Annotated in this window: 110 protein-coding genes and 1 pseudogene (1 of these 111 only partly in view); 57 read left to right on the top strand and 54 right to left on the bottom strand. The window is 64.4% G+C overall.

What is annotated here, in order from left to right:
• Together AWB79_RS19095 and AWB79_RS19090 are read right to left on the bottom strand one after the other, a co-directional pair.
• Positions 1-556, bottom strand: the beginning of a protein-coding gene (locus tag AWB79_RS19095) for a mannose-1-phosphate guanylyltransferase/mannose-6-phosphate isomerase (protein WP_096031566.1). The gene continues 965 nt to the left of window position 1, outside the view; 556 of the gene's 1,521 nt are visible here — the first part of the coding sequence; it begins with the start codon at positions 554-556; its stop codon lies beyond the left edge, outside the window.
• 151 nt (positions 557-707) lie between these two features.
• The gene (locus AWB79_RS19090; RefSeq protein WP_061169084.1) at positions 708-1,709 is read right to left on the bottom strand and encodes a GlxA family transcriptional regulator; all 1,002 of its coding nucleotides are present in this window, start codon (positions 1,707-1,709) and stop codon (positions 708-710) included.
• Here AWB79_RS19090 and AWB79_RS39565 point away from each other — a divergent pair.
• Both AWB79_RS39565 and AWB79_RS19085 read left to right on the top strand, forming a co-directional pair.
• Positions 1,708-1,854, top strand: coding sequence for a hypothetical protein (locus AWB79_RS39565; protein WP_157695804.1), 147 nt, complete (start codon positions 1,708-1,710; stop codon positions 1,852-1,854). The genes AWB79_RS19090 and AWB79_RS39565 overlap by 2 nt on opposite strands.
• A gap of 1,172 nt (positions 1,855-3,026) precedes the next feature.
• The gene (locus tag AWB79_RS19085; protein WP_061168996.1) at positions 3,027-3,299 is read left to right on the top strand and encodes a hypothetical protein; all 273 of its coding nucleotides are present in this window, start codon (positions 3,027-3,029) and stop codon (positions 3,297-3,299) included.
• A 99-nt stretch (positions 3,300-3,398) separates the two neighbouring features.
• On the opposite strand, the gene galU is transcribed toward AWB79_RS19085, so the two are convergent.
• On the bottom strand, positions 3,399-4,343 hold the full coding sequence (gene galU, locus AWB79_RS19080) for a UTP--glucose-1-phosphate uridylyltransferase GalU (protein ID WP_074169393.1): 945 nt from the start codon (positions 4,341-4,343) through the stop codon (positions 3,399-3,401).
• 307 nt (positions 4,344-4,650) lie between these two features.
• Between galU and AWB79_RS19075 the strand changes: the two genes are divergently transcribed.
• The 3 genes from AWB79_RS19075 to AWB79_RS19065 all read left to right on the top strand — a co-directional run bounded on the left by AWB79_RS19075 (position 4,651) and on the right by AWB79_RS19065 (position 7,434).
• On the top strand, positions 4,651-5,724 hold the full coding sequence (locus tag AWB79_RS19075) for a GlxA family transcriptional regulator (RefSeq protein WP_061168995.1): 1,074 nt from the start codon (positions 4,651-4,653) through the stop codon (positions 5,722-5,724).
• Between the two features lie 62 nt (positions 5,725-5,786).
• A complete protein-coding gene (locus tag AWB79_RS19070; RefSeq protein WP_061168994.1) occupies positions 5,787-6,374 on the top strand; it encodes a phosphatase PAP2 family protein in 588 nt (195 codons plus the stop codon).
• A 130-nt stretch (positions 6,375-6,504) separates the two neighbouring features.
• The gene (locus tag AWB79_RS19065) at positions 6,505-7,434 is read left to right on the top strand and encodes a LysR family transcriptional regulator (protein WP_061168993.1); all 930 of its coding nucleotides are present in this window, start codon (positions 6,505-6,507) and stop codon (positions 7,432-7,434) included.
• A gap of 3 nt (positions 7,435-7,437) precedes the next feature.
• Here the strand turns inward: AWB79_RS19065 and AWB79_RS19060 are convergent, their stop codons facing one another.
• From AWB79_RS19060 to AWB79_RS19050, 3 genes are read right to left on the bottom strand one after another with little or no spacing between them, the layout of a single operon-like run.
• Positions 7,438-8,475 (bottom strand): glycosyltransferase family 9 protein, encoded by a 1,038-nt coding sequence (locus AWB79_RS19060; protein WP_061168992.1) that lies wholly within the window; start codon positions 8,473-8,475, stop codon positions 7,438-7,440.
• A gap of 37 nt (positions 8,476-8,512) precedes the next feature.
• Positions 8,513-10,408, bottom strand: coding sequence for a nucleoside-diphosphate sugar epimerase/dehydratase (locus AWB79_RS19055; RefSeq protein ID WP_061169083.1), 1,896 nt, complete (start codon positions 10,406-10,408; stop codon positions 8,513-8,515).
• A 15-nt stretch (positions 10,409-10,423) separates the two neighbouring features.
• A complete protein-coding gene (locus tag AWB79_RS19050; protein ID WP_061168991.1) occupies positions 10,424-11,449 on the bottom strand; it encodes an MraY family glycosyltransferase in 1,026 nt (341 codons plus the stop codon).
• Positions 11,450-11,719: 270 nt separating this feature from the next.
• Between AWB79_RS19050 and AWB79_RS19045 the strand changes: the two genes are divergently transcribed.
• A complete protein-coding gene (locus AWB79_RS19045) occupies positions 11,720-12,574 on the top strand; it encodes a methyltransferase domain-containing protein (protein ID WP_061168990.1) in 855 nt (284 codons plus the stop codon).
• Between the two features lie 13 nt (positions 12,575-12,587).
• Here the strand turns inward: AWB79_RS19045 and AWB79_RS19040 are convergent, their stop codons facing one another.
• Positions 12,588-13,550, bottom strand: a complete 963-nt coding sequence (locus AWB79_RS19040) for a UDP-glucose 4-epimerase family protein (RefSeq protein WP_061169082.1) — start codon at positions 13,548-13,550, stop codon at positions 12,588-12,590.
• Between the two features lie 5 nt (positions 13,551-13,555).
• Positions 13,556-14,410: a glycosyltransferase family 2 protein gene (locus AWB79_RS19035; protein WP_061168989.1), complete on the bottom strand. Its 855-nt coding sequence runs from the start codon at positions 14,408-14,410 to the stop codon at positions 13,556-13,558.
• A gap of 266 nt (positions 14,411-14,676) precedes the next feature.
• On the opposite strand from AWB79_RS19035, the gene AWB79_RS19030 reads away from it, so the two are divergent.
• The 3 genes from AWB79_RS19030 to AWB79_RS19020 are packed head-to-tail and all read left to right on the top strand — an operon-like array spanning position 14,677 to position 18,155.
• A complete protein-coding gene (locus AWB79_RS19030) occupies positions 14,677-16,098 on the top strand; it encodes a UbiA family prenyltransferase (RefSeq protein WP_061168988.1) in 1,422 nt (473 codons plus the stop codon).
• 3 nt (positions 16,099-16,101) lie between these two features.
• Positions 16,102-17,418, top strand: coding sequence for an FAD-binding oxidoreductase (locus tag AWB79_RS19025; RefSeq protein WP_061168987.1), 1,317 nt, complete (start codon positions 16,102-16,104; stop codon positions 17,416-17,418).
• The gene (locus AWB79_RS19020; RefSeq protein WP_061168986.1) at positions 17,415-18,155 is read left to right on the top strand and encodes an SDR family oxidoreductase; all 741 of its coding nucleotides are present in this window, start codon (positions 17,415-17,417) and stop codon (positions 18,153-18,155) included. The genes AWB79_RS19025 and AWB79_RS19020 overlap by 4 nt, the downstream gene beginning before the upstream one ends.
• On the opposite strand, the gene AWB79_RS19015 is transcribed toward AWB79_RS19020, so the two are convergent.
• Together AWB79_RS19015 and AWB79_RS19010 are read right to left on the bottom strand one after the other, a co-directional pair.
• Positions 18,152-18,550: a GtrA family protein gene (locus tag AWB79_RS19015; RefSeq protein ID WP_061168985.1), complete on the bottom strand. Its 399-nt coding sequence runs from the start codon at positions 18,548-18,550 to the stop codon at positions 18,152-18,154. The two genes, AWB79_RS19020 and AWB79_RS19015, sit on opposite strands and share 4 nt — an antisense overlap.
• Positions 18,551-18,585: 35 nt before the next feature.
• Positions 18,586-20,037, bottom strand: a complete 1,452-nt coding sequence (locus AWB79_RS19010) for a YfdI family membrane protein (protein WP_061168984.1) — start codon at positions 20,035-20,037, stop codon at positions 18,586-18,588.
• A 549-nt stretch (positions 20,038-20,586) separates the two neighbouring features.
• On the opposite strand from AWB79_RS19010, the gene AWB79_RS19005 reads away from it, so the two are divergent.
• The 8 genes from AWB79_RS19005 (at position 20,587) to AWB79_RS18970 (ending at position 32,198) form a co-directional block, all read left to right on the top strand.
• Entirely contained in the window at positions 20,587-21,414 is an 828-nt protein-coding gene (locus tag AWB79_RS19005; RefSeq protein ID WP_061168983.1) for an ABC transporter permease, read from the top strand.
• Positions 21,415-21,517: 103 nt separating this feature from the next.
• Entirely contained in the window at positions 21,518-22,939 is a 1,422-nt protein-coding gene (locus tag AWB79_RS19000) for a mannose-1-phosphate guanylyltransferase/mannose-6-phosphate isomerase (RefSeq protein WP_061168982.1), read from the top strand.
• A gap of 3 nt (positions 22,940-22,942) precedes the next feature.
• Positions 22,943-23,578 (top strand): acyltransferase, encoded by a 636-nt coding sequence (locus AWB79_RS18995; protein WP_061168981.1) that lies wholly within the window; start codon positions 22,943-22,945, stop codon positions 23,576-23,578.
• 1 nt (position 23,579) lies between these two features.
• Entirely contained in the window at positions 23,580-24,854 is a 1,275-nt protein-coding gene (locus AWB79_RS18990) for a glycosyltransferase family 4 protein (RefSeq protein ID WP_061168980.1), read from the top strand.
• 81 nt (positions 24,855-24,935) lie between these two features.
• Positions 24,936-26,252, top strand: a complete 1,317-nt coding sequence (locus tag AWB79_RS18985) for an ABC transporter ATP-binding protein (protein ID WP_232470929.1) — start codon at positions 24,936-24,938, stop codon at positions 26,250-26,252.
• Between the two features lie 8 nt (positions 26,253-26,260).
• Entirely contained in the window at positions 26,261-29,971 is a 3,711-nt protein-coding gene (locus tag AWB79_RS18980; RefSeq protein WP_061168979.1) for a polysaccharide pyruvyl transferase family protein, read from the top strand.
• A gap of 11 nt (positions 29,972-29,982) precedes the next feature.
• Positions 29,983-31,083, top strand: coding sequence for a non-hydrolyzing UDP-N-acetylglucosamine 2-epimerase (gene wecB, locus AWB79_RS18975; protein ID WP_061168978.1), 1,101 nt, complete (start codon positions 29,983-29,985; stop codon positions 31,081-31,083).
• Entirely contained in the window at positions 31,083-32,198 is a 1,116-nt protein-coding gene (locus AWB79_RS18970) for a glycosyltransferase family protein (protein WP_061168977.1), read from the top strand. The genes wecB and AWB79_RS18970 overlap by 1 nt, the downstream gene beginning before the upstream one ends.
• Positions 32,199-32,203: 5 nt before the next feature.
• Here AWB79_RS18970 and rfbD read toward each other — a convergent pair whose 3' ends face one another.
• Genes rfbD through rfbB form a run of 4 tightly spaced genes read right to left on the bottom strand, consistent with a single transcriptional unit; the run spans position 32,204 to position 35,583 of the window.
• Positions 32,204-33,085 (bottom strand): dTDP-4-dehydrorhamnose reductase, encoded by an 882-nt coding sequence (gene rfbD, locus AWB79_RS18965; RefSeq protein ID WP_061168976.1) that lies wholly within the window; start codon positions 33,083-33,085, stop codon positions 32,204-32,206.
• Positions 33,082-33,633 carry a dTDP-4-dehydrorhamnose 3,5-epimerase gene (gene rfbC / locus AWB79_RS18960; RefSeq protein ID WP_061168975.1) on the bottom strand — a complete coding sequence of 184 codons (552 nt, stop codon included), beginning with the start codon at positions 33,631-33,633 and terminating at the stop codon, positions 33,082-33,084. The genes rfbD and rfbC overlap by 4 nt, the downstream gene beginning before the upstream one ends.
• The gene (gene rfbA, locus AWB79_RS18955) at positions 33,618-34,511 is read right to left on the bottom strand and encodes a glucose-1-phosphate thymidylyltransferase RfbA (protein WP_061168974.1); all 894 of its coding nucleotides are present in this window, start codon (positions 34,509-34,511) and stop codon (positions 33,618-33,620) included. Before rfbA ends, rfbC begins: the two co-directional genes overlap by 16 nt.
• Before the next feature lie 10 nt (positions 34,512-34,521).
• Positions 34,522-35,583, bottom strand: a complete 1,062-nt coding sequence (gene rfbB, locus AWB79_RS18950) for a dTDP-glucose 4,6-dehydratase (protein ID WP_061168973.1) — start codon at positions 35,581-35,583, stop codon at positions 34,522-34,524.
• A gap of 196 nt (positions 35,584-35,779) precedes the next feature.
• On the opposite strand from rfbB, the gene AWB79_RS18945 reads away from it, so the two are divergent.
• The gene (locus AWB79_RS18945; protein ID WP_061168972.1) at positions 35,780-36,634 is read left to right on the top strand and encodes a symmetrical bis(5'-nucleosyl)-tetraphosphatase; all 855 of its coding nucleotides are present in this window, start codon (positions 35,780-35,782) and stop codon (positions 36,632-36,634) included.
• Here the strand turns inward: AWB79_RS18945 and AWB79_RS18940 are convergent.
• Genes AWB79_RS18940 through AWB79_RS18915 form a run of 6 tightly spaced genes read right to left on the bottom strand, consistent with a single transcriptional unit; the run spans position 36,603 to position 41,292 of the window.
• Positions 36,603-37,409, bottom strand: coding sequence for a lysophospholipid acyltransferase family protein (locus AWB79_RS18940; RefSeq protein ID WP_061168971.1), 807 nt, complete (start codon positions 37,407-37,409; stop codon positions 36,603-36,605). The genes AWB79_RS18945 and AWB79_RS18940 overlap by 32 nt on opposite strands.
• 2 nt (positions 37,410-37,411) lie before the next feature.
• The gene (locus AWB79_RS18935; protein ID WP_061168970.1) at positions 37,412-38,689 is read right to left on the bottom strand and encodes a dihydroorotase; all 1,278 of its coding nucleotides are present in this window, start codon (positions 38,687-38,689) and stop codon (positions 37,412-37,414) included.
• Positions 38,690-38,699: 10 nt separating this feature from the next.
• The gene (locus tag AWB79_RS18930) at positions 38,700-39,725 is read right to left on the bottom strand and encodes an aspartate carbamoyltransferase catalytic subunit (RefSeq protein ID WP_061168969.1); all 1,026 of its coding nucleotides are present in this window, start codon (positions 39,723-39,725) and stop codon (positions 38,700-38,702) included.
• Positions 39,726-39,768: 43 nt separating this feature from the next.
• Entirely contained in the window at positions 39,769-40,284 is a 516-nt protein-coding gene (pyrR, locus tag AWB79_RS18925; RefSeq protein ID WP_061168968.1) for a bifunctional pyr operon transcriptional regulator/uracil phosphoribosyltransferase PyrR, read from the bottom strand.
• Positions 40,271-40,717 carry a Holliday junction resolvase RuvX gene (gene ruvX, locus AWB79_RS18920; protein ID WP_061168967.1) on the bottom strand — a complete coding sequence of 149 codons (447 nt, stop codon included), beginning with the start codon at positions 40,715-40,717 and terminating at the stop codon, positions 40,271-40,273. The genes pyrR and ruvX overlap by 14 nt, the downstream gene beginning before the upstream one ends.
• Positions 40,714-41,292 carry a YqgE/AlgH family protein gene (locus AWB79_RS18915; RefSeq protein WP_008342667.1) on the bottom strand — a complete coding sequence of 193 codons (579 nt, stop codon included), beginning with the start codon at positions 41,290-41,292 and terminating at the stop codon, positions 40,714-40,716. Before AWB79_RS18915 ends, ruvX begins: the two co-directional genes overlap by 4 nt.
• Before the next feature lie 30 nt (positions 41,293-41,322).
• Between AWB79_RS18915 and AWB79_RS18910 the strand changes: the two genes are divergently transcribed.
• Positions 41,323-42,813 carry a cryptochrome/photolyase family protein gene (locus AWB79_RS18910; RefSeq protein WP_061168966.1) on the top strand — a complete coding sequence of 497 codons (1,491 nt, stop codon included), beginning with the start codon at positions 41,323-41,325 and terminating at the stop codon, positions 42,811-42,813.
• Here AWB79_RS18910 and AWB79_RS18905 read toward each other — a convergent pair.
• Both AWB79_RS18905 and AWB79_RS18900 read right to left on the bottom strand, forming a co-directional pair.
• Positions 42,810-44,255, bottom strand: coding sequence for a hypothetical protein (locus AWB79_RS18905; protein WP_061168965.1), 1,446 nt, complete (start codon positions 44,253-44,255; stop codon positions 42,810-42,812). The two genes, AWB79_RS18910 and AWB79_RS18905, sit on opposite strands and share 4 nt — an antisense overlap.
• Positions 44,256-44,638: 383 nt before the next feature.
• Positions 44,639-44,809 carry a rubredoxin gene (locus tag AWB79_RS18900; RefSeq protein WP_061169080.1) on the bottom strand — a complete coding sequence of 57 codons (171 nt, stop codon included), beginning with the start codon at positions 44,807-44,809 and terminating at the stop codon, positions 44,639-44,641.
• Between the two features lie 285 nt (positions 44,810-45,094).
• Between AWB79_RS18900 and AWB79_RS18895 the strand changes: the two genes are divergently transcribed.
• From AWB79_RS18895 to AWB79_RS18885, 3 genes are read left to right on the top strand one after another with little or no spacing between them, the layout of a single operon-like run.
• Positions 45,095-45,970, top strand: a complete 876-nt coding sequence (locus AWB79_RS18895; RefSeq protein WP_061168964.1) for a hydroxymethylpyrimidine/phosphomethylpyrimidine kinase — start codon at positions 45,095-45,097, stop codon at positions 45,968-45,970.
• Between the two features lie 28 nt (positions 45,971-45,998).
• Positions 45,999-46,775 (top strand): DUF72 domain-containing protein, encoded by a 777-nt coding sequence (locus tag AWB79_RS18890; protein ID WP_061168963.1) that lies wholly within the window; start codon positions 45,999-46,001, stop codon positions 46,773-46,775.
• A 25-nt stretch (positions 46,776-46,800) separates the two neighbouring features.
• Positions 46,801-47,217 (top strand): hypothetical protein, encoded by a 417-nt coding sequence (locus AWB79_RS18885; protein WP_061168962.1) that lies wholly within the window; start codon positions 46,801-46,803, stop codon positions 47,215-47,217.
• 116 nt (positions 47,218-47,333) lie between these two features.
• On the opposite strand, the gene groL is transcribed toward AWB79_RS18885, so the two are convergent.
• The gene (gene groL / locus AWB79_RS18880) at positions 47,334-48,974 is read right to left on the bottom strand and encodes a chaperonin GroEL (RefSeq protein WP_061168961.1); all 1,641 of its coding nucleotides are present in this window, start codon (positions 48,972-48,974) and stop codon (positions 47,334-47,336) included.
• Positions 48,975-49,074: 100 nt separating this feature from the next.
• Entirely contained in the window at positions 49,075-49,365 is a 291-nt protein-coding gene (locus tag AWB79_RS18875) for a co-chaperone GroES (protein ID WP_061168960.1), read from the bottom strand.
• Between the two features lie 369 nt (positions 49,366-49,734).
• Here AWB79_RS18875 and AWB79_RS18870 point away from each other — a divergent pair, with 369 nt between their 5' ends.
• Complete coding sequence (locus AWB79_RS18870; protein WP_061168959.1) at positions 49,735-50,082, top strand: DUF4148 domain-containing protein; 348 nt, start codon at positions 49,735-49,737, stop codon at positions 50,080-50,082.
• Positions 50,083-50,287: 205 nt separating this feature from the next.
• Positions 50,288-51,040 (top strand): DUF2242 domain-containing protein, encoded by a 753-nt coding sequence (locus AWB79_RS18865; protein WP_061168958.1) that lies wholly within the window; start codon positions 50,288-50,290, stop codon positions 51,038-51,040.
• Between the two features lie 3 nt (positions 51,041-51,043).
• On the opposite strand, the gene AWB79_RS18860 is transcribed toward AWB79_RS18865, so the two are convergent.
• Together AWB79_RS18860 and AWB79_RS18855 are read right to left on the bottom strand one after the other, a co-directional pair.
• Positions 51,044-53,161: a 3-hydroxybutyrate oligomer hydrolase family protein gene (locus AWB79_RS18860; protein WP_061168957.1), complete on the bottom strand. Its 2,118-nt coding sequence runs from the start codon at positions 53,159-53,161 to the stop codon at positions 51,044-51,046.
• Positions 53,162-53,413: 252 nt separating this feature from the next.
• Positions 53,414-53,785 carry a BON domain-containing protein gene (locus AWB79_RS18855; RefSeq protein WP_061168956.1) on the bottom strand — a complete coding sequence of 124 codons (372 nt, stop codon included), beginning with the start codon at positions 53,783-53,785 and terminating at the stop codon, positions 53,414-53,416.
• A gap of 637 nt (positions 53,786-54,422) precedes the next feature.
• On the opposite strand from AWB79_RS18855, the gene AWB79_RS18850 reads away from it, so the two are divergent.
• The 4 genes from AWB79_RS18850 (at position 54,423) to AWB79_RS18835 (ending at position 58,910) form a co-directional block, all read left to right on the top strand.
• Positions 54,423-55,907, top strand: coding sequence for a TAXI family TRAP transporter solute-binding subunit (locus tag AWB79_RS18850; RefSeq protein WP_061169079.1), 1,485 nt, complete (start codon positions 54,423-54,425; stop codon positions 55,905-55,907).
• A gap of 155 nt (positions 55,908-56,062) precedes the next feature.
• A complete protein-coding gene (locus AWB79_RS18845; RefSeq protein ID WP_061168955.1) occupies positions 56,063-56,722 on the top strand; it encodes a 2-hydroxychromene-2-carboxylate isomerase in 660 nt (219 codons plus the stop codon).
• Positions 56,723-56,937: 215 nt separating this feature from the next.
• A complete protein-coding gene (locus AWB79_RS18840) occupies positions 56,938-57,927 on the top strand; it encodes a LysR family transcriptional regulator (protein WP_061168954.1) in 990 nt (329 codons plus the stop codon).
• Between the two features lie 59 nt (positions 57,928-57,986).
• Positions 57,987-58,910, top strand: coding sequence for a cupin domain-containing protein (locus AWB79_RS18835; RefSeq protein WP_061168953.1), 924 nt, complete (start codon positions 57,987-57,989; stop codon positions 58,908-58,910).
• 15 nt (positions 58,911-58,925) lie between these two features.
• Here AWB79_RS18835 and xdhC read toward each other — a convergent pair whose 3' ends face one another.
• From xdhC to xdhA, 3 genes are read right to left on the bottom strand one after another with little or no spacing between them, the layout of a single operon-like run.
• Entirely contained in the window at positions 58,926-59,432 is a 507-nt protein-coding gene (gene xdhC, locus AWB79_RS18830; RefSeq protein ID WP_061168952.1) for a xanthine dehydrogenase accessory protein XdhC, read from the bottom strand.
• Positions 59,429-61,789, bottom strand: coding sequence for a xanthine dehydrogenase molybdopterin binding subunit (xdhB, locus tag AWB79_RS18825; RefSeq protein WP_061168951.1), 2,361 nt, complete (start codon positions 61,787-61,789; stop codon positions 59,429-59,431). The genes xdhC and xdhB overlap by 4 nt, the downstream gene beginning before the upstream one ends.
• Positions 61,790-61,801: 12 nt before the next feature.
• Positions 61,802-63,325 carry a xanthine dehydrogenase small subunit gene (gene xdhA / locus AWB79_RS18820; RefSeq protein WP_061168950.1) on the bottom strand — a complete coding sequence of 508 codons (1,524 nt, stop codon included), beginning with the start codon at positions 63,323-63,325 and terminating at the stop codon, positions 61,802-61,804.
• A gap of 340 nt (positions 63,326-63,665) precedes the next feature.
• Here xdhA and AWB79_RS18815 point away from each other — a divergent pair, with 340 nt between their 5' ends.
• The 4 genes from AWB79_RS18815 to AWB79_RS18800 all read left to right on the top strand — a co-directional run bounded on the left by AWB79_RS18815 (position 63,666) and on the right by AWB79_RS18800 (position 69,024).
• Positions 63,666-64,880, top strand: a complete 1,215-nt coding sequence (locus AWB79_RS18815; RefSeq protein WP_061168949.1) for an MFS transporter — start codon at positions 63,666-63,668, stop codon at positions 64,878-64,880.
• 463 nt (positions 64,881-65,343) lie between these two features.
• A complete protein-coding gene (locus tag AWB79_RS18810) occupies positions 65,344-66,090 on the top strand; it encodes a GntR family transcriptional regulator (RefSeq protein ID WP_061168948.1) in 747 nt (248 codons plus the stop codon).
• Positions 66,091-66,108: 18 nt separating this feature from the next.
• The gene (gene mdtD / locus AWB79_RS18805; RefSeq protein ID WP_061168947.1) at positions 66,109-67,542 is read left to right on the top strand and encodes a multidrug transporter subunit MdtD; all 1,434 of its coding nucleotides are present in this window, start codon (positions 66,109-66,111) and stop codon (positions 67,540-67,542) included.
• 210 nt (positions 67,543-67,752) lie between these two features.
• The gene (locus AWB79_RS18800) at positions 67,753-69,024 is read left to right on the top strand and encodes an EAL domain-containing protein (protein ID WP_061168946.1); all 1,272 of its coding nucleotides are present in this window, start codon (positions 67,753-67,755) and stop codon (positions 69,022-69,024) included.
• 5 nt (positions 69,025-69,029) lie between these two features.
• Here AWB79_RS18800 and AWB79_RS40110 read toward each other — a convergent pair whose 3' ends face one another.
• The 3 genes from AWB79_RS40110 to xseA form a co-directional block, all read right to left on the bottom strand.
• Entirely contained in the window at positions 69,030-69,182 is a 153-nt protein-coding gene (locus tag AWB79_RS40110; protein WP_198399052.1) for a hypothetical protein, read from the bottom strand.
• 183 nt (positions 69,183-69,365) lie between these two features.
• Positions 69,366-69,947 (bottom strand): superoxide dismutase, encoded by a 582-nt coding sequence (locus AWB79_RS18795; protein WP_061168945.1) that lies wholly within the window; start codon positions 69,945-69,947, stop codon positions 69,366-69,368.
• A gap of 208 nt (positions 69,948-70,155) precedes the next feature.
• Positions 70,156-71,523, bottom strand: a complete 1,368-nt coding sequence (gene xseA, locus AWB79_RS18790) for an exodeoxyribonuclease VII large subunit (RefSeq protein ID WP_061169078.1) — start codon at positions 71,521-71,523, stop codon at positions 70,156-70,158.
• 518 nt (positions 71,524-72,041) lie between these two features.
• Here xseA and lpxK point away from each other — a divergent pair.
• From lpxK to AWB79_RS18765, 5 genes are all read left to right on the top strand, one after another.
• On the top strand, positions 72,042-73,058 hold the full coding sequence (gene lpxK / locus AWB79_RS18785) for a tetraacyldisaccharide 4'-kinase (protein ID WP_061168944.1): 1,017 nt from the start codon (positions 72,042-72,044) through the stop codon (positions 73,056-73,058).
• Positions 73,039-73,245 (top strand): Trm112 family protein, encoded by a 207-nt coding sequence (locus AWB79_RS18780; protein ID WP_061168943.1) that lies wholly within the window; start codon positions 73,039-73,041, stop codon positions 73,243-73,245. Before lpxK ends, AWB79_RS18780 begins: the two co-directional genes overlap by 20 nt.
• Before the next feature lie 11 nt (positions 73,246-73,256).
• On the top strand, positions 73,257-74,048 hold the full coding sequence (gene kdsB, locus AWB79_RS18775) for a 3-deoxy-manno-octulosonate cytidylyltransferase (protein ID WP_061168942.1): 792 nt from the start codon (positions 73,257-73,259) through the stop codon (positions 74,046-74,048).
• A 287-nt stretch (positions 74,049-74,335) separates the two neighbouring features.
• Positions 74,336-75,001 carry an adenylate kinase gene (gene adk / locus AWB79_RS18770; protein ID WP_061168941.1) on the top strand — a complete coding sequence of 222 codons (666 nt, stop codon included), beginning with the start codon at positions 74,336-74,338 and terminating at the stop codon, positions 74,999-75,001.
• A gap of 205 nt (positions 75,002-75,206) precedes the next feature.
• Positions 75,207-75,965, top strand: coding sequence for a 3-hydroxyacyl-CoA dehydrogenase (locus AWB79_RS18765; RefSeq protein WP_061168940.1), 759 nt, complete (start codon positions 75,207-75,209; stop codon positions 75,963-75,965).
• A 63-nt stretch (positions 75,966-76,028) separates the two neighbouring features.
• Here AWB79_RS18765 and AWB79_RS18760 read toward each other — a convergent pair whose 3' ends face one another.
• Together AWB79_RS18760 and murJ are read right to left on the bottom strand one after the other, a co-directional pair.
• Positions 76,029-76,874, bottom strand: a complete 846-nt coding sequence (locus AWB79_RS18760) for a SirB1 family protein (protein ID WP_061168939.1) — start codon at positions 76,872-76,874, stop codon at positions 76,029-76,031.
• A complete protein-coding gene (gene murJ / locus AWB79_RS18755; RefSeq protein ID WP_061168938.1) occupies positions 76,874-78,424 on the bottom strand; it encodes a murein biosynthesis integral membrane protein MurJ in 1,551 nt (516 codons plus the stop codon). Before murJ ends, AWB79_RS18760 begins: the two co-directional genes overlap by 1 nt.
• 373 nt (positions 78,425-78,797) lie before the next feature.
• Between murJ and rpsT the strand changes: the two genes are divergently transcribed.
• Positions 78,798-79,076 (top strand): 30S ribosomal protein S20, encoded by a 279-nt coding sequence (rpsT, locus tag AWB79_RS18750; protein WP_061168937.1) that lies wholly within the window; start codon positions 78,798-78,800, stop codon positions 79,074-79,076.
• A 167-nt stretch (positions 79,077-79,243) separates the two neighbouring features.
• On the opposite strand, the gene AWB79_RS18745 is transcribed toward rpsT, so the two are convergent.
• Complete coding sequence (locus tag AWB79_RS18745; RefSeq protein WP_061168936.1) at positions 79,244-79,579, bottom strand: DUF3579 domain-containing protein; 336 nt, start codon at positions 79,577-79,579, stop codon at positions 79,244-79,246.
• A gap of 539 nt (positions 79,580-80,118) precedes the next feature.
• On the opposite strand from AWB79_RS18745, the gene argF reads away from it, so the two are divergent.
• A complete protein-coding gene (gene argF, locus AWB79_RS18740) occupies positions 80,119-81,048 on the top strand; it encodes an ornithine carbamoyltransferase (RefSeq protein ID WP_061168935.1) in 930 nt (309 codons plus the stop codon).
• A 161-nt stretch (positions 81,049-81,209) separates the two neighbouring features.
• Complete coding sequence (locus tag AWB79_RS18735) at positions 81,210-82,439, top strand: argininosuccinate synthase (RefSeq protein WP_061168934.1); 1,230 nt, start codon at positions 81,210-81,212, stop codon at positions 82,437-82,439.
• Positions 82,440-82,508: 69 nt separating this feature from the next.
• Here AWB79_RS18735 and murB read toward each other — a convergent pair whose 3' ends face one another.
• Positions 82,509-83,525, bottom strand: a complete 1,017-nt coding sequence (murB, locus tag AWB79_RS18730) for a UDP-N-acetylmuramate dehydrogenase (protein ID WP_061168933.1) — start codon at positions 83,523-83,525, stop codon at positions 82,509-82,511.
• Between the two features lie 100 nt (positions 83,526-83,625).
• Here murB and AWB79_RS18725 point away from each other — a divergent pair, with 100 nt between their 5' ends.
• Positions 83,626-84,111 carry a YajQ family cyclic di-GMP-binding protein gene (locus tag AWB79_RS18725; RefSeq protein ID WP_061168932.1) on the top strand — a complete coding sequence of 162 codons (486 nt, stop codon included), beginning with the start codon at positions 83,626-83,628 and terminating at the stop codon, positions 84,109-84,111.
• 97 nt (positions 84,112-84,208) lie between these two features.
• On the opposite strand, the gene plsY is transcribed toward AWB79_RS18725, so the two are convergent.
• Positions 84,209-84,835, bottom strand: coding sequence for a glycerol-3-phosphate 1-O-acyltransferase PlsY (gene plsY, locus AWB79_RS18720; RefSeq protein ID WP_061168931.1), 627 nt, complete (start codon positions 84,833-84,835; stop codon positions 84,209-84,211).
• A gap of 36 nt (positions 84,836-84,871) precedes the next feature.
• A complete protein-coding gene (ybaK, locus tag AWB79_RS18715; protein WP_061169077.1) occupies positions 84,872-85,363 on the bottom strand; it encodes a Cys-tRNA(Pro) deacylase in 492 nt (163 codons plus the stop codon).
• A 108-nt stretch (positions 85,364-85,471) separates the two neighbouring features.
• Between ybaK and AWB79_RS18710 the strand changes: the two genes are divergently transcribed.
• Complete coding sequence (locus AWB79_RS18710; RefSeq protein WP_061169076.1) at positions 85,472-86,623, top strand: acyl-CoA dehydrogenase family protein; 1,152 nt, start codon at positions 85,472-85,474, stop codon at positions 86,621-86,623.
• Between the two features lie 9 nt (positions 86,624-86,632).
• On the opposite strand, the gene xerD is transcribed toward AWB79_RS18710, so the two are convergent.
• From xerD to queG, 3 genes are read right to left on the bottom strand one after another with little or no spacing between them, the layout of a single operon-like run.
• Positions 86,633-87,562, bottom strand: a complete 930-nt coding sequence (xerD, locus tag AWB79_RS18705; RefSeq protein ID WP_061168930.1) for a site-specific tyrosine recombinase XerD — start codon at positions 87,560-87,562, stop codon at positions 86,633-86,635.
• Positions 87,559-88,035 (bottom strand): methylated-DNA--[protein]-cysteine S-methyltransferase, encoded by a 477-nt coding sequence (locus AWB79_RS18700; RefSeq protein WP_061169075.1) that lies wholly within the window; start codon positions 88,033-88,035, stop codon positions 87,559-87,561. Before AWB79_RS18700 ends, xerD begins: the two co-directional genes overlap by 4 nt.
• A 46-nt stretch (positions 88,036-88,081) precedes the next feature.
• Complete coding sequence (queG, locus tag AWB79_RS18695; RefSeq protein WP_061168929.1) at positions 88,082-89,341, bottom strand: tRNA epoxyqueuosine(34) reductase QueG; 1,260 nt, start codon at positions 89,339-89,341, stop codon at positions 88,082-88,084.
• A gap of 18 nt (positions 89,342-89,359) precedes the next feature.
• Here queG and tsaE point away from each other — a divergent pair, with 18 nt between their 5' ends.
• Together tsaE and AWB79_RS18685 are read left to right on the top strand one after the other, a co-directional pair.
• On the top strand, positions 89,360-89,923 hold the full coding sequence (gene tsaE, locus AWB79_RS18690) for a tRNA (adenosine(37)-N6)-threonylcarbamoyltransferase complex ATPase subunit type 1 TsaE (RefSeq protein ID WP_061168928.1): 564 nt from the start codon (positions 89,360-89,362) through the stop codon (positions 89,921-89,923).
• The gene (locus tag AWB79_RS18685) at positions 89,905-91,422 is read left to right on the top strand and encodes an N-acetylmuramoyl-L-alanine amidase (RefSeq protein WP_061168927.1); all 1,518 of its coding nucleotides are present in this window, start codon (positions 89,905-89,907) and stop codon (positions 91,420-91,422) included. Before tsaE ends, AWB79_RS18685 begins: the two co-directional genes overlap by 19 nt.
• Positions 91,423-91,440: 18 nt before the next feature.
• Here the strand turns inward: AWB79_RS18685 and AWB79_RS18680 are convergent, their stop codons facing one another.
• Positions 91,441-92,322, bottom strand: a complete 882-nt coding sequence (locus AWB79_RS18680; protein ID WP_061168926.1) for an EamA family transporter — start codon at positions 92,320-92,322, stop codon at positions 91,441-91,443.
• Between the two features lie 167 nt (positions 92,323-92,489).
• The gene (locus AWB79_RS18675) at positions 92,490-92,756 is read right to left on the bottom strand and encodes a hypothetical protein (protein WP_061168925.1); all 267 of its coding nucleotides are present in this window, start codon (positions 92,754-92,756) and stop codon (positions 92,490-92,492) included.
• 178 nt (positions 92,757-92,934) lie between these two features.
• Between AWB79_RS18675 and AWB79_RS18670 the strand changes: the two genes are divergently transcribed.
• Complete coding sequence (locus tag AWB79_RS18670) at positions 92,935-93,834, top strand: pirin family protein (protein WP_061169074.1); 900 nt, start codon at positions 92,935-92,937, stop codon at positions 93,832-93,834.
• Positions 93,835-93,919: 85 nt separating this feature from the next.
• Complete coding sequence (gene trxA / locus AWB79_RS18665) at positions 93,920-94,768, top strand: thioredoxin (RefSeq protein ID WP_061168924.1); 849 nt, start codon at positions 93,920-93,922, stop codon at positions 94,766-94,768.
• A 70-nt stretch (positions 94,769-94,838) separates the two neighbouring features.
• Here the strand turns inward: trxA and AWB79_RS18660 are convergent, their stop codons facing one another.
• Entirely contained in the window at positions 94,839-95,684 is an 846-nt protein-coding gene (locus tag AWB79_RS18660) for a tRNA threonylcarbamoyladenosine dehydratase (RefSeq protein WP_061168923.1), read from the bottom strand.
• Between the two features lie 284 nt (positions 95,685-95,968).
• On the opposite strand from AWB79_RS18660, the gene pdxH reads away from it, so the two are divergent.
• From pdxH to AWB79_RS18645, 3 genes are all read left to right on the top strand, one after another.
• A complete protein-coding gene (gene pdxH, locus AWB79_RS18655; RefSeq protein WP_061168922.1) occupies positions 95,969-96,610 on the top strand; it encodes a pyridoxamine 5'-phosphate oxidase in 642 nt (213 codons plus the stop codon).
• An 81-nt stretch (positions 96,611-96,691) separates the two neighbouring features.
• Positions 96,692-97,906, top strand: coding sequence for a class I SAM-dependent methyltransferase (locus AWB79_RS18650; RefSeq protein WP_061168921.1), 1,215 nt, complete (start codon positions 96,692-96,694; stop codon positions 97,904-97,906).
• Positions 97,903-99,012 (top strand): DUF72 domain-containing protein, encoded by a 1,110-nt coding sequence (locus AWB79_RS18645; protein ID WP_061169073.1) that lies wholly within the window; start codon positions 97,903-97,905, stop codon positions 99,010-99,012. Before AWB79_RS18650 ends, AWB79_RS18645 begins: the two co-directional genes overlap by 4 nt.
• Positions 99,013-99,029: 17 nt before the next feature.
• On the opposite strand, the gene msrA is transcribed toward AWB79_RS18645, so the two are convergent.
• Entirely contained in the window at positions 99,030-99,599 is a 570-nt protein-coding gene (gene msrA, locus AWB79_RS18640) for a peptide-methionine (S)-S-oxide reductase MsrA (RefSeq protein WP_061168920.1), read from the bottom strand.
• A 334-nt stretch (positions 99,600-99,933) separates the two neighbouring features.
• Here msrA and AWB79_RS18635 point away from each other — a divergent pair, with 334 nt between their 5' ends.
• Entirely contained in the window at positions 99,934-100,446 is a 513-nt protein-coding gene (locus AWB79_RS18635) for a flavin reductase family protein (RefSeq protein ID WP_061168919.1), read from the top strand.
• A gap of 4 nt (positions 100,447-100,450) precedes the next feature.
• On the opposite strand, the gene AWB79_RS18630 is transcribed toward AWB79_RS18635, so the two are convergent.
• The gene (locus AWB79_RS18630) at positions 100,451-100,954 is read right to left on the bottom strand and encodes an Lrp/AsnC family transcriptional regulator (protein ID WP_061119413.1); all 504 of its coding nucleotides are present in this window, start codon (positions 100,952-100,954) and stop codon (positions 100,451-100,453) included.
• A 134-nt stretch (positions 100,955-101,088) separates the two neighbouring features.
• Here AWB79_RS18630 and kynB point away from each other — a divergent pair, with 134 nt between their 5' ends.
• From kynB to kynA, 3 genes are read left to right on the top strand one after another with little or no spacing between them, the layout of a single operon-like run.
• Complete coding sequence (gene kynB / locus AWB79_RS18625; RefSeq protein WP_061168918.1) at positions 101,089-101,715, top strand: arylformamidase; 627 nt, start codon at positions 101,089-101,091, stop codon at positions 101,713-101,715.
• A gap of 26 nt (positions 101,716-101,741) precedes the next feature.
• Positions 101,742-102,992 carry a kynureninase gene (kynU, locus tag AWB79_RS18620; protein WP_061169072.1) on the top strand — a complete coding sequence of 417 codons (1,251 nt, stop codon included), beginning with the start codon at positions 101,742-101,744 and terminating at the stop codon, positions 102,990-102,992.
• A 13-nt stretch (positions 102,993-103,005) separates the two neighbouring features.
• Positions 103,006-103,881, top strand: a complete 876-nt coding sequence (gene kynA, locus AWB79_RS18615) for a tryptophan 2,3-dioxygenase (protein ID WP_061168917.1) — start codon at positions 103,006-103,008, stop codon at positions 103,879-103,881.
• 13 nt (positions 103,882-103,894) lie between these two features.
• On the opposite strand, the gene AWB79_RS18610 is transcribed toward kynA, so the two are convergent.
• Positions 103,895-104,656 (bottom strand): IclR family transcriptional regulator, encoded by a 762-nt coding sequence (locus AWB79_RS18610; protein ID WP_374728553.1) that lies wholly within the window; start codon positions 104,654-104,656, stop codon positions 103,895-103,897.
• A gap of 193 nt (positions 104,657-104,849) precedes the next feature.
• Here AWB79_RS18610 and AWB79_RS18605 point away from each other — a divergent pair, with 193 nt between their 5' ends.
• From AWB79_RS18605 to AWB79_RS18590, 4 genes are all read left to right on the top strand, one after another.
• Complete coding sequence (locus AWB79_RS18605) at positions 104,850-106,040, top strand: acyl-CoA dehydrogenase (RefSeq protein WP_061168915.1); 1,191 nt, start codon at positions 104,850-104,852, stop codon at positions 106,038-106,040.
• 323 nt (positions 106,041-106,363) lie between these two features.
• The gene (locus AWB79_RS18600; protein ID WP_061168914.1) at positions 106,364-106,666 is read left to right on the top strand and encodes an ElaB/YgaM/YqjD family protein; all 303 of its coding nucleotides are present in this window, start codon (positions 106,364-106,366) and stop codon (positions 106,664-106,666) included.
• Positions 106,667-106,849: 183 nt separating this feature from the next.
• Positions 106,850-107,230 carry a phage holin family protein gene (locus AWB79_RS18595; protein ID WP_061168913.1) on the top strand — a complete coding sequence of 127 codons (381 nt, stop codon included), beginning with the start codon at positions 106,850-106,852 and terminating at the stop codon, positions 107,228-107,230.
• A 21-nt stretch (positions 107,231-107,251) separates the two neighbouring features.
• Entirely contained in the window at positions 107,252-107,749 is a 498-nt protein-coding gene (locus AWB79_RS18590) for a DUF3318 domain-containing protein (protein WP_061168912.1), read from the top strand.
• 10 nt (positions 107,750-107,759) lie between these two features.
• On the opposite strand, the gene AWB79_RS18585 is transcribed toward AWB79_RS18590, so the two are convergent.
• The 7 genes and pseudogenes from AWB79_RS18585 to glyA all read right to left on the bottom strand — a co-directional run.
• Positions 107,760-108,224, bottom strand: a complete 465-nt coding sequence (locus AWB79_RS18585) for a type IV pilin protein (protein ID WP_061168911.1) — start codon at positions 108,222-108,224, stop codon at positions 107,760-107,762.
• A gap of 9 nt (positions 108,225-108,233) precedes the next feature.
• On the bottom strand, positions 108,234-108,719 hold the full coding sequence (locus tag AWB79_RS18580; RefSeq protein WP_061168910.1) for a pilus assembly PilX family protein: 486 nt from the start codon (positions 108,717-108,719) through the stop codon (positions 108,234-108,236).
• Positions 108,716-109,510 (bottom strand): PilW family protein, encoded by a 795-nt coding sequence (locus tag AWB79_RS18575; protein WP_061168909.1) that lies wholly within the window; start codon positions 109,508-109,510, stop codon positions 108,716-108,718. Before AWB79_RS18575 ends, AWB79_RS18580 begins: the two co-directional genes overlap by 4 nt.
• On the bottom strand, positions 109,507-109,890 hold the full coding sequence (locus AWB79_RS18570; RefSeq protein ID WP_061168908.1) for a type IV pilus modification PilV family protein: 384 nt from the start codon (positions 109,888-109,890) through the stop codon (positions 109,507-109,509). The genes AWB79_RS18575 and AWB79_RS18570 overlap by 4 nt, the downstream gene beginning before the upstream one ends.
• Positions 109,887-110,435 (bottom strand): GspH/FimT family pseudopilin, encoded by a 549-nt coding sequence (locus AWB79_RS18565; protein WP_061168907.1) that lies wholly within the window; start codon positions 110,433-110,435, stop codon positions 109,887-109,889. The genes AWB79_RS18570 and AWB79_RS18565 overlap by 4 nt, the downstream gene beginning before the upstream one ends.
• A gap of 157 nt (positions 110,436-110,592) precedes the next feature.
• Positions 110,593-111,075 (bottom strand): transcriptional regulator NrdR, encoded by a 483-nt coding sequence (nrdR, locus tag AWB79_RS18560; RefSeq protein ID WP_061168906.1) that lies wholly within the window; start codon positions 111,073-111,075, stop codon positions 110,593-110,595.
• An 18-nt stretch (positions 111,076-111,093) separates the two neighbouring features.
• Positions 111,094-111,408: pseudogene (gene glyA, locus AWB79_RS18555) on the bottom strand (serine hydroxymethyltransferase); the annotation flags it as partial.

Here is a 111,408-nt window from a genome sequence, read left to right as displayed (position 1 = left end):
TATAGCCGAAACCGGTGTCGGGGCGCGTCGGCGGGATGCCGAGCGTCGCGATCACGCCCCGCTCCGCGTGCTCCGCGGCGATCGCGATCGCGCGATGCAGCGCCGGCAGATCCGCGATGGAATGATCGGCGGGCATCGCGACCATGATCGCGTCCTGGCCGTCGGCCATCGCCCTGAATGCGGCGAGCGTCAGCGCGGGCGCTGTGTCGCGGCGCGCCGGCTCGACGATGATGCGCGCATCCACGCCCGACTCGCGCGTCTGCTCTTCCGTCGTGAAACGATGCTCCTCGCCGCACACGATGATCGGTTCGGCGGCCACCTCGAAGTCGCCGCCGAAGCCCTTCAGGCGCGCGACGGTGGCTTGCAGCAGCGAATCACGGCCGACGATGCCGATCAGCTGCTTCGGAAACTGCTCACGGGACATCGGCCACAGGCGCGTACCCGAGCCGCCGGCGAGGATGACGGGCGTCAGCCGGCGGCACGGTCCGGCCACCAGGGCCTCACCCGTCCTCACACCCGCTTGAACCCGACCTGCCGTGCGTACCTCGTTCGTCATGAAAAGCACTCCTGCCTGCAAATTCTCACGCGCGGCGCCATGCCGCCCGTGAATGATTAAGTGCCGCACCTTTGCGGTCCGGCCAAATGTTCGACGCTTTGCGCCACCGATGTGCGGCGCCCCGCTTAACCCGACTCAGCGTTCAGCGGATTCAGCCGTTCGCTTCGCGCCTGCTCTGCATCCGGTACTCCGTCGGCGAGATCAAGAGACGCTTGCGGAAAATCTTGGCGAGCCGGTCGCCATTGCCCATGCCGCTGCGGCGCGCGATCTTGTCGACCGGCAGCTCCGAATCGGTCAGGAGCGCGCAGGTCACGGCGAGCCGCGCCTGCAGCAAGTAATCGGATGGCGTGATGCCCATCTCGATCTTGAAGCGGCGCAGAAAGTTACGCTCGCTCATCGCGGCCACCTGCGCCGCGTCGACGACCGAAATCGGCCGTTCGCAGTTGTCCTGCAGCCAGCGCGCCGCCGCGCGAATCTTGTCGCCCGCGGAGGCCGCGCCGCTGTCGCCGAGAATCGACACCAGCTTCGCCGCCGACCCCGGCATCAGGCGTTCGGCCACGCTTCTCGACACCTCGATGCCCAGATCGCGCTTCACGATCATGAGCGCGCCCTTCATCGACTCATAGCGGTCGCCCGCATCGCCCTGCTGCTCCTCGCGCACGAGGTGGATCATCGCGTTGCCGTAGCGCGCCTGCGACTCCGGCGCCTGGCCGATGCCCGCAGCGTCGAGCACCTTGCGGCCCTCGGAGATCGCGCGCACGACGGTCGTCTTGGTCTGCACCCGGCGCACCCATTCGATGATGCGATCATCCTTCGCGGCGTCCTCCGCGCCCCGGCCGCCCGCGACGAACAGCGCGTCGAAGCCGCCGTAGTGGCGCGCGTCGAGGCCGTCGGTCCAGACCCGCACCGACGACGAGCACGCGACATTGCCGCCGTCGACGGACAGGAAGCGCACGTCGTAGGTACAGTCCGCACGGGACTTCGCCGACGACAACTCGTTCGCCATGTGGAAGACCTCCGCGACGATTCCGGCGCCCAGCAGGGAGAATCCGTCGAACAACAGAATCGCAATGCGGCGGACCTCGGTCTGCGAGGCTCTCGTCGCGGGGGGCATCCAACCCATGACTGCGGGTTCTAGATTGGCGTAAGGCATGGTCATCCTCTGCAGCTCTTGTTTCCTGGAAGGCGCGAAAAGTCGCTCGGCCATTGCGGCGCATCAAGAACTTCCCGAACTTCGCCGGGTTGCCGTGACCGATTGGAACGAAGTGATGGCGGAATCGATCCGCTGGGATGAATAATAAGCAGACATGCTTTTTTGTGCTCTAGATTTTCGCGCTTGAACCACAAAAACTGTCCCGCTATGAGGGTGAGCGCACATTGATATCCCTCCCCAAATTCGAACAGTCATGTTTTCCGCTTGATCGGGAAAACAAATATGCAACTTGTCATACAAACCTTCTGATTGCGGGAAAGTGCAATACCATAGGCGTCTTGATCGGTCGGACAGAAAAACGCCCGCAAAGCCCCAGCGCACGGCCCTATGCGGCAGACAGGGCGGTCCGGGCGCCGCGTAGAGTCGACGAAACTGATTCAATCGTGAAACATTGATTCTCCGTGCTACATAGTCGTGCATCGCCTCAGCCTGAAATTTTTGGTAACAAAATACCTGAATTAAGTTACAAGGTTCGTTATTCCAGACCGCGGATTCAAAGGCTCAATTACTCCGCTTATTAATTTCAACGGATTATCTGTTTTCAGAATACAAATGCGGCCCGGGATTATAAATTCAGCATTTAGGCTTTTATAAAAAAACCGGCGCGATGTTTTCATATGAGGATGGATGCTGCACAGCGGAAATAAGGAACGTCCGCGAAACCTGCATGTGCTCTGGGCCCGTGCGGTGGACGCATCCGCCAATTCCTAGTCTTTTGCGGCGGCGCACGCTTTGGCGCCTTTTTTCGAATCGCCAATTGAAAGCTTGTGTAATAGTCGGGCGAATGCCGCCCCTTTTTCGCGGGCAATCAATGTTCCGGCCCTTCGAATTTCTCGCATCGACGTCAATCGGAAATCGGTCAACTTTTCCGTCCGACCGGCTTTTCGCGTGTGCGAAACGGGCGCTCGACGCGTGTTTCACTCGTGAAATTCGATGTGCGCCCTCGCACATGCCCGCACGCGAACGGGTTCACGTTCGCAACACGAGCCGCCGTCACCCATTCATCCGACGACGCGCATCGGCGCGTGCGGGCGCGCACGGTCGCGCGACGGCGCTGGGATCGGCGTTCGCACCTGACCGGAGAGAAAGGTCCGACACCTGGCGTGGGAGCGGATTACGAAGGCGGCCTGCCATGGACGGATTCGGACGCCGACCTCGTCGCGATGTGCAAGGCCACGCACGACGCTGAGCTACGTCAACGGCACGCCCAGGGGCGTCCATGCGCGCCCTTTTCAGCGCCTGAACGGCGGCAGGATCATGCCCGCGCTGTGGAGACACGACAACGCGGCCTGGCCCGGCGCGGACGGCTTCGATGAGTCGCACGCGGTGGAATACGGTCTCGCCGTCGGTGCGCCGACGAAGTCCGGCGCCGTCACCGTGTTCCGCACGATGGGCAACGCATCGGCCATGCAATACCGCGACGGCCATGTGCCTCTTGTGCTGACGGAAGCTCCGGTCTGCGTCGTCTACGACAGCGCACAGGCGCTGTGCGCGAACGTGACCAGGCCCGCTGGATACATCGGCCGATGAACACCATCGATCTGAAACGGGTCTGGCGCCGCCTGAAAGACGAACGGCGCGCATTGCTGCACGCCGCCCGCCCTTCCGCCAAGAAAGCTGATAGAACCTTCAGGCTTCGACGATCGACTGTTCGCCTTCGTCCGTTATTTCGCGTAGCGGTTCTTCGATCGCCGCTGCTTTGGCCATGCCGAATTGCGCGCGAAGATAGCGCTCGAACTCATCGCGCACTTCCGGATGACGCAGCGCGAATTCCACCGTCGCCTTCAGGTAGCCGAGCTTGCTGCCGCAATCGAAGCGCTTGCCGCGATAACGGAACGCGAGCACCTGCTCCTCCGCCAGCAATGCGGCGATCGCGTCGGTGAGCTGGATCTCGCCGCCCGCGCCGGGCTTCTGGCGACGCAGATCATCGAACACGCGCGGCATCAGCACATAGCGCCCGACCACGCCGAAGTTCGACGGCGCGAGCGCCGGCTCCGGCTTCTCGACCATGCGTGAAAGCTTGAACAGGCCGTCGTCCCACGGCTTGCCTTCGATCACGCCGTACGAGCGCGAATCCTTGCGATCGATTTCCTCGACGCCGATCACCGACGAATGGTAGTGATCGAACACGCTGACCATTTGCGAGAGCACGGGCGGCTCGCCATCGAGCAGATCGTCGGCGAGCACCACGGCGAACGGCTCGCCACCGACGAGCTTCTCCGCGCACAGCACCGCATGCCCGAGACCGAGCGCTTCGGCCTGACGCACATAGATGCAGTTCACATGACTGGGCTTGATGCTGCGCACCAGATCGAGCAGCTTCTGCTTGCCGCGCGCTTCGAGCTCGGACTCGATCTCGTACGATTTGTCGAAGTGATCTTCGATCGCGCGCTTGCTTCGTCCGGTGACGAAGATCATTTCGGTGATGCCCGCGGCCATCGCCTCTTCGACCGCATATTGAATCAGCGGCTTGTCCACGACCGGCAGCATTTCCTTCGGACTCGCCTTGGTCGCCGGAAGGAATCGCGTGCCCAGGCCCGCGACCGGGAACACCGCCTTGCGCACTTTCAACATTCGGCTCACCTCGTCTGATCGAAAGGGCATGCGCGGTGCGTCGTGGGAGCGTTTCGCAGCACGCCTCTTCTCGTTGATACGCGTCGTCCGGTTTCATCAGACGACAAGAATGAAGTGAGCTTATTCCTCGAATATCGAAATCATCTGCCAACAGTTCGTCAATTTCGGACTCGGCAGACGGCGAATGTTGGCTGCCGCGTATAGTGCGACGCAGGTAAGCTCACTTCCCCGCACTTTTGCGTGTCCTTCACGGAGGATCGCAGCGTCCTGCACGAGATCCGGCGCTTCGGATCCAGGGAGAAAGTCGATGGTATATGCCAATGGCACGGGCAGGCTTCAGGTCGTGCGCACCGCGGCGGCGCCCGACACGCCGCCCGCCGGCACGGCTCGCGCGGAAAAGCGGATCGGCATTCTGATCTTCGAGGAATTTTCGCTCGTCGAGGTCAGCTCGATCTCCGAGGTCTTCTCGCTCGCCAATCAGGTGCGCCTGCCCGCGGATGCTGGCGAGCGCACGGAAACACCCAACTACGCGCTGCTATTTTTGTCGAGTGAAGGCGGCAGCGTGGCGAGCAGTTGCTCGATGCGCATCTGGACCGAAAGCCTCGAATCGCACTGGATGAACGAGTGCGATGCGCTCTTCATCGCGGGCGGCGCGGGCGCGCGGCATGCCCGGCATGACCTGGCGCTGCGCAAGCGGCTCGGGCGCGTCGCGCCGAGGATCCCGTTCATCAAGGCAATCGGCGAAGGCGCGCACATTCTTGCCGCAGCCAACCTCGCGGCGCAGAACCGACCGTCCGACCACGCCCGCGCGGCCGCGATGCGAGCGCTTTCGCCCGTGGCGACGTCGACGCTGTCGAACCCGTTGTTCATCGTCGAGCAGACCCTGACGCTCGACGATCCGAAAGGCCCGATCGCGGCGGCGCTCTCGATCATCAAGCGCGATCACGGCGCGGCGGTGGCCCGCGAAGTGTCGGAGTGGTCGATTCCGGGCGCGTGGCAGAAGCTCGCCACCTTGCTCGACGACGCCGACGCGGGCGGCGTGCGTCAGAAGATTGAGATGGCCGCGCGCTGGATCCGCGAGAACTACGTGCGGCCGATTTCGATAACCGATGCGGCGCGCGTCGCGGCGATGAGCGAGCGCAACTTCCTGCGCCGCTTCAAGGCGCAGATGGGGCTCACGCCATCGGAATATTTATTGCGCGCGCGTCTCGATGCGAGCTGCGTTCTGCTCGCGGCGACCGACCTGCCGGTGGACAAGATCGCGCGGCGCTGCGGGGCGGGCAGCGGGGACGGGCTGGCGAAGATCTTCCGCAAGCGGCTGTCGATCTCGCCGACCGAATACCGGCGCGCGGACCGTCACAAGAAGGACGACGGTTCATAGGCGGGTTTCTTTCGAAGATTCGATTCCGAAGCCCGCGAGACTAACTAAAAAAACGGACACGCATGGAATCACGGGTACTCTGGACTCTTTCGAATCTCGGCGACGCGGCTCTTTTGCTCCCGCTCGCACTCGTCTGTGCCTTCTGGCTGCGCTCGGTGGACATGCGCCTCGCGATCCGCTGGGGCGTGCTGATGGCGCTCGGCATGGGGCTCGTCGGCCTCTCGAAGATTCTCTACGCCGGCTGCGGCCTCGAATTCTCCGCGATCCAGTTGCGCATGATCAGCGGCCACACGATGCTCGCCGCATCCATCTACACGGTGGCGGGCGGACTGCTGTTCGGCGGGCTGGGCGGCGGCTGGTATCGGCTCGGCGCGCTGGGCGGCCTCGCGCTGGCGGCGGCGATCGGCGCGAGCCGCATCATCCAGGACGCGCACACGCCCGCCGAAGTCGTCGCCGGCTGGGTGCTCGGCTCGGCCATTGCCGCGCTGCTCCTCACGCGCGTGTTCGACAAGCCGCGCAAGATGCCGCGCGCGCTCGCCGCCGGCGTCGGGCTGCTCGCGGTTTCGTCCATCGCTTACGGTCATCACGCGCCGTTTCAGCGAATGATCGAGCATTACTCCTGGTGGCTCTGTCAGGGACTCGGGCTCTGATACACGGAAACGGCCTGCGCACGCCGGACGCGCGCGTGGGCGATCTTAAGTATGATCGTCGCTTGAAAAAGCAGGCCTACCCAACGCGCGCGCCCATGCAGGCGCGCGTTCACGTTTCCGGACCCCGAGCATGGACCGCTTCCTTGCAATGAAAGTGTTCGCGCGGGTCGTCGAGGCGGGCAGTTTCTCCAAAGCCGCCGACGCCCTGCGCCTGCCTCCCGCGAGTGTGTCGCGCACGCTGCAGGCGCTCGAGGCGCATCTCGGCGCGCGCCTCATCAACCGCACGACACGCAGCATCAGCATCACGGAGGACGGCGAAGCCTATTACGAGCGCTGCGTGCGCGTGCTGGGCGAAGTGGACGACATGGAAGCATCGCTCGCGCACTCGAAGGCGAGTCCGAAGGGCAACGTGAAGATCAGCCTGCCGCAAGTCATGGCGAAGAGCACGATCATTCCCGCGCTGCCCGAGTTCTTCGCCGCGTATCCGGATATCGGCATCGAGCTGCTGCTCACCGACCGGCAAGTGGATCTCGTCGAAGAAGCGGTCGATTGCGTCGTGCGCGTGGGCGCGGTCGGCGATGTCGGGCTGGTGGCCAAGCGCATCGGCGCGTATACGCAGATCACCTGCGCGTCGCCCGGCTACATCGAAAAGCACGGCGAGCCGCGGACGCTCGACGAGCTCGACCGGCATCTCGCCGTCGGCTACGTGCTCAACAACTCGGGACGCGTGCGTAACTGGGAATTCGTGGTCGACGGCGAAACGCGCACCGTCGCGATGAAGCACAAGATCGCCGTGAACGACGGCGATTCGTATATCGCGGCAGGCGTCTCGGGCCTCGGCCTGATCCAGGGTTCGAGCTACACGCTCGATCCGCTCATCAAAAGCGGCGCGTTGCGGGAAGTGCTGAGCGAGTATCCGTCGTATCCGCGCGTGGTGTCGGTGCTGTATGCGGCCAACCGGCATCAGCCGCGGCGCGTGCGCGTGTTCATCGACTGGGTCGCGGAGCTTTATAGCCGTCTGCCGACGTTTCAGGGCAAGCCCAACGGACAGTTCAACTGACTTTCAGACGATGTCCGGCGCCGCTCGCGCTAACGGCATCGCAGCCCAGTCGTAATCGCGATACGCGCGCTCGAGCGCCTGCAGATCGGCCGCGCGCGCGCTCGCGTGCATGCCTTCCAGATGCGGCAGCGCGAATTCGATCGCCGCGCAATTCGCGTAGTCGCGCGCGCGCAGATGCGCGGGGATCGTCGTGAAGAACGCGGTGGTCGGCACGTCGAAGCCCGCCGCGATGTGCAGCGCCGCCGTATCGGCGGTCACCACATGACGCGCGTGTCCGATCCAAGCAAGGAAATCCGACGTATCGATGCAAAGCGGCGCGATGTCGCGATAACGCGGGTGATCTAGCGCGCCGAAACCATACACGTCGATGCCGAACTCATCCGCGAGACGCGCGACGATCCGCGCGCGCGCTGCGGCGGGAATGCTGCGGATCGGCGTGCTCGCGTCCGGGCAGAACAGCACGTACGGTTCGTGCGTGGGTGCGCCGAGCGGCACTTCCGCGAGCCAGCGATTGCGCTTCTGATGCGCCGCGACGCTCTCCGGCGCGACGCCGAGCGCCCACAGAAAGAAATCGATCATCGGCATGGTGGCGAAGCCCGGCCAGAAAAGATGATTGCCGATGTCGATCTTCGGCTCATCCGCGGGCAGGCTCGAAAGCGCCACGGGCAGATCGGCGCAAGCGTCGAACAGCGGCGCAGCCAGCTCGTAGAGACGCCGCACGTATCGCGGCGCGCGCGCCGGCCGATAAATGGTCCAGGCAATGTGGGGATGCCGGCGCTTGAGCGCGCCAAGCGCCGTCAAGCCGATGATCGAATCGCCCAGCGTGACGCCGAACGCGTTGATCAGATGAACGCGGCGCGCGTGCGCGTAGTCCGCGTCGAAGGGTTCGCGACCCGCGTTCAGAACGTCGGCGGGCAAAGTGGAAAAGCCGGACGCATCGGCGTGCGCGACTTCGAGGTCATACGGCGCGACGATCTCGCCGTCTGCCGACAACAGCGTGCCCGCGTGGGTCAGCGCATGAACATCGTCGAGCGTCGTCATGCGTGGCCCCTGGTGAACCTGCGGCGTCCGCCTTCGGTCAACCCGCGGCGCCGCGCTCGTTCGCCGCTTTCACGACCGGCACGCTTTGCAGCACGGGCATCGTCGCCGTCTGATATTCCGGCACCCAGCGCCGCAGATCGCGGCGCACCTCTTCGTCGGACAGCACGCGATGCTGCATCAGCCAGGGCAGCAGTTCGTCGATGAAATTGTCCGCCACGCCCCGCGCCTGCGCGATACGCAGCTTCGGATGCGGCGTGCGCGTGGTGGTTTCGTCGTCGGCGAGCAATTCCTCATAGAGCTTTTCGCCGGGACGCAGCCCCGTGAACGTGATGCGGATCTGCTCCTCCGAGAAACCATAGAGACGGATCAGGTCGCGCGCCAGATCGACGATCTTCACCGGCTGCCCCATGTCGAGAATGAATATCTCGCCACCGCGCCCCATGCTCGACGCCTGCAACACGAGTTGCGCGGCCTCCGGAATGGTCATGAAGAAGCGCGTGATTTCCGGATGCGTGACCGTGACCGGCCCGCCTCTCGCGATCTGCTGCTGGAACTTCGGGATCACGCTTCCCGCGCTGCCGAGCACGTTGCCGAAGCGCACCGTCTCGAACTGCGTGCGCGGCGCGGATTGCTGCAAGGCCTGGCACGCCATCTCGGCGAGACGCTTCGAGGCGCCCATCACGTTGGTCGGGTTGACGGCCTTGTCGGTGGAAATCAGCACGAAGTGGCGCACGTCGTGGCGCATCGCCGCGCGCGCCACGCGCAGCGTACCGAGCACGTTGTTGCGCACGGCTTGCCACGCGTTCTGCTCTTCCATCAGCGGGACGTGCTTGTAGGCCGCCGCGTGAAACACGATGTGCGGCGTGAAACGCGCCATGGTCTGGTCGAGCAGCAGCGAGTCCTTCGCGTCGCCGACGACCGGAATCACCGAGCATTCCGGAAACTTCTCGTGCAGCTCTTCGATCAGCCGGTACATCGCGTATTCGGAGAGGTCGTAGGCGATCAGTTGCGCAGGCGAGAAGCGCAGGATCTGCCGGCACAATTCCGAGCCGATCGAGCCGCCCGCGCCCGTCACCATCACCACGCGGCCATGCAGCAACTGCTCGACGTGCGGCATGTCGATCTTCACCGGCTCGCGCCCGAGCAGATCTTCCAGGTCGATCTGGCGCACGCGCGACAGGAAATTCTGGCCTTGCGTGAGCGGCGTGAGCGCAGGCAGCACCATCACCTTGATGCCGGCGCGCACGCACAGCGTGGCGACGCGCCGCTGCTCCTCCACCGACGCGGACGGAATCGCGATGATCACGTAGTCGGTCTTGAGCTGCTCGGCCACGCGCGCCAGGTCGCTGAATCCGCCCAGCACCTTGTGGCCGAGCACTTCGCGGCCCTGCTTGGCGGGATCGTCGTCGAGCAGACCGACGAGACGCCATTCGCTGGAGCGCGACAGCTCGCGCGCGAGCATCGCGCCCGCCGTGCCCGCGCCGAGCACGATCACGGGCTTGCCCTGTCCGACCAGCCCGCCGTACAGATAGAACTCCTTGGCCGCGCGATAGAGAGCGCGCGCGCCGCCCATCGCGAGGAACAGCAACAGCGGCGAGACGATCAGCACCGAACGCGGGATGATCGGCGTGGGCTGCGACATCACCGCGCCCACCATGACGACCAGCGCGCCCACCGCGATGGACTTGGAGATGCGCATAAGATCCGGCAGGCTCGCGAACACCCACATGCCGCGATAAAGGCCGAACACACGGAACACGATGGCATAGACCGGCAGCACCCAGATCAGCGCCATCAGCGCGCCGTGGCGGAAATCATGCGGCACGGCGCCGTTGAAGCGGATGATATAGGCGGCAAGCCATGATCCCGCGACGGCGACCAGATCGAAGACGAACGCACCCGCCGACAGCCACGTAGCTTTTATTCGATTCATCATTAGCACGGACCCTCAAGATTGTTCGGAATGACGCGTCTCATGACGCCGCCAGCACGCGTCGACCACCAAGCCCGCTGCCATGACCACGACTGCCCAGCCCGCCACTGCGCTCCACTGAGCCGCGAGAGAAAATCGCAGCGCCCAGTTGGCGAGGATTATGCCTGCCAGCATCAGCAGATACCACGCGAGCGCGGTGCGCGCGTGCCCCACCCCGAGGCGCACCATGCGCTGATAGTAATGCTCCCGGTGTGCCTGCCAAAATTTTTCGCCACGGGAAAGGCGTCGCAGCAAGGTCACGGACGCATCCGCGATGAACGGCGCGAAGACCAGCGCCGGAAACCAGACCGGCCAGACGCCGCGCTGCCAGCCCCAGTAGCCGAGCGCGCCCGCGAGAAAGCCCAACGGAATAGACCCCGCATCGCCAAGAAAAATCCGAGCCGGATGAAAATTCAGGGTCAGAAAGCCGACGGCCGCGCCCGCGATGGCCGCGCACGCCAGCCCCAGATCCGCCTGCGGCGCGGGACCGGCGAGCGCGGCGAGCGCGTATCCGCCGAAGCCGAACAGCGCCATGCCACCCGCAAGGCCGTCCGAGCCGTCCATGAAGTTATAGAGGTTGATGAGCCACACCATCAGAAAGCCGACGAGCACGAGCACCCACCACGGCACGCCCGCCGGATGCGCGGCGATGACGACCGCGACCGCGACGATATGCGCCGCGAAGCGCACGCGCGCGGGCAGTCCGCGCCGGTCGTCGATCTGCGAGACGGCTGCCAGGAACACCGCGCAGGCGGCGATGAGCCACATCGACGGCGCGATGGCGAAGAGCGCGACCACCGCGACCGGCACGATGCCCCAGCCGCCGACACGCGGCGTCGGCCGTTCGTGCAGCGAGCGCTCATTGGGAATGTCGGTGGCGAGACGCCAGGCGAGGCCGGTGCGCAGGAGCGCCTGAAGAATCAGCGCGCAGGCGATGGACGCCAGTACCGCGATCGATACCGCGGCGAGAGACGGCGAAGCCTCGAGAAGCGAAGACAGCATGCAAAGTTATCGGATTGGCTTGACGGCGGCCGACGATGGCATCGGGACCATTTTCGAGAAAACCCTCAAGGATACGCGAAGCCACGATAAAATTACTTTTAAATATCTGAAGAATAAAGAAAAATTACGTCTAAGCGCCTGTCGGCGAGCTTGCACTGCAAACGTTGGCGGGCGCTGCGCAGGAACATGACCATGTCACGCATTCTCGGGTAAATTCGACAAAAGTCGTATGGACATCCCTTCATCCGCCCAAGCCGAGGAGCGCGAGCAGTGGACACAAAGACGGAGACGGATCTTTTCGAATCGCAATTCGCTGACCCCGTTGTCATCGACCAGGTGAACGAACTCATCGCGTCGTCGAATGCGACGCTCGGTGTCGGCGGCGGCGGCAGCCATTTCGATGCGCGGCGCATGGCCATTTCGGTCGGCTACATGAAGGCGTTCGGGCTGAGCCAGGGGTATTGCGTCGAGATCGGCAGCCTCGACTATCTGACCGCGAAGGTCGTCTGGTCCTTCTTTCCGCAGGCGCAAGTCGTCGGGACGCGTCACGATCTGCGTCACAGGCCGATGCCCTTCCCCGACGGCTCCGTCGACAACATCGTGTGCCTCGAAGTCATCGAGCATATTTCCGACATCCGCTACCGGCAGGCGACCACGCTCGACGGCATCTTCTATTTTCTCGAGGAAGTGTTCCGCGTGCTGCGCGTGGGCGGCCGCGCGCTGATCTCGACGCCGAACGCCGCGAGCCTCTGGTCGATGATGCAAGTCCTGCGCGAACAGCCGCCGATGATGTACGAATGGCATTTCCGCGAATTCACGATGAGCGAACTGCGCCAGATCGTCGAGCACTGCGGCTTTAAAGTGGTCGCGCACAACGCCGAATATGCGTGGCATCTGTGGGACTTCTCGTTCATCACGCGCTTTCTCGAAGAGACGCGATTCAGTTGCGCCAATCGCGGCGACGATCAGTTCATCGTCATCGAAAAGCCGGCCGTGAGCGAGCGCCGGCCTCACGCGCTGAACCTGCCTTCGAATTTGCGGCACTATCCCGAACGTCTCGCGCTCAAGACCTTTCTGCGCAAGCTCAAATGGAAGCTGGGCATGCGTCCGACACCCCGGCGCTGAACGCCCTCTGCCCTCAGCGGGCGGGCGTCGAGCGGAACCACGCTGCCGTGGCGGCCAGTCCTTCGTCGAGCGACTGCGGCGGCTGCCAGCCGAGCGTCTCGCGAATGCGTTGCGAATCGACGCGCAGACTGCCGGTCAGACGATCGATCTGCGGGGCCTTGCCCGCCAGCTTCGCCATGCCGCGCAGCAATCCCGCGGGTACGGGCACGAGCCGCGCCGGGCGGCCGAGATGCTCGCCCAGCTTGCGGGCGAGTTCCGCGACGCTCGGATCGTAGCCGTCGGTCACATGAAACACGCGGCCCGTGGCGGCCGGATTGAGCGCGCATTCGATCGTCGCGCTCGCCAGATTGTCGACGCTGACGAGACTGCGGCGCGCCTCGATCGCGCCGAGCGGCAACGGCAGGCCTCGCGCAATCGCCTTCATCATCGCGAGGAAATTGGCGCGCACGCCCGGACCGTAGACCAGCGGCGGGCGCACGACCACGATCTCCATGCCCGTGCGGCCGCCGAATTCGAGCAGCTTTACTTCGGCTTCGGCCTTCGAGACGCCGTAGGCATCCGGCGGGCGGCGCGCGTCGTCCTCGGTGAAGGGACGACCCGGATCGCTCTCGCCCAGCGCCTTGATGCTGCTCATCAGCACGAAGCGCGTCGCGCCGGCGCGGCGCGCGCAATCGGCGGCGGCGAGCGCGCCGTCGACATTGGCGGCGCGGTAGGCTTGCAACACCGCTTCTGACTGCGCGGCGGCGTCGCCCATCATGTGCACGCGGGCGGCGAGATGAATCACGGCCTCGCAGCCATCGAAGTTATCGGGCGTGATCGAATCGAGCCCCTCGATACGGCGCACCTCGGCGCCGGGCTCGCCGTGCGCGTCGCCACGCACGATCGCCGCCGCCGCGATGCCGCGCGCAAGCAGCGCACGGCTCACCGCGCGCCCGACGAAGCCGTTCGCGCCGGTCACGGCGATGCGTTGCTGCATCGCGTTCATAGCCACTTCCAGCCGAAACGGTTGAAGAACTTGCACGCCGACGTCACGAACAGCTTGATGTGCACCGAGCCCTTGCGGGCCGCGCCGCCGCCGTGATGCAGGATGCGCACCGACGGCACGTACGCGATGCGCGCGACACGGCGCGTGCGCAGACTCAGGTCGTAGTCCTCGAAGTAAAGGAAATAGCGCGGATCGAAGCCTTTGAGCGACGTGAGCACGTCGGTTCTGAACAGCATGAAGCAGCCGGATACGATCGGCGGATCCCAGACGATGTCTTTCTCGCCGATCACATCGCGCATCTCGTAACGCGCGAGGCGCCGCGCGAACGGCTTGCGCAGCGCCGACGGCAGGAAGCCGCGCACGAACAGGTCGAGCACGGTCGGATAGCGGCGGCACAGATACTGCTGACGACCGTCGTCGCCGCCGATCCACGGCGCGAGCAAGCCCGTCTCGGGCGAATCGCGCAGGAACGCGAGCGCGCGGCGCAGGCCATCGGCGTTGATCTCGACGTCGGGATTGAGAATCAGGTGGTAGTGGCTCCGCGCGCGCTCGATCGCGAGATTGTGGCCACGCCCGTAGCCGACGTTGCCGTGCCCCGCGATCACCACGGTATCGATGTCGGTGTCGTCCGGCACCGGCAGATCGGCGAGTTCGCCGGGATTGCCGTTGTCGATCAGATACAGGCACGGGCGGCCCGCCACGTCGTGTAGTTGGGCGATGGCGGCCACGAGCGTCTCGACGGTGCGCGCGAGCAATGCCGCATCGGGCCGGTAGACGACGATCGAGATACTGAGTTCGACGGAATGTCCGGGCTGCTGCGCCGGCTGGCTATGCGGGGGAATCGCGTTCATCGGACGAGTGGGTGTCCGCGCCACGAAAGGAATACGGACCGCGCTGACTAGTGGAGACCGCACAGATTGTGCTCAAAGTCGCCATTTTCGGCAACCGCGCGACAGTGTGGACAATTTAGGTAAAGCGAACGGACCCCGTTTCCGTTTGTGATAAATTCTTCCCGCCAGATGCAGTATCCTGCCGCGTCGAAACGGCCCGTAGTAATCGCAAAGGCCCCTCCCGGGCCGCCGCTGTGGGCTTCCTGATCACCTAAACCGTGAATTTCATGAGCAAGCCCATCGTCGTCGATCTGGACGGCACGTTGATTCACTCCGACATTCTGGTCGAGAGCGGATTCGCCTTCCTCAGATCCTTTCCGCAGAAGTTTTACCAGCCGCTCCAATGGCTTTCGAGCGGTGGCAAGCCCGCGCTCAAGACAAAGCTCGCGGAGCGCGTGAACATCGATGTCACGACGCTGCCCTACAACACACAGGTCATCGCGTGGCTCGAGGAGATGCGCGCGGCCGGCCGCCGCATCGTGCTCGCCACGGCGAGTCACGAATCGTTCGCGCATCGCATCGCCGAGCACCTGGGCATCTTCGAGCGCGTCTTCGCGACCGATGAAAGCGTGAACCTCTCGTCGCACAAGAAGCGCGACCGGCTCGTGGCCGAGTACGGGGAACGCGGCTTCGACTATGTCGGCAATTCACACGACGATATCGCCGTGTGGGAAGCCGCCGACCGCGCCTATGTGGTCAATCCGCATTCCGGCGTCGTGCGCAAGGCGGGCAAGCGCGACAACATCGAGCAGGTGTTCGAGAATCGTCCGCCGTCGCACAAGGTCTGGGCGAAGTCGTTACGCCTGCATCAGTGGCTCAAGAATTTCCTGATCTTCGTGCCGCTGCTCGCGGGCCATCACCTGAACGATTTCCATCTGGTCGGGCTGGCCGTGCTCGCGTTCGTCGCATTCGGGCTATGCGCGTCGAGCGTGTATCTGCTCAACGATCTGCTCGATCTCGAAGACGACCGCCATCATCCGGTCAAACGCAAGCGCCCGCTCGCCGCCGGCACCATGCCGCTGTTATGGGGCATGGGACTATGTCCGATCCTGCTGGTCGGCGCGTTTGCGATAGCGCTCGCCTTCCTGCCCTGGCGCTTCAACGCGGTCTTGCTGGGCTACTACATCCTGACGCTCGCCTACTCGCTCGCGCTCAAGCGCCATGTGATGGTCGATGTCGTCGTGCTCGCCGCCCTCTACACCACGCGCATCGTCGCGGGCGCCGCCGCGGTCAGCGTGCCGCTGACCTTCTGGCTGCTCGCATTCTCGATGTTCTTCTTCCTGAGCCTCGCGCTCGTGAAGCGCTATACCGAGGTGCATTCCACGCTCAAGGCCGGGCGCGAGAAGACGCGCGGGCGCGGCTATCTATCGAGCGATCTGTCGGTGGTGTCGTCGCTCGGGACCTCGTCGGGCTATATCTCGGTGCTCGTGCTCGCCATGTATATCCAGGACGAGCGCACCGCCGCGCTGTACCGGCACCCGCAGTACATCTGGATCGCGTGTCCGCTGATGCTCTACTGGATCAGCCGCACGTGGGTGATCGCGCATCGCGGCGAGATGAACGACGATCCGATCGTGTTCGCCGCGCGTGATCGCATGAGCCTGCTGGTGGTCGCGCTGTGCGGCTTTGCATTCTGGCTCGCGACCTGAACGATGAGCGATCTGCTTTCCTGGGGCCGCTACCCGCGCCTGCCGCAAACGCCGCACGCCGCGCACTGGCGCGACGAAGCGCAGGCGCATTGGCGCGACGTACAGGCCGAGCACGGCACGACGCTCGCCTTCGGCAACGGCCGCAGCTATGGCGATGTGTGCCTCGCCGACTCGAATCACGTCTTCCAGACGCTCGCGCTCGACCGCATCATCTCGGCGGACTGGTCGCGCGGCATCCTGCGCGCGGAGCCGGGCATCACCTTCGAGCAGATTCTCGCGCTCGCCGTGCCGCGCGGCTGGATGCTGCCGGTCACGCCGGGCACGAAGTACGTGACGCTCGGCGGCGCCATCGCCAACGACGTGCATGGCAAGAATCATCACGTGCGCGGCACCTTCGGGCGTCACGTGCGCGCGTTCGGCCTCGCGCGCAGCGACGGCACGCTGATCGAGTGCTCGCCCGAATCGAACCCGGAGATGTTCGGCGCGACCATCGGCGGGCTCGGTCTCACCGGACTGATTCTGTGGGCCGAGTTCGCGCTGATGCCGATCCGCACGAGCCTCATCGACGTGACGAGCATCCGCTTCGGCAAGCTCGATGAGTTCTTCGATCTCTCCGAGGAATACGACGCGAAGCACGAATACTGCGTCGCGTGGGTGGATTGCGCGAGCCGCGGGCCGTCGCTCGGGCGCGGCATCTTCATGGCGGGCGATCACGCGATCCACGGCTCGCTCGATGTCGAGCAGCGCAACAAGCGCACCGTGCCGTTCACGCCGCCGGTCTCGCTCATCAACGGCCTCACGCTGCGCGCGTTCAACGAACTCTATTACCGCAAGCAGCGCAAGCTCGTGGAGATATCGCGCGTCGGCTACGACGGCTATTTCTATCCGCTCGACAGCCTGCTCGAATGGAACCGCATCTACGGGCCGTCGGGATTTCAGCAGTACCAGTGCGTGGTGCCTGCTGCGAGCGCGCGCGACGCCATACGCGCGATGCTCGACCGCATTTCGTCGAGCGGCACGGGCTCTTTCCTCGCGGTGCTCAAGCGCTGCGGCGACATTCCCTCGCCCGGTCTTCTGTCCTTTCCTATGGAAGGCACCTCGCTCGCGCTCGACTTTCCGCAGCACGAATTGCGCAACACGCAGCTCTTCGCCGCGCTCGACGCCATCGTGCACGAAGCGGGCGGCCGAATTTATCCGGCCAAGGACGCGCACATGTCGGCCGCCGATTTCCGCGCCGCCTACCCTCAATGGCAGCAGCTCGAATCGCTTCGCGATCCGGCCATGCTGTCGCATTTCTGGAAACGAATGATCGCCACATGAAGAACATCGTCATCGTAGGCGCCACGTCCGCCATCGCCATTGCCTGTGCCCGCGAATGGGCCGCGAAAGGCGCGCGCTTCTTTCTCGTCGCGCGCAATCAGGACCGCATGGAGCAGGTCGCGACCGATCTCACCGCGCGCGGCGCGGCCGCGGCGAGCGTGCATCGGCTCGATATCGACAAGCTCGAAGATCACGCCGCCATGCTCGCCGACCTCACGGCGCAGATGGATTCCATCGATATCGTGCTGGTCGCCTCGGGCACGCTGCCGGATCAGGCCGCGTGCCAGAACGATCCGGCCGTCGCGGTGCGCGAGTTCCACACCAACGCGCTTTCGCTGATCGCGCTGCTCACGCCGATCGCCAACCGGCTGGAGGCGCAGCGGCACGGCACGCTCGCGGTGATTTCATCGGTGGCGGGCGATCGCGGAAGGCCGTCGAATTATCTGTACGGCAGCGCCAAGGCCGCGCTGCAGGCGTTTCTCGAAGGCTTGCGCGCGCGTCTGTTCAAGGTCGGCGTGCATGTGGTCGACATCAAGCCGGGCTTCGTCGCCACGCCGATGACCGAAGGCCTGCCGCTGCCCGGCCCGCTCGTCGCGACGCCGGAGAAGGTGGCGAAGGACATCGTGCGGGCCGTCGAACGCAAGAAGGACGTGCTTTATACGCCGTGGTTCTGGTGGGGGATCATGCTCATCATCCGCAACGTGCCGCGCTTCCTGTTCAAGCGCTCGAATCTTTAAGCGAACGAGCGGAACACGTAGCGCTTGTCGAGCCGGTACTTGATCACATAGCCGATCGCGAGACCGATGCATCCGCCGACATAGCGCATCTCGGCCGTCCCGAAGATGTGATTGAAACCGAATTCGACGCCCCAGAAGATCGCCGTCGTGACGAGGCCCATCGTCACGTAGAGCGTGAACATGGTCGCGTCGTGGCGTGCGTTTTCCGCCTTGAAGCGGAAGATCCACTTCTTGTCGAGCACGTACTTCACGACCAGCCCGACGCCCGTGCCGACGAACACCGACAGCAGAATGTGCCACGGGCCGGCGTAGATGCGCGTGGAAAGGTCCTGTGCGCCGATGTTGGCCGCCGTCGCGATCGCGGCAAAGAGGGAGTAGAGCAACACGAGTTGCATGCGGGTTGGATCCGGGTTGAATGAGTTGAGGTAATTCAGACGGGCTGCCGCACGGGCGCGGCTTCGGCGACGCGCGCCGTATCGCTGCCGCGCGCGAGGAGCGCGAGCACGCCCGGCACGAAGCACACCGCCGACAGGGACAGCGCGTAACTTGCCGCGATCAGATGCCGCGTATTGTCCGCGAGGCCATCACCGAACGACGTGGCGTAACCCACGAAGCCGAAAAGCGCAAGAAAGCATGACACCTTCAGCAGCGCGAGACGCCCTGCCCGCTCTGTCTTGCGATACCGCGCGATCAGCACGAGCGACAAGACGAGCCCGCCCAGCACCGCATAGTTGACGTGACGCACATACAGGTCGCGCCACCAGGAGAACACGGGCACGGTCATGAAATTGCCGGTGTGCTCCATCGTCGTGCCGAGATAGCCGATGCGAATCTCGTTGCCCGCGTGGAACATCGCGCCGATGATGCGCGGCACGATCACCGGTTTCATCGCCGCGAGCCGCAGCACGTCGGAATAGGTCGAATGGGCGCGCTCGACGCACGACGGTCCGTTGGGCGCGAACGCCACGACCTTGATGCACTCCCTGAGCATGGGCTTGTCGCCGATGTGATCGATGGTCGCGATCTCTTCGGGGCTGAGCACGGTCAGCGCGCCCGCGTACACCGCGTGATACTGGTTGACGCCCTTGAACGCGCCAGAAAACACCGGCAGCACCGTGATGCACACGCACACCATGAGCGCAGCGGCGGATTTCAACGCGCCGCGCCGGCCCTCGAACAGCGGAAACACGAACGGCGCGACTATCAGCGGCAGCGGAAAGTATGCGGTCTTCGCCGCGCCGATGAATGTGGCGAGAGCGAGCGCGCTCCAGCGCAGCGCGCGCTGCCGCTGCGCGGACCGGTCGATGCGATAAACGAGCAGCCCGAGCACCGGCAGGAAAATGATGACGACCTGATCTTCGAAGAACGTGTTGAAATAAGCCGAGAATTCGGACGAAAGCGCGAGTGTGCCGGCCAGGGCCATGAATACCCACATCGTGAGCAGATTTTCCGTTCTGCGCATGCGCGCGAACATCGCGAGAAACGCGCCGAAATAAATCACGCGCGAAAGCAGCGAGCCGATGATGAACGAGTATTCATGCGACGGACCATCGAGCAGCCGGACGAACAGCGACTGAATAAAGAGATATATCTTGTAGGACGACAGCGTGAAGAGCGCGGGTTTTTCAAACAACCGCTCCTTGAATACCCACTTGTCGTGCCAGAAAGTCAGGAAAAGCCGATGCGCCTCGTCGCTTCCGGGCGCTGGAAAGAGCGAACTGAAGCCCGCCGGCCGGTCAATGAAAAACGTGATGCTGCGATTGAAGTCCATGTTGTCGGCGATGCCGCTGAACAGATGCAGCGCGCCGAGCGCGAGTAGCAGCGCCACGAATATGCGGAACAGTCCGTTGGAAGCGAACAGGCGCTTGATACTCTCTGACATGGAGTTCCGGTGAAGTGAATTCGGGTGATCGAACGATGCGCGACGGCGAGCGGAACAAGCGGTCCCATGAGCAGGTCGCGTCGTGCGGACCTTATCAACCAGGGCGATTACGCGACAGGCGACAAGTGTAACGGACGTTTCAAACTACAAGAACGCTTGATTGGCGCGGGCGCGACAGGTGAAGATTCACAATTCGTCGATTTTCGACTGCGCCGCGCGTGGGCCCGGCCTAATCGAAGCGCCGCGCCTCAGGGCCAGAGCACCGCGATCGAAAAGGTGCATGAAGTATAATTCGCAGCTTGCCTTTTGCGCCGACAAACGGTCGTGCGGTTTTTTTACGTGTCAGCGTATGAAGAATTATCGATCAGGCGCTGGCGCGCTTATTTACCGATTAATGTTCGAGTCAAGCAACAAAAAGGGTTATTTTTGCGTGTCACAAGGACGGAGCGGGTCTCGCCGACTACCATGCCGGACTTTCCCAGAAACATGGCAGCTTTGCGTTCCGTAAGAATGCGCTAAGGCAGTTTTCAACAGCATTCGCTTAACTCGATGAATCCACATTCGAAGCATCCCGCGTCGCTCGCCGCCATTTTGAGGAGTGTCTGGCGAAACCGCGGACTGATTCTCCAGATGACACAGCGTGAAGTCATCGGCCGCTATCGTGGCTCGGTGATGGGCCTCGCCTGGTCCTTTTTCAACCCGGTGCTGATGCTGGTCGTCTACACGTTCTTCTTCTCGGTCGTGTTCAAGGCGCGCTGGGGCACGCTCGACGACAACAAGGGCGCGTTCGCGGTCGTTCTGTTCGTCGGACTGATCCTGCACAGCCTGCTCGCCGAGTGCATCAACCGCGCTCCGACGCTGATTCTCGCGAACGTCAACTACGTCAAGAAGGTGATCTTTCCGCTCGAGATCCTGCCGATCGTCGCGCTCGGTTCAGCGCTCTTTCACAGCGCGATCAGCCTGCTCGTGCTGATCATCGCGGAAGTGCTGCTGCTGCACACGCTGCCCTGGACCGCCATTCTGTTCCCGCTGATTCTCTTGCCGCTCATCATCGGCGCGATGGGCTTCGCGTGGTTTCTGTCGGCCTTCGGCGTGTACGTGCGCGACATCGCGCAGATCACCGGCATCATCACGTCCGTGCTCATGTTCCTTTCGCCCGTCTTCTATCCGGTGTCGAATCTGCCGCCGCAGTATCAAGGCTTGATCAGGCTCAATCCGCTCACCTTCATCATCGAGGAAGGTCGCAATACGCTCATCTTCGGCAAGCAGCCCGACTGGACGAGCTGGGTCATCTGCATGGCCGGATCCATAATCGTCTGCTGGCTGGGCTTCTGGTGGTTCCAGCGCACGCGCAAAGGCTTCGCCGATGTGCTGTAAGCTTGACGGAAGCATTCGCAAGACCGTCGACACATGACAGATCGGGCGCGCGGCTTTGACCGCGCGCCGGAATTTTAGAGGTTACCCGGAGGCTAGCAACACCATGTCGGCACAACTCGTCCCCACCATTCTTTGCGGCGGCGCCGGCTCTCGCCTGTGGCCCGTATCGCGCGAATCGCACCCAAAGCCGTTCATCCGGCTGGAAGACGGCGAAAGCCTGCTGCAGAAAGCATTCAAGCGCGGCGCGCATCTTCCGGGCGTGGCCCAGGTGTTGACGGTCACCAATCGCGACCTCTTTTTCAAAACGAGTGACGAGTATCGCGAAGTGAACAAGGAAGGCCTGTCGGCCTCGTTCATTCTCGAGCCGTTCGGACGCAACACGGCCGTGGCGGTCGCGTCCGCGGCGTTGCATGTATCGGCCACGCTCGGCGACGATGCGCTGCTGCTCGTGCTGCCCGCCGATCATCTCGTGAGCAACCAGCCGGCCTTCGCGGCGGCGGTGAAAGAGGCGGTGACGCTGGCGCAAGCGGGCGCGCTCGTCACCTTCGGCATCACGCCGACATTTCCTGAAACCGCCTACGGCTATATCGAGGCGGACGGCACGAAGGTGCGCCGTTTCGTCGAGAAGCCGAACGCCGAAACCGCGCAGACCTATCTCGACTCCGGCAACTTCCTGTGGAACGCCGGCATGTTCTGTTTCAGCGCGGGCACGGTCATCGCGGAGATGACGAAGCACTGCCCCGACGTGCTCGACGCCACGCGCAAGTGCCTGGACGCGGCCCGCCGCGCAGCCGGCGCGGACGGCGCGCAGATCGAACTCGACGGCGACACGCTCGGCCTCGCTCCGGACATCTCGATCGACTACGCGCTGATGGAGCGCTCGACGAACGTCGCGGTCGTGCAATGCGATATCGGCTGGAGCGACATCGGCTCGTGGAACGCGATGGGCGAGCTCGCGCATCCCGACGAGCGCGGCAATCGCGTGGAAGGCGAAGCGCTCTTGCATGACGTGTCGAACTGCTATGTGCGCAGCGAAAGCCGTCTGGTTGGCGCGGTCGGCGTGGAAGATCTGCTGATCGTCGATACCGCGGACGCGCTGCTTGTCGCGAACCGTCATCGCGCGCAGGACGTGCGTCACGTGTACGCCGCGCTCAAGGCGAGCGGCCACGAGGCATACAAGGTGCATCGCAGCGTGCATCGGCCATGGGGCGTCTACACGGTGCTGGAAGAAGGTTCGCGCTTCAAGATCAAGCGCATCGAGGTGAAGCCGGGCGCGAGTCTTTCGCTGCAACTGCATCACCATCGCAGCGAGCACTGGATCGTGGTGAGCGGCATGGCGCTCGTCGTCAACGGTGAGAACGAATTTTACGTGCGCACCAACGAATCGACCTACATTCCCGCCGGCCACAAGCACCGGCTGACGAACCCGGGCGTCGTCGATCTGGTGATGATCGAGGTACAGAGCGGCGAGTATCTGGGTGAAGACGACATCGTCCGTTTCGACGACAACTACGGACGAAGCTGAGCCATGAGCCAAGCCAGTGCGCGCCCGAGCCTCAAGCAGCGCATCAAGGGGAGGCTCCTGCGCTCCTCGACCTACTTCTTCCTCGCCGCGCTCAAGTACTACGTCGGCAACAACGTGATCGCGCACGTTCCCTGGGAACGTCTGCGCAATGCGTATTACCGGCGCATTCTCGGCATCCGCATCGGGCAGCGCACGCACGTCAGCATGCGCCAGTTCTTCACCGGCTATCACTCGCGCTGCAACGTGAGCATCGGCAACAACTGCGTGCTCAATCGCGAGATTTATCTCGACGGGCGTACGGGTGTGGTCATCGGCAACAATGTGAACGTCTCGTTCCAGTGCTGCATTCTCTCGCTGCATCACGACCATAATCATCCCGGCTTCGCGTCTATCGGCGGCGTGGTCGAGATCAGGGATCACGCGTGGCTCGGCGCGCGCGCGACCATTCTGCCGGGCGTGACCATCGGTGAAGGCGCGGTCGTGGCCGCCGGCGCGGTCGTCACGAAAGACGTCGCGCCGTACACGGTGGTCGGCGGCGTGCCCGCGAAGTTCATCGCCGAGCGCAATCGCGAGATCGCGTATCTGACCGACTTCTCGCCCTTCTTTGACACCGACGTATTCGACGAATCTCATGGCTAGCATGCGTAAAAAGAACGTTCTCGTATTCACCCTGGCGCCGCCCTTGCCCGCCAACGCGGGTGGCGCGATCTACACGATGAATACGCTCGCGCCGCTCGTCGACGACTACGATTTCCATCTGTTCACGATTGGCGGCGAAGAAGAGCAGAAGAAGGTCGAGCAGCATCGCGATCTGTATGAGCGCCACTTCAAGTCGGTGCACGTCGAACCGCGCGCGCCGATGCCCGCCGACAAGACCACCGCCGGCCGCGCGCTGCATTCGCTCATGCATTCGCTGCACGGCCTGCCGTTCATGGACGCGAGCTATTTCAGCCGCGACGCCGTGCGCAATGCGCGCCGCATCATCCGCGAGCAGAACATCGACATGCTGGAGGTGCACACCACGCATCTCGCGTTCTTCCGCAAGTTCGCGCCCAATCTGCCCGCGGTGCTGGTGAGCCATAACATCGAGTCCGACCTGTTCCCGTTCTGGATTCCCGGCGGGCTCGGCGGCTGGCAGAAGCTCGCAGTGTCGAAGGTCGCCGAAATCAGCCGCCGCAACGCGAAGAAGGTCGAAATCGACAACGCGTGGAACTTCGACGCGATGACCTTCATCTCGCGCGAGGACATGGACCGCGTGACCGCGCCGGTCGAGAAGCACTACATTCCGCTGTGCTTTCCGGTGAAGGAATCCGACTACAGCAAGAAGCCGAAGGATGTCGTCAACATGCTGTGGATGGGCGGCTTCTGGTGGTATCCGAACGCGGAAGGCGTCGCCTGGTTCGCGCGCGACATCCTGCCGCTCGTGAAGGACCGGCTCGCGGAAAACAACATCAGGCTGCAATTCCTCGGCGCCAATCCGCCGGACGATCTGAAGGCGCTGCACGACGGCAAGAACATCTTCGTGCACGGCTTCGTGCCGTCCATCGAGCCGATTCTCGCCGACGCGCACCTGCTTTTCGTGCCGCTCCTGTCGGGCAGCGGCGTGCGCGTGAAGATTCTCGAATCGATGAGCAACGGCATCCCGATCCTCTCCACCGCGAAGGGCTGCGAAGGTCTCGGCGCGGTCGATGGCCGCGATCTGGCGATCGCCAACGCCGCCGACGAATTCGCCGAGCAGATGATCCGTCTCGCGAACGATCCGGAAAAGCGCGCCGAGATGGCGCGCAACGCGCAGGCGTTGCTCCAGACGCGCTACAACCTGGATGCGTGCGTCGAGATCAAGCGCCGTCTGTACAACAAGCTGCTGGGCATCGCGCCCGGCGCCGCCGCGCAACCCACGCACGCGTCGCACTGACGAAGACAAGCGGCCGCCCGCGAGCGGCCGCACCGCGTAGCAACGCACGCCACGCCCGAAGCCGATTCAGCCGTCCAATACATGCTCATGCAAACTGCCGCGAACACTCTGCCGGAATCGACGGACACTCTGCTCGTCAACGTCGACCACCTGTCGAAGGTCTTCCGGATCTACGACAAGCCAGCCGATCGCCTGCGGCAGTCCTTCGCCTCGCGCGTCAAGCTGCCGGGCCGCGCCGCGCGCGAGTACGGCCGCAATTTCTGGGCACTGCACGACGTGTCGTTCTCCGTTAAGCGCGGCGAAACCATCGGCATCATCGGGCGCAACGGCTCGGGCAAGTCCACGCTGCTGCAGATCATCGCGGGCACGCTGTCGCCGAGCAGCGGCGAGATCGCGGTCAACGGCCGCATCTCCGCGCTGCTCGAACTCGGCGCGGGCTTCAATCCGGAATTCAGCGGCCGCGAGAACGTGTTGCTGTCGGCGCGCATCATGGGCGTCTCGCCCGAGGAAATCGCCGCGCGCTTCCATGAGATCGAAGCCTTCGCGGATATCGGCGAGTTCATCGACCAGCCGGTCAAGACGTATTCGTCGGGCATGTACGTGCGCCTCGCGTTCGCGGTGGCGATTCACGTGTCGCCGGACCTTCTCGTCGTGGACGAAGCGCTCGCCGTCGGCGACACCGCCTTCCAGACCAAGTGCCTGACGCGCATCCGCGATATGCAGAAGGCGGGCGTCACCATCCTTCTGGTCACGCACTCCACGAATACGCTGGTCGAATATTGCGACCGCGCGATCTATCTTAAGCGCGGCCGGCTGATCAAGGACGGCCCGTGTCGCGACGTCGTGAAGCTCTACGCGAACGATCTCGTCGATGAGGAAGGCGGCCGCGCCATCGACATTCCCGTGCCCGAAGGCGACGCGAGCGAAGCGCGCGAGCAGGCGGACACCGTGTCCGAGACAAAGAAGGTCGTGTCCGACAAGACCTCCATTCTCGACGTGAAGATCACCGACGAGGACGGCCGCGAGCGCACGACCTTCGCCTTCGACGATCCGTTCAGGATCACCGTGTCGATTCGGGTCGCGCAGCCGAACCATCGGCCGTGCTTCGGCGTGCAACTGAAAAGCGTGGACGACATCGTGCTGTGGAGCACGACCACGCAACACATGAACATCGAGCTGGGCTCGCTGGAGGCGGGCACTTATCACTTCACGTGGTCGCTGCGCGCCAATTTCTCGGGCAACCGCTATGTCGTCGCGATCGGCGTGGGCGATGTCGAGTCGGGCGAATACAAGCGCCACGCGCGCCTGCCCTACGCCGGCCACATCGACGTGCTGCCGCAGAGCAACGGCGGCTCCGGCTGGCTCGCCCCCTGCCCCGTATTCGACTTCACGAAATGAGCCCGTCAATGAGCACGCCAACGAGCACGGATAGCCACGACATGCCGGATCGCATCAGAGTGGTCGCCGTGGGTTACTACGGCGCACCGAATGTTGGCGACGAGCTGCTGCTCGCCGCCCTCGCGCGCCAGGTTCACGCGAAAGGCGGCGAACTCATCGCGCTCAGCAACAATCCCGAGTACACGAAAACGCGGCTGGGTATCGAGGCCGTCGATTATTTCAATCTCGGCGATGTCGGCCGCGCGCTCGCAAAGTCCGACCTGCTGGTGTTCGGCGGCGGCGGGATCTTTCAGGATCACCATCCGTTCAACGTCGAGGCGCTGTACGACCCGACGCAGAACGATATCGCGGCCTACGCGCGCATCTTCTACATGGCGCGGCAGTTCGGATTGCGCACCGCGATCTGGGGGCACGGCGTCGGGCCGCTCAATCATCCGAAGGCGCGCGAAGTCGTGAAGGACGTCTTCACGCAGGTCGACGACGTCACGCTGCGCGATAACGATTCGCTCGCGCTCCTGCGCTCGCTCGGCGTTGCGCGCGCGATCGAAGTCGGCGCCGATCCCGGCTGGGGCTATGTCGCGGGCCAGGCGGAGCCGGTCGCGATCGAGATTCCGGGGATCGAGGCGCTCGCGGGACGCAGGAAGCTCGCGATCATCGCGCGGCTGTGGGAGTTCTCGCACGACTGGGAAGAAAAGCTCATCGCCGCGTTGCGCAAGACGCTGACGCCGGAATGGTCGGTCGTGTGGGTCGGCTTCCAGTGGTCCGAAAGCACGCGCGAGCAGACTTCCGACCGCGACTTCCTCGAATCGATGAAGAGCCAGCTCGGCACGGATATCCCGAGCGTCGTCGTAGACCGGCTCACGCCGGACGAAGCGCTCGCGGTGCTGCGCCAGTGCGACGCCGCGTTCTCGATGCGCCTGCACGCGAGCATCATGACGATCGCGTCGAGAATTCCGACCGCCGCGCTCGAATACGACCGCAAGATGGCGCTCGCGCACGACATGGCCGGCATGCCCGCCGATCTGCGCGTGCAGCTCACCGACGACGAAGCGAAATTCAGCCACACGCTGCGCCGTCTGACCGGCGCCGATGCCGATGCGCCCGCATGGGTCGTCGCGCCTGAAACGCTCGCGGAGCTGGCGTCGTCGTCGCATGTGCACGAGGTCATGCTCGACGCGGCCATGGAGCGCGCGCGGGGCGTGTCGCAATCGCGCGAAGCATGGCAAAGCCGCGATTTCGACTGGATGAGCACGTGGCTCGAACAGGCCATCTGGCACAAGAACGCCGCGCTGAGAATGCGCGAGAAGGCTCTGGAAATCCTGCGCTATCGCGACAGCCAGCTCAGCACGAGCGAAGCGCAGGCGGCGCAGGCGCGCGCCGCCGAGCAGGCCGTGCGCGAGCAGTCCGCGGCCCACGAGAAGCGCGTGCACGAGCTGAGCGACATGTACAACGCGTCGCAAGGCTCGATCGCGGAGCTGCGGCGCGAGCTCGAAGCGAGCCGCCAGGAGACCCAGGCCGCGCTGGAGTCGGTCACCGTCGCGCAGCAGCAACTCGCCGTGGCGAACGAGGCACGGCTCGCCCAGACGCGCGAGATTCAGGAAATCCGCAACCACCACCGACTATTATTTCGATTATTCAGAATCGCGCCTCACGGCTCTGCCAGCGATTCCACGGATTCGGTCGCCGACAACGCCCGCTCTTCATCCCTGGGTTCGAACATGTTCGTACGTAAGTTCATCTCCGCTCCGCGCGCCTATACGGGTCGCGCCGTCTATATCCTGCGCAACGGTGGAGTGCGCGCACTCGCTTCCGCCGCAAAGCGCCACTACCGCACGCAGCAGGCGATGCAGGACGCACACGCGAAGATCATCGAGGCCGCGCCTCAAGAACTCGCCCCGACCGACCCGGACCTGTGGTTCCGCGCTGCGGCCAAGCTGCAGCGCTCGGAGCTGGTGATCGTCTCGCAGCATCGCTACGACTGGGCGGGCGCCGCGCATCGGCACGCGCAGCTCGCGCTCGCCGCCCTCCACGCCGGGCATCGCGTGATCTACCTGTACGTGTCGCCCGAAGATGGCGCGGCTAACGCGGCCGCAGCGCCCGCCTTGCAGATTCCCGGCCTGATTCATCAGTCGATCGACGCGGCCACGCTCGAATATGTATTCGAGCGTGTGTCGGAATCGGCGCGACTCGTGATCGGCGTGCCGGATTCGCGGGTGGCGCCGTTCTTCCAGTACGCAAAGCATCGCGGCGTCGAGACGATTTTCGATGTCGCCTACGACTGGACGCACGCCGCCGAGCCGCATCGCGCGATGTATTCGACGCTGCTCGCCCAGGCCGACCGCTGCACGGTCGCGACGCCCGCGCTCGCGGAAGTCGTGCGCCAGAAGCAGCGCGAGGAAGTGGAAGTGCTGCCCGGCGCGGCGCTGCATACGGTGTTCGATCCGTACAAGACCTTCGAAGCGCCCGGAGGATTCGCCGCGAAAAATGGCCGCGTCGCGCTGTTCCATGGCGTAAACGGCCTCGAATCGGTCGACTGGGCGCTCGTGCGCCGCACCGCGGAGCAAGCGCCGGAAGTGACCTTCTGCTTCATCGCCGACGGCACGCCGCCGCCGAACATGCCGGCGAACGTCGTCGTGCGCGCGGCGGTACCGCTCGACAAGCTGCCGGCCTACGTCGCGCATGCGCATTTCCTGTTCTTCCCGCTTTTGCGCGATGCGCTCGTCGATGGCGACGCCACCGCCGGCATCTACGCCGGCCTGCATCTGCGCAAGCCGGTCGTGACCTCGCTCGATTTCGGCATCACGCCGACGGCAAGCCTGCATGTCTGCGAAGACGAAACCTCGTTCGCCGCGCGTTGCGCGGAACTCGGCCGGGCGGAATCCGCCCCGCTCGCCGACGACAGCTTCGTCTCGAAGAACAGCTGGCTCGGCCGTCTCGAACACCTGTGCCCGGCCGCGCCGCGCCGCGACGTGAGCGTGGTGATCCTGATCCACAACAACGCGAAGATCATCGCGCGGGCGCTGGAAACGCTGCTCGCGCACTGCTCGCCGTATCTCGCCGATGTCGTCGTGGTCGACAACGCGAGCGTCGACGGCGGCGCCGAAATCGTCGAGAAGCACTTCCCGCAGGTGAAGCTCGTGCGCAATCCGGAGAACGGCTGCTCGTCGGGGCGCAATCTCGGCGTCGAGCACAGCACGGGCAAGTACATCGCGTTCTTCGACAGCGACCAGTGGTTCGCGGGTTCGTCGGGCTTCGCGGAGGCGCTGCACGTGCTCGAAAACGATGCGAGCGTCGGCGTGATCGGCTGGAACGCCGGCTGGTTCGACAAGACGCGCACGGACCTGGGCGGCATGATCGCCGACTACTGCCCGAACCGCGCAATGAACGCGGTCGCGATCCGCGACGGTTATCGCGCGGACATCGGCTTTCTCGGCACGAGCGGCTTCTTCATGCGCCGCCGCACCTTCGACGCAACGCACGGCTTCGATACCTTTTACGACCCGACCTGCTTCGAAGACACGGACTTGTGCTTCCAGATCAAGGCGCTCGACATGAAGGTGACGTTCCGTGATCTCTCGGGCGTGCGCCATCAGCCGCATCAGACCACGCAAGCCAATTCGGGCAGCGACAAGTACACCGCATTGTTCCTGCGCAACGCGCAGTACTTCAAGGAGAAGTGGCGCGATTATCCGCACTTCTATCTCGACTACACGTGGTAAAGGAACCACGCATGCCGCAAACGATTCTGTGCGCCGTGGGCACACGGCCCGAGGCGATCAAGATGGCGCCCGTCATCCTCGCGCTGAAGGCCTGCCACGACTTCGACGTGCGCGTGCTCAACACGGCGCAACATCGCGGCATGCTGGACAAGATCCTCGCGTGCTTCGGGCTGGTTCCGGATATCGATCTCGACATCATGCGGCCGAATCAGTCGCTCGCCGGGCTGACCGCGCGTCTGCTCACGGAGATCGATCGGGTGCTCGGCCACGAAAAACCCGCGCTCGTGCTCGCGCAGGGCGACACGACCACCGTGATGACCGTCGCGATGGCTTGCTTCTACCGGCGCATCGAATTCGGGCATGTCGAAGCCGGTCTCCGCACTGGCGATATCGACAATCCGTTTCCTGAGGAAATGAACCGCGTCGTGGCGGGCCGTCTTGCGTCGCTGCACTTCGCGCCGACCGAAGGCGCGCGCCAGAACTTGCTGCGCGAGCGCGTGCCTGACGACACGATCTGGATGACCGGCAACACGGTCATCGACGCACTTTTGTCCGTCGCGGATCACAAGCCCTCGCTCGGCATCGACCTGGACGAGACGAAGCGGCTGGTGCTCGTCACCGCGCATCGGCGCGAGAATTTCGGCGAGCCGCTCAGGAACATCTGCGGCGCGCTGCTCGAACTGCTCGCGCGTCATGACGACATCCAGATCCTGTTTCCGGTGCATCCGAATCCGAACGTGCGCGACGTGGTGTTTCCGATGCTCGACAGGCATCCGCGCGTGATCCTCACCGAGCCGCTCGACTATGTGCCGTTCGTCGCGGCGATGCAGCGCGCGACGCTGATTTTGAGCGATTCGGGCGGCGTGCAGGAAGAAGCGCCCGCGCTCGGCAAGCCGGTGCTAGTGCTGCGTCACGAGACCGAACGGCCCGAGGCGATCGAAGCGGGCGTCGTCAGGCTGGTGGGCACGCAAACCGATGTCATCGTCGAAGCGGTGAGCCGTCTGCTGAACGACCCCGCCGAATACCGCGCGATGGCGCGCGGCGTCTCGCCCTACGGCGATGGCCGCGCGGCCAGCCGTATCGTCGATGTGCTGAAGGAACGTCTTTGCTGATGCGGCAACTCGTTTATCTGTCGCCCCTGCCGTGGGCGAGCTTCGCGCAGCGTCCGCACAAGTTCGTCGAATGGTTTCACGCGACGACCGGCGGCCGCGTCTTGTGGATCGATCCCTACGCGACACGTCTGCCCGCGCTGCGCGATCTGCGCCGTCCGTCGGCCGGTGCGTCAGGCGCGACGGTGAATCGACCGAAATGGGTAACGGTCGAAGGCGTGCGCGCGCTGCCCATCGAACCGATGCCCGGCGGCACGTTCATCAACCGGCTCGCATGGCGGGCGGTCGCGGAGCGCGTCGCGCGCTTCTGCGCCGCCGAAAAGACGCTGCTCGTGATCGGCAAGCCGAGCGCGTTCGCCTTCGATTGCCTGGAGCACGCGAACGCCGCGCGCTCGGCCTACGACAGCATGGACGACTTTCCCGCTTTCTACACCGGCGTGTCGCGCGCGGCGCTGGCGCGCGTCGAGGAGCGCATCGCGGCAGGCGTGGACCGGTTGCTGGTGTCATCCACGGCGTTACGCGCGCGCTGGCAGACGTTGCGGCCCGATGCGCGGCTCATCTACAACGGGCTCGATCCGGGAGTCCTGCCGGCTGCGGACGTCGCGAAGCTCGCACGCCTCGGCGATGGCCAGCCGAAGATCATCGGCTATCTCGGCACGATGGGACCGTGGTTCGACTGGGCATGGCTCACCGCGCTCGCGAAGCAACGTCCGAACGACGCGATCCGTCTGATCGGCCCGGTGTTTTCACAGCCGACGGGCGCGCTGCCGGGCAACGTGCGGATGCTGCCGCCCGTGCCGCATGCCGAAGCATTGAAGGCGATGCGCGAGTTCGACATCGGCCTGATTCCGTTCATCCGCAATCAACTGACCGACGGCGTCGATCCGATCAAATACTACGAATACCGGGCAATGGGCCTGCCTGTCATTTCGACGGGCTTCGGCGAGATGAGATTGCGCGGCAATGAACCGGCGACATTCCTGATCGATGCGCCCGATCAACTCGGCGGCGCGGTCGATGCCGCTTTGCGCTGCCGCGCCAGCGACGATGGCATCGCGGCGTTCCGCGAAGCGAATAGCTGGGCTGCGCGCTTCGACGCTTCGGGCGTGCTCGAATAAGGGCTTTACGCCTGCTCCGCGCAGAGTTGCAGCGCGCGCAGCCAGTCGGGCGCGGCAAGGCCGAACGTCGCCGCCAGTTTTTCGTTGGACAAGCACGAGTTCACCGGGCGGCGCGCCTTCACCGGATACGCGCTCGCGGGAATCGGCGTGATGCGCGTTTGGTGTTCCTTGCCCCACACGCGCACGATCTCGCGCGCGAACTCGTACCACGAAGTCCTGCCGCCGTTCGTCAGGTGATAGATGCCGCTGTGCTCGTCGAATGCGCCGAGTTTGTTTCGCTCCGCCGCGGCGATCTGCGTCAGCATGTTCGCGGTGAGTTCGGCGATCGTTCGGCTCCATGTCGGCGCGCCGAACTGATCGGCCACGATCGTCAGTTCGGGCCGCTGTTCCGCCAGACGCAGAATCGTGCGCATGAAGTTCGCGCCGCGTGCGTCATAAACCCAGCTCGTGCGGAGGATCAGATGCCGGCATCCGCTTTGCGCGATCGCGCGCTCGCCGGCGAGCTTGGTCTCGCCATAGACGTTGAGCGGCGCAACCGCGTCGGTTTCGACATAAGGCGACGACTTCGCGCCATCGAACACGTAGTCGGTCGAATAATGGACGAACCACGCATTCAGTTTCGCGCACTCTTCAGCAAAGACCGCAGGCAATTCCGCATTCAGCCGATGCGCTTCCTCACGCTCGTCCTCCGCTTTATCGACAGCCGTGTATGCCGCCGGATTCACGATCACGCTCGGCTTCGTCTCGCGCACGAAACTTCGCACGCGATCGAGATCGCGCAGATCGAGCGCGTTGCGGTCCACTGCGATCACGCGCCCCAGCCCCTGCAACGTGCGCGCAAGCTCGAACCCGACTTGCCCGTTCACACCGGTCAGAAGGATCGTCATGCGTAGCACTCCGCTTCGCTGAGACGCTTGCCATCGCGATCCTTCGCGGCGAGCATGGGTTCGAAGTCGATGGGCCATTCGATGCCGATCGACTCATCGTTCCACACGATGCTGCGCTCGTGCTCCGGGAACCAGTAATCGGTTGTCTTGTAGAGAAACTGCGCCGACTCGGACAGCACGACGAAGCCGTGCGCGAATCCCGGCGGCACCCACAACTGCCGATGATTCTCCGCCGACAACTTGACGCCCGCCCACTTGCCGAAGTTCGGCGAACTCTTGCGGATATCCACGGCGACATCGAACACTTCGCCTTCCACGACGCGCACGAGCTTGCCCTGCGCATGCTCGATCTGGTAATGCAGCCCACGCAGCACGCCGCGCGCCGATCGCGAATGATTGTCCTGTACGAACTCGACGCCCGGCGCGACCAGTTCAGCGAATTCACGCGCGTTGAAACTTTCGTAGAAATACCCGCGCGCGTCGCCGAAAACCTTCGGCTCGATGATCTTTACTTCGGGCAGCGCGGTAGCGGTTACTTGGATGGCCATGCAACTTGGTCCTTCGGAAGGTTGAGCAGATATTGACCGTAGGCGTTCTTCGAAAGCGGTGCGGCAAGCCGCACGAGTTGCTCCTCGTCGATCCATTTGCTCCAGTAAGCGATCTCTTCCGGACACGCGACGATCAATCCCTGCCGTTTCTGCAGCGTGGCGATGAAAGTCGCCGCTTCGATGAGCGAATCGTGCGTGCCGGTGTCGAGCCACGCGTGACCGCGTCCCATGATCTGCACGCTCAGCTTGCCGTCCTTCAAATAGCGCGAGTTGACGTCGGTGATCTCCAGCTCGCCGCGCGCCGAAGGCTCGATGTCCGCCGCGATGTCGCATACCTGGTTATCGTAGAAATACAGGCCCGTCACCGCGTAGTTCGAGCGCGGCTTCGCAGGTTTTTCCTCGATCGATAGCGCGCGGAATCCGTCATCGAATTCGACGACGCCATAACGCTCAGGATCGTGCACGTGATACGCGAAGATCGTCGCGCCGTCCTCGCGCGCATCGGCGCTTTGCAGATGGCCCGCCAGATCGTGACCGTAGAAGATGTTGTCGCCGAGAATCAGCGTCGACGGATCGTTGCCGATGAATTCCCGCCCGATGATGAACGCCTGCGCGAGCCCGTCCGGCGTCGGTTGCACCGCGTAGCGGATGTTCATGCCCCACTGGCTGCCGTCGCCCAGCATCGTCTCGAAACGCGATGTGTCCTGCGGCGTCGAGATCACCAGCACGTCGCGAATGCCCGCGATCATCAGCGTCGAAAGCGGGTAGTAGATCATCGGCTTGTCGTACACCGGCAGCAATTGCTTGGAGACGACATGCGTGATCGGATAGAGCCGCGTGCCCGAGCCGCCCGCGAGAATGATGCCCTTGCGCGCCATCTTCAGTCCTTCACGCGCGCTGCGCGTAGTTCGTTTCGACCCATTTCCGGTACTCGCCGGACGCGACTTCGTCCACCCAGGCCTGATTGTCCAGATACCACCGGACCGTCTTTGCGAGGCCCGTTTCAAAAGTCTCCGCAGGCTTCCAGCCGAGCTCGCGTTCGAGCTTGCGCGCGTCGATGGCATAGCGGCGATCGTGGCCCGGACGATCCTTCACATACGTGATCTGATCACGATACGAGCCGCTCGTCTTCGGCCGCGCCGCATCCAGCAGATCGCACAGCGTATGCACCACGTCGAGATTCTTCTTCTCGTTCCATCCGCCGATGTTGTACGTCTCGCCCGGCACGCCGCGCCCCAGCACCTCGCGGATCGCCGCGCAGTGATCGGCGACGTACAGCCAGTCGCGCACGTTCTGACCGTCTCCGTAGACCGGCAGCGGCTTGCCCGCGAGCGCATGCGCGATCATCAGCGGAATCAGCTTCTCCGGAAACTGATACGGCCCGTAGTTGTTCGAGCAGTTGGTCGTCAGAACCGGCAGGCCGTAGGTGTGGAAGTACGCGCGCACCAGATGGTCGGAGCCCGCCTTCGTCGCCGAATAAGGGCTGTTGGGCGCGTAGGGCGTGGTTTCCGTGAATTGCGGATCGGTGGCGCAAAGCGAGCCGAAGACTTCGTCGGTCGAAACGTGCAGGAAGCGGAACGCTTTTTTCTCCGCCTCCGGCAACGCACTCCAGAACGCGCGTGCGGATTCGAGCAGCGTGAACGTGCCAACCACGTTCGTCTGCACGAAATCGGCGGGACCGTGAATCGAACGGTCGACATGACTTTCCGCCGCGAAGTGCAGAATCGCGCGCGGCTTGTGCTGCGCGAGCAATTCGTCGAGGGCGGCCCGGTCGCAGATATCGGCCTGCCGGAAGATGTGCCGCCCATCGTGCTCGAGCGGCCGCAACGTGCCGAGATTGCCGGCGTAAGTCAGCTTGTCGACGTTCAGAACCGGCTCATCCAAGCCCTTCAGCCAGTCCAGCACGAAATTTGCGCCGATGAATCCGGCGCCGCCTGTCACGAGAATCATAAATGCCCTTTTGCTTCGGCTACGCCCGCGAACGTTGCGCGAAATTGCCCGGCGGGATCAACTATTGCCCGCCGATCAAACACTGAATGATACGGCGGCCTGCATCGAATGATAACGATCCGCCCGCCGTCAACGCGCAGACAGTATTCGCCGTCTGTTTCATAATGCCCGCATATTTCAACCGCTCTCCCCTTCGATGACCGACGCACTGACCTCCAGCATCGACGCTTCGCAAGCCCCGCTCGTCTTCGGCGATCTGCAAGGTTGCCGCGAGCCGTTCCGGCGCCTCTTGCAAAAAGCCGCGCCCGAGCCCGGCGCGCCGCTGTGGTTCGCGGGCGATCTGATCAATCGCGGCCCGCACTCGCTGCAGACACTGCGCGATGTAATCTCGCTCGGCTCGCGCGCGACCGTCGTGCTAGGCAATCACGATCTGAACCTGCTCTCGGTCGCAGCGGGTCTGCGCAAGCCCAAGAAGGGCGACACGCTCGATGACATCCTCGCCGCGCGTGACGCCGACGATCTCATCGAATGGGTCAGGCACAAACCGGTCGCGCATTTCGAGAACGGCATCCTGATGGTTCACGCGGGCGTGCTGCCGCAATGGGACGCGACCATGACGATGGAACTCGCCCATGAGCTCGAATGCGCGCTGCGCGCGCCGAACTGGAAGGAGACGCTCGCGTCGCTGTACGGCAACGAACCGCATCGCTGGGAAGATTCGCTCACCGGCGCGGACCGTTTGCGCGTGGTCTACAACGCGTTGACGCGCATCCGCTTCTGCACGCCCGAAGGCGCGATGGAATTCGCCAACAATGGCGGCCCCGACGCCGCGCCGCCCGGCTACATGCCTTGGTTCGACGTGCCGGGCCGCCGCACGCGGGACGTGACGATTGTTTTCGGTCATTGGGCCGCGCTCGGCCTCATGATCCGCGACGACGTGCTCTGCCTCGATTCCGGCTGCGTGTGGGGCAACAAATTGTCCGCCGTGCGCATGACGGCGGACCCGGCGCAGCGCGTGCTCACGCAGGTGAGTTGCTCGACGAAGAAGTGACGACCGGTTCGACCAGCGGCGCCGCGCTCACGGCGGCCGGCGCGCCGCGCATGCGCGCAAGCGCCGCCTGCACCGAAGCCTGAGCCTCGCTCGCGAGCAGCCGCCGGTCCGCGCCCGGCGCGAGCGCATCGCACACATACAGATGCGCGGTGATCTTCCCCGCACGTAGCAACGCATTCAGCGAATCGTTGAGCGACATGTCGCCGACATACGCGGGCGCCGTGGATTGCCGCCCCTGCGCGTCTTCGTACATCAGACAGATCGGCTGGACCGGGCACGACGCCGACACCGCCGCCTGAAACATGTTCGCGTGGAACGGCAGCAGCGTCTGGCCATCGGTGGTCGTGCCCTCCGGGAACACGCACATCATTTCGCCCTTCATCAGCCGATCCGAGAGCTCGTGCATGATGCGCTTCGCGTCGCGGCGTTTCTCGCGCTGCACGAACACGGTGTCCAGTTGATGCGCGAGCCAGCCCACCACCGGCCACTTGCGGATCTCCGCCTTCGACACGAACGGCGTCGGCCGCCATGCGTTGATCACGTAGATATCGATCCACGAGATGTGATTGCCGACCACGAGCACGCCCGCGTCTAGCCGCGCTTCGTCGTTATGCACGACGAGCTTCATGCCCGACAGCCGCAGCATCTCCAGCGACCACACGCGATTCATTTCCATGCGCTGCTGCGCGCTCACGCGCGGGAAGCGCGTCGCGACGATCCACATGCCACGCAGTAAATGGATCACGAGCCGAAGCTTGCGCAGCGCGAGGTTCATGATCAGCGGCTCTCGTAAGCGACGTGCCCGCCGACGATCGTCGCCCGCACGCGCGCCGGCAACTCGTAGCCGAGGAACGGCGTGTTGCGGCCCTGGCTCTTCAGCTTCTGCGGATCGACACGCCATTCGGCCGATGCATCGAACACGCAGAGATCCGCGAGCGCGCCGGACACGATGCGCCCCGCCGGCAGCTTGAGCACGTCGGCAGGCGCGGACGTGATGCGCGCCAGCGCCTGCGCGAGCGGCACATTCGCCTCGCGCGCCCACTTGAGCGTCAGCGAAAGCAGCAGTTCGAGGCCGGTTGCGCCTGGAGTGGCTTCGGCGAAGGGCAGGAGCTTTTCGTCGTCGTCGAGCGGCGTGTGATCGGAGCAGATCGCGTCGATGGTGCCGTCGGCGAGACCCGCGCGAATTGCGTCGCGGTCGCGTTGCTGACGCAGCGGCGGATCGAGCCGGAACTGCGAATCGAAATAGCCGATATCGATGTCGGTCAGATGCACGTGATTGACGGTCACGTCGCACGTCACATCGAGTCCTTCGGCCTTCGCGGCGCGCACGAGCGCAACGCCCGCCCCCGACGAAAGATGCGACAGGTGCACGCGCGCGCCCGTCACGCGCATCAGTTCGAAGATGGTGTGCAGCGCGATGGTTTCCGCCGCCACCGGCACGCCCGACAAACCGAGGCGCGAAGCCACCGCGCCGCTCGCGGCCACGCCGCCCTTCGACATATACGCGTCCTGCGGGCGCAGCCACACGGTATAGCCGTAAGTGGTCGCGTATTGCAGCGCGCGCTGCAGCGTGCGCGTGTCGACGATCGGGTTATCGGCTTGCGAGAAACCGACGCAGCCCGCTTCCGTCAGCTCGACCATCTCCGTGATGGCCTCGCCCTTCAGGCCGACGGTCAGCGCGCCCAGCGGATACACATGCGCCTGATGCAGCTTCTGCGCGCGGAACTTGAGCATTTCGACGAGACCGGGCTCGTCGAGCGTCGGGTCGGTGTCGGGCGGGCACACGAGGCTCGTCACGCCGCCCGCCATCGCGGCAGCCATTTCGGATTCGAGCGTCGCCTTGTGCTCGAAGCCCGGCTCGCGCAGGCGCGCCGCCAGATCGACGAAACCCGGCGCGACATACAGCCCGCTCGCGTCGATGACCTTGGCCGCGTTGAAATCCGCCGGCGCCTGGCCGATCCCGACGATGCGCCCCGCCGCGATGAAAACGTCCTTGCGTTCTTCCGTGCCCGCGGCCGGGTCGATGATCGTGCCGCCTTGAATCTGGATCTTCATATCGTCTTTGTCAGTCACTGTTGCCGGCCACGATGCCCATGACCGCCATGCGTACGGCAATGCCGAAAGTCACCTGATTCAGGATGACCGACTGCGGCCCGTCGGCCACTTGCGAGTCGATTTCGACGCCGCGGTTCATCGGTCCCGGATGCATCACGATCGCATCGGGCGCGGCGAGCGCGAGACGCTCGGGCGTCAGGCCCCAGCTCTTGAAATATTCCTGCGCGGACGGCAGCAGCGCGCCGCTCATGCGCTCGTTCTGCAGACGCAGCATGATGATGACGTCGACGCCCTTCAGGCCTTCGTCGAGATTGTGATAGACGTGCACGCCCATCTGATCGAGATTGCCGGGCAGAAGCGTGCGCGGACCGATCGCGCGCACTTCCGGCACGCCGAGCGTGGTGAGCGCATGAATGTCCGAGCGCGCGACGCGCGAATGCAGAATGTCACCGACGATCGCCACGCGCAGCTTCGTGAAGTCGCGCTTGTAATGGCGGATCGTGTACATGTCGAGCAGGCCCTGCGTGGGATGCGCGTGACGGCCATCGCCCGCGTTGATCACGTGCACGTGCGGCGCGCAATGCTCGGCGATCAGATACGGCGCGCCGCTCGACGCATGACGCACGACGAACATGTCGGCGTGCATGGCGGAGAGGTTGTTGATCGTGTCGAGCAGCGATTCGCCCTTGCTGGTAGAGGACGCGTTGATGTTCAGGTTCAGCACGTCCGCCGACAGCCGCTTGGCCGCGATTTCGAACGTGGTGCGCGTGCGCGTCGAGTTCTCGAAGAACAGGTTGAACACGGATTTGCCGCGCAACAGCGGCACCTTCTTCACTTCACGGTCGGTGACGCTCACGAACTGCTCGGCGGTGTCGAGAATGTGCGTGACGATCGAGCGCGGCAGGCCTTCGATACTCAACAAATGCTTCAGCTCGCCGTTCTTCGTGAGCTGCGGATTGCCCTTGAGAAAGCCGTACCGGAATTTCTCGGATGCGGGCGCGCCTGATTCGGCTGCGCCCTGAGTGGCGGTGTTCATGTCGATCCCGGATGTTCTTTGAAAAGATGCCGATGCGAGTGCTTCAGCTGGCGCGCGCTTCGGTCACGAAATCGAACGCGCCGTCCTCGCGCCGCTTGAGCACGAGGTTTTCATTTGCGGGCACTTCGACCGCGCCGCCGGTGAAGCGTGCGCCGATCGGCATTTCGCGGCCGCCGCGATCGGCGAGCACGGCGAGATCGATCGACGCCGGACGGCCGTAGTCGTACAGCTCGTTGATCGCCGCGCGCACGGTGCGGCCGGTGGACAGCACGTCGTCGATCAGGACGATGCGGCGGCCGTTCACGTCGAAAGGCAGCTCGGTCGGGCGCGCCTGGCTGTGCAGGCCCTTCTTCGCGTAATCGTCGCGATGCAGCGCCACGTTCACCACGCCGAAGTGCGGCGCGTTCAGGTCCTTCGCAAGCCGCTCGGCGAGCCACACGCCGCCGCTGTAGATGCCCGCGAGCACGGCGCCATCGGCGGCGGCGAGCGATTGACCATACGCGGCGCGAATCTGGTCGACGAGCGCGCGATACAGCGCCTCGGCGTCAATGGAACTCATGATCGTCGGCAAGTCCGTCGAGATATTGTTGAAGGATGACGCGGGCGGCTTCGGCGTCGATTTCATCGAAGCGGCCGCGCGCGTTGGTGCGCACGCCCCGCGCGCGCAGATCGGCTTTGGCGTCCACCGATGAATAGCGTTCGTCCACCCATTGCACGGGCACGTTGAAGCGTCCGTTCACCTGATTGCCGAAACGTTTCGCGAGCGCGCTCATTTCGTGCGGCGTGCCGTCCGGATGCATCGGCATGCCGACGACCACGGTTTGCGGCTTCCATTCGTCGAGCAGCTTGCCCACTTCGACAAAGCGATATTCACGATCGCGGTTTTCCAGCGTGACGAGCGCACGCGCGTGTTTCGTGAGCGTATTGCCGACAGCGACGCCAATGCGCTTCTCGCCGTAATCGAATGCGAGCAGCGTGGCTTCGCGGCTCATGCGTGCCCTGCTTCGCCGGACAACATGGAGCGCGAGACGCCGAGCAGCGAGAGCGCCGCTTCGAGCCGGTCTTCGGCGGGCACGTCGAAGATGATGCGCGGATCGGCTTCCACGGTGAGCCAGCCGTTCTTCGAGATTTCCTCTTCGAGCTGGCCCGCGCCCCAGCCGGCGTGGCCGAGCGTGAGCAGAAAGCGTTCGGGGCCCTTGCCGCTGGCAACCGCTTCGAGCACATCCTTCGACGTGGTCATGGCAAGTCCGCCGGGCACGCTCATGGACGAACTATAAGGTTCGCCCTCGCCCGCTTCGTGCAGCACGAAGCCGCGCTCGGTCTGCACGGGACCGCCGAAATACACGGGCAAATGGACAAGCGGCTCGATCTCGAGCTTGAGATCGATGCGGTTGAAAAGCGACTGGAGATCGATGTCGGTCGGCCGGTTGATGACGAGACCGAGCGCGCCTTTCTCGGTGTGATCGCAAAGGTAGACCACCGTTCCTGAAAACGTCGGATCGGCCATGTTGGGCATGGCGATCAGGAACTGATTCGTCAAATTGATGCGATCGGAAGTCTTGGACATAATTCAGAATTTTAACAAAGGCGCTGCGAGATGGCCGACTTTGATGTGGGACTGGTGTGGTTTCGGCGGGATCTGCGCGCGGCAGACAATGCTGCACTCTATCACGCGCTCACACGGTGCCGTCGCGTGCTGTGCGCCTTCGTTTTCGATCGCGAGATCCTCGCGCCGCTCGACAAAAAGGACCGCCGCGTGCCGTTCATTCATGCGAGCGTCGTCGAGCTGGATCGCACGTTGCGCGATGCGGGCGGCGCGCTGATCGTGCGCCACGGACATCCGGTTCACGATGTTCCGGCGCTCGCCCGCGAATGCGGCGCGAACGCGGTCTTTACCAATCGCGATTATGAACCGGCCGCGAAAGCACGCGATGAAGCCGTCGCGAACAAGCTCACAAGCCACGACATCGCGTTCTTCGCGTTCAAGGATCAGGCCGTCTTCGATCATGACGATGTAATGACAGGCGCGGACAAGCCCTACACGGTCTTCACGCCGTACAAGCGCAAATGGCTCGCTGCGCTCACGCCGGATGCATTGAAACCGTACGCATCCGAAGATCATCTGAGCGCGCTGACCAAACCACCGTCGGACGTAAGGCATGCGATTCCGTCGCTCGCCGCGCTCGGTTTTCCCGATGCGCGCGGCCCGGCGTTCCCTGCCGGCGCGAGCGGCGCGTTCGAACTCTTCGACGACTTCCGCGAGCGCATGACCGACTACGGCCGCACGCGCGATTTCCCCGCGCAGAAAGGCCCGAGCTATCTCGGCGTGCATCTGCGGCATGGCACGGTGTCGATTCGCGCACTCGCCCGCAGCGCGCACGACGCGCAGCGACACGGCGACAAGGGCGCGGAAACATGGCTCGGCGAACTGATCTGGCGCGAGTTCTACTTCTCCGTGCTGCACCATTTCCCGCATGTCGGCGAGCCGGGCGATCATCGCGCGTTCCGGCCGGAATACGACCGCATCGAATGGGAAACGGGCGCTGCCGCCGACGCGAACTTCGCCGCATGGTGCGCGGGGCAGACGGGCTATCCGATTGTCGATGCGGCCATGCGGCAGATCAACGCGTCGGGTTACATGCACAACCGTCTGCGCATGGTGGTGGCGAGCTTTCTGACCAAGGATCTCGGCATCGACTGGCGGCGCGGCGAGGCGTATTTCGAGGCGCTGCTGAACGACTTCGAGCTCTCGAACAACAACGGCGGATGGCAGTGGGCCGCGTCGAGCGGCTGCGACGCGCAGCCGTATTTCCGCATCTTCAATCCGGTCACGCAGTCGCAGAAATTCGATTCAGCGGGCAAGTTCATCCGCCACTATGTGCCGGAGATCGCGGGTCTTTCGGATCGCGATCTCCACGCGCCGTGGCGCGCCAAGCCCGATGCGCTGAAGGCCGCGAAGATCGCACTCGGTGCGGACTATCCCCAACCGGTCGTCGATCACGATGCCGCGCGCCGCCGCACGCTCGCGCGTTATGACGTGGTGCGCGGGCCGGGCAAGAAGACAGCCACCCGTTCCGACGAAGATTAACGCGCGGTCAGCGCAGGCTTTTCGATCATCGTGGTGAGCGCGACGATCGACCCGCGCCCTTCCGACGGCGCGATGCCGGCCGCGGCCTGATGCAGCATCGAGCGCAGCATCTGCGCGGCGCGTTCGGGTACGGTGGCGTCGACGCCGCGGGTCGCGCCTTCAGCGCCGTCGGCATGCGTTTCGCCGTGATGCGCGACGCGCCGCCACGCGAGTCCGAGCGTGTCCGCGAGCAAGGCCACATGGCCGAGCCCCAGCGCGCACGCCGCCGCGCCCAGCCGATGCGAAGCGTCGGCCGCCGCGAGCGCCGCCGCTTCGTCGACCATACCGGTTTCGCTGGCCTGCGTGCCGCGCTCGACGAGCGCATCGATCGCCGTTTCCGCGCTCTGCAGAAAATCCTCGTAGGCCGCCGCGTTCACGCGCAACACGCCGAGATCGCGCGTAGCGGCTTCACGTGCGACGGCTTCCTCACCCGAGCGCGCCGCGCCCGCTTCCCACGCGGCCTCCGACGCCGGCGTCGCGGCCACATGCCACGCCACGGTCAGGCCGTAATCGCGCAGCACATCGACGTGTTCCGCATCCTCGGGCGCCGCGCCATACAGCGCGAAATCGCGCCACAAAAGCGCGAGCGTCGCGCGCACGAGCGAACGCGGCGCGAAGGCCAGCGCGTGCGCCTGGTCGGCGAGCACGAGATTGAAGCGCGCATAGAGACGCTTGGCATCGGCGATGTGGTCCGCCGCGCGGTCGATGCCGCCGCCCACGCCACCGATATCCGCCACGCCGCCGATGCCGCCATTGCGCCGCGCTCGCTCGCGCAACGCCCGCGCCGTGGATGTGGCCAGCCGCCAGAAGTCGTACGGATCGGCGCCGCGCAATTCTTCGAGACACGCGTCGAGGCGTTCGAAGGCGTCGGCGGCTTCTTCGGCGGGTCCGCGCAGCAGCTTGAGCAGCGTCTCCTCGTAACGCGCCCGCACGCGCGCGAGGCGCTCGGGCGCGATATCGCGCAGCGTCGCCGGCGCGATCGCGCGGCCTGCGAGCGCGAGATCGTCGTACGAAACCGGCGCGACGCGCGTATGCGTCGCGAGCAGCGCATGCAGGCCGCGATAGTGATCGAAAAGCACGGTCGAGCAGGAAAGCTCGCGCAGATTGTGACGCTCGACAGCCGCGCCGAACACGGCGAGCGCATCCGCAATGCGCGCATGGCTTCCCGCCGACTCGTCGCCGAGCGGCGCGACGAGCGCGAGCGCCTCGGCGAAACGCTGCGCGGGCAGCCATCCGGCCGAATGCAGCGCGGCGATCGCGCGCTTCAGCGCGGCCGCGGTCTCACCCTGGCGCGCAAACGCGTGCTGCGCGTCGGTGAGCGCCATTTCGGCAAGTCGAACCGATCCGCCACGCGGGTTGGGCAGGGCTTCGAACGGAACGGGCAGGTCGGGACGAGATGTCATAGCAAGCGCTCACAAGCCGGTTCGCGCACGTGGCCGTTAAAAGCCGCCGTCGCGCGCGGTTGAAGTTTCGTCGACAGGCGAAAGTGCGACGGCGCCCCGCCGCAGTGTCCGCGGCTGGTGTCGGATGGCCGCGTCATCGCGCCTGCTCCAAGCGTATGCCTTAACGATCCGGTGCGTGAATCGAATGTGACCGGCGAACAATTCACCCGCGCCTCGGCGTCGTGTGACGCCGCAACGAATCCGCCGAACGCTGCACGACCGGAAATGCCGCGAGCGGATTGTCGACGTCCGCCCGCGCGCTGGCCTCGCCCGTTTCCAAGCGCGGCCCGCAAAAAACGCGCGCCGCATGACGCGAAGTCATGCGGCGCGCTGGAACCTCAGGATCAGATCTGAACCATCTCGAAATCTTCCTTGCGGGCTCCGCATTCGGGACAGGTCCAGTTGATAGGGACCTCTTCCCAAGGCGTGCCCGGCGCGATGCCCTCTTCGGGCAATCCGGCAGCTTCGTCGTAGATCCAGCCGCAGATCAGGCACATCCAGCTTCTTGGTTCAATGCTCATGCCGAGTCGAATGGTCGGTTGAAATTAGGACATGATGGTACCGTGTTGCCATGTCGATGCCTAGCAAGCGGTTAGCCCGGTGTGCTTGTGCGCCGCGACATTCGTCGAAGTCCTAAGACGCCGGAGCTGCCTTGCGAAGCCTAGCGCGCCGGAAAAAAGTGCGCAAAGAAAACAGCCGGCTGGCATTAGGCCGCATAATCAGACCATGACCGGGCGGGCGTTCGCTTCCTGGCCCGCCGTCCATTCAAGCAATCCAATACCAAAATGTCCGTTTTTGCCATGACCGGCGACTCCCCTCCGATCGTTCTCACCTTCGGCCTCTCGGACCCCACGGGCGGCTCCGGCGTGCAAGCCGACCTGCTGACACTGGCGAGCATGGGCTGCCACGGCGCGACCGTACTCACCGGCTACGCGATCCGCGATTCGGCGACCTGCGACGAAGTAACCGGCCTCGACCCGGACACCGTCGCCACCCAGGCGCGCATGTTGCTGGAGGACATGCCGGTCGCCGCCTTCAAGATCGGCGCGGCGACCCGCGCCGAGGTGGTTTCCGCCATCGCCGAGGTAGTTTCCGATTACGACGACATGCCGCTGATCCTCGCGCCCGATTTCACGCTCGATGACGAACATGTGCTGTCGGCGGACGAACTGCGCGAATCGCTCGCCGATCTGCTCGTGCCGCAAACCACCATGCTGATTGCCGATCACGCCACGCTTCTGCAGCTCGCCCAGCCGGACAGCGACGCCGAATCACCGACGCTCGACTCCGCGATTTCGCACATCCTGTCGCAAGGCTGCGAGTACGTGCTCGCAATGGAAACCGGTACGCACCGGCACGTGAACACGCTCTACAGCGAGGAAGGCCAGGTTCGGCAGGACACGTGGGAGCGCGGCGTGCAACGCATCATGGGCCTGACCGATACCTTGGGATCGGCCGTCGCCGCATTGCTCGCGAACGGCCAGGAGCCGGCCGAAGCCGCCCGCGAGGCGCAGGAATACGTGTTCCAGGCGGCGCGCGCCGCGTTCCGTCCCGGCATGGGCGCGTATTTGCCGGATCGATTCTTCTGGGCCCGTTCGAACGATGCCGACGAGGACGCGGACGCATCCTCACTGCCTGACGATCCGAGCGGGCTGCCCGGAGAAGCGCGGCACTGACACTAAAAAACGGAGGCTTCGCGAGCGCATGCCATATCGATTGCCCCATCTGCACAAGCCCGGCCCGCAAGGCGCAATCCGCGTCGGCTGCGCGGGCTGGGGTCTGTCGAGCGCCGTCGCCGCGAGCTTTCCCGGCGAAGGCACGCATCTCGAGCGCTACTCGCACGTGCTCACCTGCGTCGAGATCAACTCCACCTTCTACAAGCCGCATCGCGAACAGACTTACGCGCATTGGGCGGAGAGCGTGCCCGACTCGTTTCGCTTCTCCGTGAAGCTGCCCAAGGCGATCACTCACGACGCGCGTCTCGTCGACACGGAATCCCTGCTCGACGAATTCCTTCAGACCGCCGGCCAGCTCGGCGACAAGCTCGGCTGCTGGCTTGTGCAATTGCCGCCGAGCCTGCCGTTCGATCATGACGTCGCCGAGGCTTTCTTCAAGGCGCTGCGCGAGCGCACCAAATTGCCGATCGCGTGCGAGGCGCGCGAGCACGGCTGGTTCACGACGCAAGCGGCGACGCTGCTCAAGGCGAATCACATCGCCTACGTGGACGCCGATCCGATCCCCGACGACTGCGAGATCAAGCATCGCGCGGATGCATCGCTCGTGTATGTGCGACTGCACGGCTCGCCCGAACTCTACAAGTCTTCCTACAACTACACCTATCTCGACGATCTCGCCCATACGCTGCACGCGCGCGCGAAGAAGACGCCCGAGGTCTGGTGCGTCTTCGACAATACCGCCGAAGGCCACGCGCAGCCCAACGCGCTGCATCTGCTGGAGCGGCTGCGGGTTCATCACAAATAGCGTTTCCTTCCGAGGAGTGACCCCGATGCGACGGCTTGCGCAGCTGATTCACGTGACCCTGGCGGCTTCGCTATTGCACTTCGCCCTGCCCGCTAGCGCGCAGGACACCGCCGCGCCACCCGCGACGCCCGCCGGCGACGGCACGTTGCTGCTGACGATCTTCCTCAAGCACGACGAGTCGAAGACGCTGCCGCAGATCAATCAGCAATTGAAGGAACAGGGCTACTTCAAGCAGTTCCCGCCGCCGGGCATTGAAGTGGTGTCGTGGTACGTGATGATGGGCATCGGCCAGGTGGTGACGCTGCGCGTGCCGGCCGACCGCCTGCGCGAGGTAAATCGCGCGATAGAGAGCACCGCGTGGGGCGGATATCGCACGGAGTTCTATCCGACCTATGACTACAAGGCAGCCGCGCAAAAACTCCGCGACGAGATGAACAAGTAGCGCCTGTTTCGCAAAACGCAGGGACGAAAAAAAACCCGCATTTCTGCGGGTTTTTTCTTTTGGCATGACGCGAGTCTCTTGCGAGACCCGCGCCAATGTAATCGGCTTGCGCCAGCTTACATGTCCATGCCCATGCCGCCCATGCCGCCGGGCATGCCGCCAGGCATAGGTGCGTCTTCCTTCGGCAGTTCGGCAACGGCTGCGTCGGTCGTCAGCAGCAGGCCTGCCACCGATGCCGCGTTTTGCAGCGCCGTGCGCGTTACCTTCGTCGGGTCCACGACACCGGCTTCAACCAGGTCGCCGTACTCGCCGGTGGCCGCGTTGTAGCCGTAGTTGCCCGAACCTTGCGCAACAGCGGCCACCACGACGGAAGCTTCTTCGCCGCCGTTCGTGACGATCTGGCGCAGCGGCTCTTCCATTGCACGCAGAACGATCTTGATACCAGCGTCCTGGTCGGCGTTCGCGCCCTTCAGGCCGATAACTGCCGAGCGAGCGCGGATCAGCGCAACGCCGCCGCCTGCCACGATGCCTTCTTCCACAGCTGCGCGCGTTGCGTGCAGTGCGTCTTCGACACGTGCCTTCTTTTCCTTCATTTCGACTTCGGTCGCAGCGCCGACCTTGATCACTGCAACGCCGCCTGCCAGCTTGGCCACGCGCTCTTGCAGCTTTTCACGGTCGTAGTCCGACGTCGCTTCTTCGATTTGCTTGCGCACTTGCTTCACGCGAGCTTCGATGTTCACGGCTTCGCCAGCGCCGTCGATGATCGTCGTGTTTTCCTTGCCCACTTCGATACGCTTCGCCTGACCCAGTTCAGCCAGCGTTGCCTTCTCGAGCGTCAGGCCGGTTTCTTCCGCGACGACTTGACCGCCGGTCAGGATCGCGATGTCTTCCAGCATGGCCTTGCGACGGTCGCCGAAGCCCGGAGCCTTGACGGCCACGGTCTTCAGGATGCCGCGGATGTTGTTGACGACCAGCGTAGCCAGCGCTTCGCCTTCGACGTCTTCAGCGATGATCAGCAGCGGACGGCCAGCCTTCGCGACTTGTTCCAGAACCGGGAGCAGATCACGGATGTTCGACACCTTCTTGTCGTGCAGCAGCACGAACGGGTTGTCGAGCACAGCGACTTGCTTGTCCGGGTTGTTGATGAAGTACGGCGACAGGTAGCCGCGGTCGAACTGCATGCCTTCGACGACGTCGAGTTCGTCTTGCAGCGACTTGCCGTCTTCGACGGTGATCACGCCTTCCTTGCCGACCTTGTCCATTGCTTCAGCGATACGCTCGCCGATGGACGTGTCGCTGTTCGCCGAGATCGAGCCGACTTGCGCGATTTCCTTGTTCGTCGTGCAGGGCTTGCTGATCTTGCGCAGTTCTTCGATTGCAGCTGCAACTGCCTTGTCGATGCCGCGCTTCAGGTCCATCGGGTTCATGCCCGATGCGACGTACTTCATGCCTTCGCGAACGATCGACTGAGCCAGAACCGTAGCCGTCGTCGTGCCGTCACCGGCGTTGTCGCTGGTCTTGGAAGCCACTTCCTTGACCATTTGCGCGCCCATGTTCTGAAGCTTGTCCTTCAGTTCGATTTCCTTCGCGACCGAGACACCGTCCTTGGTGACCGTCGGGCCGCCGAAAGAACGCTCGAGCACGACGTTGCGGCCCTTCGGACCCAGCGTGACCTTGACCGCGTTGGCCAGGATGTTCACGCCTTCAACCATCTTCGCGCGTGCGGAATCGCCAAAAGTGACTTCTTTAGCTGCCATTATCCAAACTCCTTGATTCGATTCGGTTTGCTGGCTTCGCTTCTCGCGCCTGTCAGAAGGCAGCGGCTAGGAAACGAAGCCGGACGTGCAGGAAGGATACTTACTTGACCAGAACGGCCATGATGTCTTCTTCGCGCATGACGAGCAGTTCCTGCCCGTCGACCTTGACGGTCTGGCCGGCGTACTTGCCGAACAGAATGCGGTCGCCGACCTTCACGTCGAGAGCGATTTGCGCGCCCTTGTCATCGCGCTTGCCCGGGCCGATGGCCAGGACTTCGCCTTGGTCCGGCTTTTCTGCCGCGGCTTCCGGGATCACGATGCCCGATGCGGTCTTGGTTTCCTGGTCCAGACGCTTGACGATGACGCGATCGTGCAAAGGACGAAGGTTCATACACACTCCTCTCTTGATTGAGACTGAAAACGCGGGAAAACCCGTCTGATGAGAACAATCTCGCCTGACGGCAATCTTGTTAGCACTCTCGTGCAGTGAGTGCCAATTATATGGATGGGTTTTGACAATTTCAAGGAGGGCGGGAGCGGGGATTCCCGTACAACGAAGGCAGCGCCGGCGTTTGATTCAATCAAACCAATCGTCGGCGAACTATTGATTGAAGCGATTAATGTCAAATGTAGAAAACTGATTTGGCGATCTCAGGGTTTTTACCTAGCCATCCGGCGCCTAGACTGCCTCTCAACGACGAAGCAGTGGAGAGACTCCTCGCCACCGGCAACGTTCCCCAATCAGCATCCGGAGGTCGTCATGTTCAAGTTCGAGTCCATCGTTCCCGCCATCGCCATCGCTGCCGTTCTCGCCGTCCCGGGTTTCGCCCAGGCGCGTGAAGACGGCCCGCTTACCCGTGCGCAAGTGCGCGCCGAACTGGTTCAACTGGAGCGCGCGGGCTACAACCCGGCGGGCGACGAAACCAACTATCCGGTACAGATTCAGGCCGCCGAAGCCCGCGTCAGTGCACAGCAAGGCGCGGACGCTTCGTCCTTCGGTGGCACGAGCGAAGGCGCTTCAGCTTCGGGCCACGCGAGCCGGCTGGGCTTTCTGAATCGCATCGTGCGCCCGGAAGCGTCGAATCCGGTCGACTTCGATCGTCCGTGAACCAGCGCGTTCAGCCGTAGTCGAAACCCGGCCGTGCGCCGGGTTTTGTCATTTCCGTCACACTGATCCGCCCGCCGCACTTTGTTTCATCAAGCTGTAAGCCACGGATTCGACGATGCTTTCCCGACTGCGCTTTTTCATCGGCCAGTCCGGCGGCACTACAATCTGTGTCTGCCGTCGACTCAAATTCCGGATCCGCCGCCTCATGCCCATGCCGTCGCTGCGCCTCGTTTTCGCTTCCCTAGGATTGATCGCCCTCGCCGCCTGCGGTGGCGGCAGCGCCGTTGCGCCGAGCTACCAACAGGAGCTTTTCAGCACAGGCGCGAGCCCCTTCGCGCGCAATTTCGACGCCACCGTCAACGAAACCTGCGAGGCCGCGCGCCGCGCGCTGCTGTCGCAAGGCTTTCTGACGACGATGGGTCAGCCCGACACCGTCGACGCGACCAAGAACTTCCAGCCGAGCGCCGACACCCACGTCGTCGTGTCGTTTCACGTGGTCTGCACGCCGGGAGAAAACGTCACGAATCAGAGCATCGCGTATGTGAACGCCGTGCAGGACGGCTACGCGCTGAAGAAGAGCGATACGTCCGCGAGCGTGGGTCTGAGCGTGCTCGGGTCGCTGTCGCTGCCGATCCGCTCGAACTCCGACGCGATGGTCAAGATTTCGAGCGAGACCGTGCCCGCCGGCAAGTTCTACGACCGCTTTTTCCACCTGATGGGCCACTATCTCGACACCGTGCCGCGCAGCGCGCCCGTTGCCGCCGATGACGTGAAAAGCAAGCCACTCGCGCCGCCGCTGATCGTGAGCTCGCCCGAACTCACGCCGACGCCCATCGTCGTGCAGGCGCCCGCCGCGGCCACCGCGATCCGGGAATCGGATGCGGCCGCGGTCAGCGCGTCGGAGCCTGCGGCGGCTGCGTCAGAGTCTTCATTGCCGAAATCGTCCGCGACGCAGTGATCGTCAGTTCGGCACGTTGACCGTTCCGCCGGCGACCGAAATCGCATTCGAGCCCGGATCGGCCGCAATCGAAGGCAGATTCGCCGACGTGAGCGCGGGCGCGTCCCCCGGCCTGCCGCCACGCGCCACGGTGCGCACGACCTGCGACGGCGGCAAAGTGGCGTTGCTCTTCAGATGGGCCCACATCAGGTTCAGCGCCTGCAGGTTGTAGTACTGCACCGGGATGAAACGCGAGTCGAAGCCCGGCGTGCCGAGCAAGCCGTCGGCGTGCTGCCCGTTCGTGATCTCGTAAAGCGCAAGCTGGCTCTTGCTTCCTTCGGCCACGCGGTTCGCGCCGAGATACGGACGAGACGAATGGTTGACCGGCACGAGCGCATCGGCGCGGCCCTGCACGATGATCGCCGGCTTGCCGCGCAGGTTCGCGCTCAGGCGCACCGCGTTCACGCTGTCCGTGAGCGTCGGGTTGCTGTCGGTCCACAGCGAGCGCAGGCACGCCGCACCCGCGTAGCTCGCGTCGGACGTCGCCAGCCGATGATCCGCCGCGCCCGCCACTCCCGCGTTGTAGACCAGATTGATGCCGTTGGTCGGCGGCATACCGTTGCCGTTGCCGAATATCGTCGACATCGGCGAGACGATGGGACGCACGCCCGCCGCGCCCGTCGTCGCGTTGGTCGTGCCGAAGCTGAAGTTGCACAGGTTGTCGAGCACGCTCGCCTTCATGTAGGCATCGACGAAAGTAACGGCCATGCCCGGGCTCGCCTGAGAATCCCACATCGGAGCCTGCAGCAGGTCCGAGTCGGAAAGCCAGCCCGCCTGATGCAGGCGGTTGAGCGCATCGCTGGCCTGCGTCGTGGTACTGCCGCTGGCGATGAGGCCGTTGGCGGCGAGCGTCGCGCAGCGCGCCGTGCGCAGCGCGTTGGTGGGCGCGGGCAGCAGCGTCGACAGGTTGGGCGCGCCCGCCGCGGCAGGCGCGAGCGCCGCGCATGGCTGCAGCAGATTGGCGAGCGTCGCGTAATCGGCGAGCGGCCGCCCGAACGATGCGACCGGCACGCCGCCCTGCCGCACCGACACTTGCGAGGGCAGCGTCAGACTGATCTGCGGCTCGCCGACGACGACCGCGTTGATCCAGCCGTCGACATCCTGCTCGGCCGCCGCCAGCGACGCGCCGCCGCCATTCCCCACCGATGCCGCGATCGTCGTCACGTCGCCCTTGTTGAAGCGCAACTGCGTCGAGCCGCTGACCGGCCCGAACATGTCGTTGAGCGCCCAATACGCGAACTGGATCGCCTGCAACGTGTACTTGCCCCAGTTCTGCTCGGGGTTCTGTTGCGAATGTGCGTGCTTGTACGCGTAGCGGTTCGGGAACGCCGAATTGAACGACGTGAGCGACGACGCGCTCGCACTCGCCTTGAAGATGGCCTTGGTGCCCGCGAGGTTGACGCTCGCGAGCGTGCCGTCGATGAGCGTGACGAGACTGGTCGCGATTTCCTGGGCGCCGTTGCCGGTGCCCTTGTCGGTGTAGGCGACCGCGCAGCCGCGCTTCAAGCCCCACTCGCCCGCCGATGCGATCGCGCCATAAACCCCGCGCGACGCCGACGACGCCGCCGCGACGATGCACGGCTGTTCCGGATTGAAGCTCGCCGGAATCTGCACGAGCAGCGTGACGTTCTGCGTGCCGCTGCCGTCGTCCGAATAGGCGATGTATTCCTTGCCCGCGATCTTGCCTTCACCGAGCGTGTCGCCGCCGTTCAGGTCGACGTTGGGGCCCCAGAAGACGCCGTAGCCGCCGTTCGTCGATACATCGACGAGCGCGCGATAGTTCGTGTAGATGGCGAGGCGTCGCAATTCCGCCGCGGTCGGAGCGGCCGGATTGGAAATCGCGGGCACGGTCGACGACGCGAGGCCCGATTTGCCGAGCCCCGCCGTCAGCAGGTCGTCGGAGACGCCGTCATAGGTTTTGCTGCTGATCCCGCCGGAGACGAAGTTCGGCACGGCGTTGCTCGGCGTGCCGCCGCCGCTGCTGTTGTCGTCGTCGCTGCCGCAGGCGGCGAGCGCCGCGCCGAGTATCGTCAGCGCGGCCAGCGTGGAGAACGTGGGCCAGGTCTGCGCGAATTGCTTCATGGTGACCCTCCGCCATCCGTTCGATCGAATCAGGCAACGTAAGGACTACAGCACGCCCGCGACGCCGCGCGGCCGGTGTTCAAGTATCGCGCCATATCGGGCGGGCGTCGCGACGAATTTTTACCTCGCGCCGGAAACGGCTCGCCAAAACGGCGACGGGCCCCGGCGAAAGCGCCGGAGCCCGTTCAAACGCCCGCGTGACGAGCGAAGCGAGCGGCATCGCGCGATGCCGCCCAGTGCCTGTCGAGCGTGTTACTGCCCGCCGCCTTGCACGCCGAGCGTGATCTTGTTCGTGACCGACTTCACGCCCGTCACGCCCTTGGCCACTTCCTCGGCCTGGGCGATCTGGCCGCCTTCCGGCACCGTGCCGGTCAGCGTCACCGCGCCGCTGCGCGCACGCACATACACGTTCGACACGTCGAAGCCCTGAGTCTTCGATAGCGCGCGGCGCACGTCGTAGCCGAGCTTGCGATCGGTCTTCTTGGTCGAGGATTTCTGGGCCTTGGTCGGCGACGCCGCTTCCGCGCTCGTGGCCGCCGCGTCGCTCGATTGGGCATAGGCGCTCGAAGCCACGGCCACGCACACCACCACGCCCAACGCCTTCAACAGATCGACTGCTTTCATGATTTCTCCTTTTGTTTCGCTTGTTGACTTCGCACAGTTGCTACTTCGCTCGTTTTGCACTGCAAAAGCGGACCGCATTCCCAGCGGCTGAGCTACGACATCGAGCGGTTGCCCGTGGCCACGCGTTCACCCGCGGCGCTGAAAAAGGCGCGCGGGAATGGCGGCGGCAAGCCGGCTGATGCGGCTCACGGTGCTGCGAGAGACTGGCGAAAGAAACAAAAAGCGGCCGGTTGGTCGGGCGGCGAACCCGTCGGCTCGAATGTGTCCTGCTGCATGGCGCATGCTCGGCGCGCCCTCTGGTTACGCCTGAAAAGCGTGGCGCGCGTCCAGGATGCCCACATTCCGGGTCAAGGCGCGAGATGGGTCTCGTCATGCGGCGGCGAACGTCAATTTAGCCCAGCACGGCCATTAGCGCAAAACATTTAACGACACGGCCCGCCCCAAGCGCGCGCAAGCAACAGCGCCGGGTTAGCGCCGTACTCCGCTACACACGCCTGTCACAGTCGGCGCATGCGCTCGGACCATCGGGGGTCGGGCGGTTGAGGGTACCATCGACGTCATGCGCGCCGCCCGCGCGGCGTGGCCGTTACGCGATCAGGTAAGCTCCTGCGCACGAAGTTTTCCGATTACCGAAGAGATGACCGAATCCTCAGGAAACACGCCGGGCCGCGATCCGGATGTCCCGCCCCGGCGCAGGCCGCAACCGAAAATCGTCGCGCGCTTCGTGGCGATCTCCTGGCGCGACCTCGCGCTCACCTTCGGCCCGATTCTGCTCGTTTGCGCCATCGCTCTCTATGTGGCGGTGCGGCTGATCCAGCCCGCGCCACCGAATACGCTGACCATCGCGGCCGGTCCGAAAGGCAGTTCGTTCTGGAACAGCGCGCAGAAGTACAAAACGATCCTCGCGCGCAACCGCATCACGCTCAACGTGCTCGAAACCCAAGGCTCGCTCGACAATCTGACGCGCCTCGAAGATCCGAAATCGAACGTCGATGTCGGTTTCGTGCAGGGCGGGCTCAGTAAGCCCGGCGCGACGCACGACAATCTGGAATCGCTCGGCAGCGTGACATATGTGCCGCTCGCGGTGTTTTACCGCGGCGCCACGGTCGTCAACCGGCTCTCGGAGCTGAAGGGCAAGCGGCTCGCGATCGGCGCGGAAGGCAGCGGCTCGCGCGTGCTGGCGCTCACGCTGCTGAAGGCGAACGGCATCGAGCCGGGCGGTGACACCGAACTCCTGCCGCTCGCCGGCGACGATGCCGCCAAGGCCCTCGAAGCTGGCCAGGTCGACGCCGTATTTCTCGCGGGCGACTCCGCCCAGCCGCCGACCATGGCGAAGCTCCTGCGCACGCCGGGCGTGCGCTTCATGGACTTCGCCCAGGCCGACGCCTACGCGCGCCGCTTTCCCTATCTCACCGAAATCCAGTTGCCGATGGGCGCGTTCGATTTCGCCCGCAACCTGCCGCCGCGCCCGGTGCACATGATCGCGCCGACCGCCGAGCTGGTCGCGCGCGACAGTCTGCATCCGGCCCTTTCGGATCTGCTGATCGAAGCGGCACGCGAAGTGCATGGCCGCGCCAGCCTGCTGCAGCGGGCGAACGAATTCCCCGCGCCACTGGTACACGAATTCCGCATCAGCGACGACGCCGAGCGCTATTACAAATCGGGCAAGAGCTTCCTGTATCGCACGCTGCCGTTCTGGCTCGCGAGTCTCGCGGATCGCGTGCTGGTCGTGCTGGTGCCGTTGATCGTGGTGCTGATTCCGGGCCTGCGGCTCGTGCCGGGGCTGTACCGGTGGCGCGTGAAATCGCGCATCTATCGCTGGTATGGCGCGCTCATTGCGATAGAGCGCGAAGCGATCAGCGGCCCGGACATCGCCCAGCGCGACGCCTTGCTCGACCGCATCGACGCAATCGAAACGGCCGTGAACGGCATGAAGATGCCGCTCGCGTTCGCGGACCAGTTTTATGTGCTGCGTGAACATATCGGCTTCGTGCGCGAGCGCCTCGCACACGCGCCGGTTGCGCCCGGCACGCCGGCGGGCGGCGCAACTGCGCGAACGGCGACGCAAACGGACGCATCCGGTGTCGCTTCGCGGGCAGACACGGAACAAGGCAGCACGTAATATCTATTGAAGCGGCAGGAAGAACGGATGAGGCGCCGTCAGCCCGTCGGCGCCTCATCCGGCATGCAGGACACGAACGCACCGCAAAAACGAACAACAGATCAGGCTCCGGCGCCCGAGGCGCGAAAGAGTCACGGATTTCAGGGAGAACGGACATGAGTGCCCCGCATTCGGCCAGTGGTGGTAAGCCGTACTTTTTCTTCGACTTCATTTCGCCGTTCTCGTATTTGTTGCTCGAGCAGCACGAAAAGTGGCCGGGCATGCCGTTCGAACTCGTGCCCATCCAGTTGATGAAACTGCTCGACCGCTGGGGTCAGCCTCACGCGGCCACGATCCCGTCCAAACGCGTCTTCACCTACCGGCACGCGTTGTTTCGCGCCGAACAACTGGGCATTCCGTTCAAGATGCCGCCCGCGCATCCGTTCGACCCGAGCAAGCCGCTCAGGCTCGCGGTGCTGGCGGGCGGCAAGACTGCCTGTGTGCGCGACATCTTCCGCTATATCTGGCGCGAGGGACGCGACCCATCCGGTCCGGAAGGCTTTCGCGCGCTCTGCGCGCACGTGGGCATGCCGGAGGCCGAAGCGCGCATCGAGGACGAGGACATCAAGGCGCAACTGCGCGAGAACAACGAGCGCGCCGCGGAGATGGGCGTGTTCGGCGTGCCGACCTTCGTCGTCAACGATCAGATTTTCTGGGGCGAAGATACCTTGCCGATGGTGCTGTACGTTGCGCGTTCGCCGAACTGGCTCGAGGGCGCCGAAGTCCGGCGCATCAGCGCGCTGCCGATCGCCCCTCGCGACGCGGATTTCGGCTGACGGCGAGGCCGGAAAAAGCTGCGCATATGCCGTGCATAGCGCGCTCGCTATGGCGTCAAAATCCGATAAGCGGTTAACTTCGGTTCAGGCTGCGTGACATTTTGTCGACTCGGGCGTTCGGTGACGCGCGGGAAACGGCGCGCGCGGCATCCGGCGATATCCGGCAAGGCGGTGGGCACGCACTGTCAGCCCGACCGAACACAACCGCTCGACCCATGAACGAACCCGCCGATTCACTCGATATCTGGCTCATCCGCGTGCTGCGCACCCTGTTGCAGGAGCGCAGCGTCACGCAGACCGCGCAGCGGCTGAACCAGACGCAGCCGGCGATCAGCACGGCGCTGCGGCGTTTGCGCGAGATCCTGAACGACCCGATTCTCGTGCGCGGCAAGCAGGGCATGGTGCCGACCGAATATGGCGAGTCGCTGCTCGCGCCCGCCCAGCGCGCGCTGCGCGAAGTCGAGTTCGTCGCCACGCCGCACGGCGACTTCGACCCGACGAACTCGCGCCGAACCTTTCGCGTCGCCGCGCCCGATTACCTCAACGATTTCTTCATGCCGACGCTCGTCGCGGCGTTCCGCGATGCCGCGCCCCAGGCGCGCCTGGAGATCGAATCGCTGAACCCGATGCGCGATCACGAGCGCATGCTCGACGACGGCGAGATCGACCTGATGGTCGCCAACTGGTCCAAGCCCGAACCGCGCTTCGAGCGCCAGGATCTCTTCACGGATGTATTCGTCTGCCTGATGCGTGCAGGCCATCCGCTCGCGCGCGAGCCGCTCACCGCCGAACGCTACGCGCTCGCCGCGCATCTCGCGCCGACGCCGTACAGCGGCGGCCGGCGTCATCCGATCGACATAGGCCTCGCGCGCGCGGGAATCAAGCGGCGTATCGTGACGACCATTCCCTACTTCGGGCTGGTGCCGCAGGTGCTGCTGCAATCGGATCTCATCTTCACCGCGCCGCGCCGCTTCGCCCAGCACTATGCATCGATCCTGCCGCTCGCCGTGCTGGAGTCGCCGGTGCCGTTTCCGCGCATCAAGTGCTATCAGCTTTCGCTGCCGCAGCCCGATCAGCCGACGGATGTCGCGTGGCTGCGCGAGCTGATGTCGAGCGTGTCCGATTCGCTCACGCGCAAGAAGAACGCGCCCTCTTTCCCAACGGACGCGGCCACCGAGCCGGGCGAGAGCGAGATCGCGAAGTAGCGCGCGGACGGCGGGAGTTCGGTAGTATCCGAACGACATCCTCACGCCTCTCCGCTCACATGGACGCACTCGACAAACTGATCCAGCTCGCGAATCTTTCCGGCGCACTCGATCTTCGCTGTCTGCTGAGCGGTCCGCTGGAACTGGAGCATGCGCCCGCGCCCGTGGGCGAAGCGGTGTATCACGTCGTGCTGGATGGGGCGTGCACGGTGTTGCGTCCCGGCCAGCCGCCGCTCGAACTCACCGCCGGCGACATCTTCTTCCTGCCGCGCGGCCACGCGCACGTGCTGAGCATTCAGGCGGACGGACACGCGGCCGCGCAAGGCACGATGGAAGCGCATGACAACGGCGCGGTCACCGTGCGCAGCAATTGCGGCGGCGCGCAGGGGCCCGGCGTAGATCTGCTGTGCGGCCGCTTTCTGTACGCGCCGCGCGCGCTTCTGATCGACGTGCTGCCGGACGTCGTGCATGTGTCGTTCTCGAACGCGTCCGGGGCGTATCTCGGGCCGCTCGTCCAGACGATGCGGCGCGAAGCCGAAGAGGCGCAACTCGGCGCGCCGTCGATTGTCACGGCTTTGTCCACGGCGCTCTTCACGATGGTGCTGCGCGCATGGCTCGCCGGCGAGCCGTCGCTGGCGGGCGTGCTGGGGCTGCTGGCGAATCGCCGGCTGGGCGCGTCGATTATCGCAATGCTGGAGCGGCCCGCCGAGCCGTGGACACTGGAAATGCTGGCGAAGGAAGCCGCGATGTCGCGCGCCACTTTCATGCGCGCGTTCTCCGCGCATTCGGACAGTTCGCCGCTGACGTTGCTCAGTCACGTCCGCATGCAACTCGCGAGCACCATGCTCACGCACACGAAGAAGAGCATCGCGGATGTAGCGGCAGATGTGGGATATCAGTCGGAAGCGGCTTTTTCGAAACGCTTCAAGGAGCTTTATGGGGTGGCACCGGGGCGCTTCAGGGCGACGAACGCCATCGCCTGAAGCGCATCCGTGCGATCAGGCCGCGGCGCGGGCCTTCCGGAATCCATCCGCGCCCAGCCGCGCTGTCATTTCCCGCACGCGCAACAACTGTGCGGCAACGGCCAAGCCGATCGACCACGGCGCCTTGTCGACGATACCTTCCACGCCGATCGGACAGGTGATCTCCGGCAGGCGCTCCGCGCAAACGCCGCGCTCCATCAGACGCCGTTCGAACTTCACGCGCTTGGTCGCCGAGCCGATCAGACCGAAGTACGCGAAATCCTCGCGCCGCATGATGCGCTGCGTGAGCGAGAAATCGAGCGAATGATCGTGCGTCATCACGATGAAATACGCTCCCGCCGGCGCTTCGTCGACGATCGCATCGGGCAGATCGGTGGCTTCGATCTGCACGTTCGCCGGGACTTCGTCGGGGAACAGTTCGTCGCGCGCATCGACCCATTGCACGACGCACGGCAACGTGCCCAGCACCTTCACGAGCGCGTGGCCGACGTGACCCGCGCCGAACAGGACGACGTGCATCATCGTGCGCTCCTGACCGCATTCACCGCCTTGAGAATCTCCTCCGCCGTCGCGGGTGCGTTCAGCGGCGGATTGATCTTGTGCTCGCCGACCGCCGAGACCGCGTCGCGGATTGCGAAGAACACCGAGAACGGCAGCAGCAGCGGCGGCTCGCCCACGGCCTTCGAACGATGGATGCTGTCCTCCACGTTGCGATTCTTGAACAGATTCACGCGGAAATCGGCCGGCATGTCGTTGGTCGTCGGAATCTTGTAGGTGGAAGGCGCGTGCGTCATCAGCTTGCCTTTTTCGTTCCACCAGAGTTCTTCCGTCGTGAGCCAGCCCATGCCCTGCACGAACGCGCCTTCGACCTGACCTTTGTCGAGCGCCGGATTCAGCGACGCGCCCACGTCGTGCAGCGCATCGGCGCGCAGCACGCGCATTTCGCCGGTGAGCGTGTCGATCACGACCTCGGCAACCGCCGCGCCATACGAGTAGTAGAAGAACGGGCGGCCCTGCATCGTCGCCGCGTCCCAGTGGAGCTTGGGCGTCGCGTAGAAGCCGTCGGACCACAATTGCACGCGCGCGAGATACGCCTTCTGCACGACTTCGCCGAACGGAATCGCATCGTCGCCGACAATCACGCGGTCATTGGCAAAGCGCACTTCCGAAGCCGTCACCGTGCCGCCGCCGAATTTCTCCGCTGCGAACTTCGCAAGCCGCTCGCGCAACTGGCGCGCGGCGTCCTGCGCGGCCTTGCCGTTCAGATCGGTTCCGGTCGATGCCGCCGTCGCCGATGTATTGGCGACCTTGCTCGTGTCCGTCGCCGTCACGCGCACGCGCTCGAAGTCGACGCCGAGTTCGTGCGCGACCACTTGCGCGACCTTCGTGTTCAGGCCCTGGCCCATTTCGGTGCCGCCGTGATTCACGAGCATCGAGCCGTCGGTATAGATGTGAACGAGCGCGCCCGCCTGATTGAAGTGCGTGACGTTGAACGCGATGCCGAACTTGACCGGCGTGAGCGCCATGCCCTTCTTCAGGATTTCATTGTTCGCGTTGAATTCGTCGATATCCGCGCGGCGGCGACGATACTCGCTCGTCTCCTCCAGCTCGGCGATCAATTCATGGATGACGTTGTCCTCGACCGTCTGGCCATAAGGCGTCTTGTTGTTCTCCGTCTTGCCGTAGAAATTCGCGCGGCGCACGTCGAGCGAGTCACGTCCGACCGAACGCGCCACGTTATCCAAGATGTATTCGATCGCGAACGCGCCCTGCGGCCCGCCGAAACCGCGAAACGCGGTGTTCGACTGCGTGTTGGTCTTGCCGCAATAGCCTTCGATCTTCACGTCCGACAGCCAGTACGCGTTGTCGAAGTGGCAGACGGCGCGCGTCATCACCGGGCCCGACAAGTCGGCGGAGAAGCCGCAGCGCGATGTCATGTCGACGGCGACGCCATCGATCTTGCCGTCATCGTCGTAACCGACCTCGAACTCGTACACGAAGTCGTGGCGCTTGCCGGTGATCATCATGTCGTCGTCGCGGTCCGGACGCAGCTTCACCGGGCACAACAGCTTCCACGCGGCGAGCGATGCGCAGCACGCGAAAATGCCCGACTGCGATTCCTTGCCGCCGAAGCCGCCGCCCATGCGCCGGCATTCGACCAGCACGTTATGCGAATGCACGTTCAGCACGTGCGCGACGAGATGCTGCATTTCCGTCGGATGCTGCGTCGAGCAGTAGACGTGCATGCCGTCGTCTTCCTTCGGCACGGCGTAGGCGATCTGGCCTTCGAGATAGAACTGCTCCTGCCCGCCGAGCTTCATCGCGCCGCGCTCGTGATGGGCCGCCTTCGACATGCGCCCTTCGGCATCGCCGCGTGAGAGTTTGAGCGGATTGAGCACATACGATTCCGCCTTGCGCGCATCTTCCGGCGTGAGCACGGGCACGAGGTCTTCGAATTCGATGGTCGCGCGGCGCGCGGCGAGACGCGCCGTATCGTGCGAGGTCGCGACGACGATGAACATCGGCTGGCCGACGTACTGCACGATGCCCTGAGCCAGCACCGGATCGTCGTGGATGATCGGGCCGCAGTCGTTCACGCCGGGAATGTCCTCGGCGGTGAACACGGCGACGACGCCCGGCGTCGCACGCACGGCGTCGAAGTTCATCGAGAGAATTTTCGCGTGCGCCTTCGGGCTCGTGCCGAGCGCGGCGTGCAGCGTGCCCGCGACGAGCGGAATGTCGTCGGTATAGCTCGCGCGGCCGGCTACATGCAGATGCGCCGATTCATGCGGGCGCGAAACGTGGACTTGCTTGAAAGCGTCGATTTCGTTCGCGAGCGACTGGGCATCGGCGAGAAAGGCTTCGGCTTGCTGATTCATGTTCTTGTCTCCTTACTTCGCTTCGACCAGTTCGATTGCACGCACATCCAGCTTCGCTTTGTCCAGCGGATTGCGCGGACGCGTTTCCAGCCAGAAGCGATACAACAGGCTTTTCGCGGTGTCGAGGCGGTAGTCGCTGCTCGCGCGCATGTCGGTGAGCGGCTGATAGTCCTTGCTTAGCGCGATCATCGCGGCCTGCACGGTGGCCTCGTGCCAGTGCGCGTCGGCGAGCACGGCTTCGGCATGCGCGGCGCGCTTCGGCGTCGCGGCCATGCCGCCGTAGGCCAGGCGCGGCTCGCGGATCGTGTCGCCGTCGGCGATGAAGGTGTACGCCGCGTACACGGCGGAAATGTCGGAGTCGAAACGCTTCGACAGCTTGTAGGCGCGGAACTTGAGTTGCGCGCGCTTGCCCGTGCGCGTCGGGACGCGAATGGCTGCGACGAACTCGTTCTCCGCCATGTCCTTCTTCTGATAGGCGATGTACAGGTCTTCGAGCGGCATCTCGCGCGTGCCGTTCACGCTTTGCAGCACGACGCGCGCATTCAGCGCGATGAGGCCGGGCATCGAATCGCCGATCGGCGAGCCGTTCGCGACATTGCCGCCGAGCGTGCCCGCATTGCGGATCGGCAGCGACGCGAAGCGCAGGCGCGTTTCCTCGAGTTCGGGATACGTTTTCACCAGTTCGTCGTAAGCGCGATCGACCGACACACCCGCGCCGATCTCGATCCATTCGTCGGTGGTCTCGACATGCTTGAACGACTCGATCTGCCCGATGTAGACGATGTCGCCGAGATCGCGCAACTGCTTCGTCACCCACAAGCCGATGTCGGTGCTGCCCGCGAGAATCCGCACGTTCGGGTTCTCGTCCTTGATCGATGCGAGCGCTTCTGCCGTGCGCGGCGCGTCGAATTTGCGGCCGGCGTGCTCGTATTGGAACGTGTCGTCGCGCTTCAGGCTTTCGAGCGTGCGCGCGAGCCGCGACACGTCGACGGGCGCGAGCGGCGCGTGATCGAACATCTGCTCGGCGGCATCGATGATCGGACGATAGCCCGTGCAGCGGCACAGATTGCCCGTCAGCGCATCGCTGATTTCCTGACGCGAGGGCTTCGTCTTTTCGCACTTGCCGGCGCATCCGGTCGTCGCATGGCCGTGCTTTTCGTAGAGCGCGAACATCGACATTGCAAAACCCGGCGTGCAGAAGCCGCACTGCGAGCCGTGGCAGTCGACCAGCGCCTGCTGCACCGGATGCAGCGTGCCGTCCGGCTGACGCAGATCTTCGACGGTGAAGAGCGCGCGGCCGTCGAGCGTCGGCAGGAACTGCACGCACGCGTTGACCGCCTTGAACGCGACGCCGCCCTGCCCGTCCGGCTCGCCGATGACGACCGTGCACGCGCCGCAATCGCCTTCCGCGCAGCCTTCCTTGGTGCCGGTGCAGCGCGCGTCTTCGCGCAGGTATTGCAGGACGGTGCGCGTCGTCGACGCGCTGCTCACTTCCTGAATCGCGTTGCGGTGATAGAAGCGGATCGGCTGGGTCATGGATATGTCTCGCGGGGCTCTGTTGCTGCTTGCTGGTTGCGCGGGGTGCGCAGCCGGTGGCTTTGGCTTGTCTCCGGGCGATTCGTCGGAATGCTCCGATCGCCTCGATGGTTCGAAAGCTATCACCACCAAAAACCACAACCCATAGGCGACATTGCATGAGCGACATATTCCCGCCCCGATATGTTCGCTGAGCCTTATTCCGCAAGGCTTCCGGCGACGCCATCCGACCGTCCGGACGGCCAATTTGTTCTATCCGGTTACAAAGCAAGTGCGACGTTGCGACGCAACATATGTGACAATCATGCCTTCGCGCCGAATACAAGCCCGCAATTTCCCTATGTCCTCCGAGACTCGAACCCAGCCGCAAGGCGATTTCGCCGTCACGCTCCGGATTCTGCCGGTCGTGCTGTACACGTTTCTCTGCTATCTGACGATCGGCATTCCGCTCGCGGTGCTGCCAGGCTTCGTGCACACGGATCTGGGCTACGGTTCGGTGATGGCGGGCGCGGCGATCAGCGTCCAGTATTTCGCCACGCTGATGTCGCGGCCGCTCGCGGGACGCACCGCGGATACGGTCGGCCCCAAGAAGACCGTGCTCTACGGCCTTGTGGCATGCGCGGCAAGCGGCGTGCTGCTGCTCTGCTCGGCGCTCGCCGCGCAATGGCATGCGGTGAGTCTCGTGCTGCTGGTCCTCGCACGGCTCGTGCTGGGCTTCGGCGAGAGCTGGGTCGGCACGGGATCGATCACGTGGGGCATCGGGCGCGTGGGCGTGACGAACAACGCGAAAGTGATTTCCTGGAACGGCATCGCCACTTACGGCGCGCTCGCGGTCGGCGCGCCGCTCGGCGTCGCGATCGATCATTCGCTGGGATTCGCTTCGCTCGGACTGATCGTGATCGCGCTGGGCGCCTTCGGCTACTGGCTCGCGACGCGCATGGCGCCCGTGCCGGTCGTGCACGGTGAGCGCATGTCGTATCGCAGCGTGTTCTTCCGCGTGCTGCCCCACGGCCTGGGCCTCGCGCTCGGATCGGCGGGATTCGGCTCGATCGCGACCTTCATCACGCTGTACTACGCCGCTCATAACTGGCCGAACGCGGCTCTGTCGCTGACGGTGTTCGGCACGATGTTCATCGGCGCGCGCCTGCTGTTCGCCAACACGATCAAGGCGTACGGCGGGTTCCGCGTGGCCATCGTGTCGTTCGCCTTCGAGTGTGCCGGGCTGTTGATGCTGTGGCTCGCCGCAGAGCCGACCTTCGCGCTCGCGGGCGCGGCGCTGACCGGTTTCGGCTTCGCGCTGGTGTTTCCGGCGCTGGGCGTCGAGGCGGTCGGGCTCGTGCCGCCGGCCAGCCGTGGCGCGGCGTTGTCGGCGTATTCGGTGTTTCTCGACCTGTCGCTCGGGTTGACGGGGCCGCTCGCGGGGTATGTCGCGGGTGAGCTCGGCTACGGCTCTGTGTTCCTGTTCGCCGCGCTGGCGGCCGCGCTGGCAGTGGGGTTGTCGGTGGCGCTTTATATGCGCGCGGGGCGTGGAGTGGGTGGGCCGGCGACTGCCTGACGCTGCCATCCGCTTCGCTCCGGCCGTGGAGCGAAGGCCTATTCCAACTGCGTCATGCGTCAGTCGGAACAAGACAACGAAAACCTTCAGCGTTCCCTGGATCGCGGGACCTACTACAACGCGACAACGCGCAAGTGACGCAACTCACGTCGACGCGCGCATCGACGTGAGGCTCGCACGGGAAACGCCACAACAGCCCCGTAACCGGGCGGACCCGCCAAATTCAGATTCTCGGGCAACGCACTTGCCCGGATGTAGTCCAGGTACCGCGCATAGCGGACCAGACGCCGTAGTCTTCGCAGGCGCGTTCTCTCTTCCGTTCCCCTTCCGACGTCGCGCTGACGCCGCGCCTCGGCCTACGGTCCGTTCCGGACGCCCCGGACGCCCCGGTCCATCGGATAACGAGCGCCCCAATAGGGCCGTTTGTCTTAAAATCCCCGCTTGGCCCATTTGCGTCCGCTTTATGAACCCGACCACGGAAGACCGCTGGCGCGACTTGCGCCCGGACCCGGACAGCGACACCCCGCTCTACCTTCAACTTGCCCGCAAGCTCGCCGACGCCATCCACGACAATCGCTGGAACGCCGGCGAAGCGCTGCCCTCCGAGCGCGTGTTGTCGGAGGCGCTCGGCGTGTCGCGGATCACGTCGAGAAAGGCGATCGCGCTGCTCGTCGAGCAAGGGCTGATCCGTCGCGAGCACGGCGCGGGCAGCTTCATCACGCCGCGTTATGAAGATCCGCTGTCGCGTCTGTCGAGCTTCTCCGAGATGTTGCGGCGGCGCGGCTTCAAACCCAGCTCGCGGTGGCTCTCGCGCACCATCGAGCCGGCCAATCGCGAAGAGGTCATCCAGCTCGGCCTCTCGCCCGCCGCGACCGTTACGCGCCTGAAGCGTCTGCGTCTCGCCGACGACATCGTGATGGCCGTCGAAAACTCCACGTTCCCCGCGTCGTGCATTCCCGATCCACAGAGCATCGGCGATTCGCTCTACAGCTATCTCGATGCGCGCGGGCTTTCCATCGTCCGCGCGCTGCAGCACTTCCGCGCGGTGAACGCGAGTCCGGAGATTGCCGGGCAGATGGGCATAGCGCCGCACGACGCGCTGCTGCTCATCACGCGCGTAGGCTACACGGCCGATCAGCGCGCGATCGAACTGACCGACACCTATTGCCGCAACGACTACTACGACTTCGTCGCCGAGCTGCGAAAGTAACGACGTAAGCCCCGCCCCATGACCGACACCGCCACAGCCCAGCCGTCCGACCGATCGCTTTCCATCATGCTGTGGCTCGTCGCCACCGGCTTCTTCATGCAGACGCTGGACTCGACGATCGTCAACACGGCGCTCCCCGCGATGGCGCGCAGTCTCGGCGAAGCGCCGCTGCGCATGCAGGGCGTCGTGATCGCCTATTCGCTCACGATGGCGATGATGATCCCCGTCTCCGGCTGGCTCGCAGACAAGCTCGGCACCAGACGCGTGTTCTTCAGCGCGATCCTCGTGTTCACCATCGGCTCGCTGTTGTGCGCGAACGCGCAATCGCTGGCGGCGCTGGTCGCGTATCGCGTCGTCCAGGGCGTGGGCGGCGCGATGCTGCTGCCGGTCGGACGCCTCGCCGTGCTGCGCGTGTTTCCGGCCGAACGTTACTTGTCGGCGCTCGCGTTCGTCGCGATTCCGGGGCTGATCGGCCCGCTCATCGGCCCGACGCTCGGCGGCTGGCTCGTGCAGATCGCGTCGTGGCACTGGATTTTTCTCATCAACGTGCCGGTGGGCGTGATCGGCTGCATCGCGACCAATCTGTATATGCCCGACAGCCGCAATCCGGCGACCGCGCGCTTCGATCTCGCGGGCTATCTGCTGCTCGCCATCGGCATGGTCGCGCTGACGATCTCGCTCGACGGCCTCGCCGATCTCGGCCTGCAACATGCCATCGTGATCGTGCTGCTGGTGCTGTCGTTCGGCTGCTTCGTCGCCTACGGTCTGCATGCGACGCGCGCCCCTCAGCCGATCTTCTCGCTCGATCTGTTCAAGATCCACACGTTCAGCGTCGGCCTGCTCGGCAACCTGTTCGCGCGCATCGGCAGCGGCGCGATGCCGTATCTGATTCCGCTGCTGCTGCAGGTGAGCCTCGGCTACACGGCGTTTCATGCCGGCCTGATGATGCTGCCGGTCGCCGCCGCCGGCATGGCGTCCAAGCGCGTCGTCACGCGTCTGATCGAAAAACACGGCTACCGGCGCGTGCTGGTGGTGAACACCGTGCTGGTCGGGCTGATGATGGCGAGCTTCGCGCTTGCGAGCGCACAGCAGCCGCTGTGGCTGCGGCTCGTGCAACTGGCGATCTTCGGCGCCGTCAATTCGATGCAGTTCACCGCGATGAACACGCTCACGCTGAAAGACCTGGGCACCGGCGGCGCGAGCAGCGGCAACAGCCTGTTCTCGCTCGTGCAGATGTTGTCGATGAGCCTCGGCGTGACCGTCGCCGGCGCGATTCTCTCGACCTTCACCGGACTGCTTCCGCGCGTCACGGAAACCAACTCGCTGCCCGCCTTCCACGCGACGTTCCTGTGTGTGGGCATCATCACGGCGGCGACGGCCTGGATCTTCGGCCAGCTCGCTCCGGAAGTGCGCGCGGCGGGCCGCAAGCCCGATCCGTCGGAATCGAATTGAGCGAAATCGCGCGCGCGACGCACCGCGCCGGTGCGGCGCGCACGCTCACGCGACAAGGCCGCACAATCCGCACACAATTCGTTCGGCGGAATCCACCCAATACTCCGCCCGAGCCGCTTGCAGATTGAATTTGCACGCTTTTTGCTCGAACGGACGGGTGCCGTTCCGGTAAACTATCTCGATAAAGTTAAGGCCTGACGCATCGACACCATGAGCATGGTTGACCTCGACCCTCCCCGCTTCCAGCCGCCTCGCCCCGTCGCCGGCGACGATGGCTCGCGTCGCACCGTGCTTTACGGCGAGTACACCGTCTTCAGTGTGTTTCAGCCCGTGTTCTCGGTGTCGCACCGGCGCGCGATCGGCTATCACGCGTCCTTGCGCGCACGCGATGACACGCATCGGCATGTGCCGTCGCACGAGGTGTTCACGCAGGCCGCGCGGCGCGGCGATCTGCTCGAGCTCGGCCGGCTGGCCGAATCGCTGCATCTGGGCAACTTCAATGCGTTCGACAGTCACGACGAATGGCTCTTTCTGAGCCTGCATCCCGCCGCGCTGATGGACACGAGCTACGGCGATGCACTGCTCGCGTCGCTGAAGGACATTGGTTTGCCGCCGCAGCGCGTGGTGCTGGAAGTGCCCGAGCAGGCGGGCGGCGAGACGACGCGCTTTGCCGAGATCATCGATTCGCTGCGCAAGTCGGGCTTTCTGATCGCGCTCGATGGCTTCGGCGTGAAGCATTCGAACATCGACCGCGTGTGGCATCTGCGGCCTGACATCGTGACGCTCGACCGCTGCATCCTGCAGCAGGCGACCGAGCATTCGCATATCGAGCGCGTGCTGCCGCGGCTCGTGTCGCTGCTGCACGAATCCGGCCAGCTCGTGCTGATGGGCGGCCTCGCGACCGAGCGCGACGCGCTGATCGCGCTCGAATGCAATGTCGACTTCGTGCAGGGCGCTTACTTCGCGCATCCGGGCGTGGACGCGGTGCACAGCGACGTCGCGGCGGACGCGATGGATGCGCTCTCGGCGGTATCGCGCGAACGTGTCGCGGCCCGCGAGCGTGCGCAGGGCGCGCGCCTGGAGCCTTATGTGAGCGGTCTGGAACGCGCGGCGGTCAAGCTGATGGAAGGCGAAGCGCTCACCGCCGCGACGAGCGAACTGCTGCAACTCGCCGACACGGCGCGCTGCTTCCTGCTCGATCAGGCCGGACGGCAGATCGGCGACAACGTCGTGCCGGTGGTGCGCACGTCGCAGCGCGCGAAGCGTTTCAGCCCGCTGCTGCATTCGGAGGGCGCGAGCTGGGAGCGTCGGCCGTATTTCATCGAAGCGTTGCGCGCGCCGGGGCGCGTGCATCTGACGGCGCCGTATCTGTCGATCAACGAAGCGCACCTTTGCGTGACGGCGTCGATCGCGGCGCAGACGCCTTACGGATTACAAGTGCTGTGCGTGGACATCAACTGGGAAGGGACGAGGCGTCCGTAAGCCGGTTATGAGCCGGTGTTGGTGTCGGGACGCAGCAGATCGAAACCCGCGAGCGCGATCACGCCCGACAACGCGATGAGCGCGACGGAATGGCGTCCGAAGTAAAGCAGCGCGGCGGCTGACCAGGCCGCGAGACAGAGGGCGGCGAAGCGCTTCATGGCGATGATAAGTCGAGGTTCGAAGCGCCATTTTAGGGCTGGCGCCGGCTTCGTGCTCGATCGCCATGTGCTTCTTCTACCGGTAGGCATCCGAACGATCTCGCTCAAAAAAACCGTCGCCCGATAACAAAAAACCGCACCGGCAAAACCGGTACGGCTTTTTGCGCTAAACGGCCGGGAAACTTACGCCCCGAAATTCTTCGCCGCGAAATCCCAGTTCACAATGTTCCAGTAAGCCTCGATGAACTTCGGACGCGCATTGCGATAGTCGATGTAATACGCGTGTTCCCACACGTCGATGGTCACGAGGGCCTTCGCATCCGTCGTGAGCGGCGTGGCGGCGTTGCTCGTCGACACGATATCGACCGAGCCGTCGGTCTTCTTCACGAGCCACGTCCAGCCCGAGCCGAACGTGCCGGTCGCGACCTTGGCGAACTCTTCCTTGAACTTGTCGAACGAGCCGTACTTGGCGTTGATGGCGTCAGCCAGCGCGCCGGTCGGAGCGCCGCCGCCCTTCGGCGACAGGCTGTTCCAGAAGAACGTGTGATTCCAGACTTGTGCGGAGTTGTTGAACACGCCGCCCGACGACTTCTTCACGATCTCTTCGAGCGTCATGTTCTCGAATTCGGTGCCCGGGATCAGCTTGTTCAGATTCGTCACATAGGTCTGGTGGTGCTTGCCATAGTGATACTCGAGCGTTTCTTCCGACATGTGCGGAGCGAGCGCGTTCTTGTCGAACGGCAGCGGCGGCAGCGTATGTTCCATGATGCGAGCTTCCTTTCTATGTGGATTGTGGGATGTGAGGGGTGAAGCAGTGGAGCAATGGATTGTAGGCGAGTTGGGATAACCCGGCAAACCGTGTGCCCTTTATGAGGAGGATCGCTTTCGAAACGCCTCGGGCCGCGTAAAAAGTGCTCCGGCGCGCGTGGGCGCGTACGTCAAATATACGTCGACGGCCACGAACGCGCCGCGCTCAGAATTCGTCTGACAGACGCGGCTGGACGTCGGCGAGAAGCACGTCGGCCGATCCTTCCGCGAGGTGCACGGTCAGCGGGCGCTTGGGCTTCAGCGCGTCCGGCGAGCGCAACGCGCGGCCCGTTTGCGCGTCGATCAAAGCGGCGTAGCCTCGCTCGAGTGTGCGCTGCGGGCTCAGCACCTGCAAGCGCGCCGCCAACTCCGAAACGCACGCCTTCTCGCGCTCGGCGCGGCGCTCGTGCGCGCTCCGAAGACGCAGCGACTGCCGCATCACCTGCTCATGCTGTGCGCCGACATCCGGACGCCTGCGCTGCCAGCGATACTCCAGCAGCGCGAACTGCGCGCGCGTATCGCGCACGGGCCGCGCGCCCGCCGCGACCAGGCGGCTCGCCAGTTGCCGCAGATGGGTGCGCTGCCGCGCGAGCCGCTCGGCGGGACTCACGAGCCGGCGCGCGAGCCAGTCGAGTTGCTGCGCGCGGCGCTCCATTATGCGTCCGAAGCCGCGCGCGAGCGTCGCGTGCCGGTGATCGAGATCGCGCAGCAGCAGCACGCGCTGCGGACTGACGAGCTCGGCGGCGGCGGTCGGCGTCGGCGCGCGTACGTCGGCGGCGAAATCGGCGATGGTGAAATCCGTCTCGTGGCCGACGCCGCTCACCACCGGCAGCGCGCTCTCCGCGATCGCACGCGCCAGCACTTCCTCGTTGAACGCCCACAAATCTTCTATCGACCCGCCGCCGCGGCACACGATCAGCACATCGACTTCGCGGCGCGCGTTGGCGGCCTCGACCATCGCCGCGAGTTTCGCGCTCACGCCCGCGCCCTGCACCGGCGCCGGATAGACGATCACGGGCACATGCGGCGCGCGGCGCGCGAGTGTCGTGAGTACGTCGCGCAGCGCGGCCGCCTGCAGCGACGTCACGATGCCGATGCCGCGCGGATGCGACGGCAACGCGCGCTTGCGCTCCGCCGCGAACAACCCCTCGCTCTCGAGCTGCGCCTTGAGCCGCAAAAACGCTTCGTACAGCCGGCCCTGTCCCGTGCGCCGCACCGCCTCGACATTCAGCTGCAGTTCGCCGCGCGGCTCGTACATGGTGACGAGCGCGCGCACCTCGATCTTGTCGCCTTCGCGCGGCGTGAACTCGGCATACTGCGCGCGGCCGCGGAACATCACGCAGCGCATCTGAGCACCCGCGTCCTTGATCGAAAAGTACCAGTGACCGCTCGCCGCGCGCGTGAAGTTCGACACTTCGCCCGACACCCAGACGAGCGGGAACGATCGTTCGAGCATCGTGCTGATCGCACGGTTGAGCACGGAAACGGGGATGACGGCGTCGCCGCTTTGCGACGGCAGGGAATCGGGAGTCATGGGCGGAATCGAAAACGGCACGCGCAACGGATGATCGTCCGAATGGACAAGCTGATGGACAAGCGCCGGCCAACAGCGCGTGCAAGTGTAACAAGTGTCCACACAGAAAGACTTACCGAAAGGCGCGAACCATCTCCGCCGGAGGCTTGTGAGTCCGATTCAAATCATTGATTTTTAAGTTTTTTATTTCTCACATCAGAACCTTTGCCGAGGCAACTCTTTCCTGGGAAGCGCGTCGGGTCTCGGAGTAGCAAGTTCTTCACAGAGTTATCCACAGGCGCGCGCCGGCGTGACATCCGCACGTGACGCACGAGCGCGGCCGGCGCATGACTGGCGCATGCGGCCCGCGCGCGCTAGAGTGCCGGGTTCGAGCACCGGCTGGCGCCCGGGCGCTTCTCGCTTCGCGCCGCCACAAGCCGGGCACTCCGTTCAACGTCGACCGAAACACGAGGAGCTGCCGTTGCACGCCACGCCGTACCCGATTCCCGCACGGCATGCGCGCCGCGCGAAGGCGGTCCATGTCTGACTTCAAGCCGCCGATCGAGAACTTTCTCGCCCGCCAATGGCGCCGCCGTGGCCCCGTCGCGTGGGCGCTGACGCCCTTCGCGTGCATCTTCGGCGCAATCGCCGCGACGCGCCGCGCCTGCTTCGAGCTGGGCTGGTTCAAGCGCATCGATGTGGGCGTGCCGGTGGTCGTCGTGGGCAACGTGACCGTCGGCGGCACCGGCAAGACGCCGACCGTCATCGCGCTCGTCGAGGCGCTCGCGGCCGCCGGTTTTCAGCCGGGCGTGGTCTCGCGCGGCTACGGCGCGAAGGTCGCGCAGCCCACGAGCGTCACGCCGACGTCCGCCGCCGCGCAGGTCGGCGACGAACCGCTTCTGATCGCGCGCCGCACGCACGCGCCGGTGTTCGTCTGCCCGGATCGCGTCGCCGCCGCGCGCGCGCTGCTCGCCGCGCATCCGAACGTCGATGTGCTCGTCTGCGACGACGGCCTGCAGCACTATCGCCTCGCGCGCGCGTTCGAGCTTGTCGTGTTCGATGACCGTCTCGGCGGCAACGGCTTTCTGCTGCCCGCCGGTCCGCTGCGTGAGCCGATGTCGCGCCGCCGCGACGCGACGCTCATCAACAGCCCGTACGAGCGGACGCTGCCGCCGTGGCCCGACACCTTCGCGCTCGAACTCGAATCCGGCGACGCCTGGCTGCTCGACGATCCGCATCAGCGCCGCCCGCTCGCCGATTTCGCCGGCGAGAAAGTGGTCGCGGCGGCGGGCATCGGCTCGCCCGAGCGCTTCTTCGCGACGCTCCGCGCGGCGGGCATCACGCCGTCGACGCGCGCCTTCCCCGATCACTATTCGTATCGCGAGAATCCGTTCGCGGGCGTCGAAGCCGATGCCATCCTGATCACCGAAAAGGATGCAGTAAAATTTGGGGCCTGGCGCGACGCACGCATCTGGGTCGTTCCGGTGCAAGCCGTGCTGCGACCGCGCCTCATTGCTCTTGTTGTGGAGAAACTCCGTGGACGCACGTCTGCTTGAAATCCTCGTTTGCCCGATCTGCAAAGGCCCGCTGAACTACGATCGCGCGGCGCAGGAACTCGTCTGCAACGCCGACAAGCTCGCCTACCCCATCCGCGACGGCATTCCCGTAATGCTGGTCGACGAAGCGCGCCAGACGGTCGAGGGCACGCCCGTCGAGCCGATCAAGCCGGCCGGCGACGCCTGAGGCCGCCGGCCATGTCCGTTCCGTTCATCGCGGTCGTGCCGGCGCGGCTCGCGTCCACGCGTCTTCCGAACAAGCCGCTCGCCGATATCGGCGGCAAGCCGATGGTCGTGCGCGTCGCCGAGCGCGCGCGCGAATCCGGCGCGAGCCAGGTGCTCGTCGCGACCGATTCCGACCGCGTGGTCGAGGCCGTGCGCGATCACGGCATCGAAGTGATCATGACGCGCTCCGATCATCCCACCGGCACCGACCGCCTCGCCGAAGTGGCGACGCGCCTGAACTGGGATGACGACGCGATCGTCGTCAACGTGCAGGGCGACGAGCCGCTCATCGATCCGCAACTCGTGCGCGACGTAGCGTCGCATCTCGCAGCGCATCCCGAATGCGCGATCGCGACGGCCGCGCATCCGATCCACGATCCGGCGGACGTGTTCAATCCGAACGTCGTGAAGGTCGTGCTCGATGCGAAGAGCGTCGCGCTCTACTTCTCGCGCGCGCCGATTCCGTGGACGCGCGATCTCTGGCAGCCGCACTGGCCCGACGTCGCCGCGCTCGGCAAACTGCCTTCCGTGCCGGAGAACGTGCTGCGCCACATCGGCCTGTACGCCTACCGCGCGAAGTTCCTGCGCGACTTCCCGAACCTCGCGCAGGCGCCGATCGAAACCGCCGAGGCGCTGGAGCAGTTGCGCGCGCTGTGGCACGGCGAGCGCATCGCGGTGCGCGTGACGCAGGATGCGCCGCCACCCGGCGTCGATACACCCGCCGACCTCGAGCGCGTCCAGGCGCTCTTCTCCAAAGCGGACTGAAAGCCGCCGCGCAACCCGTGTAAACCCGCCGGACGCCCATTCGGCGGGGTTTTTGGCGGTTTCCATACGCGTTATTGCGGTCGCGATCGTAAAGAGCCGTGGCATAATCAAGCGATTGCGCGAGCCTTCCGGTCAGCGCCACGCTCAACGTTGCGCCGCTGTCCGCAGGTGCCCGCCGTCTCCTTTCGGCTGCGCGCCCTGTCGTCGACGCCGCACGAGCCAGGCCACCGGATGTCAATTGAGCCTCGCGGCTTTGAGCGGTTTATAGACGATTCGGAGAGATCACCATGCGTTTGATCCTGTTGGGCGCACCCGGTGCGGGCAAGGGCACCCAGGCAAACTTCATCAAGGAAAAATTCGGCATTCCGCAGATTTCCACGGGCGACATGCTGCGCGCGGCCGTCAAGGCGGGCTCGCCGCTCGGCGTCGAGGCGAAGCGCTTCATGGACGCGGGCGAGCTGGTGCCGGATTCGCTCATCATCAATCTCGTGAAGGAACGCCTGCAGGCTGACGACTGCAAGAACGGCTACCTGTTCGACGGCTTTCCGCGCACGCTGCCGCAAGCCGAAGCGATGAAGGACGCGGGCGTCGCGATCGACTACGTGCTTGAGATCGACGTTCCCTTCGACGAGATCATCACGCGCATGAGCGGCCGCCGCGTGCACGCGGCGTCGGGCCGCACATACCACGTCAAGTTCAATCCGCCGAAGGTCGACATGACCGACGACGTCACCGGCGAGCCGCTGATCCAGCGCGACGACGACAAGGAAGAGACCGTGAAGAAGCGTCTCGACGTGTACGTCGCGCAGACCAAGCCGCTGATCGCGTACTACAACGACTGGGCGAAGAACGGCACCGCGCCGAACGGCCTGAAGGCGCCGGCGTATCGCGCGATTTCGGGTCTCGGCTCGGTCGATGAAATCCGCACGCGCGCGTTCGACGCGCTGAAGTAAGCGTTCGTCCGGCTCGCGTTGCACGAAAACCCGCTCACGACGAGCGGGTTTTTTTATGCCGTGAACGCACGATTACGCATGACCGTCGTGCGAATTTACAGCGACCGGCTTCGCTACAATCGATGCGTTTCCCACGAGGACGATCATCGGCGCGAGCGCTTCACCCTGCCCTCGCGCGCGCGAATCACATAAAAGGAGAAGAGATATGGAGATGCAAGGCAACGTCGTTCTGATCACCGGCGGCGCGTCGGGCCTGGGCGCGGCGACGGCGCGGCTGGTCGCGACGCAAGGCGGAAAGGTCGTGCTCGCCGACATGAACGAAGCCGCGGGCGAAGCGCTCGCGAAAGAGCTGTCCGGCGTGTTCGTGAAATGCGACGTGAGCCAGGAAGCCGACGGCCAGCGCGCCGTCGATGCCGCGACGCGCCTCGGCACGTTGCGCGGCCTGGTGAACTGCGCGGGCATCGCGCCGGCGGCGAAGACGGTCGGCCGCGACGGCCCGCACGCGCTCGATCTCTTCTCGAAGGTGATTTCGGTCAACCTCATCGGCACCTTCAACATGGTCCGGCTCGCGGCCGATGTGATGTCGAAGAACGAGACGAATGCGGCGGGCGAGCGCGGCGTGATCGTCAATACGGCGTCCGTTGCGGCCTACGACGGACAGATCGGCCAGGCGGCCTATGCCGCGTCGAAGAGCGGCGTCGCGGGCATGACGCTGCCGATCGCGCGCGACCTGAGCAGGAGCGGCATCCGCGTGATGACGATCGCGCCGGGCCTGTTCGAAACGCCGATGCTGCTCGGCATGCCGAAGGAAGTGCAGGACGCGCTCGGCGCAATGGTGCCGTTCCCGTCGCGCCTCGGCAAACCGGACGAATACGCGATGCTCGTCAAGCAGATCTTCGACAACCCGATGCTCAACGGCGAAGTGATCCGCCTCGACGGCGCGATCCGCATGCAGCCGAAGTAACGGCCGAAGCAACGCGCGTCATGTGAAAACGGCGGGCTTCTTTCGAAGTCCGCCGTTTGCGTTTCAATCGCCGTTCTGCTGCGTGCGCTGTCGCAACTCGTGCAGTTCGGTTTCGACGACGGTCGCATCTTCGGCATCCGGCCGCGTTTCGATGTAACGCTGCAAGTCCTCCAGCGCCGGACGCAGATAATCGAGCCGCGCATACGCGAAGCCGCGATCGCGAACTTCCTCGATGCTGTGCGGCAGCGCGATCACGAGCCGCTGCTGAACCGCGAGCAGACGCTGCCAGCGCTCCGTCTGCAAGTAAATTCCCTTCAGATTTCGCAGCATGCGCGCGACGATCTCGCGCCGCGTCGCGGGCTGCAACAGCACGCGCAATGCGCTGCCGATCGATTCACCGGCACGCTGCACGTACGGCTCAAGCATCTCGACCATCTGCGCTTCGGAGAGTGTTTGACCGGTCGTCGGATCGAGCATCAGATCCTGGCCGGGCGTGCCGACGCGCAACAGGAAATGTCCCGGAAACGACACGCCGCGCACCGGCAAACCGAGCTGCTCCGCCATTTCCAGATAGATCACCGCGAGCGAGATCGGAATGCCGCGACGGCGGCGCAGCACGACGTTCAGATGGCTGTTGTCCGGGTCGTAATAATCGTTGAGGTTGCTGGAGAAACCCAGCTCGCGGAAGAAGTAGCGATTGAGCGCGTCGACTTTCTGCTTTACGTCCGCGTCGTCGGGCATGCGGCGGCGGGCGCGCACGACGAGTTCGTCGATCTCCGCGAGCACCGCCTGCATGTCGAGATCGGGATACGCGTCCTGCGCAAGCGACAACGCCGCTTCCGTGAGCGGAAGGCTGTCGTCGTCCGCCATCAGCGCGGAGAAGTAGTCGAGGATACGCGTTGTCGTCATCAAAGCGTGCGTCTCTTGAAATAGGCGTATTTGAAGCCCATCGCGGACAGAATACCGAAATATAACGCCGCGAACACGACGAGGCTCGCGCCCAGCAGCGCGATGCGCATGAACGGCGTCGCCCGCATGCCGATCCAGTCGAAGTTGATCGCGACCCAATGCATCGCCCCCGCAAGAATCAGGCACGCACCGGTCAGTTGCACGAAAAAGCGCAGCCAGCCCGCGGACGGATGATAGATCTTGCGCCGGCGCAGGCCCGCGAACAGCAGAAGCGCGTTGGCGAGCGCGCCGAGACCAATGGAAAGCGTCAGACCCGCATGAGAAAAGATCGGCACGAAGATGTAATTGCTCACCTGCGTCATGATCAGCACGAACACGGCGATCTTCACGGGCGTCTTGATGTCCTGCTTCGCGTAGAAGCCGGGCGCGAGAATCTTGATGAGGATCAGGCCGATCAGTCCGATGCCATAGGCCGACAGCGCGCGGCCGACCATCACGACCGAATGATTGTCGAATTTGCCGTAGTGGAACAGCGTCGCGGTGAGCGGTTCGGCGAAGAAGAACAGCGCGATCGCGCTCGGCGCGGCCAGCAGGAACGTGATGCGCAGGCCCCAGTCGAGCAGCGCGGAGTATTCGTCGTTGTTCGCATCGACGTGCGCTTTCGAGAGGCTCGGCAGCAGGATCGTGCCGAGCGCCGCGCCCAGCAGCGCGGTGGGAAACTCCATCAGCCGGTCGGCGTAGTTGATCCACGACACGGCGCCCGCGCCGATATTCGACGCGATATTCGTGTTGATGATGAGGCTCAGCTGCCCGACCGACACCGCGAAGGTCGCGGGCACCATCTTCAGCAGCACGCGCTTCACACCCGGATGCGCGAGCGCGCGACGGAAGTTCAGCCCGATGCGCGGCGCCATGTCGATCTTCTTCAGCCCTGGCAACTGCACGAGCAACTGCAGGATGCCGCCCGCGATCACCGCGTACGCGAGCGCGTACACCGGCACTTTCAGATGCGGCGCGACGAACACCGCCGCGAAGATGAAGGCCACGTTGAGCAGCACCGGCGCGAACGCCGGCAGCGAGAACTGCTTGTACGTGTTGAGCACGCCCGAGGCGAGCGTGGTCATCGAGATGAACACGATGTACGGAAACATGATGCGCGTCATCTCGACCGCGAGTCCGTACGCGGTTCCCTCGTGCGCAAGACCCGATGCCACCGCGAGCACCACCCAGCTCGCGCCCGCCATGCCGAGCAGCGACAGAACGACCAGACCCCAGGTCAGCACGGTCGACATCGCGTCGACGAGCGCCTTGGTCGGGTCATGACCTCTGCTGTTCTTGAACTCGGCGAGAATCGGCACGAACGCCTGCGCGAACGCGCCTTCCGCGGACAGACGCCGCAGCAGGTTGGGAATCCGGAACGCGACGTAGAACGCGTCGGTATAGATACTTGCGCCGAAGGCTCGGGCGATCAGCGTTTCGCGGATCAGGCCGGTCACGCGCGACAGCAGCGTGAAGCCGCTGACCGTCAGGAGGGCTCGGAATAGATTCATGGGGCGCTTATTATACGGGCGTGCACCGCGGGCTCACACGACGCGCCCCGAATTGCTGGCGTGCGACACCTCGCGATTGCCCGACGGGATCAACCGGGTTTCCCCGTTCTAACGCCGCGCTTGTCACGTCTCATATTCCCTTGCTATAATCGCGGGTTTCGAAGCTCCAAAACTCGTTGGCTTTCTCATCGAGTCGGCAGATTCGCGTCTTTTCCGGCCCCGGCCGGCGATGTTTTAGAGGTTCTCGGGCAATCGTTCCCGGGATTTCAGATCAAAGGCAGCGCGCACCGATCACCGCTCCCGGCTTTGAGCCGGCCCGAAGGTGAAGCCCGCTCCGGACAAGTAACAGCAGAAACAGGACAAGGAAACCGTCATGGCAAATTCCGCACAAGCTCGCAAACGCGCCCGTCAGGCCGCCAAGGCCAACTCGCACAACTCGGCGCTGCGCTCGAAGTTCCGCACGGCCATCAAGGCAGTTCGCAAGGCTATCGACGCCGGCGATCAAGCCAAGGCCGCCGAACTGTTCAAGTCGTCGGTCAAGACCATCGACATCATTGCGGACAAGAAGATCGTCCACAAGAACAAGGCAGCTCGTCACAAGAGCCGCCTGGCTGCAGCCATCAAGGGCCTGCAAGCCCCCGCTGCCCAGTAATTCCGGCTCGCTTCTGGCGGGCGCCTTTCAGTCTTTCTGATCGGGCGTTCGCCGAAGCAGCTTCCTGTTTCCGCTGCGCAGTAACGAAAAAGCCCGCCGGGGTTAAAAATTCGGCGGGCTTTTTTGCGGCCGGACTCTTTGCATCCGGAGCTTGTTTTACTGCAGCCTTACGTTTGCTGCTGAGTCTGCGTGCCGTGATGCGGCGGCAGCTCGCACGCCTCGGTCACGACCAGATCGTTGTCCTTCGCGAAGTTCAGCACGAAGTCGAAAGCCATCGGCTCGACGTCGCGCAGGCGGGAATCGACGATCACGACCTTGATGTCGCCGATCATCGTGGGACGAACGTAAATGGAATATTGCAGCCGCGCGTTCGGACCTTTCGCTTTCGGTCCGAAGCCCGACATCACGCCGCACAGGCGCTCGGACCAGTCGCTCGGCCGAAACTTCCTCCCGCTCTTGGTGATGCCTTGAATGAAGTACTCGGTAGGGGATGATTCAGCCATGTAGCAATACCTTTTGACGGCCGGTGGCGCGCACCGGAACGCACATGCCTGGCACACGGAACCGCAGGGGCCGACGCGCTCAGGGCGCCGGGCGGTCTTGCGCGGGCCGGATCTTCTGAACCGTCCGCGTCCGCGACAGGAATGGCGGACTCGACAGCACTGTGCAATCCACCGCGAAGCCGAAACGCGCGGCAACACGCCGACCGGACTCTTGAGAATCCTTCGCCGCAGATGCGCGTGAACCGGTGCTGAATGTTGCAGAACTGTTGAAACGAGCGAACGCAATTATACAGCAGCGGCCTCTTTTCCGCAGCGCACACAAATGACCGTGGCGTCCATTGGGGTCGTTCCGGGGTCGTGGACGACTGCGCAGTTCGGGACTGCGCGCGGGGCGACGGCCTTTTGGCCAGCCTCGTCAAACATCGCAAAATCCTTTATGCTCAAAAGTGATACCACTCCCGACGGCGGCGCCGTCCGGTCCTGATCCGTCGCCCATGAGCGAAGCGCAGCGGCCGGTTCGAAGCCGCCGCTTGCGTTTCATGACCGCCAAGAAAATTCGCCACTATCTTCAGTTCAAGGATTTTTCGCTCGACGACTACGAGTACGTGCTCGAACGCGCCCGCATCCTGAAGCGCAAGTTCAAGAACTACGAGACCTATCATCCGCTGCACGATCGCACGCTGGCGATGATCTTCGAGAAAAGCTCCACGCGCACGCGCCTCTCGTTCGAAGCAGGCATCTTCCAGCTCGGCGGCCACGCGGTGTTCATGAACACGCGCGACACGCAGCTCGGCCGCGGCGAGCCGATCGAGGATTCGGCGCAGGTCATCTCGCGCATGGTCGACATCATCATGATCCGCACGTTCGGCCAGGACATCATCAAGCGCTTTGCCGAAAGCTCGCGCGTGCCGGTCATCAACGGCCTGACCAACGAATATCACCCGTGTCAGGTGCTCGCAGACATCTTCACGTTCTACGAGCATCGCGGGCCGATTCACGGCAAGACCGTCGCGTGGGTCGGCGACGCGAACAACATGCTCTACACGTGGATAGAAGCCGCGCAGATTCTCGGCTTCAAACTGCGTTTGTCGACACCTGCGGGCTACAAGCTCGATCCCGCGCTGGTCGCAGAAGAAAGCAAGCCGTTCTTCCAGGAATTCGACGATCCGAACGAAGCCTGCGCCGGCGCGGATCTCGTCACGACCGACGTGTGGACCAGCATGGGTTACGAGGCCGAGAACGAAGCGCGCATGAAGGCGTTCGCCGACTATTGCGTCGACGCCGAGATGATGGCCCGCGCCAACCCCGATGCCCTGTTCATGCACTGCCTGCCCGCGCATCGCGGCGAGGAAGTGAGCGCGGAGGTCATCGACGGTCCGCAGAGCGTGGTCTGGGACGAAGCCGAGAACCGTCTGCACGTCCAGAAGGCGCTGATGGAATACCTGCTGCTCGGCAAACTTAACCACTGAGCCGGCGCGTACCGAAAAGGCTGCGCATCCCGAATTTACGGAAGCGCGGCTTTTTAATGTCAAAATAGTGTTTTTTCCGCGCACTTCATGCCCGTCGCGCGCACGGCGGACACGAAGCGGCGCACAACCGCCGCACCGGCTTTTCCGCACACGAGTTCATCATGAGCGATATCAAGAAAGTCGTGCTCGCCTATTCGGGCGGTCTCGACACCTCCGTCATCCTGAAATGGTTGCAGGACAACTACGACGCCGAAGTCGTCACCTTCACGGCCGACATCGGCCAGGGTGAGGAACTGGAGCCCGCGCGCAAGAAGGCGCTCCAGCTCGGCATCAAGCAGGAAAACATCTTCATCGAAGACCTGCGCGAAGAGTTCGTCCGCGATTTCGTGTTCCCGATGTTCCGCGCGAACACGATCTATGAAGGCGAGTATCTGCTCGGCACGTCGATCGCGCGTCCGCTTATCGCCAAGCGTCAGATCGAGATCGCGCGCGCGACCGGCGCGGAGGCCGTCTCGCACGGCGCGACCGGCAAGGGCAACGACCAGGTCCGCTTCGAGCTCGGCTATTACTCGCTCGAACCCGGCATCAAGGTGATCGCGCCGTGGCGCGAATGGGACCTGCTCTCGCGCGAAAAGCTGCTCGCGTACGCCGAGAAGGCCGGCATTCCCATCGAAATGAAGCACAAGCAAGGCGGCGCGCCCTACTCCATGGACGCGAACCTGCTGCACATCTCGTTCGAAGGCCGCCATCTGGAAGACCCGAAGGCGGAAGCCGAAGCCGACATGTGGCGCTGGACCGTGTCGCCGGAAGAGGCGCCGGATCAGGCCGAATACCTCGATATCGAATACGAGCACGGCGACCCCGTCGCACTGAACGGCAAGCGCCTGTCGCCGGCCGAGATGCTGACCGAGCTGAACCGTCTGGGCGGCAAGCACGGCATCGGCCGTCTGGATCTGGTCGAGAACCGCTACGTCGGGATGAAGTCGCGCGGCTGCTATGAAACGCCGGGCGGCACGATCATGCTGAAGGCGCACCGCGGCATCGAGTCGATCACGCTCGACCGCGAAGTGGCGCACCTGAAGGACGATCTGATGCCGCGTTACGCATCGCTGATCTATAACGGCTACTGGTGGAGCCCGGAGCGCCGCGCGCTGCAAGTGCTGATCGATCACACGCAGGAAAAGGTCAACGGCTGGGTGCGCGTGAAGCTCTACAAGGGCAGCGTGTCGGTCGTCGCGCGCGATTCGAAGGAAACGCTGTTCGACAAGACCATCGCAACCTTCGACGACGACGGCGGCGCCTACAACCAGGCCGATGCCGGCGGCTTCATCAAGCTGAACGCGCTGCGCATGCGGATTGCCGAGAACGCGCGTCGCAAGCGCGGCGAGTAATTCGCTGGTTCTGAAAATGAAAAAACCCGCCGGACGTTGGTTCGGCGGGTTTCTTTATGCACTTCTGATTCAGAGCGCGACCGGCTCCATTTCCAGTTCGACATCGAAGCGCGCGAGCACGTCGCGCTTGATGGCATTGGCGAGCTCCAGCACTTGCGCGCCCGTCGCGCCGCCACGATTGACGAGCACGAGCGCCTGACGGTCGTGCACCGCCGCGCCGCCTATGCCGCGCCCTTTCCAGCCGCATCGGTCGATCAGCCAGCCCGCCGCGAGCTTCGCCTGTCCGTCGGCTTGCGGATAGGAAACGACGCCGGGCTCGCGCGCCTTCAGCGCTTCGAACGCCTGTGCACTTACCACCGGATTCTTGAAGAAGCTGCCCGCGTTGCCGAGTACGGTCCAGTCGGGCAGCTTGGCGCGCCGTACCGCGACGACCGCATCGAAAATGGCCTGAGCGTCGCGCTTCGACGCGCCCTCGAGCGCGCGGGCGACGTCCGCGTAATCGGCGCGCGGCGTCCAGGCTTTCGGCAACCTGAACACGACCGAGGTGATCATGAAGCGTCCGCGCCCTGCCCGCTTGAAAAAGCTGTCGCGATAGCCGAACGCGCAGTCCGCACGATCGAATTCGACGCGCGCGCCCGTTGCGAGCTCGACCGCTTGCAGCCGCTCGAAGCGCTCGCCCATTTCCAGCCCGTATGCGCCGATGTTCTGAATCGGCGCCGCGCCGACCGTGCCCGGAATCAGCGCGAGGTTTTCGAGCCCCGGCATTCCTCGAGCCAGCGTCCAGGCGACGAAATCGTGCCAGTTCTCGCCCGCGCCGGCTTCGACGAGCCATGCGTCGCCGGTTTCGTCGATCACGCGCTTTCCCAAAATGCCGACGATCAGCGCGACGCCGTCGAAATCGCGCGTCAGCACGATATTGCTGCCGCCGCCGAGCACGAGCTGCGGCAGGTTCGCGATGCGCGCGTCGGTGGCGAGCGCGGCGGCGGCATCGACGGAATCGATGCGCATGGCATGCCGCGCGCGCACGTCGAAACCGAACGTGTTATGCGGGAGCAGCGGGAAATCGGTGAGAAGCTGAAGCGACATGAAGGAGGCGCGTCGGTAGAATGACGTCAGGTCCGTGATTATAGCGATTGCGCGAGCCGCGCCCCTTCAGCGCGCTCGCCTCAATGAAGGAGAAAGACAGATGCCATCGTTTGACGTCGTCAGCGAAGCAAACATGATCGAAGTGAAGAACGCGATCGAACAATCGAACAAGGAAATCTCGACGCGCTTCGACTTCAAGGGTTCGGATTCACGCGTCGAGCAGAAGGAGCGCGAACTCACGCTCTACGCCGACGACGATTTCAAGCTCGGCCAGGTGAAGGACGTTCTGCTGAACAAAATGGCCAAGCGCGGCGTGGACGTGCGGTTTCTCGACTACGGCAAGCAGGAGAAGATCGGCGGCGACAAGTTGAAGCAGGTCGTCACGGTGAAGAAAGGCGTGTCGGGCGATCTGGCGAAAAAAATCGTCAAGATCGTGAAGGACAGCAAGATCAAGGTGCAGGCGAGCATTCAGGGCGACGCCGTGCGCGTGCAGGGCGCCAAGCGCGACGATCTGCAGAGCACCATGGCGCTGTTGAAGAAGGAAGTACAGGACACGCCGCTCGACTTCAACAACTTCCGCGACTGAACTCGCGCCGCGACAGACACAAAAAAGCCGTTCCGGTCGAATGCCGGAACGGCTTTTTTGCCTTTGGAAACCCGCCCTCCGGGCGCGAGCTTATTGCTTATTGCACCGCTTTTTTCTTGTCGCCGATGCGGCTTTCCTTGCCCGCCAGCAGCTTCGAAATATTCCCGCGATGCCGCCAGATGAGTAGCAGACTCATGGCGAGCACGGCGAGCGAAATGCGGCTCGGCCCGAACAGGAACACTTGGAAGAACGGCGCGAAAACCGCCGCGACCAGCGCCGCCAGCGACGAATAGCGGAAAAAGAACGCGATGATGATCCAGGTCAGCAGCGTCGCCAGCCCGAGCGCCGGATGAATCGCGAGCAGCACGCCCGCCGCCGTCGCCACACCCTTGCCGCCCTGAAATTTGAAGAAGATCGGGTACAGATGGCCGAGGAACACGGCGATGGCTGCAAGTGCCGTGGCCGTCGTGATCGTCGCCGGATCCCAGCCGAAACTGCCGCCGAAATGCACGACGGCCCACACCGGCAGCCAGCCCTTGAAGGCGTCGCCGATCAGCGTGAGGATCGCGGCTTTCTTGTTGCCGGTGCGCAGCACGTTGGTCGCGCCGGGATTGCCCGAACCGTACGAGCGCGGATCGGCCAGCCCCATCGCGTGACTGACGACGACGGCGAATGAAATCGAGCCGATCAGATAGGACACGACGGCGACGATCAGAAAAATCATGATGTTTTTTCGGTGGTAGCGAGAGCGGAATGCATTCTAATCGACGCTTGCGCACTGCACGGGCGTGGCTTTCAGCAAATCGGTCAGCACCGACGGCTTGAGGCTCACCAGATAGCCGCGCCGCCCCCCGTTCAGGTAGATCAGGTCGAGATCGAGAATGCTCGATTCGACGTACACCGGCATGGCCTTCTTCGTGCCGAACGGCGAGGTGCCGCCCACCAGAAAGCCCGAATGCCGATTCGCCACTTCCGGTTTGCACGGCTCGATTCGCTTCGCGCCGGTCTGCCGCGCGAGATTCTTGGTGGACACGGTGCGATCGCCGTGCATCAGCACGATGAGCGGCTTGGCCTGCTCGTCTTCCATGACGAGCGTCTTCACGACGATATGCTCGTCCACGCCGAGCTGCCGCGCGGATTCCTCCGTGCCGCCGTGCTCGACATAAGCGTAGGGATGTTCGCCGAACTCGACCTTGTGGCGGCGCAGGAATTGCGTCGCGGGCGTTTCGGACACGTGTTTGCTTTTCGACATGGACGCATTGTAGCGGCGGGTTTCGCGCCCCACCATTAGCCATTCGGCCGAGGTGTTCAAACGAGAGCCGCCGTGGCACGATCGTTCGCGAATGACAAGGAGATGCCGATGATCCGCGACGCCGAAACCCAGACCCTGCTCGAAGACTCGATCCGCCGCTTCGTGCGTGAGCGGCTCGTGCCGCGCGAGACCGAAGTCGACGAAACCGACGAAATTCCCGCCGACCTCATCGACGCGATGCGCGAGATCGGCATGTTCGGGCTCACGCTTCCGGAAGCCTACGGCGGCCTCGGCCTCACGATGGAAGAGGAAGTACGCATCGCCTTCGAGCTCGGGCAGACGTCGCCGGCGTTCCGCTCGGTGATCGGCACGAACAACGGCATCGGTTCGATCGGCATTTTGCTCGACGGCACCGAGGCGCAGAAATCGCACTATCTGCCGAAGCTGGCGTCGGGCGAGCTGATCGGCTCGTTCTGTCTTACCGAACCGGACGCGGGTTCGGATGCGGCCTCACTCAAAACGCGCGCCACGAAAGACGGCGACGCGTACGTACTCAACGGCACCAAGCGCTTCATCACGAACGCGCCCGAGGCCGGCATCTACACGGTCATGGCGCGCACCAGCGACGCCAAAGGCGCAAGCGGCATTTCGGCGTTTATCGTGGAGCGCGACACGCCAGGACTTTCCATCGGCAAGCCGGATCGCAAGATGGGGCAGCGCGGCGCGCATACGAGCGACGTGATCTTCGAGAACTGCCGCGTGGCGGCGAATCAGTTGATCGGCGGCGTGGAAGGCGTCGGCTTCAAGACGGCGATGAAAACGCTCGACAAAGGCCGCATCCATATCGCGGCGATCGCGGTCGGCGCGGCGAAGCGCATGCTGCGCGACGCCCTCGCCTATGCGATGGAGCGCAAGCAGTTCGGCCAGCCGATCGCCGAATTCCAGCTCGTGCAGGCCATGCTTGCCGACAGCAAGACCGAACTCTACGCCGCCGAATGCATGGTGCTCGACGCCGCGCGCCGTCGCGACGAAGGCCGCGACGTGTCGATCGAGGCATCGTGCGCGAAGTATTTCGCCACCGAGACGTGCGGACGCGTCGCGGATCGCGCGGTGCAGGTGCATGGCGGAGCGGGTTATATCGCGGAATACGGCATCGAGCGCTTCTATCGCGACGTGCGGCTCTTCAGGCTGTACGAAGGCACGTCGCAGATTCAGCAGGTGATCATCGCGCGCGGGCTGATGCGCGGCGCGGAGATATAGCGCTTCGGCTCACCCGCGCGGATGATGCTCGCGATGCAGCTTGTGCAGCCGCTCGCGCGCCACGTGTGTGTAGATCTGCGTGGTCGAGATGTCCGAGTGGCCGAGCAGCAACTGCACGACGCGCAGGTCCGCGCCGTGATTGAGCAGATGCGTCGCGAACGCATGACGCAGCGTGTGCGGCGACAGCGGCGCATGCACGCCGCCGTTCAGCGCGTGGCGCTTGATGATGTTCCAGAACTGCTGGCGCGTCATGCCCTCGCCGCGCGCCGTCACGAACAGCGCGTCCGCCGCGCGCGCGCCGAGCAGCGCCGGACGCGCTTCTCGGAGGTAGCGTTCGAGCCAGTCGTGCGCCGTCTCGCCGAACGGAATGAGGCGCTCCTTCGAGCCCTTGCCCATCACGCGCACGACGCCTTCGTTCAGACCGAGCTCGACCGTCTTCAGCGTGACGAGTTCGGTCACGCGCAGCCCGCTCGCGTACATCAGTTCGAGCATCGTGCGATCGCGCAGTCCGAGCGGTGTCTCGATGTCCGGCGCGCCGAGCAGCGCCTCGACTTGCGCCTCGTTGAGCGTCGAAGGAAAGCGCGGCGGCTGCTTCGCCGAACGCAGCTTGAGCGTCGGATCGGCGGCAGTGCGATGCTCGCGCATAGCCCACGCGTAATAGCGGCGAAACACGGACAAGCGACGGTTCGCGGAGGTCGCCTTGTCGCCGCGGCGCGCGGCCATGTAACCGTTCATGTCGGCTTCGACGGCGAAATCGAGCGATGCGCCGCGTGTCTTGCCGAGCCATTCGGCGAAGAGCTTCAGGTCGCGTCTATATGCTTCGAGCGAGTTCTTGGCGAGCCCGTGTTCGAGCCACAGCGCGTCGCAAAAGAGATCGATCGAGTCATGGCTCGCGGCGAGCCCGGGCGTTGGAATTTCTTCAGTCGTTGCGCTCGTCATGCGATCGATACACCTTCGTGCGCCAGCAGCCAGCGCTTCACGTTGCGATAAAAACCTTCGCCGGGATGATGCGCGAATCCGCCGATTCCACCCGACGCCACTACCCGGTGGCACGGTATCACGATCGGCAGCGGATTGGAGCCGCACGCCTGCCCGACCGCTCGCGGCACGCTGCCGATTTCTCGCGCAAGTTGTCCGTAGGTCCAGACGCTGCCCGGCGCGATGCTGCTGATGCCCTGCCACACGCGCCGCTGAAACGCCGTGCCGCCAATCGCGAGCGGCAGGTCGAAGCGCGTCGAAGGCGTTTGAAAATACGCGCGGATTTGCGCGGCGGCTGCCATCGCGAGCGGAGATTCAGGCGCGATGCTTCTGATATCGCCGGGGAGATAGACGATCTCGCGCACGCTCGACTCGTCGGCGCGAATGCCGACCTTGCCGAACGGCGCGTCGATGACGGCATCGAATGGCTTCATGCCCGGCTGCGTTCGCGAAGCGCCGGCCGCGCGGCCAGCGGGTGCGTCAAACGGCAGGTTCTTCATGCGTGTCTCCTTGCTTGAGCGCCCAGAGCACATGCTCGCGCACCAGCGCCGACGGATCGTCCGCGCGCGCTCGCAATGCTTCGACGATGGCATGGCGTTCGCCCGCATCGAGCGAAGCTGCGCGCAACGCATTGCCCATCGCGGTCGCGATGTTGCGCAGCCAGCGCTCGTGTCCGATGCGCCGGATCGCGCTGCCCTGCATGCGCGTGTCGAAATCGTCGGGGCTCCACGCGAACAACTCGACGAGCGTCGCGCGATCCAGCCCGTGCCGCACGTCGAAATCCGCGACCGGCGCGGCCTGCGCGAACTTGTTCCACGGACAGACGAGCTGACAATCGTCGCAGCCGTAGACGCGATTGCCGATCAGCGGACGCATGTCCTCGGGAATGGCGCCATGCAGCTCGATCGTCAGATACGAGATGCAGCGCCGCGCATCGACGCGATACGGCGCCACGATCGCCCCTGTCGGGCACGCGCCGATGCAGCGCGTGCACTGCCCGCAATGCGCGCCGTCGTGCTCGGAATCCGGATCGACGGGCAGCGGCACATCGACGAAAATCTCACCGAGGAAGAACAGCGAGCCGGCATCGCGATCGAGCAGCAAAGTATGTTTGCCCCGCCACCCGTTGCCCGCCTTCTGCGCGAGCGCAACTTCCAGCACCGGCGCGGAATCCGTGAACGCGCGATACCCGAACTGACCGATTTCGCCTTCGATGCGCTCTGCAAGTTGCTGCAGCCGGTTGCGCATGACCTTGTGATAGTCGCGGCCGCGCGCGTAAATGGAGACCATCGCCTGCGACGGCTTCGAAAGGCGCGACCATTCTATGGCGCGCCAGTCGTTCTTCTGACCGTCGGCTGTCACGACACTTTCATCGCCCTGTTTGGCCAGCGTTTGAGCCGGCAGATAAGCCATGCGCGCGGTGATGACCCGTCGCGTTCCGGCCACAAGCTCGGCCGGTCTCGCGCGTTTCATACCATGTTTGGCCATATAATCCATTTCGCCGTGATAGCCTGCTTCGAGCCAGTCAGCCAAGCCTTTCTCGGCATCTGTCAGGTCGATATCGCTGATACCGACCGCACCGAATCCCAACTCGCGCCCCCACGCCTTGATGCGTTGCGCGAGTTCAGCCAGCGCGGCCTCCTCGTCGTGAGTGAAGGCGCGAGACTCTGAGACGGACTCAGCGGCAGCGTCGCTGGACGCGGTCGTGATTTCAACGGAATGTTCCGGCAATCGGTTCATCACGACATTTTACGAGCAATGCCCGAAAGCCCCGCACGAACGACGCAAGACTCATCCGCCGCGCTTCTCGAACGCCGCTTCGACCTGCGCGACGAAGCGGCGACGCTCGCTTTCGGAGAACGCTTCGCGCGCGCCTTCGATGAAACGCGCAAGGCAACATCGTCTGAACGTTTTTCAGGCCTGCAAGTCCAGTTGATCGGAGATCTCGGCGCGGGCAAGACCACGCTGGTGCGCGCGACGCTGCGCGCGCTCGGCCATGTCGGCCGCGTGAAGAGCCCGACTTATACGCTCGTCGAGCCGTACTCGCTCGTCATCGAAAGCGGTCCGCTCGACGTTTATCACTTCGATCTCTATCGCTTCGCCGATCCGGCCGAATGGGCCGATGCCGGCTTTCGCGAATATTTCGACGCGGGCGCGTTGTGCCTCGTCGAGTGGCCGCAGCAGGCGGGCGGCCTGCTCGGCGTGCCGGACCTCGTGTTCCAACTGTCGTTGCCGAACGAAGCCGATTCGAATGAAGAAGGCCGCGTCCTGACCGCGCGGGCGTTTAGCGAAACAGGAAAGTCATGTCTCGAAAGATGTTGATCAAGCCGTTCCATTCGATCGAAGCGGGCGCCACCGCGCCGCACAACTGGCGTCGTCGCCAGGTGCTGCGCGCTGGCGCCTCGACGCTCGTGCTCGCGCTCGCCGCGCCGAAGCTAGCGCATGCCAGCAGCGTGCTCGGCGTGCGCGTGTGGCCCGCGCGCGATTACACGCGCGTCACGATCGAATCGGATCAGCCGCTGCAGAACGCCAACCAGTTGCTGCAGGGACCGGACCGGCTCGTCGTCGATCTCTCCGGCATCGATCTGGATCAGGCGTTGCGCGACCTCGTTTCGAAGATCGCGCCGAACGATCCACAGATCCAGTCGGTGCGCATCGGGCAATATCAGCCGCATGTCGTGCGCATGGTGTTCGACCTGAAGGGGTCGGTCAAGCCGCAGGTGTTCACGCTGGGTCCGATCGGCAGCTACAAGTACCGGCTCGTGTTCGACCTGTATCCGGCCGTCGCCCCCGATCCGCTGATGGAACTGCTCGCGCAGACCGAGCGCAAGCAGGAGGCGCTCGACCGCGCCAATCCGAATCCGACCGCTCCGCCGCCCGCCACGCTTTCGGGGCCGGCCACCGCTCAGAAACCGGGCACGCCGGATTCGACCGACGAGTTCTTCCAGAAGTACGCGCAGAACGACGCGCCCGCTGAAGCCGCGCCGACGCCCAAGCCCGCCGTCAAGCCGCGCGTGCCATCGACGCCGCCCGCGCCGCCCGTCATCGCGAAGAAAGATGACGACGACGATCAATATCAGTTTTCCGCGCCCAAGCAGAACGCCGGCACGACGCGCCTGCTCACCGTCGCAATCGATCCGGGCCATGGCGGAGAGGATCCCGGCGCGATCGGCGGCCAGGGCACTTACGAGAAGCACATCGCACTCGACATCGCGAAGAAGCTGCGCGCGAAGATCGACGCCCAGCCCAACATGCGCGCGATGATGACCCGCGACGCCGACTTCTTCGTGCCGCTCAACGTGCGCGTGCAGAAGGCGCAGCGCGTGTCCGCGGACCTGTTCGTGTCGATTCACGCGGACGCGTTTACTTCGCCCGATGCGCGCGGCTCGTCGGTGTTCGCGCTGTCGGAGCACGGCGCATCGAGCGCGGCGGCGCGCTGGATGGCGGCCAAGGAGAACGCATCGGATCAGGTCGGCGGCATCAACGTGAAGTCGCAGGACGCGAGCGTGAACCGCGCCCTCTTCGACATGTCGACCACGGCGCAGATCCGCGATTCGATGCGCTACGGCAGCTTCGTACTGAACGAGATCGGCAGTATCAACAAGCTGCACAAGGGCTCGGTCGAACAGGCCGGGTTCGCCGTGCTGAAAGCACCTGACATTCCGTCGATCCTGGTGGAGACGGCGTTCATCAGCAACCCGGACGAGGAAGCGCGCCTCAACGACGACGCCTATCGCGACAAGATGGCCAACGCAATCATGAAAGGCATCAAGCGCTACTTCGCGGCGAATCCGCCGCTCGCGAAGAGCCGCATGACCTGAGGCGCATGACGGCTTCGTTCAGCGCGTGGAAGGCAGCACGCGCCGGACGAGCCGTGCACCGAACACGTTCACCACGAGTCCCGCCATGACGAGCGCGGCGCCCGCCACCTGCGCCGCGTTCATCTCCTCGCCGAGCACGACCGCCGCCGACACGAGCCCGATTACCGGGACGAGCAGCGAAAACGGCGCGACGCTTCCCGCCGGATAGCGCGCCAGCAACTTTCCCCACAGGCTGTAACCGACGAGCGTCGCGACGAACGAGAGATAGAGGATCGCGAACACCGAGACGAGCGGGATGTTCGCGAGGCTCGCTTCGATGCGCGCCGGGCCTTCGAAAACCAGCGACAGCGCGAAGAACGGCAACGGCGGGATCAGGCTGCCCCAGACGACGAGCGAGAGCAGATCGACCTTGCCCATCGCCTTCGTGACGACGTTACCGAGCGCCCACATCGCGGAGGCGGCGAGCGTGAACAGGAAGCCGGTGACGGTCATCGCCTGGCCGCCACGCATGCCGATCAGCGCGAGCCCGCACGCCGCGATCAGCAGACCTGAGATGTTCGCCGGACGGATGCGTTCGCCCAGAAACATCGCCGCGAAAATCAGCGTGAAGAACGCCTGCGCCTGCAGCACGAGCGACGCGAGCCCGGCCGGCATGCCGACGTACATGCCGTAGAACAGCAGCGCGAACTGCCCGAGGGAAATGGTGAGGCCGTAGGCGAAGAGCCAGCGCAGCGGAACCTGCGGACGTTTGACGAAGAACGCCGGCAACGCGGCGAGCGCGAAGCGCAATGCGCCGAGCAGCATAGGCGGCACGCCATGCAGACCCAGCTTGATGACGACGAAATTCACGCCCCACGCGAAAATGACCACCGTTGCAATCAGCAAATCCTTTGGCGACATCGCCTTTCCCTCGTGTCATTGCGTTATTGGCGAGCCGTAAAGTGTAGCCGAGCGCGTCGCGGCGGGCTTGTCAAATACTGCAGGGCTTACGACGAGGGCAAGAAAGCGCTCGCGCCGTTCGGGCGGCGCGAGCGCTGGTTTGCGTGGTGGTGCGCAGGGATGAACGCTTACTTGCTTTGACCGCCTTCCGCGGCGCCGTTGTTGCCAGTCTCGGCGGCGGGCGTCTTCTTGCTCGCCGCATGTCCCGAATGCTTGTGCATCTTGTGCTTCTTGGCGGGCGCCGCGCTCGCCGCGTTGCCGGGGGCGGCGGTCATGGCGTCGTTGCCCATCGCCGCCGACGAATTGCCCGACGAGGTCTGCGCGAACGCGCCCGTCGCGGCGGTGGCGGCGAAAAGGCCCGTGGTGATGGCGATCATCAACTTGTTCTTGCTCATTCTCGAACTCCCTTGGTTACGTTGCAAAACGTTGCGCGAAGCCGCATTCACGCCGATCAAGCGCGGCGGCGCAAAAACGAGGGGCGCGGCGGCGCGCCTGCGCCACGTGGCATCGGCCGGTAGAATCGACGGCTCCACGGACGCCATTCCGGCGCCCGAACTGCCTTCGGAATCCGCCATGTCATCGACGATCCGCGATTTGCTCAAGCCACACCAGCACGACGTCGGCGGCCTCATGGTGCGGCGCGTGCTGCCCGCGCTCGCGGCGCGCACCGTCGGACCCTTCATTTTTTTCGACCACATCGGTCCCGCAACCCTCGTGCCCGGCAAGGGCCTCGACGTGCGCCCGCATCCGCATATCGGGCTCGCGACGGTCACCTATCTGTTCGAAGGCGCGATCATGCATCGCGACAGCCTCGGCTCGGTGCAGAAGATCACCCCCGGCGACGTCAACTGGATGACCGCCGGACGCGGCATCGTCCATTCGGAGCGCACGCCCGACGAAGAGCGCGCCGCCGGCCAGACGATGCACGGCATCCAGACCTGGGTCGCGCTGCCGGTGGCGAGCGAGGAAGTCGAGCCCGCGTTCGAACACCACGCGGCGGCCGCCCTGCCGCAGATCGAGCGCGATGGCGTGACGCTGCGCGTGATCGCGGGCAGCGCGTTCGGCGCGAAAGCCCCGACGCGGACGTTCTCGCCGACGCTCTACGTCGCGGCGCAGTTCGCCCCCGGCAGCGAGATCGTGCTCGATACGGAGCACGAGGAACGCGGTGTCTATCTCGTGAGCGGCGATCTGAGCATCGACGGCGAGCCGCTGCCTGCGGAGCAGATGGCCGTGCTCACGGCAGACGCTGACGTGAGATTGCAAAGCACGAACGGCGCGGTCGCGATGCTGCTCGGCGGCGCACCGCTCGACGGGCCGCGCTTCATCGAATGGAATTTCGTGTCGAGCGCGCGCGAGAAAATCGAGGCCGCCAAGACCGCGTGGACCGAGCAGCGCATGGGCCAGGTGCCTGGCGAAACCGAATTCATCCCGCTGCCGCCGGGGCGCCGCGAAACGCGCGCGCCCGACGCGTAAGCGCGCAGCGGCGCCTAGGCGCTTGAGAATCGCGTGGATCGTCCCAAACTGGTCGAGATAGACCGCAAGCATTAGGAGAAAACGCATGGATACGACCCTCGCCACCTTCGAGAACGACGTCATCAACGCGTCGATGCTCGCGCCCGTTCTGGTCGATTTCTGGGCCCCGTGGTGCGGCCCCTGCAAGACGCTCGGGCCAATGCTCGAAAGGCTCGAGGCCGAAGCGGGCGGCGCATGGAAGCTCGTGAAGGTGAATGTCGACGAGAATCAGGAACTCGCCGGACACTTTCAGGTGCGCAGCATTCCGCACGTGATCGCGTTCGCCGAGGGCCGCCCGGTCGATCAGTTCATCGGCGTGCTGCCGGAAGGCCAGTTGCGCGAGTTTCTCGACCGGCTCGTGCCCGCCGGCCCCGACGCCGAGCGCCGCGCCGCGCATAGCGCGTGGGCGGCCGGCGACCGCAAGCTGGCCATCGACACGATCAAGGCCGCGCTCGCGCTCGATCCCGGTTACGACGACGCGCGTCTGGACCTGATCGAATGGCTGATCGCGGAGCGCCGCATCGACGAAGCGAAGGACGAGGACAAGCTGCTGTCGCCGAAAACGACGCAAGGCATCGACGCGCGCTACAACGCGCTCAAGACCGAGCTCGACGCCGCCGACGCTGCAGCCGACCTGCCGCCCGCCGACGCGCTGATCGACGCGGTCAACGCGAAGCCCGACGATCTCGACGCGCGCTTCGCGCTGGCCAATCGGCTGATCGCGGGGCGCGACTATGCGGGCGCGCTGGAGCATCTGCTCGCGATCGTCGTGCGTGACCGCGCCTTCATGGACGATGTCGGCCGCAAGACCATGCTCTCGGTGTTCGACCTCGCGGCGAACCAGCCGGATCTCGTGTCGCAATGGCGGCGCAAGCTGAGCGCGGCGCTCAACTGATTGCCGCGTTTGAAATGCAAAACGGCCAGCTTTCATCGAGCTGGCCGTTTTTGCTTCCGGGGCGCTCGACTCAGGCCGCGCGCTTCGCCAGTTCGCGCAGCACGTGCGCCGCCGCCGCGAAGCCGAAGCTCGCCGTCACGCACACGCTCGATCCGAAGCCCGCGCAATTCAGCCCGACCGGTCCTGAATATCCCGCGCCCGTTTCGAGGTGCTCGGCGCCCTCGCTGATATCGCACGCCGGCGCTTCCGGATAGATCAGCGGCTCGTCCGAATACACCGCGCTCACCTTGAAGCGCGCCTTCGGCCCGCGCGGAAAGCCGTGCAGCTTGCGCAACTGGCCGCGCACTTTCGACAGCAGCGGGTCCTGAATCGTGAGCGCGAGATCGTCGATCCGGATGCGCGTCGGATCGAGTTGCCCGCCCGCGCCGCCCACGGTGATGAGCGCCTGCTTGCGCTCGACACACCACGCGATTAGCGCGGTCTTCGTACGCACGCTGTCGATCGCATCGATCACATAATCGAAACCGTCACCGAGCGTCTGTTCGAAGTTGCCGGGTTCGACGAAATCCTCGATCTGCCGCACATCGCAAGCCGGATCGATCAGTCTGATGCGCTCGGCCATGGCCGTGACTTTCGCCTTGCCATAGTTGCCGTCGAGCGCGTGAATCTGACGATTCGTATTGCTTTCGGCGACGTTATCGAGATCGATCAACGTGAGCTTGCCGACCGCGCTGCGCGCGAGCGCCTCCGCCACCCACGAGCCCACGCCGCCAATGCCGATGACCGCGACATGCGCCCGCTCGAACGCGGCGAGCGCAGGTGCGCCGTACAGGCGCGCGATGCCGCCGAAGCGTCGGTCGCGATCGGCGAGATCGTCTGCGGAGAGCGTGGCCGCGGTATCGGAGGAAGGGTTCATGTCGTGAGTGGATAAAGCCGGAGAAGTGACGTACGAAGCAGAAGCAAATAAAGTGCAACGCCCGTTGTGCCCCGTCAAGTAAGGCTTACAAGCGGCTGTCGATTCTAAAAACTTGAGTCGTCAATCATGCAAAATGCGGGCGAATCTCGTATTCTGCCTTATCGAAACCCTCGACGTGATAGCCGCCCTTGCTGCATCCGGTGTGCGCACATCGCGTTCGGGGTAATCAGGGCAAGATCGTTTCACCTTGGCTATACTGACGCGACTGTAGCGCTTGCATAAAAATGACAACTCTCGCAGACCTTCGCAAAAATTATTCGCGCGATTCACTCGATACCGCCGACGTCGATCCGAACCCGGTGCGTCAATTCCAGACCTGGTTCGCTCAAGCGCTCGATGCGAAGTTGCCCGAACCGAATGCCATGACCCTCGCGACCGTCGACGCGCAAGGGCGTCCGTCCGCGCGGATCGTGCTCATCAAGGGCGTCGATGAGCGCGGATTTGTTTTCTTTACCAATTACGAAAGCCGCAAGGGCCGCGAACTCGCCACGAATTCCGCGGCGAGTCTGCTGTTCCACTGGATCGAGCTCGAGCGCCAGGTGCGCGTCGAGGGCCGCGTCGAAAAGACGAGCGCCGAGGAAAGCGATACGTACTACGAATCGCGTCCGCTCGGCTCGCGCATCGGCGCGTGGGCATCCGACCAGAGTCAGCCGCTCGAAAGCCGCGAGGCGCTGGAAGCGCGCGAGCGCGAGATGATCGCGAAGTACGGCGACGCGCCGCCGCGCCCGCCGCACTGGGGCGGTTATCGCGTCGTGCCGGAGACCATCGAGTTCTGGCAGGGGCGCCCGTCGCGGCTGCACGATCGCATCGTCTATTCGCGCGACAGCGCGGGCGATCCGTGGCGCATCGCGCGGCTCGCGCCGTAGCGGGAGCGACGAGAGCGGCAGGCAGCACGAACATGGAGGCGCGAGCCTTCCCTTGATTTCATCTAGCGCGGAGAAACAAGCATGTTCTGGGAGAAGAAGCTGACGCAGTGGGTTGAGGAAGTGCGCGACCGGGCCGACCTGCCCGCGCGGCTGGTGCTGTGGGACGGCCAGCAGCACGATTTCGGCCAGTTCGCCGCCCCTCAGGTGACGCTGCACGTGAAGAGCGCGACCGCGCTGCCCTACCTGCTCGAACCGAGTCTCGACAATCTCGGCGAAGCCTATGTGAAGGGCAAGATCGACATCGAGGGCAAGCTCTCGGACATCATCAACATCAGCTATTCGCTCGCGAAGAATACAGTGACGAGCGCGGGCAAGCTCGCCCGTGTGCGACGCTACTTCAATCACTCGAAGACGTCGGACAAGAAGGCCATTCAGTATCACTACGATGTGTCGAACGAGTTCTACGAGCTCTGGCTCGACAAGAACATGGTGTACTCCTGCGCGTACTTCGAGAACGGCGACGAAGACATCGACACCGCGCAGCTCAAGAAGATCGACCACATCCTCACGAAGATTCAGGTGCAGCCGGGGCATCGTCTCCTTGATATCGGCTGCGGCTGGGGCGCGCTCGTGATTCGCGCGGCGCAGAAGTTCGGCGCGCAGTGCGTTGGCGTCACGCTCTCCGAGAACCAGTTCAAGCTCGCGACCGAGCGCGTGAAGGCGGCGGGTCTCGAAGGCAAGGTCGAAATCCGCCTGCAGGACTATCGCGATATTCCCGGACAGTTCGACCGCATCACGAGTGTCGGCATGTTCGAGCATGTCGGACGCAAGAATCTGCCGGGATACTTCGCAAGGATCCACGATCTGCTCGTCGATGACGGCATCGCGATGAATCACGGCATCACGTCTTCCGACGCCGACAGCGGCGAGACGTCGCTCGGTGGCGGCGAGTTCATCGACAAGTATGTGTTCCCCGATGGCGAGCTGCCGCATATCAGCCTCGCGCTCGAATGCATGCAGCGCGGCGGGCTTGAGGCGGTCGACGTCGAAAGCCTGCGCCGGCATTACGCGCATACGCTCGATGTCTGGGCCAACCGGTTCGAGGAGAATGCGGAGGCCGCGAGGAAGCTCGTCGACGATGAGCACTTCCGCATCTGGCGCGTGTATCTCGCGGGCTGCGCATATGCGTTCGAGAACGACGATGTGTCGATCTATCAGGTGATCTGCCGCAAGGCGGGGCGTAGCGCGAAGACGCTGCCGTGGTCGCGGCGGTATATCTACGAGAAGGCGCTCTGAGCCGCGATCTCACGCATCTCGAAACGGGCGAGCCTGAAGAAGAGCAATTCGATCTCTTCGGCGAGCCCGCGCCTGTTGCTGCTGCCGAAAAGCCGGCCACGCAAGCGAAGCCGCCAAAGCAAGCGAAGCAACCCAAACCACGCGGTATCCTCCCCGCGCCTTTTCAACCCGAATTCGAAGCGCTGGCGAGCCGCTTGCCGGACGTGATCCATCTCGGAACATCGACATGGTCGTTTCCCGGCTGGCGCGGCATCGTCTACGGCGACGAATACTCGAACGCGAAACTCTCCCGCGACGGCCTCACCGCCTACGGCGCGCATCCGTTGCTGAAGAGCGTGTCGATCGACCGCTCGTTCTACGCGCCGCTGTCGCTCGCTGAATATGCGCGCTACGCCTCGCAGGTGCCGGAGCATTTTCGCTTCATCGTGAAGGCACCCGCTTCCGTCACCGATGCCTTCATCCGCGGCGAGCGGGGCACGCCCGACGCGGACAACCCGGCGTTCCTGAACGCGCAAATCGCCATCGACGACTTCGTGACGCCGTGCATCGGCGGACTCGGCGCGAAAGCGGGCGCGCTCGTGTTCCAGTTCTCGCCGCTGCCCGATGCAATGATCGTCGAGCCGGCGCGCTTCATCGACCGGCTGTCGGAATTTCTCAAGGCGCTGCCGTCGCTCGAAGGCGACGCGTGCTATGCCGTCGAAATCCGCGACGCGGTGATGCTCACGCCGCGCTTCATTCGCGCACTGCGCGAGGCGAACGCGCGCTATTGCATCGGCGTGCACGCGCGCATGCCGGACGTGCGCCGTCAGGCGAAAGCACTCGCGGTGCTGGATGAAGAAGGAAAAGGCCCGCTCGTCGTGCGCTGGAGCCTGCACAGCGGCTTTCGCTACGAACAGGCGAAGGCGAAGTACGAGCCGTTCGACAAGATCGTCGATGAAGATCGCGACACGCGCGAGGCGCTAGCCGAACTGGCCGCGGGTTACGCGATCGCGGGCCAGCCGGTGGTGATCGCGGCGAACAACAAGGCGGAAGGCTCCGCGCCGCTCACCTGCTTCGAGCTCGCACGCGGCATCGCGGAGGAAATAGAGCGCGCGCGAAACGCCTAGAACGATTCAGAAGCGCATCACGCTTTCAGCCGATGTGCGAACTTCTTGCGAAACTTCGCGACCTTCGGACCGACCACCGCCGCGCAATAACCCTGATTCGGATGCTGCGCGAAGTAGTTCTGGTGATAAGCCTCAGCCGGATAGTAGTCGCCGTCGAGCGGCACCACTTGCGTCACGATCTTGCCGCCGAAGACATCTTCGCGCTGCAGTTCGTCGATCACGTCGAGCGCAATCTTGCGCTGCTCGTCCGAATGCGTGAACACGGCCGACCGGTACTGCGTGCCGACATCGTTGCCCTGACGATTGAGCTGCGTCGGATCGTGCGTCGCGAAGAAAATCTCGAGCACCTCGCGATATCCGATCACGGACGGATCGAACACCACCTTCACCACTTCCGCGTGGCCGGTATCGCCTTCGCAAACCTGCTCGTAAGACGGATTCACCACCTTGCCGCCCGCATAGCCCGATTCGACCGACTCCACGCCCTGCACCGAGAGAAACACGGCTTCGGTGCACCAGAAACATCCGCCGCCGAGCGTCGCGGTTTCGGTCTTCGCCTGCCCGTTCTGCTGGTCGAGTAAGGTCATAAGGTGCCACTCCTCAATAGTGCATGCGGCCACGCCGCGGATCATGCATATGGATGCGCACAGCCGCTTCTTCAACCTGAAGCCGGGTTACGCGCACGCGATGAATCGAGCTTAACGGGTTTGACGAAGCCGCGCAGGGAACCCCGGGCGGCAGAAAACTTGCTGCCGGCGTACGGTCAATCGGCGGCCATCGACAGCCGATTCCGCTAGAATCGAAACAAATCCGCAGCTTTTACATGACTTTTGAAAAGTTCCTTCCGACTGAAGCGCGACGCGCGGCCGGCTCGGTAGCACACGACACACTCGACCGCCCATTTGCCCGCTCATCTGCCAAATGAAACGCGCCAAATCCCCGAATTTCGATCCGACCGCGTTTCGCGCCGCGCTCGGCCAGTTTGCGACCGGCGTCACGGTCATCACGACCCGCACGGATTCCGGTCAGCTGATCGGCATTACCGCGAGCTCGTTCAACTCGGTGTCGCTGAATCCGCCGCTCGTGCTGTGGAGTCTCGCGACCAAATCGGCGTCGATGCCGGTGTTCCGCGCCAATAGCCACTACGTGGTAAACGTGCTCGCGGCCTCGCAGCTCGAACTGTGCCGACGCTTCGCGACGGTAAAGGGCGACCGGTTCGCAGGCGTCTCGCACGCGGCCGGCGACACCGGCATGCCCGTGCTCGACGGCGCGCTCGCGTGGTTCGAATGCCACAACCGCAGCCGCTACGACGAAGGCGATCACGTGATCTTCGTCGGCGAAGTGGAACGTTGCGGCGTGCGTGAAGACGCGGCGGAAGTCTCGCCGCTCGTCTTTCAGGCGGGCGGTTTCCACACGCTGGGATCGCTCGAATAAGCCGTCAGGGCGTATGCGCGCGCCCCGGCTGCTCGATCAGCGCGACCGGCACGCCCGCGTCGTCCTTCATCGTCTGAAGCACGATGTTCGAGCGGATGTCGATCACGCCGGGCGCCTTGTAGAGCTTCGACAGAATGAAGTCGGAGTAATGCTTGAGGTTGTGCGCGAGCACCCGAAGCACGTAATGCGTGTCGCCGGTGACTACGAACGCGCCGACCACTTCCGGCCATTCGCGCACGGCGGCGGCGAACTTCTCGTGCCAGTTTTCCTGATCATTGCGCATGGAGACGTGAACGAACGCCTCCAGTTCGATGCCGAGCCGTTCGCGGTCGAGGCACGCGCGATAGCTCGCGATCACCCCTTCCTCCTCCAGCAGACGCATTCGGCGCAAGCACGCCGACGGCGAGAGCGAGATGCGCTCCGCCAGGTCCAGGTTACTGATCCGTCCATCTTCCTGCAGTACCGCCAGAATTCGGCAATCCGTTGCATCGAGCGTGAAGCCGGTCATTTTTGAGTCCCCTGAGCCCGTTTCATCGAATTATGTTCTAAGCGCGACACTTTTGGGTGGTTATTTCGCAAGCACTTTTCGAGATGACACGACTATGATTTGACGCATCTCCACGCTTTCTGCTAGGGCGCGTCATGACGCTTCTGGACATTTCCCCGCCGATCGATACCGCCACGCCCGTCTGGCCGGGCGACACGCCGGTCGGCATCGAGCGCGTGTGGCGCATGGAGGCGGGGTCGCCCGTCAACGTCGCGCGTCTCACGCTCTCGCCGCACACCGGCGCTCATGCCGATGCGCCGCTTCACTACGACGAACACGGCAAGCCGATCGGCGCGGTCGCGCTCGAAACGTACATCGGTACGTGCCGCGTCGTGCATTGCATCGGCGCCGCGCCGCTCGTGATGCCCGAGCACGTAGCCGCCCATCTCGCCGATGTCCCGGCGCGCGTTCTGCTTCGTACTTACACGCATGCGCCGCTCGACGCCTGGGACGCCAGTTTCACGGCGGTCGCGCCCGAAACCATCGACTTGCTGGCCGAAAAAGGCGTGAAGCTGATCGGCATCGACACGCCGTCGCTCGATCCGCAGGAATCGAAAACCATGGACGCGCACAAGCGCATCCGCGCGCACGGCATGGCGATTCTCGAAGGCCTCGTGCTCGACGCCGTCGCGCCGGGCGATTACGAACTGATCGCCCTGCCGCTCAAATTCTCGACGCTCGATGCGAGCCCGGTTCGCGCCGTCCTGCGTCCGCTCTCTTGATGATCCTCAAATATAGGGACTTTTCGATGAAAAATCGTGACGAAACCGCGGCACTCGACCGCGACGATCCGCTCGGCGCGCTGCGCGAGCAATTCGCGTTGGCCCGCGAGGTGATCTATCTCGACGGCAATTCCCTCGGCGTGCCGCCCAAAGCCGCCGCCGCGCGCGCCGCCGACGTGATCGCCGCCGAATGGGGCGATGGTCTGATCCGCAGCTGGAACACGGCCGGCTGGTTCGCGCTGCCCAAGCGGCTCGGCAACAAGCTCGCCTCCCTGATCGGAGCGCACGAGGACGAGGTCGTCGTCACGGACACGATCTCGGCGAATCTCTTCAAGATCCTCTCGGCTGCGCTGAAGCTCGCGAACGAGCGCGATCCGAAACGTCGCGTGATCGTCTCCGAACGTTCGAACTTTCCGACCGATCTATATATTGCGCAGGGCTTGATCGAGCAACTGGATCGCGGATACGAACTGCGTCTCGTCGATGACCCTTCCGAGCTGCCGAAGGCCATCGACGAAAACACCGCCATCGCGATGATCACGCACGTCAATTACCGCACCGGATACATGCACGACATGGCCGCGCTCACCGAGACGATTCATCGCGCGGGCGCGCTCGCCGTGTGGGATCTGGCGCATTCGGCAGGCGCGGTGCCGGTCGATCTGAACGGCGTCGGCGCGGATTACGCGGTTGGTTGCACCTACAAGTATCTGAACGGCGGCCCCGGCTCGCCCGCGTTCGTGTGGGTCGCGAAGCGTCATCAGAGCGCGTTCTCGCAGCCGCTTTCCGGCTGGTGGGGACATAAAAAGCCGTTCGAGATGAACCCGGTGTATCGGCCGGACGACGGCATCGGCCGATTTCTTTGCGGCACGCAGCCGATCGTGTCGATGTCGCTGGTCGAATGCGGACTCGACGTGTTCCTGCAAACCGACATGCAGGCGCTCAGAAAGAAGTCGCTCGCGCTGAGCGATCTGTTCATCAGGCTGGTCGAGGAACGTTGCGGCGAATTTCCGCTGTCGCTCGCGACGCCGCGCGAGCACGCGCGACGCGGCTCGCAGGCGAGCTTCGAGCATCCGAACGGCTATGAAGTGATGCAGGCGCTGATCGCGCGCGGCGTGATCGGCGATTATCGCGAGCCGCGCATTCTGCGCTTCGGCTTCACCCCGCTCTACACGCGCTTCGTCGATGTGTGGGACGCCGTCGAAGTCCTGCGCGACGTGCTCGCCACCGAAAGCTGGCGCGCGCCCGAATTCGCCGAGCGCGCATCGGTGACCTGAGAGGAGCGTCGACATGAGCAATACGCAAGGCTGTCCGTTCGGTCACGGCGCCACGGAAACCGCAACGGAAAAAGGCTGGCACGACGCCAAGCTCGATTTCTCCGATTCAATGAGCTACGGCGATTACCTGGGCCTCGAGTCGATCCTGAACGCGCAGCATCCGCTTTCGCCGGATCACAACGAGATGCTGTTCATCGTGCAGCATCAGACGAGCGAGCTATGGATGAAGCTCGCGCTGTACGAACTGCGCGCAGCGCTCGCGGCTGTGCATCGCGATGAACTGCCGCCCGCGTTCAAGATGCTCGCGCGCGTGTCGCGGATTTTCGAGCAACTCGTGCAGGCTTGGAACGTCCTCGCGACGATGACGCCCTCCGAATACACCGCGATGCGCCCGTATCTCGGGCAGTCGTCGGGGTTTCAGTCGCATCAGTATCGGCAGATCGAGTTCATGCTGGGCAACAAGAATGCGCAGATGTTGAAACCGCATGAGCATCGGCCGGAGATTCTCGCGCAGGTGCGCGAGACGCTGGAAGCGCCCTCCTTCTACGACGAAGTGATCCGCCTGCTCGCGCGACGCGGCTTCGCGATCAATCCCGAGCGGCTGAACCGCGACTGGACGCAGCCGACGACGCACGATCCGTCGGTGGAGGCAGCGTGGCTCGCGGTGTATCGCGATCCGTCGCATCACTGGGATCTTTACGAGATGGCGGAAGAGCTCGTCGATCTGGAAGACGCGTTCCGGCAATGGCGCTTCCGTCATGTGACGACGGTGGAGCGCATCATCGGCTTCAAGGGCGGCACGGGCGGCACGGCGGGCGCTTCGTATCTGCGCAAGATGCTCGATGTCGTGCTGTTTCCGGAACTGTGGCATGTCCGGACGGTGCTTTGAGCTTGACGCGCTTCTACGCGAGACGCGCGGCCAGCGCCCTCAGTTTCGGACCGATCGTCTCGCGGAAATACGCCTCGTCCATCGACGACGCGGGCCCGCTGCTCGACAGCACGAGCCAGCGTCCATTGCGCAGATCGCGGAACGGCGCGGCGATGGCGTTGACGTCGTCGTGCCATTCGCGAAACGAGTAGCAGCAGCCGTCGCGCGTGAAATCGTCGACGGCGCGGCGCGCGGCGTCGACCTTTTCCGCGCCTTCGCTTCGGCCCAGTTCATCCAGGAGCGCTTCGCGCGCCGCCGTGTCCTGCACGGCGAGATAGGCGCGGCCCATCGAACTCGTCAGCATCGACAGCCGCGAACCGGGTGCAAGGCCGAGCGTCAGCGCCGTCTCGCTGCGGATGGTTTCCAGATAGATCATGTCGAGCCCGTCGCGGCAGCCGAGCGACACCGCCGCGCCGATCTCGCGCGCGAGTTCGCGCATGTGCGGGCGCGCGAGCTCCAGCGTGTCCGCACCCGCGAGCAGCGTGAAACCGAGCGAGAGCACGCCGGTATCGAGCGCATATTTGCCGGCGGGTTCATCGAAACGCAGATAGCCGAGCGTCGTCAGCGTGTAGGCGAGCCGGTTGACCGTGGCCTTCGCCAGGCCCGTGCGCTCGACGAAATCGCGATTGCCGAGCAGCGTCTCGCCCGGACGGAACGCGCGCAACAGATCGAGCCCACGCGCGAGCGCGACGACGAACTTGCGCTCGTCGATGTCCTCGGACGATACGTGGCGCATTGAAATCGACGCTGAATTTCGTGTGGAATCGGCTGACATTGGGTGTTAGACTCGGATCTGATTTGCAAAACATTGTTTCGCCTAGCGGAACTCAAGTCAAGCGCTCCGTGCGCCCGGCCGGTCGTGTCGTGAAAGACCTGCGAGCAAGCCGCCCGGCATCCGGCGCTTTTCGATGTAATCAGGAGACTGCAACATGGCCGACGCCGCCCGCTTCAATTGGGAAGACCCGCTTCTGCTGGACCAGCAACTGACCGAAGACGAACGCATGGTGCGGGACGCCGCGCGCGCCTACGCGCAGGACAAGCTGCAGCCGCGCGTGATGCAGGCGTTCCGCGAGGAAAAGACCGATCCGGCGATCTTCCGCGAGATGGGCGAGCTGGGCCTGCTCGGACCGACCATTCCGGAGCAGTACGGTGGCCCCGGCCTCAACTACGTGTGCTACGGCCTGATCGCGCGCGAAGTCGAGCGCGTGGATTCGGGTTATCGCTCGATGATGTCGGTGCAGTCGTCGCTCGTCATGGTGCCGATCAACACCTTCGGCAGCGACGCCCAGAAGGAAAAGTACCTGCCGAAGCTCGCGCGCGGCGAGTGGATCGGCTGCTTCGGCCTGACCGAGCCCAACGCCGGCTCCGATCCGGCCAGCATGACGACGCGCGCGAAGAAAGTGCAGAACGGCTTTTCGCTGTCCGGCACGAAGATGTGGATCTCGAACTCGCCTATCGCGGACGTGTTCGTCGTCTGGGCGAAGCTTGAGGAAGACGGCCGCGACGAGATTCGCGGTTTCATTCTCGAAAAAGGCTGGAAGGGGCTGTCCGCGCCCGCGATTCACGGCAAGGTCGGGCTGCGCGCATCGATCACCGGCGAAATCGTGATGGACGAAGTGTTCGTCCCCGAAGAAAACATCCTGCCGAACGTACGCGGCCTGAAGGGTCCGTTCACGTGCCTGAATTCGGCGCGCTACGGCATTTCCTGGGGCGCGCTCGGCGCGGCGGAAGCGTGCTGGCACACAGCGCGGCAATACACGCTGGATCGCAAGCAGTTCGGCCGTCCGCTCGCCGCGAACCAACTGATTCAGAAAAAGCTCGCCGATATGCAGACCGAAATCACGCTCGGCCTGCAGGGCGTGCTGCGCCTCGGACGCATGAAGGACGAGGGCACGGCGGCAGTGGAAATCACCTCGATCATGAAGCGCAACTCGTGCGGCAAGGCGCTCGACATCGCACGTCTCGCGCGCGACATGCTCGGCGGTAACGGCATCTCCGATGAATTCGGCGTGGCGCGTCATCTCGTGAACCTCGAAGTGGTGAACACGTACGAAGGCACGCACGATATTCACGCGCTCATTCTCGGCCGTGCGCAAACGGGCATTCAGGCGTTTTTCTAAGAGCTCCGTTCAAACAATGAAGGGCCGGCACTCGCCGGCCTTTTTTGTTTAATGGGCGCTTGAAGCGCGAATGAATGCCGTTTCGCGCGAATTTTCCTGTCGTGCTTCTTGTAACTTTCGATAAACCGCCTGAAACTTTTACGGGTCAGATCGTATCAATCCCAAACGGTGTCGATGCACATGACGAGGCGGCCGGCTATTTCCTGCGGATTCGCGCGACTGGAACAGAATCTGCGTCAGTCCGCGCTGCAGGACATAAGCCTCCTCGTCAGCGATCCCATCTTTGGTTACGATTCGCGTAGCCTCACCGATTGGAGCCTTTAATGTCTGAAATCAACAAGGAGCGATTCATGTCGGATATCAAATCAGTACTCGCTGACGCCGAAGATCTCTTGAAGCAAGCGGCTAGCGCCACCGGTGAACGCGCTTCCGAACTGCGCGAGAGCGCGCTCACGCGCCTCAAGCAGGCGAAGGAAAAGGCCGCCGACGCGCAGGTCGTCGTCATCGAGCGGGGCAAGAAGGCCGCGCGCGCCACCGACGACTACGTGCACGAGCATCCGTGGGCGTCGATCGGCATCGCGGCGGGCATCGGCATGGTCATCGGCCTGTTGATCAACCGCAAATAAGCAACCGTCCTTACACCAATGGCCCGCTGATTGCTAATTCGGTCGCTGTCGCGGTCCAAATCGGACTGAACCGCGAGCGCTCTGCCCGGGCGCGCGGCTCGACACTCGCACCGGCCGGCTGCTGCACCGCCGACCGGAACCATACATAAAAAGCGGCAACATCGCGCTTCTCGCATTCAAGCCATGACGACAGAACGGCCCCCGCAGCAATCGTCCCCCGGACCATTGCGACGAATCCTGAGCTCCGCCTTCGCCATCTTCGAGACGCGCCTTGAACTCATCGGCATCGAGCTTCAGGAGGAGAAGGAGCGGCTCATCGGCGTGCTATTCCTGGGACTCGCCGCCATGATGCTCGCGATGATGGCGCTCATCTCACTCACCGTGCTGATCGCCATTTTCTTCTGGGATACGTATCGGTGGCAGGCGCTCGGCGGCATCACCGCCCTGTACGCGCTGATCGCGATCGTATGCGGCCTGAAGGCGCGCAACAATCTGCGCGACGCACCGAACATGTTCGACGACACGCTCGCCGAGTTCCGCAAGGACCGCGATACGTTCCGCTGAAAACCGCGCCCACATCCAGCCATGAGCCAACACGACAACACCTTCAAGACGCCGAGGCGTGACAAGATGCAGAAGCTGCGCACGCCGCAAATGCGCGCGCTGCGCAAGGAACTGCTGATTGCGCGCGCGGACGTCGAGCGCATGGAACTGCGCCAGGCCACGTACGATCTGCGCGCGTCCGTCACGCACTTCAGTTTTCTGCGTTTCCTGATGCCGGGCGGCGGCTCGCGCCGCTGGGGCAGAGGGCGCGCGTCTTCGGGCGGCATCGGCGGCGTGCTGGGTTCGCTGCTCGGCTCGGGCAGCATCGGCGTGCTCTTGAAGCAATATCCGATCATCGGCTCGCTCGCTTCGCTGATCCTCACGAAGCCGGTAAGGACCAAGGTGCTGCACGGCGCGAAACCCTTGCTCAAGTGGGGCGGTCTCGCGCTCGCCGGCTGGGAAGGCTGGCGCATCTATCAGCAAATGAAGTCGACGACGACCGAAACGTCCAATAACGCCGTCGATCCGACGGTGTTCTGAAACATCGGCATCAACCCTTGCCGGCCCAGCACGCGGCGGACTGCGCCCTATCTAGTGGTGCGCTCGCGCCGGGCGCATGGTTCGAGCGCAACCCGGTCGCATCCATGACGAACGCGCCGCAAGCGTCGTCCTGCATCGGGCCGGACACGACCGGCGTGACTTCGATCGCGTAGCCGCCGTTGGTCGCCGACTCGGAAAGCACGGCAACGCGGTACACCGCTGCGCCATGGGCCGGAGCCTGGTCGAAGCCGGCATTCAGCGCGATGGCGTCGCCGCTTTCGAAGGTCTGCGCAAGACGCGCCGTTTCGACAAACTGGACCGCGCGCAGCGCCGCCGCTGCGGCGTCGAGCCGATGCGCCTTCGCTATGTGCGCGCGCCAGCCCGGAATCGCGAACGCCGCGATGATCGCCGCGACGCCCAACGCGATCATCAACTCCAGCAAGCTGAATGCGCTTTCTCTTTTGCGCTCTCTCATGTCGCTTCCTCAAAACGGCCGCGCGACGACGCGCCGCCAGTGTTGCGTGCTCGCGCCCTCGGCGACATCGATTCGAAGCTGAAGCCATGCTTCTGAACCCGGCGTCGCGCCGAAGCCGCGCGCAGTGACGAGGAAGGAGGTGCTCGCCCACGATTCGATCAGACACTGCGGCGCGCGTCGCGCGTACGGCCAGGCTGCGAACGGCGCGATGGCGGCGGCGCCCGGTCCTTCGAACGATGCCTTGAGGCGCCAGCGCGAAGGTTCCTCGTTCAGCGACGAGCTCATTGACGGCAGCGCGAGAGAAAGCATTCGGCTGCAGCGCATGAGCGCACTGTCCGCCGCGTGGAACGCCTGCACGCGCTCGCGCGTGGCGAGCGTCGCGCGCGTGGCCACAAGCGATGTATGCAGCCACGCGCTCGCGGTGACAAGCATCATCGCGGCGAGAATCAGGACGATCGGCAACGTGGCGCCGCGCGATGACGAAGGTCGCTTCATTGCGCGTCTCCTTTCGTGGTCGCCGGCGCATTCCGGATCGCGACGCGTCGCCAGAAGGCTTGACGGGCGTGGCCGTCGTCGGCGTAAGCTGACGAGCCGTTGCAATCGACATAGCGGGTTCGTCGCTTCGCCTGCGCCGTGAAGCCGCGCACGAGCACGCAGATTTCCGCCGCGTGGACATCCGCCCAGCGTTCGCGCGCCAGCGCCGACGCATCCAGCGCCGACGGCGAGCCCGCCAGCCGGTACTGCGCACGAATCCGTTCGATCCCTTCCACGAGCGGCTGCGCCTGCCTGCCGCCGCCCTCGCAATACAACTCCGGCTCGCCTGTGGACGCGCTGGTTTTCGCGTAAAAGCGATTCGTGACGATCGCGTCGGTGGCCGCCTGACCGAGACAGTCGGTCGGCGCGCCGCTGGAAGACGGCCATGTGGAGACGGCATCGACGGCGTAGCGCACTTGCACGCCGTCCGAACGGCTCGCCAGCGCTTCGCAAGATGCATATGTATCCACACCGACGACGCGCCCTTGCGCGCAACCGAAGATGGCCGCCTCGACGCGTGCGCCCGGATCATGGCCGGACGCAAACCCGGCCATCTGAATCTGCTGGCCGATCAGGTCCAGCGCGACCGACGCCGAGTCGTGCATCCGCGCGGCATCCGCGGCGCGTTCGAACGCCGCGCGTTGCGCCCGATACAGCGACAGCGACGCAACCACGATCAACATGCCCAGCGCGAGCGCGATCGTCATCTCCAGCAACGTGTGACCGCGCGAGGTGAATGAACGTCGGCTCATCGCGCGAACGCCACCGCGATGCAGGACGTGAGCGGCCTGGCCTGCGGCTCGGGACACGGCTCGGACCGGTCTTCGGCACGCCAGCTCACGGCGGCGACGCGCACGCCGTCCGCGCGATCGAACACCGCGACTTCGCCCGCGGGCAGCGTGAGCGCCGCCCTCGACTGCCACAAGGACACGATCGCTCCGCGGTCCGCGTCGCTGCGCACGCCTTCCGCGACCGAATCCGCAATGAACGTCGCGCGCTCCCGCAACAACGCAATGCGCTCGTGGCGCGCGAGCGTGCTCTGCACCGCGACGACGCCGAGCGCGCTCACCGCCGCGAGCGACAGCGCAACCATCACGTCCAGCAAGGAATTTCCACGTTGCGTACGCTTCATGCCGATGCTCCGCAACTGCCCGGTGAAATGCGCGCACGCCCGCCCGCCGCGATCCGGACGCAGCGGCGCGCTGCCGGATTCGCCGCGGCATCCGCGCCACGCGGTGCGAAATCGAAGCTGCGGAATCCGCCGATCACCTGGCCCGAAGGCGGCGTGAACGAGAGATCCGTCGACGCCCCCGCGATGGCGATCGACGTCATCTCCGGCTGCATGCGCAGGAGCGTCGCCACGCCGTCGCGATCGACGAACAGGCCCCATCCGCACGACCAGTCGGTGATGCCGTCGCCGCAGTTGCGTCCCGCGGCGAGGCAGTGGCTCGATGCGTCGATCCGGCACAGCGTGACGCGCGCACCGCGCCGCACGGCTTCGGCGCGCGCGAGCGACAGCGTGGCGAGCAGCGAGCGCGCCCGCGCGTCGACCCGATCGCGGGTCTGCCACGCGAAAAACGATGGCGCCGCGAACGTCGCGAGAATCGCCATTACAGCGAGCACCACGCACAGTTCGACGAGCGTGAAACCTTGTCTTGAAGCGCGGATCATCGGCATGCCTTATCGATCGAGTTGAGCGGAAAGGCCCAATCTAGCGAGAAGAAATGCGCGCCGCCATTAGCCGAATGGCCGAGTGTTCACACCGTCCGATGCCCGGCACACTGCGGGAGCGAACGGAAAGACCGGAGGTCGGGAGGGAATGATGCGGAAAAAGTCAGCGCTTGCGCGAAGTCGATTTCTTCGGCGCGGCACGCCGGAATTCTTCGAGCACGTCTTCGAATTCGGAGACGTCCTCGAAACGCTTGTAGACCGATGCGAAACGCACGTAGGCAATGGTGTCGAGCTGACGCAGCTCGTTCATCACGAGCTCGCCCAGACGCTCGCTCTGCACTTCGCGCTCGCCGCTGCCGAGCAATTGATATTCGATGCGGGACGCCGCGGCATCGATCGCATCGGCGGCGACCGGCCGCTTTCGCAGCGCAAGCTGCATGCTCGCAACGATCTTGCGGCGGTCGAACTCGGTGCGGCTGCCGTCTTTCTTGACGACCGAAGGCAGCGCGAGCTCGACGCGCTCGTAGGTGGTGAAACGCTTGTCGCAGGAAGGACAGCGCCGCCGCCGCCGGATGGCCGCGCCATCCTCCGACACGCGAGAATCCACGACCTGGGTGTCTTCGTGTCGGCAGAATGGGCAGCGCATCGGCGTTCGGCTCGCGACTTAACGGTAGACCGGGAAGCGCTTGGTCAGGTCGGCCACTTGCGCGCGCACGCGCTCGAGGTTCGCCTGATCCTCCGGATTGTCGAGCACGTCGGCGATCAGATTGCCGACGATCTCCGCTTCCTTCGTGCCGAAGCCGCGCGTGGTCATTGCGGGCGAACCGAGACGCACGCCGCTCGTGACGAACGGCTTTTCCGGATCGTTCGGGATCGCGTTCTTGTTGACCGTGATATGCGCCGCGCCGAGCGCCGCTTCCGCCGCTTTGCCGGTGATCTTCTTGGCGCGCAGATCGACGAGCATCACGTGGCTTTCCGT

Origin of the sequence: Caballeronia hypogeia (assembly GCF_001544875.2) — a bacterium.
GTDB classification, from domain to species: Bacteria; Pseudomonadota; Gammaproteobacteria; order Burkholderiales; family Burkholderiaceae; genus Caballeronia; species Caballeronia hypogeia.
Note: the sequence above shows the minus strand (reverse complement) of the source record. Positions and strands in the feature narration are given on the sequence as shown.

Bases quoted from the DNA above. Each gene is read 5' to 3' on its own strand.
- AWB79_RS18860 (WP_061168957.1), bottom strand. From the start codon at position 53,161: ATGAAGCAATTCGCGCAGACCTGGCCCACGTTCTCCACGCTGGCCGCG.
- AWB79_RS18765 (WP_061168940.1), top strand. From the start codon at position 75,207: ATGGAGATGCAAGGCAACGTCGTTCTGATCACCGGCGGCGCGTCGGGC.
- AWB79_RS18885 (WP_061168962.1), top strand. From the start codon at position 46,801: ATGCGACGGCTTGCGCAGCTGATTCACGTGACCCTGGCGGCTTCGCTA.
- AWB79_RS19035 (WP_061168989.1), bottom strand. From the start codon at position 14,410: ATGAACGCGATTCCCCCGCATAGCCAGCCGGCGCAGCAGCCCGGACAT.
- AWB79_RS39565 (WP_157695804.1), top strand. From the start codon at position 1,708: ATGGTCATCCTCTGCAGCTCTTGTTTCCTGGAAGGCGCGAAAAGTCGC.
- rfbA (WP_061168974.1), bottom strand. From the start codon at position 34,511: ATGGCGCGCAAGGGCATCATTCTCGCGGGCGGCTCGGGCACGCGGCTC.
- AWB79_RS18760 (WP_061168939.1), bottom strand. From the start codon at position 76,874: ATGACGACAACGCGTATCCTCGACTACTTCTCCGCGCTGATGGCGGAC.
- AWB79_RS18610 (WP_374728553.1), bottom strand. From the start codon at position 104,656: ATGCGCCACGTATCGTCCGAGGACATCGACGAGCGCAAGTTCGTCGTC.
- AWB79_RS18700 (WP_061169075.1), bottom strand. From the start codon at position 88,035: ATGAAGCCATTCGATGCCGTCATCGACGCGCCGTTCGGCAAGGTCGGC.
- trxA (WP_061168924.1), top strand. From the start codon at position 93,920: ATGGATACGACCCTCGCCACCTTCGAGAACGACGTCATCAACGCGTCG.
- AWB79_RS18710 (WP_061169076.1), top strand. From the start codon at position 85,472: ATGATCCGCGACGCCGAAACCCAGACCCTGCTCGAAGACTCGATCCGC.
- AWB79_RS18845 (WP_061168955.1), top strand. From the start codon at position 56,063: ATGAGTGCCCCGCATTCGGCCAGTGGTGGTAAGCCGTACTTTTTCTTC.
- AWB79_RS18795 (WP_061168945.1), bottom strand. From the start codon at position 69,947: ATGGAACATACGCTGCCGCCGCTGCCGTTCGACAAGAACGCGCTCGCT.
- wecB (WP_061168978.1), top strand. From the start codon at position 29,983: ATGCCGCAAACGATTCTGTGCGCCGTGGGCACACGGCCCGAGGCGATC.
- kynB (WP_061168918.1), top strand. From the start codon at position 101,089: ATGACGCTTCTGGACATTTCCCCGCCGATCGATACCGCCACGCCCGTC.
- AWB79_RS19010 (WP_061168984.1), bottom strand. From the start codon at position 20,037: ATGTCAGAGAGTATCAAGCGCCTGTTCGCTTCCAACGGACTGTTCCGC.
- AWB79_RS18915 (WP_008342667.1), bottom strand. From the start codon at position 41,292: ATGTCCAAGACTTCCGATCGCATCAATTTGACGAATCAGTTCCTGATC.
- xseA (WP_061169078.1), bottom strand. From the start codon at position 71,523: ATGACTCCCGATTCCCTGCCGTCGCAAAGCGGCGACGCCGTCATCCCC.
- queG (WP_061168929.1), bottom strand. From the start codon at position 89,341: ATGAACCGATTGCCGGAACATTCCGTTGAAATCACGACCGCGTCCAGC.
- ruvX (WP_061168967.1), bottom strand. From the start codon at position 40,717: ATGAGCCGCGAAGCCACGCTGCTCGCATTCGATTACGGCGAGAAGCGC.
- AWB79_RS18585 (WP_061168911.1), bottom strand. From the start codon at position 108,224: ATGAGAGAGCGCAAAAGAGAAAGCGCATTCAGCTTGCTGGAGTTGATG.
- galU (WP_074169393.1), bottom strand. From the start codon at position 4,343: ATGTTGAAAGTGCGCAAGGCGGTGTTCCCGGTCGCGGGCCTGGGCACG.
- AWB79_RS18875 (WP_061168960.1), bottom strand. From the start codon at position 49,365: ATGAACCTTCGTCCTTTGCACGATCGCGTCATCGTCAAGCGTCTGGAC.
- AWB79_RS18855 (WP_061168956.1), bottom strand. From the start codon at position 53,785: ATGAAAGCAGTCGATCTGTTGAAGGCGTTGGGCGTGGTGGTGTGCGTG.
- pdxH (WP_061168922.1), top strand. From the start codon at position 95,969: ATGACAACTCTCGCAGACCTTCGCAAAAATTATTCGCGCGATTCACTC.
- AWB79_RS18595 (WP_061168913.1), top strand. From the start codon at position 106,850: ATGACGACAGAACGGCCCCCGCAGCAATCGTCCCCCGGACCATTGCGA.
- AWB79_RS19025 (WP_061168987.1), top strand. From the start codon at position 16,102: ATGAGCGATCTGCTTTCCTGGGGCCGCTACCCGCGCCTGCCGCAAACG.
- AWB79_RS40110 (WP_198399052.1), bottom strand. From the start codon at position 69,182: ATGAAGCGCTTCGCCGCCCTCTGTCTCGCGGCCTGGTCAGCCGCCGCG.
- AWB79_RS18985 (WP_232470929.1), top strand. From the start codon at position 24,936: ATGCTCATGCAAACTGCCGCGAACACTCTGCCGGAATCGACGGACACT.
- kynU (WP_061169072.1), top strand. From the start codon at position 101,742: ATGAAAAATCGTGACGAAACCGCGGCACTCGACCGCGACGATCCGCTC.
- AWB79_RS18815 (WP_061168949.1), top strand. From the start codon at position 63,666: ATGTCCTCCGAGACTCGAACCCAGCCGCAAGGCGATTTCGCCGTCACG.
- rfbD (WP_061168976.1), bottom strand. From the start codon at position 33,085: ATGACGATCCTTCTGACCGGTGTGAACGGGCAAGTCGGGTTCGAGCTT.
- AWB79_RS18580 (WP_061168910.1), bottom strand. From the start codon at position 108,719: ATGAAGCGACCTTCGTCATCGCGCGGCGCCACGTTGCCGATCGTCCTG.
- AWB79_RS18670 (WP_061169074.1), top strand. From the start codon at position 92,935: ATGTCATCGACGATCCGCGATTTGCTCAAGCCACACCAGCACGACGTC.
- AWB79_RS18660 (WP_061168923.1), bottom strand. From the start codon at position 95,684: ATGAACCCTTCCTCCGATACCGCGGCCACGCTCTCCGCAGACGATCTC.
- AWB79_RS18910 (WP_061168966.1), top strand. From the start codon at position 41,323: ATGGCCGACTTTGATGTGGGACTGGTGTGGTTTCGGCGGGATCTGCGC.
- AWB79_RS18600 (WP_061168914.1), top strand. From the start codon at position 106,364: ATGTCTGAAATCAACAAGGAGCGATTCATGTCGGATATCAAATCAGTA.
- kynA (WP_061168917.1), top strand. From the start codon at position 103,006: ATGAGCAATACGCAAGGCTGTCCGTTCGGTCACGGCGCCACGGAAACC.
- murB (WP_061168933.1), bottom strand. From the start codon at position 83,525: ATGTCGCTTCAGCTTCTCACCGATTTCCCGCTGCTCCCGCATAACACG.
- AWB79_RS18685 (WP_061168927.1), top strand. From the start codon at position 89,905: ATGTCTCGAAAGATGTTGATCAAGCCGTTCCATTCGATCGAAGCGGGC.
- AWB79_RS18870 (WP_061168959.1), top strand. From the start codon at position 49,735: ATGTTCAAGTTCGAGTCCATCGTTCCCGCCATCGCCATCGCTGCCGTT.
- AWB79_RS18800 (WP_061168946.1), top strand. From the start codon at position 67,753: ATGAGCATGGTTGACCTCGACCCTCCCCGCTTCCAGCCGCCTCGCCCC.
- AWB79_RS19015 (WP_061168985.1), bottom strand. From the start codon at position 18,550: ATGCAACTCGTGTTGCTCTACTCCCTCTTTGCCGCGATCGCGACGGCG.
- lpxK (WP_061168944.1), top strand. From the start codon at position 72,042: ATGTCTGACTTCAAGCCGCCGATCGAGAACTTTCTCGCCCGCCAATGG.
- groL (WP_061168961.1), bottom strand. From the start codon at position 48,974: ATGGCAGCTAAAGAAGTCACTTTTGGCGATTCCGCACGCGCGAAGATG.
- AWB79_RS18725 (WP_061168932.1), top strand. From the start codon at position 83,626: ATGCCATCGTTTGACGTCGTCAGCGAAGCAAACATGATCGAAGTGAAG.
- AWB79_RS18735 (WP_061168934.1), top strand. From the start codon at position 81,210: ATGAGCGATATCAAGAAAGTCGTGCTCGCCTATTCGGGCGGTCTCGAC.
- murJ (WP_061168938.1), bottom strand. From the start codon at position 78,424: ATGAATCTATTCCGAGCCCTCCTGACGGTCAGCGGCTTCACGCTGCTG.
- nrdR (WP_061168906.1), bottom strand. From the start codon at position 111,075: ATGCGCTGCCCATTCTGCCGACACGAAGACACCCAGGTCGTGGATTCT.
- ybaK (WP_061169077.1), bottom strand. From the start codon at position 85,363: ATGTCGAAAAGCAAACACGTGTCCGAAACGCCCGCGACGCAATTCCTG.
- AWB79_RS19000 (WP_061168982.1), top strand. From the start codon at position 21,518: ATGTCGGCACAACTCGTCCCCACCATTCTTTGCGGCGGCGCCGGCTCT.
- AWB79_RS18980 (WP_061168979.1), top strand. From the start codon at position 26,261: ATGAGCACGCCAACGAGCACGGATAGCCACGACATGCCGGATCGCATC.
- AWB79_RS18945 (WP_061168972.1), top strand. From the start codon at position 35,780: ATGACCGACGCACTGACCTCCAGCATCGACGCTTCGCAAGCCCCGCTC.
- AWB79_RS19040 (WP_061169082.1), bottom strand. From the start codon at position 13,550: ATGCAGCAACGCATCGCCGTGACCGGCGCGAACGGCTTCGTCGGGCGC.
- pyrR (WP_061168968.1), bottom strand. From the start codon at position 40,284: ATGAGTTCCATTGACGCCGAGGCGCTGTATCGCGCGCTCGTCGACCAG.
- AWB79_RS18970 (WP_061168977.1), top strand. From the start codon at position 31,083: ATGCGGCAACTCGTTTATCTGTCGCCCCTGCCGTGGGCGAGCTTCGCG.
- AWB79_RS18650 (WP_061168921.1), top strand. From the start codon at position 96,692: ATGTTCTGGGAGAAGAAGCTGACGCAGTGGGTTGAGGAAGTGCGCGAC.
- AWB79_RS18995 (WP_061168981.1), top strand. From the start codon at position 22,943: ATGAGCCAAGCCAGTGCGCGCCCGAGCCTCAAGCAGCGCATCAAGGGG.
- AWB79_RS19050 (WP_061168991.1), bottom strand. From the start codon at position 11,449: ATGCTGTCTTCGCTTCTCGAGGCTTCGCCGTCTCTCGCCGCGGTATCG.
- mdtD (WP_061168947.1), top strand. From the start codon at position 66,109: ATGACCGACACCGCCACAGCCCAGCCGTCCGACCGATCGCTTTCCATC.
- AWB79_RS18590 (WP_061168912.1), top strand. From the start codon at position 107,252: ATGAGCCAACACGACAACACCTTCAAGACGCCGAGGCGTGACAAGATG.
- AWB79_RS18605 (WP_061168915.1), top strand. From the start codon at position 104,850: ATGGCCGACGCCGCCCGCTTCAATTGGGAAGACCCGCTTCTGCTGGAC.
- AWB79_RS18890 (WP_061168963.1), top strand. From the start codon at position 45,999: ATGCCATATCGATTGCCCCATCTGCACAAGCCCGGCCCGCAAGGCGCA.
- adk (WP_061168941.1), top strand. From the start codon at position 74,336: ATGCGTTTGATCCTGTTGGGCGCACCCGGTGCGGGCAAGGGCACCCAG.
- AWB79_RS18930 (WP_061168969.1), bottom strand. From the start codon at position 39,725: ATGAACACCGCCACTCAGGGCGCAGCCGAATCAGGCGCGCCCGCATCC.
- AWB79_RS18835 (WP_061168953.1), top strand. From the start codon at position 57,987: ATGGACGCACTCGACAAACTGATCCAGCTCGCGAATCTTTCCGGCGCA.
- AWB79_RS18810 (WP_061168948.1), top strand. From the start codon at position 65,344: ATGAACCCGACCACGGAAGACCGCTGGCGCGACTTGCGCCCGGACCCG.
- rfbB (WP_061168973.1), bottom strand. From the start codon at position 35,583: ATGATTCTCGTGACAGGCGGCGCCGGATTCATCGGCGCAAATTTCGTG.
- AWB79_RS18840 (WP_061168954.1), top strand. From the start codon at position 56,938: ATGAACGAACCCGCCGATTCACTCGATATCTGGCTCATCCGCGTGCTG.
- AWB79_RS18905 (WP_061168965.1), bottom strand. From the start codon at position 44,255: ATGACATCTCGTCCCGACCTGCCCGTTCCGTTCGAAGCCCTGCCCAAC.
- AWB79_RS19075 (WP_061168995.1), top strand. From the start codon at position 4,651: ATGGTATATGCCAATGGCACGGGCAGGCTTCAGGTCGTGCGCACCGCG.
- AWB79_RS18575 (WP_061168909.1), bottom strand. From the start codon at position 109,510: ATGAGCCGACGTTCATTCACCTCGCGCGGTCACACGTTGCTGGAGATG.
- AWB79_RS18895 (WP_061168964.1), top strand. From the start codon at position 45,095: ATGACCGGCGACTCCCCTCCGATCGTTCTCACCTTCGGCCTCTCGGAC.
- plsY (WP_061168931.1), bottom strand. From the start codon at position 84,835: ATGATTTTTCTGATCGTCGCCGTCGTGTCCTATCTGATCGGCTCGATT.
- AWB79_RS19090 (WP_061169084.1), bottom strand. From the start codon at position 1,709: ATGCCTTACGCCAATCTAGAACCCGCAGTCATGGGTTGGATGCCCCCC.
- rfbC (WP_061168975.1), bottom strand. From the start codon at position 33,633: ATGGCCATCCAAGTAACCGCTACCGCGCTGCCCGAAGTAAAGATCATC.
- msrA (WP_061168920.1), bottom strand. From the start codon at position 99,599: ATGACCTTACTCGACCAGCAGAACGGGCAGGCGAAGACCGAAACCGCG.
- AWB79_RS18990 (WP_061168980.1), top strand. From the start codon at position 23,580: ATGCGTAAAAAGAACGTTCTCGTATTCACCCTGGCGCCGCCCTTGCCC.
- AWB79_RS18680 (WP_061168926.1), bottom strand. From the start codon at position 92,322: ATGTCGCCAAAGGATTTGCTGATTGCAACGGTGGTCATTTTCGCGTGG.
- AWB79_RS19020 (WP_061168986.1), top strand. From the start codon at position 17,415: ATGAAGAACATCGTCATCGTAGGCGCCACGTCCGCCATCGCCATTGCC.
- AWB79_RS18940 (WP_061168971.1), bottom strand. From the start codon at position 37,409: ATGAACCTCGCGCTGCGCAAGCTTCGGCTCGTGATCCATTTACTGCGT.
- AWB79_RS18745 (WP_061168936.1), bottom strand. From the start codon at position 79,579: ATGGCTGAATCATCCCCTACCGAGTACTTCATTCAAGGCATCACCAAG.
- AWB79_RS18865 (WP_061168958.1), top strand. From the start codon at position 50,288: ATGCCCATGCCGTCGCTGCGCCTCGTTTTCGCTTCCCTAGGATTGATC.
- AWB79_RS19065 (WP_061168993.1), top strand. From the start codon at position 6,505: ATGGACCGCTTCCTTGCAATGAAAGTGTTCGCGCGGGTCGTCGAGGCG.
- AWB79_RS19070 (WP_061168994.1), top strand. From the start codon at position 5,787: ATGGAATCACGGGTACTCTGGACTCTTTCGAATCTCGGCGACGCGGCT.
- xdhA (WP_061168950.1), bottom strand. From the start codon at position 63,325: ATGACCCAGCCGATCCGCTTCTATCACCGCAACGCGATTCAGGAAGTG.
- AWB79_RS18935 (WP_061168970.1), bottom strand. From the start codon at position 38,689: ATGAAGATCCAGATTCAAGGCGGCACGATCATCGACCCGGCCGCGGGC.
- AWB79_RS18635 (WP_061168919.1), top strand. From the start codon at position 99,934: ATGAAACGCGCCAAATCCCCGAATTTCGATCCGACCGCGTTTCGCGCC.
- AWB79_RS18850 (WP_061169079.1), top strand. From the start codon at position 54,423: ATGACCGAATCCTCAGGAAACACGCCGGGCCGCGATCCGGATGTCCCG.
- AWB79_RS18630 (WP_061119413.1), bottom strand. From the start codon at position 100,954: ATGACCGGCTTCACGCTCGATGCAACGGATTGCCGAATTCTGGCGGTA.
- tsaE (WP_061168928.1), top strand. From the start codon at position 89,360: ATGCCCGAAAGCCCCGCACGAACGACGCAAGACTCATCCGCCGCGCTT.
- AWB79_RS19060 (WP_061168992.1), bottom strand. From the start codon at position 8,475: ATGACGACGCTCGACGATGTTCATGCGCTGACCCACGCGGGCACGCTG.
- xdhB (WP_061168951.1), bottom strand. From the start codon at position 61,789: ATGAATCAGCAAGCCGAAGCCTTTCTCGCCGATGCCCAGTCGCTCGCG.
- argF (WP_061168935.1), top strand. From the start codon at position 80,119: ATGACCGCCAAGAAAATTCGCCACTATCTTCAGTTCAAGGATTTTTCG.
- AWB79_RS18675 (WP_061168925.1), bottom strand. From the start codon at position 92,756: ATGAGCAAGAACAAGTTGATGATCGCCATCACCACGGGCCTTTTCGCC.
- AWB79_RS18570 (WP_061168908.1), bottom strand. From the start codon at position 109,890: ATGAAGCGTACGCAACGTGGAAATTCCTTGCTGGACGTGATGGTTGCG.
- AWB79_RS18565 (WP_061168907.1), bottom strand. From the start codon at position 110,435: ATGCCGATGATCCGCGCTTCAAGACAAGGTTTCACGCTCGTCGAACTG.
- xdhC (WP_061168952.1), bottom strand. From the start codon at position 59,432: ATGATGCACGTCGTCCTGTTCGGCGCGGGTCACGTCGGCCACGCGCTC.
- AWB79_RS19030 (WP_061168988.1), top strand. From the start codon at position 14,677: ATGAGCAAGCCCATCGTCGTCGATCTGGACGGCACGTTGATTCACTCC.
- rpsT (WP_061168937.1), top strand. From the start codon at position 78,798: ATGGCAAATTCCGCACAAGCTCGCAAACGCGCCCGTCAGGCCGCCAAG.
- AWB79_RS19085 (WP_061168996.1), top strand. From the start codon at position 3,027: ATGCCCGCGCTGTGGAGACACGACAACGCGGCCTGGCCCGGCGCGGAC.
- kdsB (WP_061168942.1), top strand. From the start codon at position 73,257: ATGTCCGTTCCGTTCATCGCGGTCGTGCCGGCGCGGCTCGCGTCCACG.
- AWB79_RS19055 (WP_061169083.1), bottom strand. From the start codon at position 10,408: ATGAATCGAATAAAAGCTACGTGGCTGTCGGCGGGTGCGTTCGTCTTC.
- xerD (WP_061168930.1), bottom strand. From the start codon at position 87,562: ATGACGAGCGCAACGACTGAAGAAATTCCAACGCCCGGGCTCGCCGCG.
- AWB79_RS19005 (WP_061168983.1), top strand. From the start codon at position 20,587: ATGAATCCACATTCGAAGCATCCCGCGTCGCTCGCCGCCATTTTGAGG.